Source organism: Streptomyces sp. NPDC033216 (assembly GCF_055577115.1).
Genome location: NZ_JBVIQK010000018.1, coordinates 1 through 114,861 on the forward strand (window position 1 = coordinate 1; position 114,861 = coordinate 114,861).

Genomic DNA, 114,861 nt, shown 5'->3' on the forward strand with positions numbered 1-114,861 from the left:
GACGATCCACGGCCGCGACTGTCTCTTCCCCACGACCACACCAACGATCCAGCGAGCCGACAGTCACATGATCAACGGCTTTTGTTAGAGCCAATAAAGGCCATTGAGTTCGTTTTCGAGGTCGGAGATCTGGGTGTACACCGAACCGGACAGCTCGGCTCCGGCCTGGTCCAGGTAGAACTTCTCGGTGTTCTCGACGTACTTGCTGGTCAGCGCCTCCTTGTCGGCGACACCGCTGTAGATGACGGTCGGGGCGCCCGGCCACATGTGCCCGGGGGTGCGCAGGGTGAATCCGCCGTGCTCACCGTCCATCGCCGCCCGCTCGGCATCGGGGAACGGCGGGTCCTCGTTGTTGTAGTCGTGGTGGTCGAGGATGTCGCCGGCGCCTGAATCCCCCTTGGAATTACAGCAGTTGACACCACTGTGGGCATTGACGACGCGAGACGGGTCGGCTTCCTTCACAGCCTCGGCGATCTTGCCGGTCTCCATGCGGTCCCACTCGCCCCAGCCCTCGTTGAAGACGGTCCAGCCGATCACGGACGGCGCGTTGTGGTGCTCCCGCATCATCTCCCGACCCTGGTCGACGAAGGCGCGCCGCCCGGTTTCCTTGGTGATGTCGCCGGATACGAAGTCCTGCCAGACGAGCAGACCGAGCCGGTCCGCATGGTAGAACCAGCGCGCCGGCTCCACCTTGATGTGCTTGCGCACGGCGTTGAAGCCGAGTTCCTTGTGCGCCTTCAGATCGAAGGCGAGGGCCTCGTCGCTGGGTGCGGTGTACAGGCCGTCGGGCCAGAAGCCCTGGTCCAGGGTGGCGAGGGAGAAGACCGGCTTCCCGTTGAGCACGAGTTTCTGGAAACCGCCGACCTTCGCGATGCCGATGGAACGCATGCCGAAGTAGCTGCCGACCTTGTCGGTCGACCCTCCGTCGGTGAGCTCGACGGCGAGGTCATACAGGTACGGGTCGTCCGGGCTCCACAGATGCTGTTTCGCCACCGGCAGCCGTAGCTCTTCGTTGGCCGCCCCGCTGACCTTGCCGACGACCTTGCCGTGCCTGTCACGGGCGACGGCCTCCACACGGGCACCTGGGGAGGCCTGGGCCGACCGGACGGTCACCGCGAGGCTGCTCGTGTCGATGTCCGGCGTGGAGACAACGTTATCAATCGCGGCACGGGCGACCGGCTCCATCCAGACGGTCTGCCAGATTCCCGACGACTGGGTGTAGAAGATGCCGCCCGGATGGGTGGACTGCTTGCCCATCGGCTGGTCGGCGCCGCCGGTGTCGGTGACCGCGACCACGACCTCCTGCGGACCGCCGCCCCGCAGCGCGTCGGTGATGTCGGCGCTGAAGGCGTCGTAGCCGCCGGTGTGTTCGGCGACCTCGGTGCCGTTGACGAAGACGCGGGCTCGGTAGTCCACGGCGCCGAAGTTCAGCTTCAGCCGGTTGCCCTCGCCGCCCTTGCCGATCTTCCAGCTTTTGGGGACGCTCACCAGCTTGCGGTAGAACATGTGGTCCTCGTGCCGCTCCAGCCCGGAGAGCTGCGACTCCACGGGGTACGGCACGACGATCTTCTCGTCGAGGTCCTTGCCGAATGCCGGCTGCTCGCCCGCCTCGGCGCCGCTGAACTGCCAAACGCCGTTGAGGTTCTTCCACTTGGAGCGCACCTGCTGCGGACGAGGGTACTCCGGCAGCGGGTTGTTCCTGTCGACCTTGTCGCCCCACTTGGTGGTGAGCCGGTGAGTGGAGGCGTTGTCGGCGTAGCGGACGACCTTCGGTACCGCCTTGCCGCCGGAGGTCAGGCCGCCCTTGCCGTCGTAGGTGACCCGCACCTGCTGGTTCTTCTGGATGGGTTCGGCGAGCGTCACGAGTAGGGAGTTGCGGTCACCGGGAGCGACGGTGACCGACTTCAGGGGCATGGACGTGGTGTCGGCCTCGATCTTCAGGTGGTCCTTGACCTCCCGGAGGTCACCGACCCTGCCGTCGAACCCGGCCCGCAGCCGCCGTCCGTCGGCGGCCACCGACAGCTCCAGTGGGTAGACCTCGAATCCCGCGGGTGGAGTGAACGCCGACATCGGCACGAGCTGCTTGGACAGGCCCGGGCCGGCCCAGCGCAGGAACATGTTGGATCCACCGAGGTCCTGGAACATCTCCAGACGGAAGTCGTGCTTCTCATCCGCGGTCAGCTCGATCGCGGCGCTGGTCTGCTCCCTGTCCCAGTCCGGTTCCCAATGGTCGATGACCGGCTTGCCGTCGATGTACAGCCGGAACCCGTTGTCACCGGTGGCGTAGAAGGTGTAGTCGCCGGTCGCCGGCGCCTCGATCTGTCCCGTCCAACGGGCGGTCGTGTGCTCCGTCTTGCCGGTCAGCTCCTGGAAAGTGCTGGTCAGGCCGGAGAAGTTGATTTGCGGGTCGAGCAGCGTGCCGCCGAGTTCGGCGAAGTCCCGCGCTCCGGGGGCCGACATGCTGAAGTACTCGCCCTTCAGGCCGTGTACCTCGACGTCGGCTGTTTTCGCGGAGAGCGAGGAGGCGCTGCCGGTCGGCTCCGACGCCGATGCGGCGGTGGCCAGACCGCTTGGAGGGGCAACGAGAGCGGCCATGGCCAGCAGCGCCCAGAGTTTGGCGCGTGGGCGGATGTGGTGTCCTGTCATCGAACCTTCCTCGCACGGGTGCCGCGGACCAGGACCGGTCGTCGGGAGAACCAGGTCGCAGACGATGGACCGGTACGGACGCGGCGCGGCAGGTCTTGCAACGTTGGAAACCTTGTGACAGCCGAAATGACAGCACGGCCCTCGACGGTTGTCCAGACCTCGCGCACCACTGTGGTATCCACCCTCGGCAAACATCTGCGGGTCGACCTGTGGCATGTGCCTTGCGATGGCTCAGGCGTACCTGTCACTCATCACCTGGGCGCCGACGGGCAGTTCAGTCGCGCGGCAGCGGGACTCCGGGGTGATCGGGGACCTACTCCGCTGACCAGGGTGCCGTCCGCGGTCAGCACCGTGCCGCCGGATACCGGCGCCACACCGGGGCCAGGGTTGGAAGCGGAGCGATGCGGTCAATGACTCGGTCCGCGGCCGACTTCGAGATCCCGAACAGAGGCCCGAGTTGCCGCATCGGGAGATTCTTCCGCCACTACGCGGCCACCAGCAGTGTGCGGGCCTCACTCCCGCCCCCAAAGTGAGCTCGCATCCGGCATGCCGTCTGCACACGAGAGGTCCGCGTGGACACCGAACCGAGTTCCGCAGTCGTCCTGATCACCGGCGTAATGGCGGCGGGGAAGCGCACCGTGGCCGAACTGCTGGCCCGGCGGCCACCCCGAGCCACCCACGTGCGCGGCGACGTCTTCCGACGGATGGCGGTATCCGGCCGGGAGGAACTGCTGCCTGAGGAGACCGCCGAGGCCAGGTCCCAAGCTGAGGCCATCTGCGTTTCCGCCAGCGGCAGGCAGCCCAAGCTCAGGCACCAACGATCACGGCTGGAGTACTCATCAGGCCCATCGCGTACAGCGACGATCGCCAAGAACCGTCCTCCCTGCCCCTGCGCGGCTTACGTGGCGCCTTCCCCCAGGGCCCGACCGGGCGTTCCTGCCGGACCCTTGCCACGAAAGCGGCGCAGGTCGAGACGGGCCGCGGCTGCGGGCGCAGGAGCGACTGTGCGTCCCACGGCTCGACATCGGTCCATCCGAACCCGAGGACGATCTCGTCGAAGACCGGTGCGAAGTCCGCTACCAGGTCCGGCATCTGATAGCGCAGCCCTCGAACCCGGGCAACGAAGGTCTACTTCGGGAAGCGGGTCCCGGTCGGCGTCGCGTACGCGGACGGCGGCGGCCATGCCCTCTCGCCGTCCCGATCGGCTGGAGGACCACAAACCGGATCTGCGCAGGCGACGTTGCGGTGAAGAATGGCAACCATGACGAACGAGGGCTCCTCCATCGACCCGACCAAGCCCAGCATCGCCCGCGTCTACGACTACCTGCTCGGCGGCAAGGACAACTACGCCGTGGACCGTGAGATCGGCGACGTGTTCAAGCGCGACCTGCCCGGTTCGGTGGCCATCGCCTTCGCCAACCGCGCGGCCCTGACGCGGGCGGTCAGGGAGATCGCGAAGACCACTGGCATTCGGCAGTTCATCGACCTGGGCAGTGGCCTGCCGACCGTGGACAACGTCCACCAGGTCGCGCAACGGCACGCTCCCGAGTCCCGGATCGTCTACGTCGACATCGACCCCCAAGTGTTGGTGCACGGCCGCGCACTGCTGGAGAACAACGACCGGACCCGCGTCGTCGCGGTCGATGTGCGCAACCCCGAAGGTATCCGCACGCACCCCGACACCAGCGAAGTCATCGACTTCGCTCGTCCCGTCGCCGTCATCCTCAGCGCCATCCTCCACCACGTCAACGACGACGAGGACCCGGCCGGCATAGTCCGCTACTGGCGAGACCACGTTCCCTCCGGAAGCTACTTCTTCGTCAGCCACTTCCGCTCCGGCAACAACCCGGAGACCGCGGAGGCCGAGAGGGTCCTCCAGCAGACGTTCGGCCGCGGCCGGTGGCGCACCGACGCGGAAATCGCCTCCCTGCTGGACGGCCTGGAGATCCTCGATCCCGGGATCGTCCCCGCCTCCCTGTGGCGTCCAGACGAAACCGACAACGCGTGGGAGAGGGGCGAAAGACGAGAGCCAACAGTCTGGGAACACCTCATCGCCGCCGGACTGGCCCGGAAAGCCTAGACGTCAACCCGGAGGCGATCGCCGGGCGGTCGCACCTCTGGCCGCGAAATCACCGGGATGGCGAGGTGCCTCGGTATCGACGCCGACAACTGAGCGGATCGACGTCCCGCCCGGCCCTACTGTCCAGAGATGCGGGCGGCTCAGCAGCTGCTGCCTTCGGCTGGTGCCGTATCAGGCAACGTTCGCCCTGGTGTGACTGAGCACCGCAGTTGGCCAGTGAGCGCGCGATTTGGTCAGCCTGAGCTTCGCGGTCCTGTGGCGCTCGGTCAGCCCTATGGTGGACCCGACTCCGGCACGCTCAGCTGCGGACAGGTAGCTGAAGGGCGAAGCGGCGGACAGCATCGGTGAAGGCGTCTGGATCGTCGAAGTTCGCGAGATGCCGTGCCCGCGGGATCAATTCGACGCGGGCGTTCGGATGAGCGCGGGCGAAGTCCAACTCGCCGGACCGGAAGACGGTGTCCTTCTCGCCGTTCAGAATGAGCACGGGAGCCGCCACATGACGCATCGCACCCGCGTCGAAGCGGCCCAGTATCTCGCCCCAGGCGGCCGGCAGGGTGTGGAAGGCGTAGCCGGAGAGGATGGTCGCTTCCACCACCTCGGGTGGATAGAGCCGGCGCAGCAACCGGTCGTTCCACCGGGCCAGCCGGTCCGGCGGTAGGCGAGGGATGAGCCCGGCGGCCCAACGGTACGGCGTGGTCCACGGGCCACGAGTTGAGGCACTGGCTCCAGCAAGGACCAGCCCCCGCAGTCGCTCGGGGCAGCGCCTTGCGAACTCCAGTGAGGCGTATCCGCCGAGTGAGTGCCCGACGACCAGAGCCGGTCCGCAGTCGAGCGAGTCCACCGCGGAAGCGATGATCTCCGTCGCCGCGTTCAGGGTCCAGGGGTGAGCAGAGCGGGCGCCGTGGCCTGGCAGGTCAACCGCGGCCACGGGGAAGTCCTCTTGGAGTGCGGCGAGCTGTGGGCTCCATTGTCCCGCGCTGAACCGCGTCCCATGTACGAAGACGATGGGCGGTACACCTGCTGCCGTCATGAGTCCTCCAGGTCAGCACTCTCCTCGTACCGACTCTACCGGCGGGCCGTTCCGGCGCTGAGACGCGCAGATGCTGCCAACGGGGATGTTCCGTCACAGTGTGACGCGCCGCGCGAATGTCGTGCCGGGCGGCGCGCGGCCGTCGTCCTGTCCGATGGGGGGCGGTCGACGACATCAGGCACGAGTGCCTGCGCATCCTGCTCCGCGAGGAAGGCGTCAGGATCGCAACTCTGGCAGGGGCGGGTGCTGGAGATCCGCCTCTTCGGCTGGCGGTCGCCCTCCGGGCCGGCCGAGGATCACAACTACGGCTTCGAGTGCGTCGACCTCGGCGACGGCACTGCACCCGCTCCCGTGGTGGCCCTGGCGGGGCCGGGTGGGTTCCGCCAGGGCAGGCCGGATCGCTACGGCCTTGTGCGCGTGCCGGGTGGATCAGCGGGTGTAGGTGGTCCGGTGTTCCGTCAGGGAGCCGCAGTTGGAGCCGGTGTGCTGTTTGACCGAGTTGATACGCGACCGACAGCGTTTGAGCACCGGTTGCCAGATATGGGCCGTAAGGGGTGGAGGCCTGTGCGGCCTCGTCCGACCGTTACGGCGGAAGGCGCCCAGCCGAACAGCCGGGCCGGATTGGCACGCAGTGAACGCTGGACTTCCGCGGTGCCGAGTTCCGCTGTGAGCCATGTCAGGGTGGTGCCGCAGACCCGGCCTTCCTCATGCCGGATCCAGGGCCGGTCGCTCCCCCACACCGTCCGCTCGCCGCCTCCGGCGCACAGCAGGCCCCGCAACATCATCGCGGCCGCCCGTGGCGCCGAACGATAGGGGGCGGACGCCTTCACCCACACATGCTGTGCGGCCGGCAGGCCGGACGGCCGACCGAGCACGAGCCGCGCGAGATCATGACCCTGGGCAACCGTCTTCGGCTACCTCGTCGACGCCGGCGCAGATCGCCCCAGGATGCCAACGGCACTCATGCCTGTCGGTCGGCAGCAGGCAGGGCCCCGCCGCGGCGGGTGCGACCGGAAGGTCTCGGTGAGACAGGCTCGCGATGTAAAGGTTTAAAACACGTACAACGGGAAATTGGCATATTCGAGTCATATCGTTCCCGTAAGGGGGCTGTGTCCGATGTCAACAGGGACACTTCTTGTGATCGTCATCGCCGCCGTACTGGTCGTGGCGGTGATCGCCGTGGCGGCCTCGATGCTCATGCGCCGCCGCAAACTCCGCGAGCGTTTCGGTCCGGAGTACGACCGGACCATGGTGAACGCCGACAGTCGTGGCGCCGCCGAGCGCGAACTCAGGGAACGCGAGAAGCGCCACGACTCGCTGGACCTCAAGCCGCTGGACGGCGCCACCCGTGACCGCTACACACGGGAGTGGACAGGCGTTCAGGAGGAGTTCGTGGATCGCCCGGAGGACGCCGTGCACGACGCGGACCGCCTGGTGACGTCACTCATGCGGGAGCGCGGCTATCCGACGCAGGACTTCGACCAACAGCTCAAGGACCTGTCGGTCGAGCACAGCCGGACGCTGGAGCACTACCGCGCCGCCCATGACGTGGACGAGCTCAGCACGCGGCACCAGGCGACCACGGAGCAGCTGCGGGGCGCCATGGTGCACTACCGCTCACTGTTCGACGAGCTGCTCTCCGACGACGGCCGGTCCCGGCGGGCAACCGCCTGAGCGCCGGCCTCTGCCCGAGCACTCGTTCCCCACGATTCCCGACGGATTCCCGTCCCACCTGGCCGCCCGGCCCTCGGGAACGGGGAGCGGAGGAGAGATGCAACGCGATCCCGTACCGGACTCCGGCGACAGCTCCGCATCCGGCGCTTTCGCCCACCCCGGCAGCCCGACACCCGGGGAGACGCAGGGCGATGTTCCCACTTTCCCGGGCGACAGCACACCCACCACCGACCCGCCCGGGGAGCGCGAGGACACCTTCGGCGGTACCCCCGGAATTCCACCCACATCCGCGGACGCTGATCCCGTCGAGCAGGATCGTGACGGAGGGCGGATCGACCCCGGCGAGGACGACGCTCAGCAGCTCATCAGTCCAGAGGACGAAGAAGCATTCCGTGAGCGCTGGCAGGAAGTGCAGAACAGGTTCGTCGACGATCCCCGCGACGCCGTGGACACGGCGGACGCCCTCGTGTCGGATCTCATGCGGCAACTGGCCACGACGTTCGCCGATCACAAGCAGCGGCTGGAGGACCAGTGGAACAGGGGCGAACAGGCCGACACCGAAACCCTGCGGATCGCCCTGCACCACTATCGCTCCTTCTTCAACCGCCTGCTCGGCGGCTAGGAGGTCGGGTGGACGGCTGGTAGGTCGGGAGGTTGAGAGGTTGGATGAGCATCGTGACGGCGCGGCGGCAGGGGGAACCTCCAGCGGTCTCCACGACGTACTGGAACCGGTCCTCCACCGAGGGGCTGGTGCGTGTTCGTGCCCGTCTCCCAGCCCGCGGGCGCGCCTTGCGTCCCGCCCCGTCCCTTCTCACTCATTCAGGCCAGGGGACGTGGTCGGTTCATGAGGCGGGTCCTCGGTCGCCGGCCGTGTGGGCCGCGTTTCCCGCGGGTGTGGCGGAACCTCCGTGTGCCCCGTCCGCCGTGGTGAAAGACCGTCATCAGGTGTTTGCCGCCCGCGACTGGAGTTCGTCGACGACGGCCACGGCCAGGTCCTCGGCGCTGATCCACGACCGGCCGTCCGCGTCGGCGAGCAGGGTGTCGGTGCCGCGTCGGTAGCGTCCGGTGCGTTCGCCCGGCTCCAGGAGGGCCGGCGGACTCAGACAGACCCAGTCCGTGTCGGGGTACGTCCGGCAGGTCCGTAGCTGGGCGACTCCGGCGGCGCCTACGCGCCGCAACTCGATCGGCACGTAGGCGGAGTTGTCGGCGACCAGCAGCTCGGGGTCGTCGGGACTGCGCAGGGCTTCGGCACCGCCGACCACGAGCACCCGCGCCCCGAGCCGCGCGGCGAATTCCAGCACGGTGCGGGTGACGCCGACCAGGAACTCCTGGTCGGCCGGACTGGTGCGCACGGCCAGGACTACGGCGTCCGGGGCGCCGGTCGGGCGAAGGCCGAGAGCGCCTCGCGCACGGCGGACGCGTCGGTGGCGTCGATCGCGAGCGAGGTCACATCAGGGTGCGTGGCCCGGGGCCTGCGGGCAGGGCGAGCACCCGCTGTCCGCGGGCCACGGCCTCCGCGATCACCCGGCCGCCGCCCCTTCCGGTAGCGCGGAGCACGGCGATGGTCATGCCCGTCTCCGTCGTCTCGCCTGTCTTCATCGTCGTACCTGTCTTCGTAGTCGTACCTGTCTTCGTAGTCGTACCTGTCTTCGTAGTCGTACCTGTCTTCGTCGTTGTGCCTGGCTTCGTCGTTGTGCCTGGCTTCGTCGGGTTCTTCCTTCGGGGGTGGGGTGGTGTGGAGAATCAAGCTGTGCCGCGAGCAGGGCGGCAAGGGCGAGGACGAAGCCGAGCGACTGCGGCAGGAGCAATGCTCGGGACCTGGGGATCGGTCGCGGATGAACCGCTGCGGGCTCGGTGGAGGCCCTATGGATCGACTTCAGCTGCCGGTTAGGACTGGTATTCGGCGTAGTGGCCGATCTCGTGCACGAGGGTCGTGATGTCCTGGATCTCTGCGTGGCGGCGCTTGTGATCATGGGCGGATCCCGCAGGGCGAACCCACCCGCCTCCGGTCGGGTGAGTCCCCCGGTGTCACTGATCACCAAAACCCGCACCGGAGCCGCGCGTTGGCCCGCATGACCCGCAGGTTTGTACACGCTCATGACAAAGTATGGACGACTGCGGCAGAAGTCCTTACTGTGTGCGACGCGACGTGTACGTCTTCTGGACACCACTCGCACACCTCCGTTTCCCGGGACGACGGCGCGTCCCGGCAGCGGTGGATCTCCCACTTACCGGACCGCGTTCCTCAGTGCCGAGGAACCGTCAGGAGGTCACGTGTATCCACGGCTGTACCGACGTCGGCCGGGCAGACGCCTGGCCGGAGCACTCATCGCTTCGTTACTGGCGATCGGCCTGTCCTCCTCGCCTGCTCCGGCGGACGACTCGGACCCTGCCGACCTGCCCCCGCAGGAACCGGGGGTCACCTTGCGCGTCTTCGATGTGCAGACCCCATTGAGCGGGATCTGCTCTCTGAAGCCGGGGCAGACGCCGAACATCGACAAGCTGATGCCGGTCATCGACTGGACCTCGGCCGGCGACTTCGGCCTGGAGAGCAATTTCGTCACCCATGTCCTCGGCAACCTCGACGCCCCTCAGGCGGGCGACTACACCTTCCGGCTCACCAGTGACGACGGCTCCCGCCTGTGGATCGACGACAAACTGGTGATCGACCACGACGGCCTGCACGGTGCGGACCCGAAGGACGGCGCTGTCCAGCTGACGGCAGGTCATCACACGATGCGTATCGAGCACTTCGAACGGGACGGGGGCCAGCAGATCACCCTGGCCTGGCAGCCGCCGGGCGCGGGCGGCTTCACCGTCGTGCCCAATTCGGCGCTGAGCACGGACGCCGACGTCGTACGCGTGACGTCGCCGGGCCGCAAGGAGTGTGAGGGAGGCACGGACTCGCCGGGCGACGGACTGCCGCTGACCGGTGTGCACCCGAACTACACCCTGACCGACCTCCGCCCTAGCGGCTTCGAGCCACAGGTCTCCGCCATGGACTGGCTGCCGGACGGCCGACTGGCCGTGGCCACCTGGGGCGGCAGCAACAACACCACGGGCGAGGTCTACCTGCTGAGCAATGTCACGGGTAGCACCGGCCCGGACAAGGTGAGGGCGAAGAAGGTGGCCTCGGGCCTCAAGGAGCCGATGGGCATCAAGCACGTCGACGGCAAGCTCTACGTCTCGCAGAAGCACGAGCTGACAGAGCTGAACGACACCGACGGCGACGAGGTCACCGACCAGTACCGGAGGGTCGCGACATGGCCCTTCGGAGGTAACTTCCATGAGTTCGCCTTCGGCCTGCTCTACAAGGACGGGTTCTTCTACCTGAACCTGTCTGTGTCCATCAACTACGGCGGCGCCACGACAGATCCGCAGCCGGCGCCGAACCGTGGCACCACCATCAAGGTGAGCAAGGAGACCGGAGCCGTCTCCTACGTCGCCGGTGGGCTGCGCACCCCCAACGGCATCGGCTGGGGCCCCGAGGGCGACATCTTCGTCACCGACAACCAGGGCGGCTGGCTGCCCTCGTCGAAACTCGTACACATCAAGCAGGACCGGTTCTTCAACCACTACACCAACCCGGACGGGCCCTTCGACACCCGGCCGGTGACCAAGCCGGTGCTGTGGCTGCCGCAGAACGAGATCGCCAACTCCCCGAGCACGCCCTTGCAGTTGGCGAACGGCCCGTTCGCCGGCCAGATGCTCTTCGGTGACGTGACCTACGGCGGAATCCAGCGCGCCTTTCTGGAGAAGGTGGGCGGCGAGTACCAGGGGGCCGTCTTTCGTCTCACCCAGGGTCTGGAGGCCGGCGTCACCCGGATCAGCGTCGGACCGGACGGCGCTCTGTATGCCGGCGGGCTGGGTGCCGGCGGCAACTGGGGTCAGGAGGGCAAGCTCAGCCACGGCCTGCAGAAACTGACGCCCAACGGCGGCAACGCCTTCGACATCCGGGCGATGCGCGCCGTACCGGGGGGCTTCGCGCTTGAGTACACCAAGCCGTTGTCGACGCAGACTGCGGCCGAGTTGGCCAAACGGTACAAGATCAGACAGTGGCGTTACGTACCGACCGCCGACTACGGCGGCCCCAAGGTCGACGAAGAGACCCTGACCGTTCAGTCGGCGACGCTCTCCGACGACCGCAAGACCGTCGCCCTGACCGTGCCGGGCCTCAAGGCCGACCGGGTGGTGCACGTCCGCTCGCCCCGTCCGTTCAGCTCTTCGGACGGCGAGTCGCTGTGGAGTACGGAGGCCTGGTACACGCTGAACAAGCTGCCCGGCGCGGCGTCCGGGACGGGCGAGGTGAAGGGCGTCAACAACAAGTGCCTGGACGTGGCCGACTCCCAGACCGCTGACGGCACCCAGGTGCAGATCTGGACGTGCAACAGCACCGACGCGCAGAAGTGGACCGTATCCGGCGGCACCATCAAGGCCCTCGGCAAGTGCCTGGACATCTCCGGCGGCGGCACGGCCGACGGCACGAAGATCCAGCTGTGGACCTGCAACGGCTCCGGCGCCCAGTCGTGGACCCCGCAGGCCGACGGCACGATCCGCAACCCGCAGTCCGGCCGGTGCCTCGACGCGTCCGGCAGCACCTGGAACGACGGCACCCCCGTCCACCTGTGGGCCTGCCACACCGGTGCCAACCAGAAGTGGCTCCTGCCCTGACCGATGAAGCGGCCCACCCCCGGTGATGCCGCCGAGGCGGGCTCCGGCCTCCCTGAGAAGCGCCGGAGCCCGCCGACATCAGTCCCAGCCGCCGAACCACACGCCCCGGCATCGCCCTCATGATCAGTTTGCCGAAGTCGCCGTTCCCCTGGTGGCCGGGCGCGCGGTCCCCGCCCTGCCCTTCCAAGCCGGCGCCCTCGTCTCTGTCACGCACCTCGGCGCCTGTTGGTGGTGGGGACCGTCCTTTCGCCTTCGTGCTCGTCCCGGTCTTCGACCACCTCACCGGCCGGGACAGCGCCAATCCTCCCGAGAAGGTGATGGCGGAACTGGAGGCCGACCGTTACCACCGCTGCTGGAGAAGTGCCGCCTGAGTCGGCAGCCGCTCGCGGAGGGCGGTGTCGACACCAGGAGCGGACACGCGCGCGAGGCCGCGATCACGCGCTGTGCGGGCCCCGGGGTTACGGTTTCTGCGGCCGGTCCAGGATCAGGTCGCCGGCGCGGGTGAGGACCTCGGTCCGGGTGCGGCCTTGGTGGTCGGCGGCGAGAAAGTGGTGGCCGATGGCAACGCAGAAGGCGAGGAGGGAGCGGGCCTCGACCTCGTCCGGGTCGGCGCAGAAGGTGCCGATCATCTCGCGGAGCAGCTCCATGCGCCGGTTGTCGACGCGGCGCAAGCGGGTAGCGACGGCCTTGTCACGCCGGGCCCAGTCGCGGACGGCGAGGTCGATGGGGCGCAGCCGGTCGCTGGAGAAGGTGAGTATGCCGGCGAGGGTGATGAGGTCTCTGGGGTCGCCGTCCGCGTCCTGCCGGATGCGATGGATCACCTGGTCGGCAGCCTCTCGTTCCCAGGTGTCGAGCATGGCGGCGAGGAGTGCGTCGCGGTCGGTGAAGTGGCCGTAGAAGCCGCCTTTGGTGACCCCGAGGCGCTTGGCGAGCGCTTCGACGCGGACGGCGTCGGGGCCGCCCTCGGCGAGGGCGGTCAGGCCCTCCTCGACCCATCGGTCGCGGGGTGTGCGTGCGGCGCCCACGGTGTGTCCTCCCTCACGGATTGGATCGAATATACGCCTCCGTACGTCAGCTCTGGCATTGTTGGCCGCGTCGTATACGCAAGCGTATAGAACCGGGAAGGCGTCCGCCGCATGAAGCTCCCCGTCACCGAACACACCACCCGGCCGTGGCGGATCCACGAGTTCACTCCCGACTTCACGACCGAGGATGTCTGGTCCTTCCGCACTCCGGGCGCCGGGCCCGACGATTTCCCGCGCGTGCTCGCGGCGATCACGGCCGGCGCCGGTCCCTCCCGCCAGACCGGACCATCAGGGTTCCTGTTCGCGGTGCGCTGGAAGCTGGGTGCCCTGCTCGGCTGGGACGACCCGAAGGCGGGCCTCGGCCCACGCGTCCGGTCGCTGCGCGAGCGCATGCCGGAGGAACTGACGGCTACGGCGGATCCCGTCCCGGGCCTGTTCGTCCCCCTGTACGAGCTGCCCGATGAGTGCGCCCGGGAGCTGGCGAACAAGACCGTCCACGGAGTTGCGCACCTGGGCTGGGTGGAGACGCCCGACGGCGGCCACGAACTCCGCATGGCCGTCCTGGTCAAGCCCAACGGCCGCCTGGGACGCGCCTACATGTCCCTGATCGCACCCTTCCGCTACCTGATCGTCTACCCGGCGATGACCCGCCGGTGGGAAGCCGCCTGGCGGGATCGGGAACGGCTGCTCGGGCAGAACCCCTAGGGCCTGTCCGGCGGATCCTGGGCGATGGTCGTCAGGAGGTTTGCGACCAGGGGGCTTGTATCGTTCTTGCGCCAGGCGACGGCGACTCGTGTGCGTGCGAGGCCGGGTCCAAGCCGGCGGAAGGCGACGCCTTTGAGGCGGATCCGCCGGATGCTGGCCGGGGCCACGGATACCCCCAATCCGGTTTCCACGAGCGCGCAGACGGTTTGCCATTCCACTGCGTACTGGGCGATCTCCGGCGTGAAGCCTCCCGCGATACATAGACCGGTGATCTGGTCATAGAGTCCTGGGCCGGCCGCCCGGGGCAGGAGCACGAACGGCTCGGACGCCAAGTGGGCCAGTTGCACGGCGCGTTGGGCCGCTAGCGGATGTGCTGCCGGTAGGACGGCCACGAAGGCTTCGTTGAGTACGGTCTTGAAGCCGATGTCTGTCTCGTCGGTGGGGGGTTCGCGCAGCAGACCGATGTCGATGCTTTCGTCGTGGAGGGCAGCGAGCTGAGGTGCGGTGGTCATCTCGTGGATGTCCAGATGCACGTCGGGGAACTGATATCGGAAGGTGCGCAGCAGATCAGGCAGGACGGTCAGCGCGAGGGAGGCGGCGAAGCCGATCCGCAGACGGCCGGCCTGTCCGTTGCCGATGGCCCGTGCAGCGGCCAGGCCGTCAGCGAGGCCGGTAAGCGCTCGGCGGGCGGTGGGCAGCAGTTCACGGCCGACCGGGGTGAGCGTGATGCCTCCCGGTTCGCGATGGAACAGGGGATGGCCGACCTTGTCTTCCAGGCGGCGGATCTGCTGGCTCAATGGCGGTTGCGCGATGCCGAGGCGGGCGGCTGCGTGGCCGAAGTGCAGTTCCTCGGCGAGCACGACGAAGGCGTGCAGCTGCGCAAGGGGAAGTTCGGGGCGCTCCATACGTCTAGAGATATCAGGTCATTCCTGAGGGCGTATTAGACGTATCGCTGTTGGTCACTTAGCGTTCGGCGCATGACAGAGCGACGTGCCGTCCTCAGCGGTTCACCCTTTGAGGAGCAGATCGGTTATGCCCGTGCTGTGGTCGACGGCGAGTGGCTGCATGTGTCCGGGACGACCGGATTCGACTACGCCACCATGACGATCTCCGATGATGTGGTGGAACAGGCCGAGCAGTGCCTGCGCAACATCGAGGCCGCTCTGGCCGAGGCGAAGTGCACCTTCGCGGACGTGGTGCGGGTTCGCTATCTGCTGCCCGACCGCGAGGACTTCGAGCCCTGCTGGCCGGTGCTGCGCCGCACTTTCGGCGAGGTCCGGCCGGCCGCCACGATGCTCATGTGCGGCCTGGCCGACCCACGCATGAGGATCGAGATCGAGGTGTACGCACGGCGGCCCATCGCTCAGCAGCCCACGAGGGGATCAAGGGGGAACGGGGTGCGTCGTGCCCGATGGCGGGCGAGGCGATCTGACCCATCATGAGTGGTCCCGGCTGGAACCACTGCTGCCTGTAGGTGGCCGCCCCGGCGGCCGGTGGAGCGATGACCGCACAGTGATCAACGGCACCACGCGACAGGAGCGCGTCGTACCGCGCCTTGTGTCCCGGGGCGGCGCCGGGCCGTTCCCCGTCTCGCAGTCCTGACCGTCTGCCCCGCGGGCAGGCAGTCGATGGCCGCAGCCCAGGAAGCCGGCGGCGGCCGCAACCGCTGGGACGGCGTCCTGCCCACGTCGACTCTCCTGATCGAGTGGCCGGACAGCCAGGATGCCCCGTCGCACCACTGGATATCGAACCTGCCGGCCACGACTCCGGTCGCCGATCTGGTGCGGTGGGCGAAGTGCCGACCCCGAAGCCTGAGAGGCCGCCCTGGGGGGCGACATGCCTCGATGTTCCCGGTGGTGGCCTACGTCGGCGGGACCACGGACTCGTGATGGGGGCCTCGGTCTCCGAGCATCCGATGTCGGTTCGTGCCCGTGCCCTTGGACGGCAGCGGGCCCCGGCGGTGTGCTCGCCGAGGCCCGCCGTCGGTGGATGCGGTTCAGCCACAGCAGTCGCAGCCGGGGCGGCACCCGCAGGCGTCACTCTGCTCAGCACCGGCAGGCGACACCGCTGCGGCCGGGGGCGCAGCAGCCCTTGCCCTGCCAGGCGTCGCGGCCTTCCTTGACGGCGATGGCGGCGATGACGAGGGCGGCGATGGGGTCGGCCCAGGACCAGCCGAGGGTGGCGTTGAGGACCAGGCCGACGAGGAGCACGGCGGACAGGTACGTGCACAGCAGGGTCTGCTTGGAGTCGGCGACCGCGCTGGCCGAGCCGAGTTCGCGTCCGGCCCGGCGCTGGGCGGCGGACAGGAACGGCATGACCGTGAGGGAGAGGGCGGCGATGACGATGCCGGGGATGGAACGTTCGGCCTCGCCGGTGCCGGCCAGAGCGCGGACAGCGTCGACGCTGACGAACGCGGCGAGGGCGAAGAACGACACCGCGATGATCCGCAGCGTCCGCTTCTCCCGCGCCTCTCGGGCGGCGTGGTCGGAGGCGGAGAACTGCCAGGCGACCGCGGTGGCGGAGGAAACCTCGATGACGGAGTCGAGCCCGAAGCCGATCAGCGCGGTGGAGGAGGCGATCGTCCCGGCAGTGATCGCGACGACCGCTTCGATGACGTTGTAGGTGATGGTGGCCGCGACCAGCAGCCGTATCCGGCTGGCGAGGACATCGCGGCGGGCTGGGGTGGGGCTTATGCCGATGGATGTCTCGGCGGTCATCAGCAGCAGCCCTTCTGATCCGCGTCCGTACACGTCTTGTCGAGGTCGACGGCGACCACGGCGGTGCGCAGGTCGTCCAGCGCGTGACCGAGGCGTTCGTCGGCGAGCTCGTAGCGGGTGCGTCGGCCCACCGGCACCGCGACGACGAGGCCGCAGTCGCGCAGGCACGCCAGGTGGTTCGACAGTCGGGTCCGGGAGATCTCGAGGGCGTCGGCCAGGTCGGCGGGGTGGGCCGGCGCCGCGCGCAGGGCGAGGAGTATCCGGCAGCGGATCGGGTCGGCGAGGGCGCGGCCGAACCGCGCCAGCGCCTCGATGTCAGCAGCGACAGTCAGCACACCCACGACTGTACACGGATAGCTGAGTTCACAAAATCCTGAATTATTGGCTGCCGCCTGCACAGCGGCCCAACTCCGATGGCAATCGGGCCAGGTTCCCTGCCACAGGGACAGCGGCGCGAGCTCGGAGACGATCGCCGCTCCCCCCGATGACGCCCGACGCGATGCTCAGCCTTCAGCCACCTCCGGGCTGTGGAGGCCGGCGAGACCGAAGCGGCCACCGGGCTTGCCAGCGCCGATCCGCGCATGCCCGCACTGCTCATGGACGCAGCGGAGCGGGTCAGCGTCCCGGTCACCGCCCGGTGCGGCATCGACCCGGACCCGTGCGAAGACGCCTTCGCCTTGGGTCGTCGGGCGCGTCCTCGCGGCCACCCCGCGCGGCTGGGCGCAGGCCGGGCCGGAGACGTCCGTCGCAGTGCCGTTGCTCTCGTTGACGAAGCCGGGCGGGTTCGCGGGTCATTCGTTCAGGACTGCGGGCCGACTCGCCGGCGTCGCCGGACTCGCACCCCACCGCAGCAGCCGCACCAGCTCGGGCAGGCCGATGGCAACCAGAGCGGCACCGCCTTCGGAGTCGGCATAGAGGATGGGACGTTCCTCACCGCCTTCACCGCAGAAGAGGTACGCGGTCGCGGACGGTCGAAGAACCCGTCAGCTGCCCCGAAGACCGACCGCCAGCGTCAGTTCAAGCACCCGGTGCGGGGACCCGAGATCCGGGAACAGCTCCCTCAGCTGCGACATCCGGTACCGGACGGTCTGGGGATGGACGAACAATGCCGCCGCCACCTCGTTCCGCCTGCCGTGGTGCAGCAGCCACGCCCGCAGCGTCTCCTCCAGCCGCCTCGCGGTCGCGACAGGCAGGGTCCGCAACGGTGCGAGGGCTCGGGCACGCAGGTCCGCGAACGCGTCCACGTCGGCGCTCAGCACCAGCTCGGGCAGGTGGTCCTCGGTGTCGCGGATATCAGAGGAGAGGGAGCGCGCGCGTACGGCTCGTGCGTACGAGGCGGACGCACGAGTCCATGGCCGGGCCGGGCCGACCACGGCGGTGCGGTCGGTCAGCTGCCGCAAGAGATGTGACCGGTCGGCATCGGGGACCAGCAGCAAGCCGGTGGCATCCGGCAGATCGTCGAGGACGAGAGTGCTCGGGTCGAGCGCGCGGTAGGCAGGCCGGGCCTGGGCGGCGGGCAGCAGGACCGCGGTCAGCGAAACCGGGGGCTGCCACCCGGCCCGTTGAGCAGAGGCCAGCAGCACCTCCGGACTCGCGCCGGCGACGAGGTCGCGGGCCAGGTGTTCCAGGTGGCGCTCGTGGGCCCTGCCCTGGGCGGCCAGTTCGTCGGCGTGGCCCGCGGCGCTCGCGGCGGAGAGCTCGTCGATGTAGGCGAAGGTCAGCTCGGCGAACTTGGCGACCTCGGCGGCGGGCAGACCTGCGGGTACGGCACCCGCCGCCAGGCATCGCCAGGCCACGCGGGCGCCGACGCGGTAGGCGCTGAGCAGGGCATCCATCGAACGGCCGTCGCGTACCTCGCCTCGGCCCAGCTCGTAGGCTGCGTCACCGGCGTCGCCGCCCGTGGCGTTCCCGCTCGCGAGATCCAGGTAGTGACCCAGGGCGGTGCGGACGGCTCGGCGGATGGTGCCGCCCATGCTGCCCGAAAGGGCGTTGGCGTAAGGAGGGACTTCGTCGATGATCGCCTGGACGACCTCGTCGGCGGTGGTCTTCAGCGCGGCCCGAAGTGCGGTGGCCGTCGTCTCATCCAGGGCCAGTTCGGTGGCCCGTCGGATTGCATGGCTCATGTTTTGTTTCCTGGGAACAATTCAGCCGACCAGATTTACGTCCTGCGGTCAGGACTTTACGCCTTGAGGCACAGCAAGCTGGAGCCATGACGAGTGCAGCCCTGCGCAGCAGGGCGTGGAAACTGCTGGAGATGGTCACGACGCCGCTGCTGCCGTCGGACTACCTTGACCTGGTCAGCCCGCTACGGGCGGGCGCTGACCTGCGTGGGCGCATCGAGGCCGTGCATCCCGAGACGAGTGACGCCGCGACCATCGTGATCAGGCCGGGACGGGGCTGGCGCGGCCACGCAGCCGGTCAGTACGTGCGGATCGGGGTCGATGTCGACGGGGTGCGCCTGTGGCGTGCCTATTCGGTCACCTCACCGACAGACCGCCGGGACGGCCGCATCACGATCACCGTGAAGGCGATCCCGGACGGCAAGGTCAGCAACCACCTGGTCCGCAGGGTGAAACCGGGCACGCTGATCCAGCTCGACCAGGCGACCGGTGACTTCGTGCTGCCGGAGGCCAAGCCCGCCAAGGTGCTCTACCTGACGGCCGGCAGCGGCATCACGCCGGTGATGGGCATGCTGCGCGACACCGAGTTCGACGACGTCGTCATGGTCCACTCCGCGCCGCAGCCGCGAGACGTGATCTTCCGCGACGATCTGCACGACCTGGTCGCGGACAGGAAGCTGCGTCTCACCGAGCTGCACACCGACACGGACGGCATGCTCGACATCGCCCGTCTCGACGACCTCGTGCCCGACTGGGCCGAGCGCGAGACCTGGGCCTGCGGCCCCGCGGGCCTGCTCGACGCCGCCGAAGAGCACTGGACCGAGCACGGCGTCCAGGAGCGCCTGCACACCGAACGCTTCCGACCCAGCATCGTCGTCGCCGGCGATGGCGGCGAGGTCACGTTCAGCACCACCGGCAAGACCGTCGACGCGGACGGCGCCACGCCGTTGCTGGACGTCGGCGAGGAGGCTGGGGTGCTCATGCCGTCCGGGTGCCGCATGGGCATCTGCTTCGGCTGCGTCACGCCGCTCAAGGCGGGCGCCGTCCGCGATCTGCGCACCGGTGAGATCACCGAGGCCGAGCCGGGCGTCCTCATCCAGACCTGCGTGTCCGCTGCGGCGGGCGCCTGCGCCATCGAACGGTAGGAGCACCTTGACCGCCATCGACCCCACCGCCCACCTGACCGCGGAGCAGATCGAGGAGCTCGGCCGCGAGCTGGACGCGATCCGCGACGAGGTGATCGCCGGCCGCGGCGAGAACGACGCCGCTTACATCCGCAAGGTCATCTCGGCGCAGCGCAAGCTCGAGCTGGTCAGCAGGGGCGTGCTGCTGTTCTCGATCTTCCCGCCCGCGTGGCTGATCGGCACCGCCGGTCTGTCCGTGGCGAAGATCATGGACAACATGGAGATCGGCCACAACATCCTGCACGGCCAGTGGGACTGGATGCGGGACCCGAAGATCCACTCCACCACCTGGGACTGGGATCACGTCTCGCCGGCCGAGCAGTGGAAGCACTCGCACAACGAGCTGCACCACACGTACACCAACGTGATCGGCAAGGACAACGACCTCGGCTACGGCATCATGCGCGTCGACGAGGACCAGAAGTGGCACCCGTTCCACCTCGGCCAGCCGCTGTGGAACTTCCTCAACGCCTGCTTCTTCGAGTACGGCATCGCAGCGTACGACCTGGAGCTCGGCAAGAACCTGAACAAGCGCCGCCGCAAGAGCCCGGAGTTCCGCGCGCGGGCCAAAGCCGTGGGCCGTAAGATCCGCAAGCAGGTGCTCAAGGACTATGTGATCCACCCGCTGCTGTCGGGCCCGTCGTTCCTCAGCACGCTCGCCGCCACGTTCACCGCGAACCTGGTCCGCAACATCTGGACCCACTCGGTGATCATGTGCGGGCACTTCCCCGAGGGCGTGCAGGTCTTCGAGCGCCGCTCGATCAAGGACGAGACGCGCGGCCAGTGGTACCTGCGCCAGATGATGGGCTCGGCGAACATCAGCGGCAGCAAGGCCATGCACTTCATGACCGGCAACCTGTCGCACCAGATCGAGCACCACCTGTTCCCGGACCTGCCGAGCAACCGGTACGCCGAGGTCGCGGTGAAGGTGCGCGCGTTGTTCGAGAAGTACGAGCTGGAGTACGTCACCGGGCCGCTGCCCAAGCAGGTGTTCTCCGCATGGCACAAGGTCTTCCGGCTCTCACTGCCGAACAAGAAGCCCGGGGTCAAGACGCCGGGCCGCGAGCAGGAGCTGGTCGCGGCCTGATTCCCGGCATGGGTTCACATCTTCCGACCGTACCGGCGGCGCCGCCGGTACGGTGAGATCCGTTGCGGCCGGTGGGCGACCGCGACGGCAGACCGTACGGCACGGGATCCTGGGCAGCCCGGTGTCCGGCTGTGCTGCTTTCGCCGTCGATGCAAGTGAGTGGGGATCCGAAGCCGTCGCTCTGGGCGGCAGAACGGCGCCCGCGGGATCGGCGCCGTATTGCTCGTCGCTGACGACGTCGAATTCGATGCGACCACTCTCCGGTACACCCGCATCTTGCGAACAGCTCCCAGACATGAAGGCCCCCTCACCATGCTCGACGCGGGAGCTGCGCGGTTGCAGATCGTCCGCGCGTCGGACGCCGAAGAGGTACTGCCCGGCGAACCGCACCCGGCCTCCTCCTACTTGGCGGCCATGACCATCCTGGTCGACGACGTCGACGACGCCCGCGAGATCGTCGAAAGCAGCGGCACGATGACCCGGCCGACCAGTGACGGATTCTTCATCTCCGCGCGCCACGCGTACGGAGCCGGCCTGTTCTTCACCGCCGGTTGAACATGAGGACGGGTCGTTGTCCCGAAGATCCCGTTCGAGGGACGCTGGGCCGTTTCCGCCGGCCTTCTCCCCCGTCCACGTGCGACACCTGGTATGCGCCGCGCCCGCAGCCGAACCCGGCGATGGACACCACCATCGCCGCTCATCCTGCATGTCCTGTCCCTATCGGAGAACTGTCATGTTCGGAACTCTCATGCTTCTCACCGGCCCGACCGTAGGATTTCGTCTCCTCGGCAGGCTGGGCATCATCTTCTCCGCGTCGGCGGGGAGGGCGTGCCGGTTCCGGCGAGGGTGACGGCGTCGACCGAAGCGCCCCCGACAGGAGGCCGCCGGTCTCCTGTGATCCTGCACGCGCCGCCCGTCTGCCCGACCGGCCGTGGTCGGTAACCGGTGGCCGCCGTGAAGCACCCCGCCTTCGTGGGGACCAGCAGTGACGGTTGGGCGCCCAGGACCGGAGCTGGCAAGCCCTGGGCGCGCCCGGTGGCGTACCGCGTGCTGCTGGTCCCTCCCCAGCGAGGGCTCAGTCGCTCTGAGGCTCAGTCTTCGATTCTTCGCGAGGGGAGGGCCGTTCCGACTGATCCCCTTCGTCGGCCAGGTCGGCTCGGTCCGGAGCGCCACTGCTCCACGCGACGGGCGGTGTCGGCGCTGTGATCGTCTGCGGTTCGTCGGAACCTGGGCGAACGCTCGGCTGGGATCCCGGTGTGTGGGACGTCTGCGCTTCGTCATTGGAGTTCGTCATGGAGTGCGTGTTCCCGTCGTTCTCATGCGAATGCCCTGCTGTTCACATCGTGCGGCATCAAGACGCGGCTGGCCTCCGCACAGACCCGCCGCCGGACGGGTTTCTCGCCGGACCCACCCGACCAGGCTCCCGGCGTGCGCGTATCCGCCGCCCGCCCGGACGAGACGGACGGAGAAGTAGTGGCGTCGTAGCCGCTCCACGGGTTGGTGGTGTCCACATGGGCGACATCGCGTCGGCATTCACCAGAGACAGACAGGCATCGGGGCGAGACACAGCGTGGTCAGGCGCCTGCCGGCGCGGCGTACCGCGGAGATCGGCTGAGGCCCCCATGAGGGTGGTCGGAGGCGCGCAAGCGAGCGCCGGGAAGACCGCGGGCCGGGTGCTCCGGTGGTTCCGGTGGCGCGTCCGCGGTGCCTTCAGCCGAGCCGGTCGACCGGGGGTGGCCGGGGAGGTTCCAGTGGCGGAATCAGCCGTCCGTGCATACTTCTGCCGGAGAGGTCCACCGTCCCGGCGGGACCACGCTGAGCAGGAGAGATTTCCAGTCATGGGCACCGGTATATCGGCCACTGGCGGGTTCGGAGGACGCTTGCGCGCCTTACGGACGGGCGCCGGGCTCAGTCAGGAGGAGCTGGCGCAGACCGCGGGGGTGAGCGTGCGGGCCCTGTCGGACCTGGAACGCGGGCGCGCCCGGGGACCGCAGCGCCGCACCGTGGAGGCCCTGGCCGCCGCCCTGGGCCTGGACGAGGCCTGTGCCGGGGAATTGGAGCGGGCCGCGAGCCTGGGACGCACCCGCCGGACCGCCGGGAACGCCGACGGGCCGGAGAACGGACCGAATCCGTCCCACACCCTCGCGCTCCCCCGCGACCTGCACGACTTCACCGCCCGCGGCCCGGCCCTGGACCGGCTCCTCGCTCTGGCGGACGGCGTCGATCCCGCCCGTCCGGCGGTCGCCGTGATCTGCGGGCAGCCCGGCCTGGGCAAGACCGCTTTCGCCGTGCACGCCGCCCACGCCCTCGCCCCGTCCTTCCCCGACGGACAGTTCGCCGTGGACCTGCGCGGCATGGACGCCCGGCCCACCCTTCCGCGCGACGCCCTGGCCCGGCTGCTGCGCGCCCTGGGCGTGGCCGGCAGCGCCGTACCGGCCGGCGCCGACGACCGCGGCGGCCTGCTCCGCTCCGTTCTGCGCGACCGGCGCGTACTGCTCCTGCTCGACAACGCGGCCGACGAGGAACAGGTTCGTCCCCTGCTGCCCGGCCACGGCCCTTCGCTCACGCTCGTCACCAGCCGCCAGTCGCTGGCCGGTCTCGAAGCGACGCACCGCACGGAACTCGTGCTGCTGCGCCGCGAGGAGGCGGTCGAACTGCTCAGCCGGATCATCGGCCGCGAACGGGTCTCCCGGGAGAGCCAGGCCGCCCGCGACCTCGCCGAGCTGTGCGGGTACCTCCCCCTGGCCGTACGCATCGCCGGACAGCGCCTCGCCTCCCGGCCCGGCGAACGCATCGCCAAACTCGTCACCCAACTCGCCGCCCAGGAGCGCCGCCTGGACACCCTGCGGGCCGGCTCCCTCCAGGTCCGGGCCGCCTTCGCCCTGTCCTACCGGCAGCTGGACCCGCGGGCCCGCACCGTCTTCCGCCGCGCCGCACTCGCCGACGGTCCCGACTTCGGCCCCGAGACCGTCGCCCTCCTGGCGGACGTGCCGCTGCGGCAGGCGGCCCGCTGCGCTCAGGACCTGACCGACGCCGGGCTCCTCCAGCCCGACCCCGCCGCCGACCGGTACCGCTTCCACGACCTGCTCGCCCTGTTCGCGACCGAGCAACTGGCCGAGGAGGACGAGCCCGGGCAGCTCACCGTAGTCCGAGAGCGGGCCGACCTGTGGGTCCTGCGCCGGGCCACGGCCGCCGCGCGGCTCTTCGACACCGACCACCACCCCGACGACCCGGGCCACGCGGGCGGCCCCACGCCCGGTGACACGCACGGCGGCGACCCTGACCCTGCCACTGCGCCCACCGACCGCGAGCAGGCCCACACCTGGCTGGAGGCCGAGCGGGCCCAGTGGCTCGCGGCCCTGCGCCGGGTCCAGGCCGCCGGCCACCACCGGCAGGTCGTCGACACGGCCGAGGCGATGCACTGGTTCTCCGACCGCACCCTGCACTGGGAGTTGTGGACGGAGGTGTTCCAACGGGCCGTCGACTCCGCCCGCGCCCTGGGCAGCAGGCGGGACGAGGCCGCCCACCTCAACTACCTGGCCTGGGCTTACAACATGTGCCTCTACGACCACACCGCCGCCCTGTCCACCGCGGAGGCCGCGCTGGCGGTGGCGCGCGAGGTCGACGACCAGCTCCAGGTCGGCTGGGCCCTGGGCTACGCGGCAGGAGCGCTGCACCGGCTCGGACGGACCGACGAGTCCATCGCGCGGCTTCGGGAGGCCGCCGACCACCTCGGCAGGCAGCCCGGCGCGTCCAGCCGCCTCGCCGAGCTCACCGCCCTGAACATGCTCGGCCAGCACCTGCGCCAGGCCGGCCACGCCGTCGAGGCGCTGACCATCCACCGCCGCAGCGAGGGCGTCTGCCTCGCCGGCGTACCAGGCAAGCCCCGTGAACTGGTCGGACTGTATCTCGCGCTGACCCGGCAGCACATCGGCAACGACCTGGCGGCACTGCGGCGGTGGAGCGAGGCGGAGGCACCCCTGCGCTACGCGGTGAGCCACTTCGAGGCGGCCCGGATGCCCGCCTGGAGCGAACCGGCCCGCCTCGATCTGGGGATCGCCCTGCGCCATCTCGCCCGCCATGGTGAGGCCCGTGAGACCTTGATGGAAGCGCAGAACGCCCTCATCCGGCTGAACAATCCGCGCCGGCACGAGGCCGCCGTGGAACTCGGGCGCCTCGACGAGCCCGCGGGGCGGGAGTAGGACCGTACCCGCGACGCCGTACCTGTCGGGACCTGTACGGGCTGAGAGTGGGACACCTGGGAGTCTGCGGGACGAAGGTGCTGTTGCCAGCTGACCTGGTCCGCCTCCGCGTACCGCGGCCGATCCGCTTCAGGACGGACCCCGGCCCGCGGCCCCTGGCAGGAGCTGTGTGCGCGACCGCAGGTCGTCGAAGACAGTGAGGTGAGTCTTGAGCTCGGCGCGCATGAGGAGTCCTTCGAGACAGGCGGCCGCGGCCTGCGCGGTGTCCGCTGGTGCTCGCTCGCGGGGAAGCGGTCCTCTCGTCGGCGGCGACGTCGAGGGGAGCGAAGACGGGTCTGCTCCTCTCGACGTCGCGACCGTCTTCCGGCCGGACCCCTTCGACGGGCCCCTTCGACGGGCCCCTTCGACGGGCACCTGGGCGGACAGCTCCAGCGCGAGGTCGCCAGGAGGCGGCCGTCGACCGCTTCCGGGGCCTCCTTCATCCGGCACTGGATCTGCGCCATGGTGCCCAGAAGTCCCCACAGGCGGTCGAGGGCGGGGCGGACGCGGCCGGCTCGGTGTTCCAGCAGTTGCGCTCGTCGTTCCGTTGGCGTTGACGGCCTCGACCGTCAGCCTGTTCGATCTGAAGAGGGGAAGGCCGCCCTCGTTCACCTCTGTCTTCGCGCACATCTTGGCGACGCCGAGGCTCTGCTCCACGGGGGGCTTTGCATGATGGGGTTGACAGTGCCGTCGGTGAGGCGGTCACGTGCCGTGCTGGTGCGTCCATGGGAAGGCGATGCGTGCGTCCGGTTGAGATCCGATGAACGTGGTAAATAGTGGACCAGTCGTCTAGTATCGGTTGTGCTGATCCCCTTATTGGGTAACAGAGCAAAGGAACCCCCTCATGTCCGTGCCACTTTCCGTCGTTATTGCTCATCACAGCGGCTACCGCCACACCGGGCGCCAGGCCGGCGCCGCCGCCACCGGCGTCGATTCGGTCTCCGGTGTGTGCGCCGATCTGCCGGACGTCGTCGCTCCGGACGACCGCCTCCGGGCGGCTCTTGAAGAGGCTGACGCGATCATCTTCGGCTCGCCCACCTCCATGGGGTCCACCTCCGCAGGCTTTCGCCAGCCTGCCGAGGCCAGCGGCAAGGTACGGGCCGCGGAAGGCTGGCAGGACAGGCTCGCGGCCGGTTCGACCAACTCCACCGGCGTCCGGGGCGACCTCAACCGTCTCGGCGGCTTCGTCGGCGCCATGGGCCGTTCCTCCTCCGACCTCGACCCCGAGCACGCCCACCCCGACTCGAACCTGCGCACCGCTCACCGCCTCGGCGCCCGCACCGCGCTCCAGCCCGTCTACGGCCGCGAGGCCACCCCGGCGGTGACCGCATGAGCGGCCCGGGCCGACTCGGCGACCTGCTGGGCATCGACCACCCCATCGTCCAGGGCCCGTTCGGCGGCGGCCTCTCCTCCGTCGCCCTCGCCGCCGCAGTCAGTGAGGGCGGCGGCCTCGGCTCCTACGGCGCGCACATCCTCACTCCCGACGCGATCACCGGGCTGGTCAGCGAACTGAAGGCCGCCACGAGCCGGCCGTTCGCCGTGAACCTCTGGGTGCCGCTCGAGGGCGAGCGCTCCGCACTGCCGGACAACGCCGTCTTCACCGCCGGCACCGAGCGGCTCCGTCCCTACTACGACGAACTCGGCGCCACCGCCCCCGCCTACGAGGACGTCACAGCCCTGCCGGACTTCGACGACCAGATGGACGCACTCCTCGCCGCCGCGCCGCCCGTCATCAGCTTCGTCATGGGTATCCCGCCCCGCCGCGTCATCGACGAGGCGCGTCGCCGGGGTATCGCCCTGATCGGTACGGCGACGACAGTGGACGAGGCCGTCGCCCTCGACGACGCGGGCCTCGACGCGATCGTGGCCTCGGGCAGCGACGCGGGCGGGCACCGCGGGGCGTTCCTCGCACCCGTACGGGAGTCGCTGGTCGGCACCTTCTCGCTGGTGCCGCAGGTCGCCGACGCCGTGACCGTGCCCGTCATCGCCGCGGGTGGCATCGCCGACGGCCGTGGCATCCGGGCCGCCCTCACCCTCGGCGCTGACGCCGTGCAGATCGGCACCGCGTTCCTCGCCACCCGGGAATCCGGCGCGAGCGACGCCCACAAGCGTCAACTCGCGACCCCGGCAGCCCGTACGACCGTCCTCACCCGGCTCTTCTCCGGCCGCACTGCCCGCGGCATGTACAACCGGTTCGTCCGCGACATGGCCGCCTACGAGGACGCCGTGCCCCCGTACCCCGTCCAGAACGCACTGATGCAGCCCATCCGCCGGGCCGCCGCAGCCCAGGCGAGGCCGGAGTACATGAATCTATGGGCCGGACAGGCGGCGGCGCTGGCCGGCGAGGACCTGGGAGCACGGGAGTACCTGGCCAGCCTGGTCAAGGAACTCCCACGTCAGACGTTCCCCACGGATCACCTCGCGCCCGGTGATGAAGCCCGCACGGCAGAGGGCGGCCACGTGTCACCCTGAGCCGGGCGGCCGGGTTCCCACATGTGCGTGCCGTGCCCGAGCGGCGACGCATTGTTCCTGCCGCGTGCGAGGCCCAGTGCGCCGCCCGCGTGAGTGCAACGGTCATACCGCACGGCACTCTGAGCCGGGTAGCCTCCGGTCACTCCACCTGCTGTCTTGCGCAGCAGACGCGCCTGGCCGCCCGCGGGGCTCGAACTCGACGAGCCCCCACTTCGGACCCGCAGCAAGACAGCCCTGCACGCAGACGACTCGTGCCCACGCCTCCGCATACCAACAATCGCTGCTCGAAGTTGTCCACCAACGGCCGGGCGCAGGAGCCGTGCAGCGGTGCTCCCCGGCGGACCGCTGAGGCGGCGGCTTCGAGGTGACGCTCGAGGGCCGCCGCGCGGTCGGGGTCGTGCAAGCTCCCGCCCTCGCCGACCTCGTCGTGGAAGGCCGGTCCCTTCTCGGTGATGAGGAGGAAGGCGGGAGCGTACTCTGCGCAGGCCGGCCCCGACCGTTCCTGCCACTGTTCGCGTCCCCGATCCCTCGCAGAGGGATCGGGCCGCATTGCTGCCGGCGGGCCCGAACTGCGCCACGAAATGTTGCAGGGCGGCCTGGGCGGAGGGGCAAGGGCTGGCACGACTGCATGCTCGCTCCTCTGCTCCAGCGGCTCCGTTCCGGCGCCGGCCGGATCGAGATCGGCGAATTCCTGCGGCACGAGCTGGAAGATCTTCGGTCTCGACCCTCTGGGGCTGCGGCCAGACGCACTGGCCGTCCGGGTGATCGACTGGTGGATGTCGACCGGCCCGGCTGATGGCGCGCCCAGCGCATAGCCCCTCCTTCCGATCGGACCGTGGAGACGGTCCACGAACGCCACCGGCCGTGGTCGGCCGACGGCACCGGGGAACGTTCCGCTGCAACAGGTTCAGTCCGTGGCCGACTCGATCGGTGAGATCTCCCTTCGCACACGGACCGTTTCCGATCCTGCTCCGGGCACAGAACGTCCCTGACAGTAAGGCGGAGCGCGGCTGCGGACTCCGCTTCGGCCCTTGCTGCCGTGATCGCCGTGATCACCCTCTTGACCCTCACGTGACGTCAGGCTCCATAGTCGCTGCCGTGGAGGATCACTGGACCGTGGGACGCGTGGCCGAGCTGGCCGACGTGAGCGTCCGCACGCTGCATCACTATGACGAGATCGGGCTCGTACGTCCGTCGGCGCGGACCCCGGCCGGGTACCGGGCCTACTCGGCTGCCGACCTGGAGCGGCTCAGGGAGGTGGTGGCCTACCGGCGGCTGGGCTTCGGTCTGCGGGAGGTCGCGGAACTGGTTGGCGACTCGTCCACCGACGCGGTCGCGCACCTCCGCCGACTGCGCGGCCTGCTGCTGGAGCGGCGTGATCGCGCGGACGCCATGGTGGCGGCCATCGACACGGAACTCGAGACACGGGCGAAGGGACTGATGGTGACGCCGGAGGAGCAACGGGAAATGCTCGGTGCATGGCTGTACGACGCGATAGGCGGCGCCTATCCCGTGACACGGCGTACCGAGCCGCGTATCGCCGCGCAGATCTGGGACGCGCTCGGGGACGCGCGGACGGTTCTGAACGTCGGGGCCGGCACCGGCTCCTACGAGCCCACTGATCGCGACGTGACCGCGGTGGAGCCATCGGCGGTCATGCGGGGGCAGCGGCCCGCCGACTCGGCACCGTGCGTTGCTGCCGCCGCTGAGAGCCTGCCTTTCGAGGACAACTCCTTCGACGTGGCGATGGCCGTCTCCACCGTCCACCACTGGGGGGACCCGATCGCGGGGTTGCGGGAGATGCGGCGGGTGGCCCGCCGCGTGGTGGTACTCACGTTCGACACCGACGAGCCTGGATGGCAGGACCGGTTCTGGCTGACGCGTGACTACCTGCCCGAGTTCGCCGCCGTCCTGGCAGGTTTTCCCTCCCTTGCGGGGATGGCCGACGCGATCGGCGCCCGCGCTGAGCCGGTGCCCATCCCGTGGGATTGCGCTGACGGCCTGTTCGAGGCGTACTGGCGTCGACCGGGGGCGTATCTGGAAGATCACGTGCGCCGTGCGATGTCGGTGTGGACGAGGGTCGGGCCGGAGGCCGAGCAGCGAGCGGTGCGAAGCCTCAGCACCGACCTCCGTTCCGGCCGGTGGGCCGAGCGCAACAGCGCCTTGGCCGACCTCGACGCGGCAGATCTCGGCCTCCGTCTGCTCGTAGCTTGAACGGACGGGGTCGGTGTCCTGGACCCGGCATCCGGCACCCGGCACCCGGCACGTCACGGTAGTTCGACGGTGTTCCGCTGTCTGTAGGCTTCGCGGGAGGGCATGCGGGCGGCCGCCTTGGCAGCCTCGGCCGCGTCACCGGCCTGGCCTGCGCTGACGGCGAGAGCCAGAGCTCGTGCGGCGCCCCTGCGGCCGGCTGAACCTTGATGCTCAAAGCTCCATCCGCTACAGCGGCCGCCAGCACGCGGCCACAGTGCTGCCTGTGTGATCGCCGGACTCCCACCACGCCAAAGCCGGGACGGCGGTTCATGGGCGGGGCTCCAGCACCTCCAGGGCGCCGGTCTCGGTGTCGTAGCTGCGCAGGGTGGTGAGCTGGGCCGACAGTGGTGGTACCGGAAGCAGTTCGGGGACTCGCCGGCCGGCGAAGGCACCGGCCCGCCGGGTCCGGCCGAGGGTGATGTGGGGACTCCAGCGCCCAGGTTCGTGGAAGGGGTTGAGGGTCTCGGGCGGGCTGTCCGAGGCCACCGCCTCCCACACCCGGCGGTGCAGACCCGCCAGCGGGGAGTCGCAGTCCAGCGCCCAAGCCAGCACCGAGGTGGGCCGCTCGAAACGGACCACGCCGGTGAACCGCACCGGCAGCGGCAGGGCGGCGGCCACCTCGGCGAGCTCCCAACGAATCGGGGCGGTCAGCTCCGGGCAGGCGGCCAGGGTGAGGTGCGGGCTGTTCGTGGGTGAGCGGTGACGGGCCTGACTGGGCAGCCCCGCGTCCGCCAGCCGCCTCCAGGCTTCCCGGACCGCCAGCTCTGCCGCCTCGTCCAGCAGGAGCTCGACCGTGCGCACCCCCGCAGCCTACCGGCGATCGCCTGCGGTCCCCCGTTCGTCGGGCGGGCCGCAGGTATAGGCGACCCCTGCGGTTGCTGGCCGGCGACCACGACGCCCTCACCCTGTGGCTGGGCGGGCGGAAGCTGTCGAGGGACGTGCGTGGGGCGACGGGGAGCGCTGCGATGACGCGGAACGGGACTGATAGGAACTGGCGTTCGTCGGTCGCGCCCGGAAACCGGGGGCCGACTGCCGTGAAAACAGCGGTACGCCACCGCAGCAAGGCCCTGGCCAGCTGAAAGAGACCTCTCACGACGCCCCCCAGACGTCCGGGAGCGCTCCACTGGCGAGGGTCGGCAGGCAAAGAGCAGGGCGTGTCGCCCTAAGCGGGTGGCCCGGCCGTGCGGGACGACGACACCAGAAGGCAGGTGTTCAAGCTCGGGTGGAGAAGCAGGCCACCTGACGCGGTGCGCCACTATGAGTGTCATGTCGGCGAAGTGACGCGGTCTTGGCGTCGTGGCATGAGGCCAAGGATCAGGGGCAGGCGCGGGGGATGCAGGGAAACCAGATGTATGCCATGAGTAATGCAGACGGTCGGCCTGCCCGTGGAGGCGCCACACATCGGCGGGCTGCGGGAAGGCATCGGCGCACTGTACGACGAGTGGGCCGGTGGCATCGCAGGCTCCTGGCCTACCGCGGCGTCGAGCTGCTGCCGTCTCCCTCTCCCGAGGATGCGGCTGAGGAGTGTCTGCTGCTGGTACACATCCGCAAGGTGGTCGGGCGGGTGACCTATCGCACGTGCGACAAGTGCGCCCAGGGCGTGGTGACCGATGTCGTCCTCGACGAACCGTTCCGCGGCTGCGGGCTGGACACCAGGGCACTGTCGCATCTGCGCTCCCAGCATCCCGATGTCACCTGGCGCACCACGCTCGACAATCGCCTCACCCGCGATCTGCTGCGCCGGATGCGTATGCCCAAGGCGGTCCTGGGAGGGAACTGCTCCCACCTTCCGTCTGCCGTCGTCGCCGCCGGTAGTTGAGCGGTTCCAGCAGTACCCCGCTCGCAACGGTACTCCCCCGGCACTGGGCAGCCGGGCCGCGGTGGTCGGGTGAAGGGCCGTGTGTGCAAGACGGTGCGGGCCGGCCGTGAGAGCGCCGTCAGTGGTGGGCGCACGACGCGAGCTCGCGTAGCGAGTACGTTGTCGAGGCCGTTAGGGCCGACACTCGCCGCTGACCGCATATCACCGATGCCGGTGCCGCCGCTCCTGTAGCTTCTTCATCTGCTCCTCGAGGAGTCTGCTGCGCCCCTGAGCCTTGTGGCGCCCTCTGCTGCTCTGCCCGCCGTGGCCCATGTGCAGCAGCTTGTCCGCCATGCCCCTGGCCCGCTGCATCATTCCTTCTGCGCCCATGACCTCACCTCCGGCGTTGCTGTCGGTCCCCTGCCCAGATTGGCATCCGCTCAGGGTCCTCGCATCTTGCGGCGGCAGCACATCGCCGCGTTCAAGGTGCCGCTTCCCAGGTTTCCTCCGGCTCCTCACCCGCGGGATCGAGGGCTTGGGCCAAGCCCACCAACCCCGCCTGCCAACAGAGGGCATCGATCGCCGCAGTCAGCTGGTCACGCAGCACTCGGCAGCCGTCGTATCCCGCCGCCGGAGTCCAGACCGGTCTCTCCCCATCGCTCATACCCACCTCTACCGGGTGACCTCGCCGCCCTGAGCACTCTTCCGCCCGCGTCACCGGCCGCGACCATCGCCCCCGCCTGGGACGACCATCCGGTACAACGTGCGATCACCGTCCTGACAACGGCAGCACCCACGACATCACACCGTCGGCCCAACCTGCGTCCCGTGGAATGGCGCCCCAGCCACTGGTGGGAAGTTGGATCAGCATCGCCCCTATCGTCCGGACTACAGGCGCGTCGCCGGATGGCTGTCGGCCGTTCACCACCGCCGCCGCCTGACGTCCTTGCCTGGCTGGGTCGGCTTCGATCTTCTTCTTGCGGACCAGACCATGGATCGATCACTTCCAGGGCGAGCGCTGGGTGGTGCGGGGCACCCGCGCTTGAATGCTCGGTCGTGGAGGGACTGGGCTTCTTCTCGCGGTTACCTCGTGCACGGCTTCGCTGTTCTCCTGCCGGGCCACGGCGCCGGAGCGTGTCGGTGCTCCCCCTACCCGTGGCGTCCGCCGATTGCTCCCCCTAGCCGTGGCGTCCGCCGATCAGACACGAAGGGCCTCAAACATACGAAAAACTCCATTTTCACCATAAATGCCCGTATGAGCCATGCCTGCTTGGATACCCGGGTGAGATGGCACCGACATTGAGACGGCACGGAAGGCACCACGGGCACACGGTGTCCGACCCCGAGGGCGAGACCAGGCAGGGGACGGGTGCGGGGCCGGATGAACAGGTGGAGGAACGGGCGCCGGACAGCCCCAAGGACCTGCCGAAGCGCTCCTGGGGGGCGGTGCTGAAAGGCACCCTCAAGGAGTTCAAGAAGGATGAGCTGACCGACCGGGCGGCTGCGCTGACGTACTACGGGATCCTGGCACTCTTCCCGGCGCTGCTGGCACTCGTCTCGCTACTCGGGATCGTCGGCCAGTCGGCGACGCAGCAGGTACTGGACAACATCCAGAAGCTTGCGCCCGGCGCCGCCCGAGACGTCCTGAGCAACGCGGTGAAGCAGATGCAGGGCAACGGAGGCATCGGCTCGATCGTGGCGATCGTCGGCCTGGCGCTCGCGATCTGGTCGGCGTCCGGCTATGTCGCGGCGTTCATCCGGAGCGCCAACGCGGTCTACGACGTCCCTGAGGGCCGACCGGTGTGGAAGGTGCTGCCGGTCCGGCTCGGTGTGACGGTAGTGCTGATGGTCATCGCCGTGATCAGTGCGTTGATCGTCGTCTTCACCGGCGGCCTGGCCCGCCAGGTGGGCACCGCGCTGGGCGTCGGGGAAACGTTCCTGACCGTGTGGTCGATCGCCAAGTGGCCGGTGCTCGTGCTCCTGGTCACCATCATGATCGCGATCCTGTACTGGGCAACGCCGAACGCAAAGGTCAGCGGCTTCCGCTGGGTCACACCCGGCAGTTTCCTCGCGCTGCTGATCTGGATGATCGCCTCCGCCGGGTTCGCGCTGTACGTGGCGAACTTCAGCTCGTACAACAAGACCTACGGGGCCCTTGCGGGGGTGATCATCTTCCTGGTGTGGCTGTGGATCACGAACCTGGCGATCCTGCTGGGCCTGGAGTTCGACGCGGAGATGAACCGTCAGCGTGCTGTCGCGGGCGGTCACCCGGCCGACGAGGAGCCGTACGTGCAGCCGCGCGACACCCGGAAATGGGACGAGGAGGATCGCCGCCGCTTTGAATCCTGAGCGAAGTGGTGGGGGTCGTCCCGGTCCGGGGCACTTGTGCGCTGCGCCAGCCTGGCTGTTCCCCCAGTAGTGAACGGCCACCTCAGGACATGGGGCCAGAGGTGTCCGGAAATGATCTCCGTGTCCTTCGCGACCGATGGCCCTGTCGCACCCGGACGTCCTATCAGATGCTTGTGGTCGGCAACGCGATGGTCTTCGCCGCATCCGCGCGGGGTGTTTGGATGGCCTGCATGTCATCGATCCTTGGCGTGCCCCGGCCCGATCAGGCTTCCTACATGCTGCGGGCTGCCGCCGGCGACGCCGGTCGTGCGTACAAGCGGCAGTTGCTGGACCTGTTGGATCTCCAGGCCGGCCACACGGTTCTGGACGTGGGATGCGGCCCGGGCACAGACCTGCCGGCGCTGGCGGAACGTGTCGGGGGCAGGGGCACAGTGATCGGCGTCGACCGCGATCCGACCATGCTTGCCCAGGCCCGCGAACGCACGGAGCATCTGCACCGGGTGGAGATCCGCGAAGGGGACGTGCATGCTCTCCCCGTCGAGCCGGGCACCGTGGACCGGGCCAAGATCGACCGAGTCCTCATGCATGTTGCCGAACCCGCGGACGCACTTGCGCAGCTCCATCGTGCAACTCGGCCGGGCGCGCGCATCGGCCTTGTCGAACCCGACTGGGACACCCTGGTCGTCGACTCCGATGATCTTGAAACCAGCCGCGCTTTCACCCGTTACACGACTGGAGAAGTGGTCCGCCACGCGACCATCGGACGCAGTCTTGCACGTTTCGCCGAGCGGGCAGGCTTCTGCGTGGAAGCTGTCCTCGCCACCACACCGGTCTTCCGTGACTTCCAAGAGGCGGACCACATGCTGGGCCTCGGCCGCAACATGCAGAAAGCCATCAACGAGGGTCGCATCGACCGAGACCACGGCCATCGCTGGTTCACCAGCCTCTCCCAGGGGTCGTTCTACGCGTCGTTCACTCTCGTCACTGTGATCTGCTCCCGCTGAGGCAGCCGGCCTGGCCGGTGTTCGGTCCGTGCTCATATGCTGGCGAGCCGGCGGGAGGCGGTGTCGGTTTCGACGATGGCGTTGCCGAAGGTGAGGCCGTCGACCACGGCCGCGCTGCGGCGGACGTGCGTAAAGGATCTGGTCCAGCCGCCTACACGGCAGAGGTCGAGTTCCAGGTCACCGAGTTCGTCGGGTCAGAGGAGGCCGGCACGGCCGTAGCGGGCGATTCGCTTGTTCAGCTGTGTCTCTTCCCCGCCTTCGACCGGTTCGTCTACGAGGGTGGAGCGCACGCGATGGCCCTCATGGCGACCCCGGCGCCCAGGGCGATGGGCATGTGGACCTGCCGGTGCCAGGCCGCGCCGCTGTTTGAGGCGGTTGACGCGGCGCACGACGGTGCTCCAGCTGCTCGCCGGCCTCGCAGGTCGAAGCGTGGCGGGCAGCCGCCCGCCACGGCCTCGTCACTGGCCATGCCCGACGACAAAGGGCTCTAGAGCCTGCCACGCCCTCCCGCGAAGGCCTCAGGGTTGCTCTGAGGCGCCTCGGTGTCGGGTGGCTGATCCGCGAGGCGCATACTCGGTGATCGTCGCGGTGCGCGATCGGTTCGATGATCAGGTTGGGAAGGGCATGGCGGACATGAGCGAGGCGAGTCGGCCGGTAATGCCGGAGACGGTGGACAGTCCGGCTTTGCGGGCGCAGCCGACGGGCAAGGCAGCCCTGTGGCTGCTGCGTCACCGGGTGCAGCCGGTGGGGCCGGCGGCCGGTGAGAGCCATGCCGAGCCGCATACCTGGTGGAAGGTGATGTGCCTGACCGGCGTCGACTACTTCTCCAGCCTGGCATACGTACCGGCGATAGCCGCGCTGGCCGCAGGCGCGGTATCGCCTCTGGCGACGCTGCTGATCGTCGCGTTGACGCTGCTGGGCATGCTGCCGATGTATCGCCGGGTGGCGAGGCAGAGCCCGCACGGTGCTGGATCGGTCGCCATGCTGGAGGATCTCCTGCCGTTTTGGTGGGGCAAGCTGTTCGTCCTGGTCCTCCTCGGATTCGTGGCCACCTCGTGGATCATCACCATCACCCTGTCCACCGCGGACGCCTCGGTACACGTGGTGGAGAATCCCTTCTTCCCCGCCGCACTCCACGGCCACGAGGTCGCCCTGACCGTGACGCTGCTGCTGATTCTCGGTGGCGTGTTCCTGATGGGCTTCAGCGAGGCGGTCAAGGTGGCCATCCCCCTGGTGGTGGTCTTCCTCGCCCTCAACGCCGTCGTCATCGGTGTCGGTGTCGCACATGTGCTCACCAGTCCCGAAGCCTGGTCGGCGTGGACCGGCTCCCTCACCGACCTCGGCGGCTTCGGCGATCTGGCGGGTCCGGCGCTGCTGGCATTCCCCCTGCTGGTGCTGGGACTGTCCGGCTTCGAAACCGGCGTGAGCATGATGCCGCTGGTGGCGGCCGACGGCTCCGACGCGGAGCAGCGGCTCCAGGCCCGCATCCACAACACCCGCAAGCTGCTCACCGTCGCCGCACTCATCATGAGCGTCTACCTGTTGGCCGCAAGCTTCGTCACCACCGTCCTCATCCCCAAGGACGAGTTCGAGCCCGGCGGCGCAGCCAACGGCCGAGCGTTGGCCTGGCTGGCGCACGAACACGTGGGCGAGGCGTTCGGCACCGTCTACGACATCAGCACCATCCTCATCCTGTGGTTCGCCGGAGCTTCCGCCATGGCCGGACTGATCAACATCGTTCCCCGCTACCTGCCCGACTACGGCATGGCCCCCGAGTGGGGACGCGCGGTGCGCCCGGTCGTCCTTGTCTACACCGCCCTGTGCATCCTGATCACCATCGCTTTCGAAGCCGACGTGGACAAGCAGGCCGGGGCCTACGCCACCGGCATCCTGGCCATGATGGTCTCCGGCGCCTTCGCCGTCACCGTCTCCGCCGCACGCAGCCGCCGTCGCGGTGCCGGCGTCGGCTTCGCCCTGCTCACCGCGGTGTTGCTGTACGCGCTGGTGGCCAACATCGTCGACAAGCCCGACGGCATCACCATCTCCGGCTTCTTCATCATCGGCATCATCACCGTGTCTCTGATCTCCCGCATCTCGCGCACCACCGAGCTGCGCGCCGACCGCATCGTCTTCGACCGGACCGCCCGCCGGTTCATCACCGACACCCTCGCCCACGACAACTCGATCAACATCATCGCCAACCGCCGCCAGGCCGGCGACCTGGCCGAATACAGCGCCAAGGAACGCGAACAACGCGGCACCAACCCGGTACCGGGCCTCGCCGACGTCATCTTCCTGGAGATCGACGTAGTCGACCCCTCCGACTTCAGCGACACCCTCACCGTCCACGGCACCGAAGTCGACGGCTACCGCATCCTGCGCGCCCAGGCCCCGGCCGCGCCCAACGCCATCGCCGCCATCCTGCTGGCCCTGCGCGACGCCACCGGCGTGCGGCCCCACTGCTACTTCGCCTGGGCCGAAGGCAGCCCCCTCAAGCACATGCTCCGCTACTTCCTCCTCGGCCGGGGCGACACCGCCCCGGTCACCCGCGAGATCATCCGCAGCAACGAACCCGACCCCGACCGCCGCCCCGGCATCCACGTCGGCGCCTGAGCCCGTGACCGCGTACGCTGCCCGACGACTGACGGAAAGCAGACGCGATGACGGACCCCGGCAACCCGCTCCGCGGCTCCTGCGGATCCAGTACGTCCTGCTCCTGGCAGCCGTGGGAACTGCCGGAGTCCGCGTTGCTTCGACGTGACTGCACGGGTCCGGTTACGCTCCCAGCTCCCTGAGGACGGAGCCGACGGCTTGGAGGCTCGGTCCGCGTGCGAGAGCACCGGGCTACCGGGCGGGGACGACGAAGGCACGCCGCCTCCTACCGCGCCGACAAGGCATGGCTGTACGTCGAGATCGTCACCGTCGGCTACACGAACAGTCGAGGTCTGGCCAAGGCCCGCAGCCGCGACCCCCACGACGAACCCCGCTGACACCCTCGCCGTACAGGGCCCAGAGGTTCGGGCCGACGCGGCAGCCCGCTCCACCACCTGATCGGCTTGGGGAAGACTCCGGCCGGCGAGCGCCGACGGGATGCTGCCGAGGTAAAGACGAGTGCCGATGCCGTCAGGGGCACGTAGACGGCATCAGCACCGTGCGAGGTCCGGCATGCGCCGTCTCCACGCGAGGAGGGCCTGGCTGCCCCTCACCGCGGACGCCAGCCTTCTCCAGGTACGTCGACATCCGACGGTGCGCCAAGCCCTCCAGCGCCGGGTTCATCATGTGCTTCGGGCCCCGAACCCTGACCGTCAGTCCGGCGGCATTGCCGGCGAGCGGTCAGCACTCGAGGCAGCAGCGAAGCCAGGGGGTCAGTCGGTTGACAAGGCCTGGAGCAGGTCACCGACCTCCGGGTTGGGCAGGGAGCGGGCGACGTCGGCCTGGGCGACCATGCCGACCAGGTCGTGCCCGTCGATCACCGGCAGGCGGCGCACCTTGTGCTCGCTCATCGTGCGCAGGATCTCCTCCACGTCATCGTCCGCGCCGATGGTCACGGCTTCGCCCTGGGCAAGATCGCCGACCGGACAGGTGGCGGGGTCCTTGCCCGCGCCGAGGACCTTCACCACGATGTCCCGGTCGGTGAGCATGCCCTTGAGCTTGTTGTCCGTGCCGCAGATCGGCAGTGCCCCGACACCGAGGTCCTTCATCTTGCGGGCGGCGTCCAGCACCGTCTCCTCGGCTCCGACGCACTCGGTTCCGCCGGTCATGATGTCCCGCGCCTTCGTCATCATCTTCCTTCCTGTGGGTGTACTGCCTTGCCTGGGCCGACGCGCCGACGCTCGACCGCGCGGCGGCCCCAACGGATGTGCCATGTGTTCCCGGACAGCAGGAGCCGTAACGAAGTCTTTGAGCCCATCTCTGCGAGAAGCTGGTCCTCCCCCACCACAGCCACCGGGGAGCGCACCGCACCCCCACCCGCCGTCAAGCCCGCCGACCGGCCGCCATGTCGTGACGGAAACCCTGAGCAATAAAGCCTCAGCCTCAGCCTCAGCCTCAGAGAAGTTCACACGGTCGAAGGCGGCCGAGCCCGCCTGCTGCACACAGGCGTCACGTAGGCACCCGCACGGGACTCCTCCGTCGCCGCCCGCGGACCCCCGCACCGAAATCCCTGCGGCAACGCACCTTCGCGCCCACGACCAGCCGTGGTACTTGGAGAGCGTCGCCGCAGCCGCAGCCACGGTCGTCCCAGGCACGGATCACTGCCCCGCGACAGCCATACCGCTGGGACCACCGGGAGTCCTCGATCTGAGCGGGCCTCGAGGCGCGGCCATGACAATCAGGTGACGTGGTGGCGTTGCGACGGATGCCCTGTACCCACCCGTGGCGAAGGTGGAGCTGCGCTGACCGCGGGGACGGTGGTGGCCTGAGGGCCACCGCTCCGACTGACTCGACGGCAGCCGACGTTCTGGCCGAGCTCAGCGACGTCCGTCCACGCCGGTTCACTGCACGCCGGAGCCCCTGCACAGGGCGGCCGTCCCGTCACCTACCCCTGCATCGAAGTCCGCCACCTTGCCGGGTCACGACCTTGACGTTGAGCTGTACTGATCACCGGAAGCCTCGGCCGGCTCGTTCATCGACGTGTCGGGGTAGACCAGCCGCACGCCACCGCCGATCACCGCGAAGCAGCTCAACAGGATGGCGAAGCGTACGAACCTCGCAGCACCCTCCCACGCGGACGAAGGCCCGAAGACCAACCAGAAGGCGAGAGCCATCCCCGCAATCACCACCACCACGCCAGCTAAGCGACGCACGTCACACTCCGTTCCCTTACGGCCTTCCAGGCAGCCGATCACTCTACTCATCGGCAACTTCAGCCGGAGCGACGGCAGATGGTGGCCGGCTGGACCGCCAGCACCCGGCTTCAACGGCATCATCGCGGAGACTTCGCGACCGACAGCGCCCTCGCAGCCGACGGGCCCGGACCCCGCCCGTGGCCTGCGCCGCAGCGATCACTGGCCCCGACGGGCGTCCAAAGTGCTCGAGCCGTAGGCCGGCGGCTTCTTCCATCCACCCGCCAAGTCCTCAACCGACCAGGGAGGAATGGCCTGATCACCCACGCACCACTCGATGAGGTCATTCACCAGGCCACCGGCAGTTCCTGCCGCCCTTGCTTCGTCCCACGGGTGACAGAAAGGATCATTGTCCGGACGGAGTCAGCCGCCGGGGTTCCATGCGTTCCTCCACCGCCCCCGCTCCGTCACTTCTGACTATGTAGGCGCCCTTTCCCGCAGTTTCCGTCACCGCCTCCACCAATTCCGTGCCGCGGTACACCAGACCGACTCCATCATCTGTGCAGTGCGCAGTAGGAACGGTGCCGTCCGCCACGAGTCGGTGAATCAACGGACGCCGGCCCTCATCGGAGTCGTAGTGAACGCCGTTGCCGTAAGGCAGGAAACCGAGTGCGTTTGTGACCGGCCGCAGTTCCGGACCGAACGAATCGGTCGCACCTCCCTGGAACCAGCAGATGGAGCCTGCGCTGACTCCGCTGAGCACGACGCCCGCCTGCCAGGCACGACGCATGATGCGATCCAGGCCGTGCGCCCTCCACACCGCCAGCAGATTGACCACGGAGCCCCCCATGACCCAGACCACATCGTGGTCGAGTACCGCGCCCTCGACATCTTCGACGTTGGGCATCGGGAACAGGTGCAGAGGCGTCAGGTCGAATCCCGCTACCCGCGCCGCCTCGGCCATACGGGTCGTGAAGTGTTCGGCGTCCCCGATGGCGGTACCGACGTACATGATGCGCGGGCGTCGGCCGTGTACCCCGGAGAGGTCAACCGCGTGATGCACCAGAGCATCGAACATCACCCTGGTTCGCCCTCCGACTCGATGTCCGCCGGAGGTCGCGAGGATGGTCGGTTCCGATGCCGTCATGGCCTCGATCGTATCGGTGGCATGTCGACGCCGTAGAAGGTCCGCCACCGCGTCATCTCCCGTAGTGGGACCTCGCGCCGGGCGATCAGCCGGTCGATCGCCGTTCCGGGGCGCGCTGGGTCTCGAGTGCGGTACCGTCGGCCGCTTCGCCCGGCCGGGCCATCGGCCCCTCGTAGCCCCGCTCAGGCATCGCCCGAGCCAGGACAACGCCCCCGCCGTGCGGGATTCCATCGCCGCGTGCCCGCAGCGCGCCCCGCCACCGCACCGGGCCGGGTGGCGGGCTGAGCCCCTGCTGCCCGCGGCGCTGACGTGCCGACGAGGTGCGACGGCGGAGCGCCGCAGGCAGACATCCTGGCGGGGTGGTCGTCGGCAACAGGGCTGAGCTGCACCGACCAGAGAGCTGAGCCGCGTGCGCGGCGCCGCTCTCGTCAGCTGGTTCGTGGGGGTCCCAACCGGTATGCGGCTGTGTTCGCGTCGAGCACGGCTCTCAACAGGCCTCTGGTGCGCCGTAGGAGAACTCGTACCCTGCGAAGTCGGCGACATGGACGTACCCAATGCGCTGGTAGAGAGCGTTGTTGGTGGGGCTGTCCGGGTCCGGGAACAGGACGACGTCCGTAGCCCCTGCGGCCAGCGCGGCCCCGCTCACCTCGACCGTCACAGCTCGCGCGTAGCCGCGGCCGCGGAGGTAAGCCGGGGTGTAGACGGGGTCTATTCGGACCATGCCGCCGACGATCGAGGTCTGCCGCCGGCCGCCGCGGCACGGCCGGTCAGCGGCTGCTGCCCGGGCGGTGGACGCTGAGGTCGCCGTAGGCCGACAGAACGCCGGTCAGATCACCGGGTTTGTGCCGCAGGGCGGCGTCCAGGAAGGCGAGAGTGGCCGCGGCGACGACGCGCGGGCCCTCGGTGCGGCCCAGGGAGCCGACCATCGAGGGCACCGGCGGCAGGTACAGGGGGCCGTCCATGAAGGTGAGGTGTGCGGCGCCGGGGACGGTGAGCCGGTAGCTCGTCGCGGTACTGAGCTCGAGGACCTTGGTGAGGCGAGGTATGTAGCGCGGGTCGGTTTCCGCGGTGATGGCTTGGGTCAGGGCGAGCGCGGGCTGGTGGAAGGAGCGCAGGCCGGGGTCGCGGGGGTAGCCGTCCAGATCGACGACGGCGTCGAACCGGAGGTCCTGGCGGGCTGCCTGGAGGGCGGCACCGCCACCAAGGGAGTGGCCGGTGACCGCGACTCGGCCGGTGTCCAGGCGCCCGGTCAGCGGGCCCTCGATCTCACCTCGGTCCAGACGGCCCAGTTGGGTGAGGACGAAGCTGAGGTCGGCGGCCCGGATCCCTGTTGTCTCGACGGCCAGTCTGTCGTCCTCGTCGTCGTCGCCCGTGGAGGCGATCCTGGTGTTGATCGTTCGGCCGTCGGCGAGGACGACGGCGGCGGAGTCGTACGGGTGGTCGAGGGCGGCGACCACATAGCCGTGGCTGGCCAGTTCCTCCGCCCAGGCGGTGTTCTGGGTGCGCACTCCCCCCAGCCCCGGGGAGAACAGTACGACCGGGAACCGTCCGCCCGTGCCGGCCACCGGGGCGTTGAGGACCGAGCGGGTGTGGGCACGCGGGACGCCGTCGACCAGGAAGCCGGGCAAGCCGGCATAGCGCGCGAGGGCGTCGGAGACGGTGCGTGCCTCGTGCTCCGTGCGTCCCAGGTAACGGGCCCGGGGCGCCCCCGCGGGGTTCTCCTGGGCGGGGTACCAGAGCTGGACCACGACCGTGCGCCGGTCGTGCGGGTCGCCAGTGGCGGTCTCGGGGCGGTGCGGGTCGGTCCACTGCACCACGCGGGTGCCGACCGCGAAGTGGCCTGACGGCTTGGGGAACACGGGTACCGGGAAGGCCCAGGCGGCCACCGGGCCCGCAGCGATCAGGCCGACGCAGGCGGCCGATCCCGGCAACGCCATCCACCATCGGGCCCGCCAGGCCGGCCGGCCGCTACGGCGCCGCAGCAACGGAGAGACGGCGAACGGCAGCGCGACGGCAGCGCCGGCCAGTACCGGCAGCATCTGCCAGCGGATCCCCGTCAGGCTCAGCACGATCGCGGACAGCACCGCAACGGCCCCCGCCGCGATCGTGACGCGTGGGCGGGCGGCGGGCGGAAGCCAGCGCGCCATCACCACCGCGACGGCACCCAGCAAGGCAAGGAATTCCAGGGGGGACATGTACAGCCCCGTCATCATCTCGGTCACCTGGCCATCCTCGGCGCGGGGCACGCGCTGCCGCATCGATCCCCGGTCGCCATCGTGTGCAACCGGAGTCGCAACCGAGCACGCCAGGTCAGCGGTCGCATGTGCGACCAGGGAGGTAGCAGCACTCATCCTGCGGTCGTACTGCGCCACGGTCCCGTCAGACGGTGGACTCATGTGCTCCGCCGGACCGCGGCCTACCGTGACAGGGCGGCGGAACGTGCCGGGCTTACGCTCCCCGTACTCGACCTCGCTCCGGCTGGACGCCGGGCGGCGTCGGCCGCCCTATGACGCTGGACCGACAGGGACGTGTGATGACCGAGGCCGCCGCGGGACCCGGCGATGCCCACCCGATGCGCGACCGGGACCGGGTGCGGCGGGCGAGGTCAGCCGTACGGCTGACGAGGTGCGCCGACCTGGCCCGCGTACGAGTGGCGCGCCTGGTGTGTACCGCCCGACGCTGGGGCTCCCGGCTGCCGCCCACGGTGTGGGACTCGCTGCTGCCGACGCTGCTCCTCGTCAACATCCTGACCACGTCCGCGCCGCAAGGCCTGCCGGTGGCCGTGGCCCTCACCGCAGCCCTCGCACTGCCCCTGGTGTGGCGGCGCCGAGCTCCGATCACCGTTTTCGGCGCTGTGACGGGCGCGGCCTTCGTCCAATGGGTGATGGACGTCCAACTGCCGGCGGACGTCGCCTTGCTGGTGGCGCTCTACACGGTGGCCGCGAACTCGGGCCGGCGCGGCACGCTCGTCGCCGGTGCCATCGTGGAGGCAGGGGTCTCGCTGGCCTGTCTGCGGTGGGTGCCGGACGGCGCATTCCTGACCCCCTTCGTCGCGACGACGGCGATGGTGGTCGCCGCCGCGGTCCTGGGTGTGAACGTGCGGACCAAGGGCGACCACCTCGCGACCCTGGAGGAACGGGCCGCGCGCCTGGAGCGGGAACAGGACCAGCAGGCGCGGCTGGCCGTCGCCGAGGAAAGGACCCGTATCACCCGGGAGATGCACGACATCGTCACCCACAACCTGTCCGTCATGGTCGCGCTCACCGACGCCGCCGTCTACGCGCAGCACCGGTCGCCCGACAGGGCGACCACGGCGATGCTCCAGATCTCCGAGACAGGCCGGCAGGCCCTGACCGACATGCGACGCTCCCTGGGCCTCCTCCGGACCGACGAACCGGAGGCGGAGCGCCATCCGTTGCCCGGCATCGCACAACTGGGGGCCCTCGCGGACCAGATGTGCGCCGCCGGGTTGCCGACCCGCCTCGATGTCCAGGGCGGCCACACCCACATACCCGCCACCGCACAACTGACCGTCTATCGTCCGGTACAGGAAGCCTTGACCAACACCCTCAAGCACACGCCCCCCGGCACACGCGCGAAGGTCCGGGTGCGGTGCTCGGCCGAGACCGTCACCGTGGACGCCACCGACAGCGGCCCCCGCCCGTGGCTCCCTGGCGTCACACCGTCCGGCCACGGCATCTCCGGCATGCGCGAGCGCGCGGCCGCCTACGGAGGGAAGTTGTCCGCTGGACCGCTCCCGGACGGAGGTTGGGGAGTCCATACCCGCCTCTTCCTCGGCAGCAGCGGAGCGGGGTCCGCATGACGATCCGCATCCTGATCGCCGACGACGAAGCGCTGCTCCGTATGGCCTTCAGCACGGTTGTGGAGGTCCAGTCCGACATGGCACCGGTCGGCGAGGCCGCGGACGGCAGGGAAGCCGTACGCCTCGCCCGGGAGTTGCGCCCCGATGTCGTCCTCATGGACGTCCGGATGCCCGGGACCGACGGGATCGAGGCGACCCGACAGGTCATCCGGTTCTCCCCGCGGAGCAGAGTGCTGATCCTCACCACCTTCGACCTGGACGAATACGCCTTCGCCGGACTCAACGCCGGTGCCTCGGGCTTCCTGTTGAAGAACACCAGGCCCGAGGAGTTGCTCACCGCGATACGCAGCGTGGCCGCGGGTGACGCGGTGGTCTCCCCGCGGATCACCCGCCGCCTGCTGGAGCATCTCTGCCCGCACATCCCCGACGGCAGAAGCGCCGACCGCGACGAACGGCTGAGCCGGCTCAGCGCCCGCGAGCGCGAGGTACTCGTCCAGGTGGGCCGTGGCCTGTCCAACACCGAGATCGCGGCCGCCCTGTACCTCGCGGAGGCGACCGTGAAGTCCCATCTGGGGCGGATCCTGCACAAGCTCGAACTCCGCGACCGGGTACAGGCCGTGATCTTCGCTTACGAAAGCCGCCTCATCCCTCCGGCATGACGCCGCCCCCGAGGCCCGACGGCCGACGGCGGTCGGTGTCGCACCGCCCGGCACATGTGCCGGGATCTCCTCCTGCCTCCACCGGCACGTCGCCGACCGCGGCCGGGGCGGGGCGGGCAGCAGTGCTTCGGCAGCAGGTACTCGGCCATCGTGGTTCTCCTCGGCGCTCGTGCGACCCGTTGTCGTCGCACGCACTCCGGGGACGGAGCCGGACACGGGTTCTCGACAGACGATCGCCCGTGGGGGGTCTGCGGGGCCGGGATCGGTCACCGATTCGCAACGGACGGCGCGCAGAGGGATCGGAGGAACCGAAGTGTGGCTGAATATAGTCCCTCAAGCTGACGCGGTTGCGTAGGCAGCCGCTGCCACCACGACGGGGGACACATCATGACGATCACGCGCCACTACAGACCGATCGCGTTCCGGACGCTTGCCCTGGGCGCGTGTGCTGCCGGTGTCCTGGCGCTCACCGGATGCTCCCAGGACTCCCCCGACGCGGGTGGCACGGCGGCGCCGGTCGTCACTCCCTCGCGGAGCAAGGGTGAGCAGGGCACCGAGGGGACCGCATCCGCCAAGGCGCCGCCCGTCGGGAAGACCTCGCCGTCGGCGGACAGCGAGGCGTCCTCTCCCCCGGCCTCTGCGGGCTCCCCGGCGTCGTCGGCCGCGGGCCCAACGGCTTCCGCGGGGACCGGTGGTGAGGACGACGGCTGCGACCACAAGATGCCGATCTCGCCGGACGAGATCGCCGTCTACCGCTACACACCCGAAGGCGGGTCGCTGGGTCTTATCGTCAGGTACGGCAACTGGGGCTGCGGCGCTCCGGATTCCGACGGCGCTCCGTTCGAGACGGTCGGCAAGGAGACGTATCTGCCCATGGACCAGGCCGCGTACGTCACCGTCACCGACCCCATCGTGGCGAGTACCGAGAACCAGCCCATCGGTGTCCAGGAGTTCCTGGACTGGCTGGAAGCGCACCCCGACAGCGGTCTGGTATTCCAGTACCACCTCGGCGCGGACGGAGCCGTCGACCGTCTCGAACAGGTCTTCACTCCCTGATCCGACGTCCAGGGAGAAGTGACCGTGGGCCGGGAGCGGGCAGGACGCCGAATTCCGCGCCCCGGCCGTCGGCGGGACCCGCGCCCGCCACGGCCCCGCTCAGCCGTCCAGGAGAAGGCCGAAGCAGGCCCCGCCCCCCACCCCCTCACAACAACACGCGGTGGTCCCCTGCGTACGGGTGCCGAGCGGGGACGTCATGGCGAGCAGCAGGCCATGCTTCCGAGGGCTGCGGCCGGTGGCACACCGACCCGACCGACCCGCGCAGCCTCGGCGCCTTCGTCCGCTCGGTCTCCGCCTTCGGCGGCCGCGGCGTCGTCCCCGTACGCCGCGCGGCCAGCATGTCCGCATCACGCCCGCCCCGCCCTCTCCCCCGCCGATGCCCCCGCCTGGCGTCGCCGCTCTGACGGCGGTTCATGATCGGCGTGGACGTGGGCAGCGGAGGCCGGCCGGCGCCGAGCGTGCTGACGCGGTAGAGGAGCGCCCCGGAGATGATGCCGGTGTCGTAGCCGAACAGCAGGCCGCCCAGGGCAGAGACGGCCGCCACCGCGTAGACCTGTACGGGGTGGCCGGCCGCTGCCGGTTCCCGGGGCGCCGTGACCGTGGCGGGCTCAGCCATCGCCCATGACCAGACCCTCGATGGTGTGCTTCTGCGTGATGGGCACCAGCTCATCCACCACCGGGCAGTCGAGGTGCCCGCGCACGCGCTCCGGCAGGGAGTCCCAGAAGGCCCGGGTGACCGCGGCGTCGTGCCGTTCGCCGTTGTTCGCCTCCGGGCCGTCGACGCCGAGGACCAGGACGGGCCGGGACTTCGCGGACTCGTTCTTGGTGCCGCGGTGGATCGTCAAGGCGGTGCGACAGGAGATGTCCCCGCGCTGCGGGTACTTGCGTACCGCGCGCTCCTCGTAACGGCCGTAGTGCGACTTCGGCGGGAACATGTCGTGCTCGAACGCCGGGCTGGCGTCCCACTGGGTGCCCGGAGCGATCTCGAAGGGTCCCATGTCCTCGGTGGTGTCGACTCCCGTCAGGTTGAAGGCGAGCGAGGTGAGGCGGCGCTCACGGCGGGTCTCCTCGGGCATGGGAAAGTCGCGGTGCCACGGCTGGTCGACCGCACCCGCCAGCGGGACGTCGAAGCCGAGTTCCACGATGCGGTAGTCGGGTCCGAGGACCGCGGTGCACAGCGACCGCACCCACGGATGGTCGACCAGTTCCACGAAGCCCCTGAGCTGCTCGGGGTGGATCTCGACGTAGTAGCGGTTGGGTCCGCGTCCCACGGCGCCGTCGGGGCGGGCGAGTGCCTCGGCGAAGGCCTCGTCGACGTCCTCACGCAGCCGGTCCGCCCACTGCGGGGTGAACGCACCCCTGCGTGCGGTGATTCCGTCGGTGTACAGAGCCTCCACATCGGCGGACACGTCGATGTCCAACTGGTCCGCGCTGATGCCGGGATAGGTGTGGGTGGTCATGTGCGCCTCCTCGCGCTGGGATGCTCGTCCCACAGCCTGCGACGTTGCATGCAACGTTGCAATACCTCTTGACCCAATCTTTGGTGTTCTTGGCCGTCGTTGGCCGAGCGTGCCAAGATGGCCACCGTGAGCAGTCGCCTGAAGGACGTGGCAGCCCGGGCAGGGGTCTCCATACGCACCGTTTCCAACGTCGTCAGCGGTTCCGCTTCCGTGGCCGAGGAGACACGGGCGCGAGTGCAGGCCGTCCTGGACGAGCTGGACTACCGCCCGAACCTGGCCGCACGTAACCTGCGCGCCGGCCGTACCGGGCTGATCGGCCTCGCCGTTCCCGAGCTGTACTCGCCCTACTTCGGCGAACTCGCCAGCCTGATCGTGGAGGCGGCCCAGCGGCGCTCGTGGACGGTCGTCATCGATCAGACCTTCGGCGATCCCGATGCGGAGCGGCGGCTGCTCCAGGAGACCGGGGGCCCGATGGTCGACGGGCTCATCATCAGCCCATGGTCACTGCGCCCCCAGGAGCTGACCGCCCGCGCCCGCAGCGTTCCGGTGGTCCTCCTGGGGGAACAGCAGGCCATGGGAGTGGCGGATCGGGTCGCCGTCGACAACGTCCTCGCGGCGGACGAGGCCACGACCCACCTGCTGGACACCGGACGCAGGCGCATCGCTGCCATCGGCCTGCAACCGCACCTGCACAACGACACGGCCGGTCAGCGACTGGAGGGCTACCACCGTGCACTGCGGCGCATTGGATTGCCGCCCGAGGGGGCACTACAGCAGCCGGTGCGTGCGCTGCACCGCGCGGACGGGGCCGGAGCCATGGCCGCCCTGCTCGACTCCGGCACACGACCGGACGCGGTCTTCGCGTTCAGTGACGAGCTGGCGCTCGGCGCGCTGCACGTCGTTCACGAACGCGGGCTGCGGGTCCCCGACGACATCGCCGTCGTGGGCTTCGACGGCATCGAGGACGCCCGGTACGCGCATCCGCCACTGACCACCGTGGTGCCCGACAAGAAGCAGATCGCGGAACGCTCCCTACAGTGCCTGGCGGACCGGATCTACAGCCCCGCGACCTCGGCGCCGCGGCTCGACATCGTGGTACCCCACCATCTCGAGGTCCGCGCCAGCACGCGCTCGTAGGCACGTCGTCGATCCGACCCCGCGAGCACACCCCAGCCGTCCGTCTCCCCACTGTCGCGGGGGTTGCCCCTGGACGGTCCGCTCCCGGTCAGCGAGGTTTCCCGCCCCGGCCCCGGCGGTCAGCGAAACCGGGTCACGGGGCTCCTTCCGTATCGCGGTCACCTCAGCCGTGAACCCGTTGCCCTCTGCCGTCGCCGGGCACGTGACACACCTTCGATGTCTGTCGGCACATCCCTTGGACAGCACCTCGTTTCCCTTGCGCGGCGCCCCGTTCACGGCCGTCCGCAGCTGCGCCGACGCGACGCCACCGCCCACTCGTCGGTTTCGCTCGGGCCCACTTCCCTCCTGGTCGTCGACGGCTCTTCATGAGGGGGAATCAACCGAGCGGTCGGACGTCCGCGTCTAGCCCTTGAGACCAGAGCGGGAGACTCCCTCGATGACCCATCGCTGGACAACGACGTACAACAGGAGGACGGGCACGCTGGCGATCACCGCTCCCGCCATCAACAGGTCGTAGTGGATGTTGTTGGCGTTCTGGAAGTTCGCCAGTCCGGCGGGCAGGGTGAGCGACTCGGGGCTGAGCAGCACGTACAACGGCCACAGGAAGTCGTTCCAGTTGGCGAGGAAGGCAAGCATGCCGAGCGTGGTGAGTGCCGGTTTGGACAGGGGCAGGACCACCCTCACGAAGATCTGCCACCGGTTGCAGCCGTCGAGTTCGGCGGCTTCCTCGAGTTCGGCCGGCACGGTGAGGAAGAACTGGCGGAGGAAGAAGACCCCGAACGCGCTTGCCGCGCCCGGCACGATCACGGCGGGCAGGCTGTCCACCCAGGCCAGCTCGTTGACGATCAGGAAGTTCGGGATGAGCAGGACCATGGGCGGCACGAAGAGCGTCGCGACGATCGAGGTGAAGAGGAGTCCTCTGCCCTTGAACTGCATCCTCGCCAGTGCGTAGGCCGCAGGTGTCGCGGTGACCAGGACCAGAGCGGCGTGTGCGGCGGCGGCGAGCACGCTGTTGAACAGCCAGTGCAGCACCGGGCTGTCCGTGGAGCCGAGGACGTGTCGGTAGGCCTGGAGCGTCGCCGGGGAAGGAATCCACTGCGGGTCGGTGGAACCGGCTGCCTCCCCGGTCTTGAACGAGGTGACCAGCATGTAGAGCAACGGGCTGAGGTACAGCGCCGCCACGGTGGCCAGCACCAGATGGAGCAGGGAACGCCGCAGACGTCGGGCGGGGGCGGGCGGTGCCGTCCGAGGCGGCCGCAGGTCCTCAAGGGACGTGCTGTCGGTTCTCGGCCGGTTCGTGATCTCCGTACGGGTCATGGCCTCTCCTGGCGCTCGCGGAAGACACGGAAGACCACGGCGCTGGCCGCCATGAGAGCCAGAGCGAGGATGAAACTCATGGCGGAAGCCGACCCCATCTCGAAGCGCCGCAGACCGGTCTCGGCGATGAGGAAGATGGCCGTCTTGGTCTCGTCCGCCGGCGCTCCACCGGTGATGATGTACGACTGGCCGAACATGTTGGCCGAGGCGAGCAGCGTCGAGTTCACGACGAACAGGGCCACCGGCCTCAGGCCGGGAAGCGTGACGTGCCGGAAACGCTGCCAGGCGTTGGCGCCGTCGACCTTGGCGGATTCGTAGAGTTCGGCCGGGATGTCCTGTAGGCCGGCGAGGTAGATGACGGAGTTGAAGCCGAGCGTCCACCACACGGTGACCAGGACGAGCGCCCACCAGGCGGCCGGGGTGTCGGTGGTCCACTGGATGTCGTCGGGCAGGCCGATCACACCCAGATAGTGGTTGATCAGACCGATGTTGCCGTCGAGCAGGAACCGCCACAGCAGGCCGACGACGGCCACCCCGAGGACGTACGGGGCGAAGTAGACGGCCCGGTACAGGTTACGGCCCCGGAACCTGCCGTTCATGAGCAGCGCCGTGAACAACGGCACGACGAGCAGCAACGGTGTGGAGAGCAGGGTGAAGATTCCGGTGGCACGCATGGCCTGCCAGAACCGAGGTGCCTCCACGCCCTCGGGGTCGAACAGTTCCCGGTAGTTGTCCAGTCCCACGAAGGGCTTGGCCGGCAGGTTGATGTCCCACGCGTGCAGGCTGATCCACAGTCCGTAGCCGATGGGGATCACCACGAAGGTGAGGAAGAGCACCAGGTACGGTGCCATGAACATGTAGGGCGTCCACCACTGGTAGGACCGTGAGACGGCCCGGACCGCGGTGCGGTCCGGGACTCGCGGTTCACTCGTGCTGGACGGCGGTGTCTTCAGCCGTCGCACCGGTCTCGCCTCACTTCGCGTACTTCTGCTTGTTCTGGGCCAGGATCTTGTCGGCGGTCTTCACGCCGTCGGCCAGGGCCTCGGCCGGAGACTGCTGGCCCAGGACGGCCTTCTGCACGGCCAGTTCCAGTGCCTTGCTCTGGACGTCTCCCAGTCCGGGCAGCGCGGGCAGGAAGCGGAAGACGTCGACGTTCCCGGCGAGGGGGGTCTGCGGCAGCCGGGTCACCTCGGGGGCGGCGCGGACGCTGTTGCGGGCGGGGATCATGCCGGCCTGGGCCCACTGCGTGGATCGCTCGCTCATGTAGTCGATGAAGAACTTCGCGGCCTGGACCTTGTTCTTGTCCCGTCCGGCCTGGGAGGTCAGCACGAAGTTGTGGCTGGCCGTCCACACGGCCGGCGACGAGCCGATCGTGGGGATCGCCGACATGTCCCACTTGACCTTGCCGGCGGTCGACTTGAGGTCGTTGATCTGCCAGATGCCGTCCCAGGTGAAGCTGACCTTGTCGTTCTTGAAGGCGTTGTACTGGGAGTCCTGCGCCACCTGGTCCGGGCTGTACCCCTTGCGGATCTGCTCGGTCATCCAGGCCAGGGCCTCCTCGCCGGCGTCCGAGCCCCAGAGGGCGGCGGTGCCCTCCTCGTTGTACAGCTCACCGCCGAACTGCCACAGCAGGCTCATGAACATCAGGTGCGCGGGCCACTTGTTCGGCATCCAGAACGGCTTCGCGACGCCCGCCGACTTCAGTTCCTTCAGCGCGTCCTCGTAGCCGGCCCGGTCGCTCGGGGCCTTCTCCAGGCCCGCACGGGTCAGATGGCGCACGTTCCAGTAGTCGGCGAGGCAGTGCACGTCGAGGGGGACGCTGTAGCGCTTGCCCTCGAAGACGCCGGCCTGCCACACGGCGGGAATGAAGTCCGACTCGCTGAGACTCAGAGCCGATACGACGTCGTCGAGCGGCATGAGAGTGCCCCGCACGGCGAAGGTGGCGATCTGGTCGTTGTGGATGACAGCGACGTCCGGGCCCTTGCCCGCGCTGATGGCGGTGGGCATCGCCGGGTAGAGGTCCTCCCAGCGCCGGGTGGTGTTCCTGACGGTGATCCGTCCTCGGTACTGCTTGTTGAACGCGGCGAGCATGGTCTGCATGTGGGGGCCGTCGCCGCCGGTGAAGCCGTTCCAGTACTCGAGCGTGACCTCGGGGCCCTTGTACTCGCCACCGCTGAACGTGGGCGCGTCGCCGGTGTCGTTCTGCCCGGCTCCCACCTTCGTGCCGCCGCTGCACGCCGTGAGGAGACCCGCGGCCGTCACGCCGGCGGCCGCGCCGAGGAACGTTCTCCGCTGGATCGGAGGGAAGGACGAAGTGGTGCTGTGCATTCTCTGCTCCTTGGTTCGGGCTCGTCGTCGGGCCCGTGGACAGTGATGTCGCGGGTGGCTCAGATGGCGGAAAGGCGAATCATGGTCCAGCTGACCGGCGGCAGACCGGCGCTGAGGAGACCGCTGTCGATCTTGGTGCCCTCCACGTCTGTGGGGCGGACACGGTCGGGGTGGGCTTCGGTGTTCGTCGCCGTCGGATCCGCGTCGTGCAGGATCACGTGTTCGACGACCCGGTGCCGGGGGAAGGGCCGCAGGTCGACGGAGAGGGCCAGCTCCTCCCGTGTGCTGCGGTTCACCGCGAAGAGGACCACGTCGCCGCTCTCCTCGTCATGGGTGGCGGTCGCCCAGAGGGCGGGAACGGGGCCGTACTTGGCCGTCTCCACCACGGGGGACTCGGGCTCCACGCGGAGCACGGTGCCCCGGGCGTGACGTGCGGTCAGGGCGAAGGGGTGGAAGATCGTCTGCCGCCAGGCGGGGCCCTGGGCCCGCGTCATGATCGGCGCGATGACGTTCGCCAGCTGCGCCTGACAGGCGGCACCCACACGGTCGGCATGGCGCAGCAGCGTGATCAGCAGACTGCCCACGACCACCGCGTCGGTCACGTCGTAGACGTCCTCGATGAGTTCGGGTGCCTCGCGCCAGGGCAGGGAGGCCTCGCCGGCGAAGCGGTTCTGGTACCAGACGTTCCACTCGTCGAAGGACAGCTTGATCTTCTTGTCGCTGCGGACACGCGCTCCGACGTGGTCGGCGGTGGCAGCGATCGCCGTGATCATGCGGTCCATCTCCTCGCCGCTGGCCAGGAAGGAGTCGAGGTCACCGTTCTCGGGCTGATAGTAGGCGTGCAGGGAGATGTAGTCGACGAACTCGTAGGTGTGCTCGAGCACCGTCGCCTCCCAGGACGCGAAGGTGTCGATGTACGCGTTGGAGCTGCCGCAGGCGACCAGCTCGAGCCCGGGGTCGAAACGCTTCATCGCGCGGGCCGTCTCCGCCGCCAACCGCCCGTACTCGTGGGCCGTCTTGTGCCCCATCTGCCAGGGACCGTCCAGCTCGTTGCCCAGGCACCAGACGCGGACGTCGTGCGGTTCGGCCACTCCGTGGGAGCGGCGCAGATCGGACAGGGCCGTGCCCGAGGGGTAGTTGCTGTACTCGAGCAGGTCGAGCGCTTCGGCCACACCGCGGGTGCCCAGGTTGAGCGCCATCATCGGTTCCACCCCGGCCTTGCCGGCCCAGGCCATGAACTCGTTGAGGCCGAAAGCGTTGCTCTCCAGGCTGCGCCACGCCAGGTCGAGCCGCCGGGGCCGCTCCGAGACGGGGCCGACCCCGTCCTCCCAACGGTAGTTGGAGACGAAGTTGCCGCCGGGGTAACGCACGGTGGTGACGCCGAGCTCCCGCACCAGATCGAGCACGTCGGTACGGAAGCCGTCGTCATCCGCGGCGGGATGCCCGGGCTCGAAGACGCCGGTGTAGACGCACCTGCCCATGTGCTCCACGAAGGAACCGAACAGCCTGCGGTCGATGGTGCCGACTCCGAAGGCCGGGTCGAGGGTGAGACGGGCTGTGACCATGCGGAGGCACTCCTGGAGATCTGGCGAACGGCGAGGCCCGACCACCTGCGCGGGCGCAGCACCGGGCGCAGGCGGAACACGGGCGACAGGGTCGGCTGGACAGAGGTGCGTCACCTGCTGGAACATACGATTACATCGTTGAAACGACGTCGTAAAGTATTCGGAAGGCACGAATCGAGATCGTGATCCGGGCTGGGGTGGTGAGCGGTTCCCGGCACCGACGCGCGGTATGCCAGGGTGACCCCTGCCGCACTGTTGGAAGCGCCTTCCCGACGGCAGTAGAGAGGTGATCTGGTGGGAGCCAGTCTCAAGGACGTTGCAGCCCTGGCCGGGGTCTCGGTCAAGACCGTGTCGAACGTGGTGAGCGGCTACACCTATGTCGCACCACCGACCCGCGAGAAGGTCGAGCGTGCCTTGGCGGAGCTGGACTACCGCCCGAACCTGTCCGCCCGCAACCTGCGCCAGGGCCGAACCGGCGTGATCGCCCTCGCGTTGCCGGAACTCGACGCGCCGTACTTCGCGGAGCTGACACGTTTCGTCATCGACGCGGCGACGGAACGGGGCTGGACCGTCATCATCGAGCAGACGGACGGCCGGCCGGAACGCGAACGCCAAGTCCTGGACGGGGTGCGTGAGCAGCGCATCGACGGTCTGATCTTCAGTCCCATCGCGGTGGGCCGTGACGAACTGACCGAGCGCAGTGACACCACCGCGCTCGTTCTGCTGGGCGAGCGCGTCGTCGACGGGCCCACCCACCACGTCGCCATCGACAACCAGTGTGCGGCGAGAGAGGTGACCGAGCATCTGGTGTCCCTGGGCCACACCCGTATCGCCGCCATCGGACGTCAGGTGAATCCGAGCGCGAACACGGCTCACCTGAGGCTCGCCGGCTACAAGGAGGCCCTGGCCTCGGCCGGTCTCCCCTACGACGAGGCGCTCGCTCCGCCGACCGACTCGTACCACCGGGCGGACGGCGCCCGATTGATGGCACGGCTCCTCACCCTGGAGGAGCTCCCGCAGGCGGTCTTCTGTTTCAACGACCTGCTGGCCCTCGGGGCTCAACGCACCGCGCTCGCCCAGGGCCTGCGAGTGCCGCAGGATGTGGCCATCGCGGGATTCGACGACATCGAGGACGGTCGTTACAGCACGCCGACGCTCACCACCGTCTCTCCCGACAAGGAGGAGATCGCCCGGGCGGCAGTGGAGATGCTCGAACAGCAGATCCATGGTTCGCGGTACAGGGGCGCGCGTGCCGATCTACGGGAGGTGACTGCCGGTCACAGGCTTCTGGTCCGGGAGAGCACTGCCGGCCGAGGAGCCGAAGAGGCGCCGGCGTGCACCTGAGAGTGGGCGCTTCGGGTCGTCGTCGGTAGCGACGGTTCGTCCGGGTACGGCCGCGGTCACCCGGCGCGCTGGGTCGTCTCCCCCGCCTGGGCGGGCACGGCGGCCAGGGGGACGGTACAGGAGGCACAACGTACGGCCTGGGCGGGAACGGGGCTGAGGCATTCGGGGCAGTCCCGCTTGGGTGCCTGGACGTCATGGTGTGGGGCGAGGCGTTCGTGCAGCTTGTTGATCGGCAGCACGACCAGGAAGTACAGGGCGGAGGCGAGGAGCAGGAAACTGATCGCCGCGTTGACGAAGGCGCCGTAGGGAAACTCGGTGGCGCCCACGGTGAAGGTCTTGCGGCTCATGTCGCCCGTGGCGCCGGTGGCCAGCCCGACCAGCGGAGTCAGGAAGGCACTCACGAAACCGTTGACCACGGCGGTGAACGCCGCGCCGATGACGATACCGACGGCCAGATCGACCACGTTGCCGCGCAAGATGAAGCTGCGGAAACCCTTCACCTACTCACTCCTCGAGACTCCTCGACGTCGGCGGACGGGCCCCCGGGATGCGGCCGGCCCGCTCCCTCCCCGGATGCCCTGCCGCGCCGCACCAATGCCTGCGCGCAGCGGACATCAGCACTCCGGTGGGCCGAAACCGGCGCGGGACGGCGCGGCGTGTCCACAGAGACCCGTATGTCGTGGGATCCCCCGCAGGCGCCATGGCCGTACCGCATCGCGGCGCCACGTCCGGCTGCACCACGGGACCCCCGACGGGTGGTGCGGGACCTCCTCAGGTACGGGGCCCGGAGGTTGCGCGGCGGCGTGGCCACCCTGGTGACCGGGTGGACGCTCATCGGGTGCAAGACGCTCGCGCCGCCTACGTGTTCTGGACGAGGTCGGCGTCACCTGAACGATGTCGTCGGCCCCGCCCGGCCACGGTCTCGGTCGGTCGTCCCGCGTCACCGACCTCTCGCCCGGTCAGCCGTACATCGCCACGCGGTACAGAGTCAGCAGCGCGTCGTCGATGGGATGGGGCTGCGGCTTGCCGGAGGAGTCGAGCCTGTTCCACCTCTGAAGGTTGACCGCGACGGACATCTGCCGCTTGCCGTCGGCACGGGTCATGGCCAGCGATCCACCGCCCCAGACCGTGCCGCCATGGCCCCAGAAAGTGCCCTGGCCGGGACCCTCCATCGGGTGCAGGCCGAGGCCGTAGTCGATGATCTTCCCCTCCTGGGAGACGACCGGGACGGTGCACTGCATCTGCGCCAGCGACGACGGACCGACGATCTTCCCGGCCAGCAGCATGGCGAAGAAGCGGTTGAGGTCCGTGACGGTCGATATCAGCGAGGCAGACGGCCCCACCCATGACATGTCGTAGACGCTGTAGTCGCGCGGCGGGTCGATCATGCCGAACCACGCCTCGTAGAGCCGCGAGTGCGGCCCGGTGACGTACGGCCCGTCGGGAAACCCGGTGTCCCGGAGCCCGGCGCGCTCGATGACGTTCCGGGTGATGTACCGCTCGGCCGTGGTGCCGGTCACCTGTTCCAGGAGTTGGCAGAGGAGCAGGTAGTTGGTGTTGGAGTACACCCCCGGAGTACCCCCCGGGGCGCCGACGGCAGGTGCGGTGACTCCCATCTCGATCAGTTCAGCGGGATCGAACCGCGTGAACCGGTGGTCGTCCAGACTCTGGGGTCCGGTGTCCGCGAGGACGGGGTACGCCCTGAGGGAGGGATAGGCATGAGGGAGGTACTCGGCGAGGCCGCTGGTGTGGTTGATCAACATCCGGACCGTGATCACCTCGCCGCGTTCTCCGGGAACCAGCTTCGGAAGGTATCGGCCGATCGGGGTGTCCAGACCGATCCGACCGCTTTCGGCCTGTTGCAGAACCGCGGCGGCGGTGAAGGTCTTGGTGATGCTGCCGACGCGGTGCCGCATGTCGGTGGTAACGGGCTGGCCGGTGACGACATCGGCGACCCCGGCGGCGCCGCGCCAGACCTGGTCGCCGTCTCGCACCTCGGCTAACACCCCCGGCACCCCTGCGCGGTGGACGTCTTCGACGGCGGCGTTCAGCGCCGCGCGATCCAGTGGGTCCTTCACGTCATACCTTCTTTCGTGTTCTCCGGGACGAGCTCCTCATCGGTCGCCTGCCCCGGACACCCGGGCGCGAGCGGCATGCCGACCCGCTCGACATGCTCATGCTCATGCCCGATCCATGTCCTCATTATGCACGCAGTGCGTGCAACGCCAAGTGCATAGGCTAGGCTGAGGTCCGGCGAGAGGGGCGAGATGGCAGGCCGAAGGCGTTGGTCAACCGAAGAGATCCTGGACGCGGCGGCGGAACTCCTGCGCACGAGCGACGCGGATTCGTTCAGTGTGCGCAAGCTGGCCGCGGCCCTCGGGACCGATTCCTCCAGCCTCTACCGGCACTTCCGCAGCAAGACCGAACTCCTGCGCGCGGTCGCCGACCGGATTCTCCTGGCCGCGGTGGACGGCTACCACCCCGAGGGTGACTGGAAGCAGCGCATCACGTCCCTGGCCCTGCGTGTGAGAGAGGCCTTCGGCGGGCAGCCCCAGCTCGCCGCGGTCTGGGGCCGCTACGCATCAAGCGGCACCGGCTCCCGGCTGGTCATGGAAGAAGTGCTACAGGCCCTGCGCGCATCAGGGCTGCCCGACGAGGAGATCCCGGCGCGCTACCACCGGATCGCGATCCTCACCGCCGCGTTGATCGCGTCCGAGGCCGGGGTCGGCACCGTCACGCGTGAAGAGTACGAACAGGGCATGGAGCTGTTCCGCGTGGCGGTTCTGGGTGCTGACCCAGAACGCTTCCCGGCCCTGGCCCACTTCGCGCGCGACGTCCGCCCTCTCGGGGCGGAACGCCGCGCCGCGTTCGAAGAGATCCTCGCCGCCCATCTCGCCCACATCGAGGCCGCGATCGGCCCCCGCCAGTAAGGCGGCAACGACACTGGTTGCGGGGCATTTCCGGGGCGGTGTCCGCGTCGCTTCCAGACCGTGCCCTCCGTGGTCACACGGGCGCGTCGGCCTGGAGGAGCACAGAGCCTTGGCGAGGCCGAGCTGGGCCAGGTGGATGCGGGGATGGAGTGCGTAGGCGGCCCGAGTGTCCGCGGTGTCCGACCGCGCGTTGCCTGAGCGCCGCCCGAAAGGGCGTCATGACCTCGGTTCTGTCGGACCTGGAGCCCAGCAGCGACGCCCGCACGAGAGCGGCGTCCACCCCCTGCGTCTGCCCGGCCGCCCTTTCCGGTCCGCCACCGCCGCACCGGTGAAACGCGGGCACTGCTGGATCGGGTGAACGGAGCCTGACGGGAGCGCTGAGCCGGTGGGCGCGCAGGCGAGATTCGCAGGGGGTGAGAGCCGGGCACAGCCGGCTCTGCACGCGTGACAGGGCAGGCGTGCAGGCAGGGGGCAGGGACACGGAAGCGCTTCGACTTTGTCCCCGCCTTGGAGAAAGTACTGAGATCATGCGCGAAAGGGGTTACGGGCTTCGACAAAGCTCGCTAACTTCCTTGTCATCAACCGGTCATGAGACTCCGACCGGTGATGACGGCGCGACGGCGCGCGCCTGTGCACCGCTTGGCAGTCCGGGGAGGACTGCCGTCATCCCACCCCACTTCGGGAGACCTCTGTGCGCAAGAAACCGCTCGGACACAGACGCATCCGTTGTCTGCTCACCGTCGTCACCTTCGGACTCGGCTGCCTGCTGCCCATGTCCCCGGCCGCCGCCCGCCCCACGGGTCCGGAAGCCCGGCCCGCGGCGGCCGCCGTCGAGTACCAGCAGGTCACGCTGGCCAAGGGCGTCGAGGAGACCGGCGAGCCGATGACGTTGACGGTGCTGCCCGACCGTTCGGTGCTGCACACTGCTCGGGACGGCACACTGCGGCTGACGAACGCCGCGGGAACCACCACCGTCGCGGGCAAGCTCGACGTGTACAGCCATGACGAGGAAGGTCTGCAAGGCGTCGCTGCCGACCCCGGCTTCGCCTCCAACCGGTACATCTACCTCTACTACGCCCCCAAGCTCAACACCCCGGCCGGTGATGCCCCTTCCGACGGCACCGCCTCCGACTTCGCCCCGTTCGACGGGGTCAACCGGCTGTCCCGGTTCGTGCTGAGGGCCGACGGCACCCTGGATACCGCCAGCGAGAAGAAGATCCTGGACGTGCCCGCCTCCCGCGGCCTGTGCTGCCATGTGGGTGGCGACATCGACTTCGACGCGGCGGGGAACCTGTACCTGTCCACCGGCGACGACACCAACCCGTTCGCCTCGGACAGCTACACCCCGATCGACGAGCGCTCCACCCGCAACCCCGCCTTCGACGCCCAGCGTTCGTCGGCCAACACCAACGACCTGCGCGGCAAGGTCCTGCGGATCAAGGTCAACGCCGACGGGTCGTACACGATCCCGAGCGGCAACCTCTTCGCACCCGGCACCGCCAGGACCCGTCCCGAGATCTACGCGATGGGCTTCCGCAACCCCTTCCGCATGAGCGTCGACAAGGCGACGGGCATCGTCCACCTCGGTGACTACGGCCCCGACGCCGGTGCCGCGAGCCCCACGCGAGGACCGGGCGGACAGGTGGAGTTCAACCGGATCACCAAGGCCGGTAACTTCGGCTGGCCCTACTGCACCGGCGACAACGACGCCTACATCGACTACAACTTCGCCACCGGCACCTCGGGCTCGACGTTCAACTGCGCCGCACCCACGAACACGTCGCCGAACAACACCGGCCTCACCAGCCTGCCTCCCGCGCAGCCCGCCTGGATCCCCTACGACGGCGGATCCGTTCCGGAGTTCGGCAACGGCTCGGAGTCCCCGATGGGCGGCCCCGTCTACCGCTACAACGCCGCCTCCACCTCCGAGGTGAAGTTCCCGCAGGAGTTCGACGGCGACTTCTTCGCCGGGGAGTTCGGACGCCGCTGGATCAAGCGCATCGAGTCCGGCACCGACGGCACCGTGCAGTCCATCAACTCCTTCCCCTGGAGCGGTACCCAGGTGATGGACATGGCCTTCGGCCCCGACGGCGCCCTGTACGTCCTGGACTACGGCACCGGCTACTTCAGCGGCGACGCCAACTCCGCGCTGTACCGCATCGAGCACGTCACCGACGGGCTCGCCCCGACGGCGCAGGCGAAGGCCGACGTCACCTCGGGCAAGGCGCCCCTGGCCGTCCTGTTCTCCTCGGCCGGCAGCACCGACCCGGACGGCGGCGCCCTCAGCTACTCCTGGACCTTCGGCGACGGCGCCACCTCCACCGCTGCCAACCCCTCCCACACCTACGCCACCGACGGCCAGTACACGGCCACACTGAAGGTCACGGACGCCACCGGGAAGTCCGCGACGGCCTCCGTGCAGATCACGGTGGGAAACACCGCCCCCACGGTGAGACTCGACCTGCCCACGGACGGGAGCATCCACGACTTCGGTGACGCCATCCCGTTCAAGGTGACGGTGACCGATCCGGAGGACGGCACGATCGACTGCACCAAGGTGAAGGTCACCTTCATCGTCGGCCACGACAGCCATGGCCACCCGCAGACCTCGACCACCGGATGCAGCGGCACGCTCCAGACCCTGGCGGACGGTGAACACGACCCCAACGCCAACATATTCGGCGTGATCGACGCCGAGTACACCGACAAGGGCGCCGCCGGTCAGCCCGCGCTGACCGCCCACGACCAGCACGTCGTCCAGCCCAGCCACCGGCAGGGTGAGCACTACGGCGACTCAGCCGGCGTCGACGTCATCAGCCACACCCCCGCGCACGGCGGAAAGACGGTCGGCAACATCGACAACAACGACTGGATCTCCTTCAAGCCGTACGCCCTCGGCAACGCCACCCGGTTCACCGCGCGGGTCTCCTCCGCGGGCGCGGGCGGCACCATCGAGGTCCGGGCCGGATCGACCACCGGCACCCTGCTCGGTACGGCGACCGTGCCGGTGACGGGCGGGTGGGAGACCTTCCAGGACGTGACGGCAGCCCTGAGCAACCAGCCCGGCGCCTCCACCTCCCTGTACCTCGTCTTCAAGGGCGGCAGCGGGGCGCTCTTCGACTTGGACGAGTTCTCCTTCACCACCTCAGGCGCCGGCAACCGCTCGGGGGAGGTGAGGGGCGTGAACGGCAAGTGCCTTGACGTGGACAACGCCCAGAGCGCCGACGGCACCAAGGTGCAGCTCTGGACGTGCAACGGCACCGCGGCACAGAAGTGGACGGTTGCCGGTGACGGCACGCTGCGAGCGCTGAACAAGTGCCTGGACGTGTCGGACGGGGGCAGTGCGGACGGTACGAAGGTGCAGCTCTGGACATGCAACGGAACCGGGGCGCAGAAGTGGGCGGCCACATCGGACGGCACCGTGCGCAATCCGCAGTCCGGCAAGTGCCTGGACGCCTCCGGCAGCACCTGGAACGACGGCACCGCCGTGCACCTGTGGACCTGCCACGCGAACGCCAACCAGAAATGGACCCTGCCGTAGGAGGGAGGAACCGACATGCGTATCCGTCTCAAGGCGGCCCTCGGCCTGTTCGCAGGCGCCGCGCTCTGCCTGACCCCGCAGGCCGCGGCAGTGCCCGGAACCGCGAGCCATCCCGTCACCCAGCCCGTCGGCGCGGAGGCACGCGCTGCCGCGGACCCGGCGTACAAGGTCCTCGTCTTCTCCAAGACGGCGGGCTTCCGTCACTCCTCGATCGACGACGGTATCGCCGCACTGCGCGGCCTGGGCGCCGACAACAACTTCACCGTGGACGCGACCGAGGACGCCCAGGCCTTCACCACCGGCAACCTCGGCCAGTACAAGAGCGTCGTATTCCTGTCGACGACGGGTGACGTGCTCAACGCCGCTCAGCAGACAGCCTTCGAGCAGTACATCCAGGGCGGCGGTGGATACGTCGGCATCCACGCCGCCGCCGACACCGAGTACGACTGGCCCTTCTACGAGGGACTGGCGGGCGCACTCTTCCATTCGCACCCGGCCATCCAGCCCGCCACCGTCAAGGTCGAGGACCGAGCACACGACGCCACCGCGCACCTGGGCAGCACCTGGCAGCGCACCGACGAGTGGTACAACTACCGCACCAATCCACGCACCACCGCCCACGTCCTGGCCTCGCTCGACGAGTCCAGCTACACGGGCGGGAACATGTCCGGTGACCACCCGATCGCCTGGTGCAAGGACTACCAGGGGGGCCGGGCCTTCTACACGGGGGGCGGCCACACCGACGAGTCGTACAGCGAACCCGCCTTCCGGCGCCATCTCCTGGGCGGCATCCGCTGGGCCGCCGGGATGACCGACGCCGACTGCCGTCCGGAGACCGGCTACACCCCCCTGTTCAGCGGCTCGTCCACCAGCGGCTGGAAACAGGCCGGTCCGGGGCAGTTCACCCTCGCGGACGGCACCCTGACCTCCGTCGGCGGCATGGGCCTGTTCTGGTACGACGCCCAGGAGTTCAGCGGGGACTACTCCCTCAAGCTGGACTGGAGGATGGCCGGTGACGACAACTCCGGTGTCTTCATCGGCTTCCCCGCCTCCGACGACCCGTGGACGGCGGTGGACAACGGCTACGAGATCCAGATCGACGCCACCGACGCCACCGACCGCACGACGGGATCCGTCTACGGTTTCAAGTCGGCCGACATCGCCGCACGGGACGCCGCGCTGAACCCTCCGGGAGAGTGGAACACGTACGAACTCCGCGTCACCGGGGAACGGTTGGAGATCTTCCTCAACGGCCGGAAGATCAACGACTTCACCAACACGGACCCCGTGCGCAGTCTGCGGCAGGGACACATCGGCATCCAGAACCACGGCGACGGTGACGACGTGTCCTTCCGCAACATCCGCATCAAGCGCGGCGGCGGACAGGATCCCGGCCCCCGCTCGGGTGAGGTGAGGGGGGTGAACGGCAAGTGCCTGGACGTGGACAACGCCCAGAGCGCCGACGGCACCAAGGTGCAGCTCTGGACGTGCAACGGCACCGCGGCACAGAAGTGGACGGTTGCCGGTGACGGCACGCTGCGAGCGCTGAACAAGTGCCTGGACGTGTCCGGCGGGGGCAGTGCGGACGGCACGAAGGTGCAGCTCTGGACATGCAACGGGACCGGGGCGCAGAAGTGGGCGGCCACATCGGACGGCACCGTGCGCAATCCGCAGTCCGGCAAGTGCCTGGACGCCTCCGGCAGCACCTGGAACGACGGCACCGCCGTGCACCTGTGGACCTGCCACGCGAACGCCAACCAGAAATGGACCCTGCCCTGACCGGTGGACCCGCGGGCGGACCGAAGTGAACAAGCGCGAACCGATGTGACGGCGCCCCGCTCACCGGCGTGAGCGGGGCGCCGTACAGGTGCGGACGGGTACACCGTCCGGTTCCCGGACCGTCCGATGACCGTGTTGCTGCTGTCGGGATCGACGCGCGTCGGCGGCATCAGTGCCGGGGGCACCGCAGCCGGCCTGCTCGCCGGTGCATGGGGCTCGCCACGTCACCGGCCCACACGGCGATCGTGTGCTTCCACCACCCACAGGTCGGCATCTTCCGCCTCGACCGTGGGGAACTCGCCGTCGAGGGCATCGACGGCGCGAGGTTCGTCGTCCGACACGCCGCGCCGCACACGGACAGCGGCTGAGGCTCGCTCTCCGCCTCCATCGCGGGCCTGAGTCGTGCGGGGTGTGCGCCGGCGGGCGGCACGGACTCATGGGTACGGCCGTTCCCGCGCGGTGGAGCGGCAAAGCCCCGCCGGGCCGACGGTGTCGCCGACCCGACGGGGCGCCCCCGTGCGGCGGATGGATCAGGAGGCCGGGACCTCGTCCACGAAGGCCGTCCCCGCGGTCCGGTACGCGGTGACCTTGGCGGTGACCTGGGCCGGGGTGAGGACCTGGTCCTTCACGTGCAGGACGTAGTCGACCTGCTGGTCATAGGCGCGGGGGGTGGTGGACGTCTGGCCCGCGAGGTCGATCAGCCACTGGTTGAAGTTGATCGACATCGGGCGCTCGGGCAGGTACTGGGCGTCGTGCGTGCCGAAGAGCTGCCCGTCGACGTAGTAGGTGATGGAGCTGTTGTCGATCGTCACCACCAGGTCGTGCCAGCCCGCGTAGCTCCGCCGGGCCTCGGAGTGCTGGTTGACGGCCTGCCAGGGGTCGGGGTTGTAGGTCTCCCAGGACGTCGTGTAGAGGATGTTCGACGGCTCGCCCCAGCCGCCGTTGGGCAGGTACTCGAAGTCGTACTCGGCGTAGTCGTCGGCCATCGGCGCCTTGAGGTCGTTGATGGTGAAGAACGTCTGCACCAGGCGGTCCCCGTCGGGGCCCGACTTCGGGGCGTCGGAGAACTTGACCCGGGCCGCGTAGGTCCCGTTCCTGAACTTCGTGGCCTGCGTGAGGATCTCGGTCTGCCGGGTGGACCCGGCGGTGCCCGCGGTGGAGGTCTCCAGGTTCATCACCGAATTGCCGCCGGAGCTGGAGAAGGTCACCTTCGAGGGGTCCCAGGTGGCGCCGGGCACGCCCGGGCCACCCGAATTCGAGCGGATGCTCCAGCCGTGCGCGGCGACCGCCGGGTCCGTGTGCGAGCTGTACGAGAAGTCGTCGAACAGCGTTTGTCCGCCACCGGGCGGGTCCGTGGGGTCGGTCGGGTCCGTGGGGTCGTTGCCCGCGGGGGCCGTGCCCCAGACCGTGGCACCGGACAGCTGCGCGGTGACCTTGTTCCAGTCGGCGTACGAGGTCTGGCTGCCGCTGAAGGAGTAGTCGTCGCTCTGCCGCAGCGTCTGCCAGCTGGACTGGTGGAAGCGCAGCTGCATGTCCCCGGTGTCGGTGCCCGGCGCGAGGGTGCCCGCCGCCGACGTGAAGCCGACCTCCAGGTAGCGGTCGGCCGTGGCGGTGGGGTGGGCGAGCGTGCCGAAGGTGCCGGTGATCCCGGCACAGCCGCGCACCGCCCAGGAGCAGGCGAACCGGTAGGCGGCCGACGCCGAGTCGGCCTTGAAGTAGTAGCGGACCTTGACCTGGCTGAGCTGGACGGTCGAGGAACCGGTGTTGCGCACCTTGAGCCACGGCTCGGACTGGTCTGCGGTCGCGCCGGTGGCGCTGGTGCGGTACTGGACGACGACGGAGCCGTCGGCGGCGGAGGCCTGAGTGGGCAGGGCAGTCAGGACGGCGCTGCCCAGCAGGGCCGACAGCGCCAGGGCGAGCCGGCCGCGGCCGAGGGTGGGGCGGGTTCTCATCGGGATTCCTTTCGGCAGGCTCCCGCGAGGGCGGGAGGGTGAGGGGCGTGCGATGGGGAGGGGAGGAGGCTGGCGGGGCGTGGACCGTGGGGGCTTGTGCGGTTCACGGCGGTCAGAGGACCCGAGGGGGTCGGTCAGGCTGGTGAGACCAGTGGGGCGTGTCGGCCGACAGGATCGGTGCGGCCGGTCGGGCCGGGGGTGTAGGGGCGGACGGGCGCCGTGGGGGTTCGGGCGGTACGGGTCCTGGGCCGGTACGGCTCAGGCGCTGCGCGGCCGATCCGTCCGGGAGGCGGAGCGGGCGCCGAGGCGGGTGGTGTGCGGGGCGTGGGGCACGCCGAGGACGTCCAGGCGTTCCTGGTGTCCGGTCAGGCGGCCGGTGAAGTCCTCCCAGCCGGACGCCCCGTCCCAGACCCGTTCGGCGAGCGCGCACAGCCGAGGGTAGGTGAGGTACTCGACGTGCTCCGACGAGCTGACGAACTCGGTCCACAACTGGCCCTGGGCGCCCAGGATGCGCGCGGCGGACGGGTCCTCGTCGGGCGGCTCGAGGTCGAGGCCGTACACCGTCCGCAGATCGACGACGAGTCCGGGCTGGCCGGGGGGTTCGAGCGGGCCGTGGCGCTGCGGGTAGTCGAAATAGGTGGCCTTGTGGTCGGCGTGCACCACTTCGTGGCCCCGCCGGGCGGCGGCCCAGGCGTGGGCCTGATCCCGCCAGCTCATCACCGCGCACTCGCGGGGCAGTGCCACCCCGTCCTCGGCCCAGGCCACCGGACGGCGGCCCGCCCGCACCAGGTGCTCGGTCATGCGCGTCAGGAACCAGCCGTGCAACGCGCGGGGCCCTGGCAGGCCCGCGCGGGCCGCGCGGGCGCGCGCCGTCGGGGAATGTTCCCACTCGGTGACGGGGCACTCGTCGCCGCCGAGGTGGACGTACGGCGAGGGGAAGATGTCCATCACCTCGTCCAGGACGGTGCGGAAGAAGTCCAGGACGTGGTCCTCGACGCCGAGCACGTTCTCGCAGACGCCCCACCGCGTCCACACGTCCAGGCGGCGGGCCGGGTCGGTGCCGAGTTCGGGGTGGGCGGCGAGGGCGGCCCGGACATGGCCTGGCATCCCGATCTCCGGCACTACGGTGATGCCGCGTTCGGCCGCGTACCGGATCAGGCGGGTCAGTTCGGCCCGCGTGTACCAGCCGCCGTGCGGGCGCCCGTCGAAGCGGTCGTCGCCCGCCGGTCCGATCTGGGACTCGGCCCGGCGTCCGCCGACCTCGGTCAGCCGGGGATAGGCCGCCACCGGCATCCGCCAGCCCTGGTCGTCCGTCAGGTGCAGATGGAGCACGTTCAGCTTGTGCAGCGCCATCAGGTCGATGTACCGCAGGAGGTAGGAGAGGGGCTGGAAGTGCCGGGCGACGTCGAGCATGCTGCCCCGCCACCGGTACCGGGGCACGTCCGTGATCTCCACGGCGGGCAGCTCCCACGCTGTGCCGCGCACCGGCCGTTCCGACAGCACCTCGTAAGGCAGGAGCTGACGTACCGTCTGCACGCCGTTGAGCAGCCCGGCCGGGCGGGCTGCTCGCAACAGGACGCCCTGCGCGCTGACGGTCAGGCCGTAGCCCTCCTCGCCCAGACCGGTCAGCGCACTGTCGAGGACGAGAAGGAACCTGCCGTCGGGGGTGGCCGGGAGGGGCAGACCGGTGGCGGGGGCGAGGAGGCCGCGCAGCAGGCGCGCCGCCGGTTCGGCCCCAGGGGCGACGCGCAGCGCGGTCCGCGCGTCGAGCCGGAAGCGGCCGGAGCGTACGACGAGTCTGCGGGGGCGGGGAACGAGGGCGAGTTCGGGGGGCGGCAGGTCCACGGGACGACTCCGTCGGTCGCAGGGGCTCGGTGGCGGGCAGGGACGTGCGGAGGTCAGCCCTTGACGCCTCCCGAGGCGAGCCCGGCGGTCACATGTCGTTGGAGCGCGAGGAAAATGATCAGCGCGGGCAGGGCGAACAGGGTGGAGGCGGCCATGGTGGCTCCCCAGTCGGTGCCGAACGTCGACTGGAACGAGGAGAGCCAGACCGGCAGTGTTCGGCTGTCCTGCTGCTTGATGATGAGGAAGTTGGCGTAGGTGAACTCGTTCCAGGCGGTGATGAAGCCGAACAGCGAGGTCGCCATCAGACCGGGCGCCAGCAGCGGCAGGGCCACCTTGCGGAAGGCGCCGGCCCGGGTGCAGCCGTCGACCTGCGCCGCCTCCTCCAGTTCGGGCGGGATGCCCGCGATGAAGCCGCGCAGCACGACCACCGTGAAGGGCAGGGTGATCATGAAGTAGATGAGGGTCAGTGTCGACAGCCTGTCCAGCATGTCGGTGTCGCGGGAGATGATGTAGACGGGGATGATCAGCGACTCCCAGGGCGCCATCTGCGCGATGAACACCGCGAGCACGAACTGTCGTCGCCCGCGCCATCGCATCCGGGCCACGGCGTAGGCCGCGCCGAGCGCCACCAGGAGGGCGAGCAGTACCGCGCTGAGGGTGACGAGGATGCTGTTGCGCCAGAACAGAGCGAAGCCGTCCGCGTCGACGGCGGTACGGAAGTGCTCCAGCGTCCAGCGCTCCGGGACCAGCCGGGGGTCGTAGGTCTGGATGTCCGGCGACGGCTTGAACGCGGTCGACACCATCCAGTACACGGGGAACAGGCAGATCGCCACGGTGAGGGCGGCGGCCAGGTGCAGAGGCAGCCGGCGCACCGTGTGGCGGGCCGGGCGCCGCCGGGGCGGACGCACGGTGGTGGGAGTGGGCGCGTGCGCGGCGGTCACAGGTGCTCGCCCTCCTGACGGAACAACTGGCGGAAGTAGAGGACGAGGACGCCGCTCATCAGCAGGAGCGTGATCATCGATGCGGCGGAGCCCAGGTCGTATCGCTGGCCGGAGAGCGCGGTCTGCACGGCGTAGACGGGAAGGATGGTGGTGGCGCCACCGGGGCCACCGCGGGTCATCACCCAGATCTGCACGAACGCCTTGAAGGTCCAGATGACTTCGAGGGAGAGGACCAGCATGAAGATCGGCCGAATCAGCGGGAACGTCACCGAGCGGAAGACCCGCGCGGGCCCGGCGCCGTCCATGCGCGCCGACTCGTACAGTTCGGCCGGGACGGTGACCAGGGCCGAGTAGAGGGTGATGGCGGCGAACGGGACCGACTGCCAGACGATCAGGACGACCACGATGGTGAACGCGGTACCGCCGTGGGCGAGCCACGGGTAGCTCTCGAAGGAGGAGAAGCCGAGGCCGGTCAGCGTCTCGTTGACGATCCCGAACTCGGAGTGGAACAGCCATTGGAAGACGGTGGTCGCGGCCACCACCGGCACCGCCCAGACGAGTACCAGCGAGCTGAGCACGATGGTCCGGACGATCCGGCCGAGTCGTTCCACCATGAGGGCGACCAGGGTGGACAGCACCGTGATGACGACGACGTTGACCACCATGAACAGGAAGGTGCGGCGCACCACCTCCCAGAACTCCGGGTCGGACAGCAGGGTGCGGTAGTTGCGCAGACCCACGAACTCAGCCTCGCCGACGATCAGTTGTCGCAGCCGGAAGTCCTGGAAGGAGATCACCACGGCCCGCACCAGCGGGTAGACCAGTAGGTACAGCATGCCCAGGACGGCCGGGGCGATCAGCAGGTACGGCCAGGGGCCGGCCCGGCCGGGTCGGCCGGAGTGCCGCCGGGGTGTCCGGCGGGAGGGATCCCTGACCACGCGCCGGGCCTGGCGGCCGGCGGAGCCCGGCAGGCTCCGCTCACGGACGGTCGACACGGCGCCTCCTGTTCTTCGGGGGTGTCGTCGGACAACAAGGGTGGAGCGGGGGCACGGCAACCCGGCCGGGACGCCGCGGTCAGCCGCTGTTGAGCGTGGAGGTGATCGTCGCGGAGGCCTCGGCCGCCGCCGACGCGGCGCTCTCGCCGGTGAGAACGGCCGTCATGTACTCCTTGATCGGATTCTTCGCCTCGACCGCCGCCCACTGGGGTGTGTTGGGCGTGGCGTGGCCCTGCGCCGCGCCGGCAGCCATCGCGGCGGTGCCGGGATCAGCGGCGACCGCGTCCGCGAGCGTCGTCTTGTTCGGTACGTAACTCATCGCCGGGGCCAGCTTCTTCTGCCAGGTGTCGCCGCTGAGTTCCCTGACGAAGGTGTACGCCTCGTCCTGGTGCTTGGCGGCGGCCGGGACGACCAGGTCGGAGCCGCCGGTGAAGACGCTGCCCGGGGTACCCGCGGTCCTGCCGGGGATCGGGAAGAAGCCGAGCTTCCCCCTCAGTTCGGGGTTCTTCTCCTCGACGACCCTGGCGCCGCCGGGGACGGCGATGACCTGTGCGATGTCCCCTTTGGCCATCACCTCGGCCTGCGGCGGCTGGGACTCGTCGGAGTCCTTGGGACCCTTCCCCAGGGCCTGGAGGCTCTGGTAGAAGTCCATCGCGCGCAGCGCCTCCGGGCTGTCGAGGCCGCCCTTCCACTTCCCGCCGGACTCCGTGGCGAGGTCGCCGCCCTCGTCCCAGACGAAGCCGGAGAAGACGTACCAGTTCTGGCCGGGCAGGTAGATACCCTGCGTGCCGCCCTTGTTGAGCTTCTCGGTGGCGGCGGTCCAGTCGTCCCGTGTCTTGATCTTCGACGCGTCCACGCCCGCCTTCTCGAACAGGTCGGTACGGTAGATGACCACCCGGTTGGCGGCGTAGTAGGGGATGCCGTACTGCTTGCCCTCGTAGGCGCCCGGCTGGGCGAGGCCCTTGAGCCAGTGGTCGCCGCCGAGTTCCTGGACCTTGTCCGAGAAGTCGGTCAGGCCGCCGCTCTGCGCGTACTGTGCGACCTGGGTGTTGCCCACCTCGATGACGTCCGGGGCGTCGTTGCTCGCCAGCGCCGCGGTGACCTTCTCCCCGATGCCGTCCCACTCCTGGATCTGGATCTTCAGGTCGATGCCGGGGTGGTCCTTCTCGAAGCCGGTCTCGAACTCCTGCTGGAACTCGGCCGAGACACTGTCACGCATGAGCCACACGTCCAGGGCGGTCCGGCGGCCGCCGGCGCTGTCCGACGCGTCGTCGTCGGAGGAGGAACAGCCGGTGGCCACGGCGCTCAGCACCAGAGCGCCGAGCAGGGTGAGCGAGCGGTACTTCACGGTTCACCTCTGGGAGACCTGGGAAGGGACATGCGTGCGGACCTGACCAGTAAGCAGACCAGCGGGCTTACCAGTTGGCGCCCGATGAAGGTGGCATAGACCAATGGGGCCGTCAACCCCTCGCGGAAAAAGCCGCGTTGGCGCCTCAGTGTGCTCGATCGGGGCCATCCGGCCGGATCCCACGAGGTCGACAGGTTTGACCAGCAGACCAGTTATGGTCGAAGGGCATACCAGTGTCGCGTTCCCGATGACGAGAAAGAGAATGAGTGCCGCATGGAGATCGATCCCGCCGCCTCGGGTGCGGTGCTTAAGCGTGAGCGTGTCCGCGACGCGATTCTCGAACTCGTCGAGGAGCGGCGGCCCGGCGACGCGATTCCCTCCGAACGCGTCCTGTGCGCCCGGCTCGGTGTCTCCCGGCCCACGGTGCGCGCGGCCGTCGACGAACTCGTGGTCGACGGGCTGCTGGTGCGCGAGCACGGACGGGGCACGTTCGTCGCGGCCGAGAAGATCACCCAGGAACTGGTCTCCGACCGGCAGTCGTTCAGCCTTCCGCAGGCGGCCGGCACCTGGAGCAGCCGGCTGCTGGAGATGAGCACTCATCCGGCCGGGGCGCGCGTCGGCCGCAAGCTGCGCATCTCCCCGGCGGCGAAGATTCACTACGTGGTCCGGCTCCGCCTGGTCGACGGCTCGCCCACGGCGATCGAGTACCTGCACGTCCCCGCGGATCTGGTGCCCGGCCTGACCAGTGAGGAACTGGAACAGGGCGACCTGTACGAGCACTTGCGCGCCCGGCACGCGGTCGACGTCAGTGAGGCCGTCCAGTCGATCGAGCCGACCGTGGTGACCCGTGTCGAGGCCGATCTGCTCGACGTGCCGGAACTGTCCCCCGCACTGCTCTTCGAACGGCTGACCACCGATGTGCGCGGCCGGGCCGTGGAGTACGTCCACTCCCTCTACCGGGGCGACCGCTACCGCATCGTCTCCCGCCTCAGCCTCGGCCCGCGCGACCAGGCACCGCCGTCCCCCGAGGGACATCATCCAGGTATCCCGCCGGGTGACTTCACCACCGGGGAACCGGTCACCTTCACCACGCGAGGAGTGGTGCAGGAGGGACACTGACCTCGGCGCGTCAGGGGTCCGCTACGAAGCCCAGGGAACCGCCGGGCCCAGCCCCGGACCATTCCCCCGGGGGAATCGTCCCCGGCCCGCCCCGGCCTTGCCGCGTCCGGTCCACCCCGGCTCGACCAGAACCATCGGCGCCCCTTCGACAATGAGCCGGCAGCCGAATCCACGAGAGAGCAGGGGCCGATGGCGGACATCAACATGGCTCACACCGGCGTGCCCGCGCACGTGGTCGTCTCGGGGGCGTCGTCGGTCCAGGCATGGCGGTCACGGCCACCGGCCTGCCGGCACGCAGGCTCCGTTGACACCCTCCGCCCCACATGCTTGCATCCCGCCATGCCGTTGCCGGAGACCGAGCCTCTGACTCGCCGCCGCGCCGTGGACCTCGTCCGCGTGGCCGCCGCCCTGTGTCACCCCACCGGCTGACCGCACGCTCCCCGACGCTTCCGTCGACCACCGTGGCACGCAACCCGGTCGTGCAGACGCAGGCCGCCCCGGCTGAAGCCCACCCCGTCCCACAGCGACCCTGTCGTGCTCCTTCGCCCACCATGACGAGGAACCGCCATGCCTTCTCCCACCCCCGCCGGCCACCACGACGAAACCGACTACGACCGCCGAAGGCTGCGCCAGTGGCTCGACGGCGAGGCCAGGGCCGACGGGGTCACCCGCCGCCGACTGCTCACCCTGCTCGCCGCCGGGACCACGCTCGGCATCCCGCATCCGGCCCGCGCCGCCGACGCCGAGGCCCACGCCGACGCCGCCGCCACCACGCCGATCATCAAGCCGCTGCCGTCCGAATGGTTCATCCAGCGCGGCACCAACGCCGAGACCCGCTGGGAAGCACTGCACAGAACCGGCCACCACACACCCAACGACCTGTTCTTCGTCCGCAACCACACCGCCACCCCCCTCCTGTCAGCCGACGATTGGCGGCTGCGGCTGTGGGGCAGCGGACTGCGCGGCACCCCCGGCGAGGCCAAGCCGGTGGAATTCGGCTACGACGACCTGCGAGCCCTGCCGGCCGTCACCCGTACCGCCTTCGTCGAGTGCGCCGGAAACGGCCGCTCCTACTACACCACCCAGCAGGGCGAGACAGTCGCCGGCACCGCATGGACCCTGGGAGCGATCGGCGTCGCACGCTGGCGGGGCGTACGCCTGGCCGACGTACTGCGCAGGGCCGGACTGTCCTCGTACGCCGTGGACGTGCAACCGCGCGGTCTGGACGCCGAGTACACCAGCGGCGGCGAGAACCTCGGCCGGGTCCGCCGTCCGCTTCCCCTGGCCAAAGCCCTGGACGACGTTCTCCTCGCCTACGAGATGAACGGCGAACAGCTTCCGCACGACCACGGATACCCGGTGCGGGTACTCGTCCCCTCCTGGGTGGGCATCGCATCGATCAAATGGGTCGGCGACATCGAGGTGTCCGCACAACCGCTCTTCTCCCCCTGGAACACCACCTTCTACCGCATGTTCGGCCCCTCCCACCCCGAAGGCGGCAGCACACCGCTCACCCGTCAGACCACGAAGAGCGCCTTCGAACTGGCAAGCGGAGCCACGTTCACCGCCGGACGCGCACACGTGGTGCACGGTCGGTCGTGGTCGGGCGCGGGCGCCGTCACCCGAGTCGACGTCAGTACCGACGGCGGAGCGAATTGGCGCCCCGCCCGCCTGCACGACCGGCCCCGCGCCGGCAGCTGGACCCGCTGGTCCCTCACCTGGCGCCCCCACACACCCGGCACCACCCACCTCCTGGCCCGCGCCACGGACGCGGCCGGCCGGACACAGCCGGAGACGGCGGTACCCAACACCCACGGCTACCTGTTCGACGCCGTGGTACGGCATCCGGTGAACGTGGTGTGACGGACAGCTCTCCGGCCGGGCCGCGACGGCCGCCGCCGGGCCGTGTCCCCGTGCCTCACCGACGGTGCCGCGGAGCCGGACACGATCTGCGGTGAGGGTGACGGTGACGGTGCCGTCGAAGGCTCTGTCTTCGGTCCTCACCGGGCCCTACGACTGTTCGGCCTCGGCGGAGCGGTCCGGTCCGAGCACGGCGAGCAGCCGCAGCTTCTCGTGGCTCTCGGTCCGCGGCGGAGCGGTCAGCACGAGGAGGGTCCGGGACTGGTCATCGGTGAACAGCGCCTGGCAGTGGCCGGCCCCGTCCTGCGGCCGGTCACCGCAGTCAGGCACATACGAACCGGTGCCTCGCGAGCGGCAGAAGGCCGGCGACTGATCGCTCGGTGCCCCACCACCGGCCCGCGGCCCAGCCGAACGCCTGGGGCTCGGTCGCTGGATCCGGGGCGGGGATGCCGGGGCTGCGGACGAGGTGAGCCGGAGACCTTCGGGCACGTCCTCACGCTTGACGATCATAGGGAGCATCAGCAGCGGGCCTTGCCACCTGGCCGAGCGCGGCGGTGGTCTCAGCGCCAGTCGTCGATCACATAGGCGTCGGGGTGGCTGTATCCGGGTTCGTTGGGCCTGTGCATGGTCACGCCCTGCAACCAGGTGCGGAAACCACGGTCGATCATGCGCCCGTAGGCATTCGAGCGGCCCAGGTTCATTCCGGCGTCGAGTTGCCCCAGGCCGCGATCGGCGGCCAGCCGCTCGCACGCGTCGAGCAGCCGCTCGAACCGGTCGGCGGCGTCCGGACCAGGACGTACGGCGCCGAATTTGACGAAGCACACGTCCGCCCCAGCCTCCGACCCGGCTCCGCAGTGGCAGACGGCCAGGCCATCGAGCTCGGAGCCCGCGCCATGGAGCAGGATGGTGTCACCGAGTCCCTGCGCGTGCGCGGCCACGATCTCGCGTTCCAGGCTCAGTCCCTCGTACACGGCTCCTGTCAGTGCGCGACAGAGACTCAGCGCGTCAGGCCGCTCGGCAGCGGACAGTTCGCCATAGAGCACTCTGCCGGCAACTGCGGCACCGTCTGTGACCTGCTTCTTCATGATGGCTGTGAGGAATCGGGGCCAGAAACCGTACCGGCGGTAGAGCTCGAGATGCTTGGGACTGTGCGCGAAGGTGAACAGGCCGAGGTGGCGGTTCCCCCAGACGTCGAAGCAGTCGATGACCGGCTCCATCAGACGCCTGCCGATGCCCTGGTCCCACAGGTCCGGACGTACGGTCAGCGGTCCGAAGAACCCGACGCTGCCCCAGCTGGTGGCGAAGTTCGATCCCACTACTTCGCCCTCGACCGTCGCCGCGAATGCCGCCCGCGGATCGGCCGCCCAGCGCGTACGGACGTAGTCGACGGTTCCGAAAGGATCAGGGGCCCCCAGGAAGGTCCCGAAGGCGAGGCTGCATATCTCATCGGCCCGGTCCAGGTCCGCCTCACCCAGCGGGCGGACTGACACCGGGACCGCGCCACTCCTGCGCTCCGCTGCCGGTGGGATCATCACTCTGTACCTCCGTCGCCCCCTTCCATCGCACCACGGAGGCGCGCCACAGGCGAGGCGAGCGGTTCGACGACGCCCCGAGGGCGTGGGACCTGAGGACCGAGGACCAAGCCGGTCTACCTTGTCTTGCCGCGGGAGCGAAGGAAGTAGCGGGCGCCGGCATCACCATGCCCGCCTGGATCGTCTTCTCTCGTTCCAAATGGTTTAGCCATTGACCATCACAGCGGATGCACGGGGTTGTGCTGGTGGGACTCGCCGCGGCCTCCCGGCTGGGTTGACCGCGCTGTGTGGTCGACCCGTTCCAGGTCTGGGCGCTGGAAAAGGGCCACCAGAGGGTGCCGGCTCGCCCTCGCTCGACCGGCGACGGGAGCTCTCGGTCCTGCTGACCGGCGGCAGCCGCAACGAAGAGCCCCAACTCCTGCCACTGCTGGACGCTGCCGTAAGGGGTGAGCCGACCCTCGGCGGCCACGCTCAACTCGTGGGGCTGCACCGCCTGATCGACCTCGCTCGCGCGGGGCACAACCATTGCTCGGCGACATGAGTCTTCGTCAGCGATCACTTGCTGATCGCACTGACGAGGAGACCATCATCACCGCCATACGTAAGACCCTGACCGCCACCGCAGTTGTCGGCGCCGTCCTGGCGGGTTCGGCCGCCTGCGGCACGGTGGAGCAGCTCTCCGCCGGGAAGAAGCTCGACCAGGCCTTCCAGAAGCTCGCCGAGGAGAAGACGATCTCCTTCGAGCTCGACCTCGACACCGACGCCCGGAGCCTGAAGGCGCTGGACGCCTCGTCGGATCCGGAACCGGGCGAGGAGATGCCCGACGAGGCCGCCCACCTGGTCAGTGACGCGAAGGTCCGCGTCACCGTGCAGTCGAAGAAGCCGATCGAGGAGTCCGGGGAGAAGGACTACGTCGGCATGGCGCTGAAGATCAGCAACAAGGACGGTGACCTCACCGAGTACCGCGTCGTCGGCGACTACACCTACATCCGCTCCGACGTGAACGTCCTCGGCAAGGCGATGGGCTTCCCCGTACCGTCGGTGAAGGATTTGCCCCCGGAGGCGAGCGGACTCAAGAAGGTACTTGAGGGCGAGTGGGTGAAGATCAACACCAAGGAGATGGAGAAGACCACCGCCGAGCTGGGAGCGGAGTCCGGTGCGAAGCCCGCGCCGGATCCCACCCTCGACGCGAAGACGCAGAAGCACCTGCTGGAGGCGCTGCGCAAGACCATCGCCCGCGAAGTCGAATTCAAGACGGCCAGCGACAAGGACGGTTCCGAGCACATCACCGCCACTGCTCCGTTCCGTACGCTGATCACTCAGTTTCTCGGCGAGATCCGTCCGCTCGCGAAGAACTTGCCGCCGGGCGTGGAACTGCCCACGGACAAGGACCTCAAGGACGCTCCCGACACCGAGGTCACGGCTGACTTCACCCTCGAGAACGGCGAGTTGACCGAGGTCTCCGTCGATCTCGCCAAGCTGGCCGAGAACGCCAAGGTGAAGAAGCTGGACCTGGTGGTGCGGATGACCGAGGGCCAGACGCCCACGGCCCCGGCCGGCGCCACGGAGCTGAGCCTCGAGGACATCCTGGGCGGGTTCGGCGCCGCGATGATGAACCAGGAGGGCTTCCTCGAGGGCGCGGCATAGGCACGCCACACTTCGCGCGAGCACGTCGGTACGGCCACCGCAACGCCCTGCAAGATCATCGGGCCGAAGTGATCGCCTTCTACTGACTCGAAGGCGAACCGGGCAAGCCCCGCGGCATGCCGGACGACCTACAGACCGGATCTGAGAGCCGACCTGCCTGAGTGACTCCCGAAGACACCGACACACGACTCCCGAAGAACGGGCACAGCCAATGTCGTGTCGACATGAGTTCGGGAGCCACCCGGGCCGCACCCGCGTGATCGAAGTCAGTGAGAAGTGAGACGTCACTCAGTGACCTCTTTCCAGCTTTCTGACCGTGTGGAGGGCATCCCCCGACCCGGTACCTGACGTAGCGGCACCAGCCGAGCCGACGGATCACACGCCTGATGGTCACCAGGGCCGCTCCGCGGCGCTCACCACCGATCCCGCGGCCGACACGGGAGCCGGCGAAAAGGGATCGGGTGTCCCGCCCGGCACCGACGCGGTCTTTCGACCATGACGTCGGTGTCGATAAGGTCAGGCGGCGGACCGTGCGGGCAGGCCGGATGTGTCTGCACACCTCTGAAGACTGGTGTCCATGCGTTGGCGTCCAGGCGAGCCCGAGGCCGCCGGCCGGCGGGTGGTGACCGTGCTCGACGCCGTCCGGCAGCCGCGCGACGCGTCACCCGACGTCACCGGGCGTCCGCGGGTGATCGGGATCGACGGCCGGGGCGGCGCCGGCAAGACGACCCTCGCCCAGCGGCTACGCAGGGTGGTGCCCAACTCCGCCATCGTGCACACCGACGACATCGCCTGGCATCACGCCTGCTTCGACTGGGGCGCCGTGCTCGTCGAGGACATCCTGCAACCCCTGTACCGGGGCGAGGCCGTGGACTTCCGCCCTGACGCCAGGATCACCCACGACCGGCCCGGATCGGTCACCATCCCCGCCGGTACCGAGTTCATCTGGGTCGAGGGAACCGGCATCATCCGCGAGGCGTTCTCCCCGTGGTCGGACGCTTCGGCGTGGCTTCAGGGTGACCTCGATGAGCAGGAGCGCATGCTGGTCGTCCGCGATGGTGACTCCCCCGAGCAACGGGAGCATGTGGCGAGCTGGCTGCTGGAGGAACTGCCGTTCATGTTGCGAGAACAGCCGTGGGCCCGAGCCCCCATGATCGTCGCCAGCCATCCGCAGATCGACCACGACCCGGAAACCGAGCTGGTCGTCGCCCCGCCGGTCTGACGGTGTGTCAGGCGCCTATGGTCCCGTCGACTCCTTCACGCAGGAAGTCCGCGTGCCCGTTGTGACGGCCGTACTCCAGGAGCACGTGCACCATCACCATCCGCAGCGACACGTCCTCGCCCCATCTTGGCTGATGCCCAGCCAGGTCCAGCGACCCGGCCTCCCGCTCGATGCGGCGCGAGTTCTCGACCTCCGCCTCCCAGGCCGCGAAGGCCTCCGCCCTGGTCGATGCGCTCGCGACGTACGCCGCCTGGAAGTCGATCTCATCGGACCAGACCATCGGCGCATCGTTGTCCTCGAACACCCGGCGGAACCAGGCACGCTCTACTTCCGCCATGTGCCGCACCAGCCCGAGCAGCGACAGCGTCGACGGCGGCATCGACTGCTGTCGCAGCTCCTCGTCAGTGAGCCCGTCGCACTTCATGGCGAGGGTCGCCCGGTGGTAGTCGAGGAAGGCCCGCAGCATGTCGCGCTCGCTGCCGAACGTGGGCGGACCTATGCGATTGTCTGTGCTCACCACTCGTGCTCCTCATCCATGCCCTGTGTCCAGGACCAGAATCCATCCCCCGATCATCCCAGATGAGGGTCGCACCGAACATGGCTGTCGGCTCACAGCCGCAGTCGTGGGGCCCGGCGCGGTGGCGGATGTTCCGCAGCACGGGCGGCCTGAAGATCGCACGACCGGTCGCCATCGGGACGCCGCGTGGACACAGGGGGAACCGAAGACGGGCCGGATCCTCGAGGACGCGACGGGAGGCCTCCTCCGGAAGACGGTCGGGTCAGCACGCATGCATCACTGATGCCATATCGCCCGTCGACCCCTGCCGCGAACCCATCACGATCACTCCCAGCCCATTATATCGAACAGTAAATCGAACACGCGGGAGCGCGGGCATGGATCACGGCATAGAATCAAAAATATGTTCGATGACCTGCCGCACGACGTGGACCGTCTTCAGACCCTGCGGGTGTGGCATGCCATGTGGCTGGTGCGTATCGACGCGAAGATCGCCGCAGTGCAGCAGCGGCAGACGGAGGCCGAGCACGGCCGACGCAACCGTCCGCATCCCCCGGAGTGGGTGGTCGAACTCGGCATCGGCACCGGCCGCCCGCCCCTCCAGGTCCACTCCGGCGACTGCTACATGGCAGGCAAACGGCGCCGACCGGTCGACCGCGACGAAGCCCGTCGCCTCCTTGCCGACGGCCTGATGGCCTGTAGCCATTGCCGACCCGACACACAGCTGGACATCATCGACTTATCCGACGGCAGCACCCCATACCGATCCTTACGCCGCCCGAAGGACACCGTCGATGCCCAGCACTCCCCCACCCCCGGTCTCAGAGCCCGACCCGTCCGCGCTTGTGTGTCTGGGCAGTCAGGTCGGCCCGTGCACCACCTGTCAGCGCAAGACCCACAAGTACGGCCGCGGCGGCAGCCCGCTCTGCCAGTGGTGCATGGCTCCCGTCATGCAGGCATGGGGCACCACAGTCCGGCACACGAACACCCGCCCGTAGGTCACACGAGGGGCGGGCGTCGGCGGGGAGGCGGCGTGGTCAGTCCAGGGGCGGGCGCGACGATCTTCTTCTGCTGCCCCGCGCACCCCCGCAGCAGCCCCAGCCGCTCACAGCCCGACCACGCTCGGCTCGCCGGCGACCGCCGGCCCTGCCGCGGATTGCACCCGTCCGGGTCAGCCGTGATGGCGGCGGGGCCGGAGTCCGGCGAGGGTGGGCAGTGCTCGACGTTCCTGTCGGGCTGCCTCCGGTCCGCTTTGTGAAGGAGCACCGTCATGTCCGAACGCAACACCCTCATCCGCAGCCTGCACGATGTGGGTCTGGCCGCCTGGTTCGGCGGCTCGTTGATGGGCGCGATCGGTCTCAACGGCGCGGCCAGCGACGAAGGCGGAACTGAGGCGACCAGGGATCGCATCTCTTCATCGGGATGGGCGAAGTGGGCGCCGGTCAACGCCGCCGCCATCGGCGCGCATCTCTTCGGCGGCGGCGGGCTGCTCGCCGTGAACGCCCACCGCGTCGCCAACCAGCAGGGAGTGGCCGCGTCCACCACGGCAAAGGCCGTCGTCACCGCCGCGGCCCTGGCCGCCACCGCCTACACCCGTGTCCTGGGCAAGAAGGTCGACCTGGCCTCCTCCCCCGATCCGCAGGACGCCGAGAAGGCGCGGAAGCATCCCATCGACCGTGATACGGCACGGCGACAGCTGGCCTACGCGCAGTGGGCGGTGCCGGCACTGACCGGGTGCCTGGTGATGCTCAACGCCCTGCACGGCGAGCAGCAGCGTCCCACCGAACAGATTCCTGGCATGTGGGAGCGGGCCCGCTCGGCGACCCATTTCATGCCGTAGCGCCCGCTCTCGGGCACCGGGCGCGCGGACCGTCCGTCGAGCCGGCCGAGCGGCCGGCCGAGGCGCGTGACAGGACGAGTCGGCCGTGACCGTCCGTGGAAGACCGTGCACACGGAGCTGGGGCACGTTCCGCGGCTCGCGCACGAGGTGCTGTGCGACATGTTCCCGGCGGCTGTGGGCCGTCGTGACGGCAACGATTAGACCGGGCAGCCGGATCGGCTTCCGGACCTGAACAAGGAGAGCGTCCGTGTCCATCCATACCCCGCGTACCGCCCGAACACCGGTGCAGCTGGCGGCCCTGGTGGTGGGAGTGGTGTTTCTGCTGGTCGGTGTCCTCGGCTTCATTCCGGGGGTCACCACGAACTACGACAGCATGGAGTTCGCCGCTCACCACTCCGGAGCCAAGCTTCTGGGCATCTTCCAGGTGTCGATTCTGCACAACCTGGTGCATCTGGCCTACGGTGTCGCCGGGCTGGCGCTGTCCCGCACCGCATCGCAAGCCAGGCTCTACCTCCTCGTCGGCGGCGCCGTCTACCTGGTCCTGTGGCTGTACGGGCTCGTCATCGACCGGGACAGCGCCGCGAACTTCGTCCCCCTGAACAACGCCGACAACTGGCTCCACCTCGTGCTCGGCCTGGGCATGATCGCTCTGGGCGTCCTCCTCACCCGCGGGCGCAACGCGACACGGACTCCCGCGTGATCATCGAAGGGTGATCACCACCGCCGAACTCCGGCCCGACCTCTGCGTTTGCCCTGGCAACGGCTTTGGCGGCGGGCGGTGCGGCCAGGGCTGGGCTTGCGCGGGACGGTCTCGGGCCGACCGACCCACCGGCCTGTGCCCGCGCCGCACGTCATGGGAGTGTCCAGCCACGTGCGGACCAGGAGGCCGCTGAACGTCGCGTCCGGCCGCCCACGACCGGCCGCGGAGCATGTCCTCGTCGCCTGACATGACGGGTCCGGCACGGCCGGTTTCAGGACCATGCGATCTCGCCGTGACGGGAGACGAAGCGTCCGGTGCCGGCGCCGGGCCCCTCCGTGGCGAGGGCGACGATCGCGTCTGTGCCCTCCGTGACCGTTTGAGGGCCGCTGTGACCGTTGAGGTCGGTTGCGGTGTAGCCGGGGTCCGCGGCGTTGACGCGGATGCCCCTGAGCGCCTTGGCGTACTGCGTGGTCAACATCGTCAGCGCCGCCTTCGAGGAGGTGTAGAGCGGCGCGACCACGTGCGACTCGGGTCGGCCGGGGTCGTGGGTGAGGGCGAGGGAGCCCATACCGCTGCTGACGTTGACGATCGCGGGGTCGTCCGAGCGGCGCAGCAGCGGCAGGAACGCGGTGGTGGTGCGCACGACACCGATGACGTTGACGTCGAGGACGGCTAGGGCGTCAGCGGCGGTGAGGTCGCTGGGATCGCCGAGAGGGCCGTGCACACCGGCGTTGTTGACCAGGACGTCGATTCTGCCCTCGTGTTCGGCGACGTTCTCCGCCGCGGCGGCCACGGACGCGTCGTCGGTCACGTCAATGGGTACGTAGCGCGCGCCGAGCGCGGCGGCGGCCTCCTCGCCCTGCTCGCGGTCGCGGGCTCCGAGGAGCACGGTGTGCCCGCACTCGACCAGGCGGCGGGCGGTCTCGCGGCCGAGACCCTTGTTGGCTCCGGTGATGAAGGTGATCGTCATGCGTTCGATACTGGCCCCGGCCAGCGACGCCTACCAGGGACGCCTCGACGGTGGGAAGACCAGTACCACCCTCGCGCCCACCCGCACGACGAGGGAGGCCGGAGAATGGAGAGCATGCCGACGATCCCCGGAACCGGACTGGGCGCGATGATCCGCACGTGGCGGGACCGGTTGCCCCCGTCGGCCGCCGGGCTACCGGTGGCCCGCGGGCGCCGGGCGGCCGGGCTGCGGCGCGAGGAACTGGCCGACCTGGCGGGGGTGTCGGTCGACTACATCGTGCGCCTGGAGCAGGGGCGGGCCACGACACCGTCGGCGTCGGTGGTGGCGTCAATGGCGCGCGCCCTGCAACTGTCCACCGCCGAGCGGGACCACCTCTACCGGCTGGCCCGGCTCGTGCCGCCGGCGGACGGCGTGATCTCCGACCATCTTCCGCCCGGCGTGCAGCGGGTGCTCGCCCGGCTCGGGGACGTGGCGGTCGCCGTGTTCGCGGCGGACTGGCAACTGGTGTGGTGGAACCGTGGGTGGGCCGCCCTTCTGGGAGACCCCTCCGGCTCGCCGCCGAGGCTGCGCAACTTCGCCCGCGACAGATTCCCGGTGGATGACGGGCCCGTGCGCCTCGCCCTGTGGCCGGTGAACGAGGCGGACCGGCACGCCACCGACGCCGCCGTCGTCTCCGATCTGCGCCGCGCCAGCGGCCGCTTCCCCCGGGACACCCGCTTGGCCGCGCTGATCCGCGATCTGAACGAGGGCAACAGGAGGTTCGCCGGTCTGTGGGCGACCGGAGAGGTGGCTGAGCACCGTGAGGATCACAAGACGATCGACCACCCGTCGGTGGGCCCCGTCACCGTGGACTGCGACGTCCTGACCGACGGCGACTCCGAGCTCAAGATCGTCATCATGACCGCGGCACCCGGCAGCGACGACGAGACCAAGCTCCGGCTCACCGCCATCGCCGGCCCACCGGCCACCACGCACACCTGACGCGGCGCGGCGACCTCTCCGCACGAGTCCGCGGTGGCCGCCGCGCAGCGGCCCGACGGCTGACCGGCGTGTCGCGCCGGCGACACCGCCACGGGTGCGAACCCAGACCGGCCTCCGGCTCTCGCCGCGGTTCCATCGAGCCGAACCCCGTTCCCGGCGACCTCCGGCTCCCATGGTGACCGCAGGCCTTCGGGCATGTCCGACGCCCTTCCCGCCGCCCACGGCGGTACGGGGCGTGCGGCTGAGGTCGGCTGGACCGTTCACATGCCCGCGGGCAGTGGGGGAAGCAGAAGACGGGGTGACGACCTCACGGCTGGGCTTGCTTCGGCAGGGTGAGGATTTCGGCTCCGTCGTCGGTGATTGCGATCGTGTGCTCACTGTGTGCCGTCCGGCAGCCCGTCGCACTTCGGAGCGTCCACCCGTCGGCATCAGTGACGAGTTGGGCGGTGTCCGCCATGACCCACGGTTCCAGTGCCAGCATCAGCCCGGGGCGCAGTTCGTATCCACGGCCCGGTCGTCCGGTGTTCGACACGTGGGGGTCCTGGTGCATCGTCGATCCGATGCCGTGACCGCCGAACTCGGTGTTGATCCGGTACCCCGCCTCACCGAGGACCGTGCCGATGGCATGGGAGATGTCGCCGATGCGAGCCCCCGGCCCGGCAGCGGCGATCCCTGCGGCCAGCGCGCGTTCGGTCGCGCTGATCATCGCGACGCTCTCCGGGGGCCTTGCGTCGCCCACGATGAAGCTGATGGCGGCGTCGGCAGCGACTCCGCCTTTGGAGACGGCGAGGTCGAGGGTCAGCAGATCGCCGTCGGCGAGCGTGTAGTCGTACGGCCGTCCGTGAAGCACGGCGTCGTTGACGGCCGTGCAGATGTAATGGCCGAACGGGCCGCGTCCGAAAGCCGGCTCGTAGTCGACGTAACAGGACAGCGCTCCGGCCTCGATGATCATCTTCTTGGCCCACCGATCGATGTCCAGAAGGTTCACGCCGATCGTGCTGCGGCTCCTCAGCGTCCGCAGGATGTCAGCGACCAGCGCGCCCGTGTCCTTCGCTCGGGCCAACCGGGTGGGGTTCAGGATCTCGATCATGCGGCGCCCTTCTCATGAAACCAATAACTATACCGGTAATACTATACCGGTGCAGCGTCGGCGCCATGGTCACGCGGCCGCTCGCTCCCGCAGAGGACGAACGCGGACAGCGCCTCGGCGCCCTTCCGCGTCGGGCCACGGGAGGGGGCTCAGCTCGACACCGCACTCGCCGCATGCGCGTCACCGAGACCATCCGGAGGACGGAGCCGGGCCGCGTGGCCACCCCCGCCCCCCGACCATGGCGACGATCGGCGACATCCTCGGCCCCCCTCCCGACGCGGTGCAGGCCGAGATCAGCCGGCCCGGACGTGGCGGCGCATCGGCCGACTTCGGTCACCACGCACACAAGAGGTGGCACCGCAGGAGGGCATCGCGAGCGGGCCCGTGGTCCTGTTCACGCGGCACGGCAGCGGATGTTCACGACGTCGAGCGGCGTTCTGACGGTGCCGTCTTCGATGTGCAGGAGAAGTGACCGCGGCGGCTGAGGGGCGCCGCTGCGCCGCCGACCTCTCCGGCTGTCGAGAGGCGGCCGCTCAGGGCGCGTGGGGCGCTGAGGGTTCAGGGTGCGATGCCGCTCGTCGGCGTCAGGAGGCGTGAGGCTGCTGGAGGCCTCGGAGAAGGCCAGCGATCAGGCGCCGGGGGTCGTAGCGGGGGTCGTCGTTCCGTCCGATGCCGAGGTTGCCGATGCCGCGCATCAGCTCGTGAGGCCGCGTACCGGGCCTGATGTCGCCCGCCTCGACCGCGGCGTCGAGCAACTGAGCGCAGACGGGCAGCAGGCGGTCGAGGAAGTCTCACGTGAGTTCCGGATCGGACGTGCACGGCGCGTGCGCGCCACCGGGCATGAGTGCTCCCGTACCGGGCAGCACACTGGAGACCCGCGCCGGGCACGACAGGGGCGCGGGACCGCACGATCGGAGGGATATCCGTGGACTGGCTGTTCATCGTGAAACCCGCGGACACCACCCCGGAAGGTGCCTCCTGCGACAAGGACCGCATGCTGGAACTGGCCGGAACCGCGCCTCGCCGCGAGTGGTGCCTGTCCAGGTGGCGGCGCATGGCTCCCGGCGACCGCTTGTGGATCTACTTCGCCTCACCGGTGCGGGAGATCGCCGCGGTGGCCGAGATCGATGACGAGCCGTACGAGGTGGCCGGAAGCCCTCGCCAACCGTGGCGTTTCACGGCGACGTTGCATCCGGCAGCGACCCGCCGGCTGCACCGCGACCCCGTCCCGCTGCACGCCTTGTCCAACCGACACCCCCAGGGGGTCACCCGGGTGAAGGACAGCGACCTCGAACTGCTGCTGGAGCACGCGGGCCTGTGACCGCGTTCCCTCCATGTCCGTGACGTGAGCGCCGCCCCCGTGCCCGCTTTGCCACCCGTCTCCCTGCGGACGGGCGTGATGTCGACACCAGTCCTCTCGGTCCCCTGTCGGCGGGCACCCTTCGCCGCCGCCGTCGCCGACCCGCTGACCGACGCCATCCGAGCCGTCGACACCGCCGCGCTGAACTGCGGGCAGGATCAACGCCGCCCTCCTGACCGACGTCGTGCACGGGCTTCCCCGCCGCGGTAGGCCGCAGCCCGCGGCGCCGGCGAACCCACCACCGTGCGGAGCGCCGGCGCCTCCCTCCGCTTCGCCGCCGTGGAACCTCGGCCCACGGATCTGGTCCAGGCCCATGAGTCATGGCGCTGTGCCGGAGTCACCTGCATGCCATGCGCCTCCCCGCGCCGAGAGCCCATGCTCGTACGACACCACGAGGAGTCCCTGCTGCCCGAACGCGCCGATGGCCGCCCACACGGGCAGCGCCTGATCCCCACCAATTTCGAAAGACGGGGTTTGTTCCGGCGAGATCGGTACAGACGATGAGCTAACACAGCCTTTATATGACGAAGCGGAGACACACCATGGGCATCATCGCGTGGATCATCATCGGCCTGCTCGCCGGCGCCATCGCCAAGGCCCTGATGCCGGGCAAGGACCCGGGCGGCATCGTCATCACCATGCTCATCGGCATCGTCGGCGGTCTGCTCGGCGGCTGGCTCGGCAAGGTGATCTTCGGAGTCGACTCCATCGACGGCTTCTTCGACCTCTCGACCTGGATCGCCGCGATCATCGGTTCCGTCATCCTGCTCGCCCTCTACCGCCTCGTCACCGGTAACCGGCACTCGCACCGTCACGCGTGACCAGCTGAAGACACACCCCTCATAGGCCTGTACGGCTCCCTCCTGTTTCGCAGGACGGGAGCCGTCGGCATGTCATGGCAGCGACATGCACGGCGATCGAGCGGCAGAGGGGGCGAGGAGCCGAGGCGCAGTGCACCCACTCACACGGCACGTTCCATGCAGACCAACTGGTCCCGCCCGTCCCACGACTCGGTGACGGTGAAGCCGAGCCGCTCGTACAGGGCGATCGCGCCTGCGCGCCACCTCCACACCGACAGCCGCACCACACCGACGCCCACTTCCGCGGCATGCGCGAGCGCGCTGTCGACCAGGCTGGACGCGACACCCCGCCCCCGGAACGCCGGATCCGTCCACAGCCTCTTGACCTCGCACCTTCCCTCGACAGGGGCGGTCACCACCAGGCAACCCACCGCGCTGTCCCCGCTCAACGCCAGCAGCACCACATCGTCGACGAACACCGCCCGTGGATCCACGATCTCTGCCCGGTAGCGGTCCGGCAGCCCCTCCACACCGGCGACAGCCTCACCCTTCTCGGCCTGCGTCCGCAGATGGTAGGCCGCCAGCAGCCCAGCCGGACCCTCCTGGGCGGAAGGGACCTGACCTGGCCAGCGGACGACGGCAACCTCGCGTTGATCAGTCATGGACGCGAGCATCGCATGACGCGTGCAGGACCTGAACGAGCCTCTTGATCGCCCTTCGCCACACCCGTCCAGCACCGCCACCGCCACCAGCGCCGAGAGTCCGTGGAGCGGGCCCACGACGATCAGCGCCCCTCGACGCGGGGCTGCTCGTCGAGAGCGACGACACCCTGTACACGGCCAACCGAAATACCGCCGGCACCGGCACCCAGGTAGCGGAACGCCACAGCCTCCGGCGCACGCATGCGTCGGCTCACCCTCGCCCTGCCCCCGGAGTGCACCGCAGACCCAGGAAGCGGTCCCGCCGATGACCAGCTCCGCCAGGTCGCGGCCGACCCCCTGGGCGTGGGCCATGTCCGCGGCGGCGGCCGCCGCGCCCACGTCTCGAAGTGGAACGCACCCGCCTCGCACGCGAGTTGCCTGGCTGGAGCCGGACAAGGGTGGGGAGGGCCGCGCTGTGCGCGCGGTGAACCGGGTGTGCGCCGTTGCCGTTGAGACAAGAGGCATGCCCGCGTGTCGGGCCTCGAACCATCTACCCCAAGGGAATTGCATGCCTGATCACCGTCGATGCTCCATGCGCCGCAGAAGGAGGACGACAAGCGCTGCCCTCACCGCCGCCGCCACGGCCTCGCTGTTGCTCTCCGGGACCGGTTCGGCCGAGGCGGCCAGTGCCTCCGGGCAGGAAGCCGTCAAGCACTATGTCGCCCTCGGTGACTCCTACGCGGCCGGCACGGGCCTGCCCCAGCAGACGGACGCGGAGTGCAAGCGTTCCTCGGCCGGCTACCCGTCATGGATCGCCGAGACGTACAGGCCGACCGTGTTCAAGGACGTCAGCTGCGGCGGCGCCACCACGCGTTCACTGTGGAACAAGCAGGGAACAGCCGCCCCGCAGGTCGACGCCCTCACCAGGGACACCGATCTGGTGACCGTCACGCTCGGCGGCAACGACCTCGGCTTCTCCGAGGTGCTCACCACGTGCGTGCTGGCCGGGTTGTCCACCAGGGAGGGCACTCCCTGTCGTGACACGCTGCTCCGCAGCGGCAAGGACCTGGACGCGGACTTCGCCAAACTGAGCACACGCATACCCGACATGCTCAGCGACATCGAGCGGCGCAGTCCCGAGGCGCGTGTGGTCGTGGTCGGGTACCCGAATCCGTTCCCCACCGACGGAAGCACCTGCGGTTCCTCCGTGCCGCTGGCCAAGGGCGACGTCACCTGGCTCAACCAGACTACGAACCGGCTGAACCTCCTGCTGGAGACCGCGGCCTACGTCCAGCAGGCCGAGTTCGTGGACACGTCTTCCCTGTTCCGCGGCAAGGACATGTGCCAGCCCCCGTCCAGGCAGTGGATCAATCCGTTGCTGCCGCAGACGCCCGGCTCCGCCCATCCCAACGCCATCGGACACCTGATGGTGGCGCACAAGGTGTACGAGCAGCTCGGCACGTAGTCGCCTTGTCCCGCTCCGCCGGGTCGCACGACCACGCCCGACCCGGCGGAGCCGGACCCGGCCGACAGGGCGACGCCCCGGGCAGCTCATGCCGTCCGGTGCCCACCGCTGCATGGGCGCGGGTGTTCTGCGTGACGCCCTCCCCGCCTGCCCCGAAGTCATGATCCACCCAGCGGGACAGTCCCCACCGGACGGCGAGAACCGCGGCGTGCGCGCGGTCCGAGGCGGCGACACCATGAACAGTCGGCGGGCGTGGACGCATGACGGCACCCACGTGATGTCCCGTCGCGACGGCTCCCCGCATACGAACGCCTCCACCGTGTGGCCGGGCTCGCCGCGTGACGCACGGGGCGTCCCCGTGCCGTTCCCTGCTGCGGAGGGGGACAGCGCTGTCTCCCCTCCCGTGACAGGGCCACCTGCACCGCGCTTTCCACGATGACGCGCCTGCCGTCTCAGCCCCCGTTCCGCTCCGGGGCGTTCGCTGCTCCGCGAACGGGCGGCACTGCGGCGTGGTTCACAGCATCGGGCACGAGGCACCCCGCTCGAGCGCCTGAACCAGGGCTCCGCCCGGGCCGGCGTACCGTGCGCGCCTACAGGTGCTGCCGAAGTCGACCGAGCGAGGGGCCGTTGCGGGGAGAGGGAGGAAGCGCTGGTGGCGCGCCGGGGCAGGCCGGCGAGATCCTCCCGGTCCTGTCCAGGGCCCCTCGGGGCGCATGACGGTCTCTCCCCGGGGAGGCCGAGGTCTGCACGGCTCCTCACGGTCCGGGGCTTCTCGAGACGGACGTGGCCTTCGGCGAGCGGGTGTCAGTTCGCGCCGTCGAGAGCCTCGTAGACGTGCCTGAGGTAGCTGTGCGTGCGCTCCGAGCCGAGGATCCCGTCGCCCATGCGGTTCATCGTGTACGCGAACGTGATGCGCCGGTCCAGGTCCATCAGGACGATCGAGCCGCCCCAGCCCACCCAGAAGCAGATCGTTCCGGTCGGCATGTGCGGCATCGTGCGGGGGTCTGCGAGCGCGTAGCCGATGCCCCAGCGCACGGGAACGCCCAGGAACAGGTCGACTCCGTCGGCCTGCACGGCGAAGATCTTGTCTACCGTCTCCGCCGAGAGCAGCCGCAGGCCGTTCGCCTCGCCGCGTCGTGAGATCACGGAGAGGGCACGGGCCAGGCCTCGTGCGTTGCCGTGTCCGTTGACGGCTCCGAGTTCGGCGCGGCGCCAGCGCGGGGTGTCGACGTGCTCGTCCCGGGCAGGGCTTCCGAGCAGCGTCTTGGTGAAGACCGCCTCGGGATCGAGACCGGCCGGTACCGCGGAGATCCGCGACGACGACACCAACGGGGCGATACGCGGCCAGTCGGCCTCGCGCGCGCCGATCTGGACGTCGGCCTCCAACGGCTCGGCGATCTCGGTGTCGACGAACTCGGTCAGGGTACGGCCACTGACCCGCCGGACGAGTTCTCCCACGAGCTGTCCCTGGGTCTGCATGTGGTACCCCGAGGCAGTCCCCGGCTGCCACCAGGGCACCTGCGCGGCCAGTCGGGCGCTCGCCGTCGGCCAGTCGTACAGGTCGTCCATGGTGAAGGGCTGCTGCCAGCCGGAGAGCCCCGAGGTGTGCGCCAGGACGTGCCGCACCTCGATGTCCTGCTTGCCCCGGGCGGCGAATTCGGGCCAGTACTGCGCGACCGGGCGGTGGAGATCCAGCGCCCCCCGGTCGACGAGGACGAGGGCCGCCAGACTGCTGAGCGTCTTGGTGGTCGACCACAGGCCGACCAACGTGTCCCGGCCCCATGGCACGGTTCGTGCCGCGTCGGCATGTCCGCCCCATATGTCGACTTCCATGACACCGTCGACGTCGATGGCGATCGACGCGCCCAGCTCCTCGCCGGCTTCGAGGTGCGCCGCCAGTGCCGCTCGTACCGGTGCGAAGCGGGCGGTGCTCGTTCCTTCGACGGTGACCATGTCTTTTCCCCTCTGTGGATGGCATTCGTTCGATCACTCAACGGGCTGAACGGCGCCCTGGTTCACGTCCCGTGGCGGCTCAGAGGCTGCTTCAGGGAGGAACCTCCAGGGGATCGCCTCCCCGGTCGGCCGCAAGCGCCCACCTCCGTGGTGGCGGATCATGCCGCTCGCGGGGCTCTTACACTGTGTGACGCCCTGCTAATGTCCCTCCTGGTGTGCGGGAAGCGGACGACGGGGTCCTCTCCGCTCCGAGCCACCTGCGCCGATCCCCGTCCTGGACGAACAGGTCGTCGCGACAGGAGTCGCGCGGACGTCCCCGTCGGGGCGGCGCCCGGCGTCCGTCCTCTCGACCATGACGCCACCGTCAGGGTTCGGCGGGGCCTGCGGCCGGAGCGGGTCGCTCACGTGTTGACGGACCGTACGTGTGTGGGTGGAAACGCCGTCGAGCGGGGTGCTGGGTGGGAACGGTGACGAGTGTGGGGCACGAGTTCGACTTCGGGTTGCTGGGTCCACTGGTGGTGCGGCGGGCGGGCACGGTGCTGAATGCCGGGCGCCGCAAGCAGCGGTTGCTGCTGATCCGGCTGCTGCTCGCCGATGGTCGGGCGGTCGCTCCCGAGACGCTGTGCGAGGAGCTGTGGTCGGAGCAGCCGGGGCGGACGCCGGGCGGGGCGATGGCCTCCCTGCACGCCCACGTCAGCAAGGTCCGCGCGGTCCTGGAGCCCCAACGCCTGCGCGTCCGGGGAACGTTCGAGGTACTGGTCACCGAACCCGCCGGTTACGTCCTGCGTGTCCCGTCCGAGAGCCGGGACACCGTGCGCTTCGAGCGGGCCGTCGCCCAGGCGCACCGACTGCTGGACGGGGAGCGGCCCGAACACGTTCTGCGGGAGGCCGAACGCGCCCTGGAGATGTGGCGCGGTGCCGCGCTCGCCGACGCCGCGCACCACCTGTTCGCCGCGCACGAAGCCGCACGCCTGGAGGAACTGCGCCAGACCACCCGGGAGATCCGCACCACCGCCCTGCTCCAGAGCGGACGGATTCCGCAGGCCGTGGCGGCGGCGCAGGAGCTGACGACGCAGCATCCGTTGCGGGAGACCGGGTGGGCTCTGCTGCTGCGCGCCCTGTACCTGGCCGGCCGGCACCCGGAGGCACTGCTGCGCTACGCGGACCTGCGCCGGCACCTCGCCGACGAACTCGGTCTCGAACCCGGTCCCGGACTGCGTGCCCTGCACGAGGGCATCCTCCGCCACGACCTGCCACCGCTCTTCCCGCGGGGCAGCGCCAAGGCGGCGGGCTCGGCGTCCGGCACCGCGGGCAGCCGTGGTCCGAGCCGGCCGGCGGAGTCCGGGGCGCTGGGAGATCGATCCCCGGCACGGGAGGATCACGCGGACACCGCACCCGCCGGCGCGCGTCGCGCCCCCTCGGTCCACGGTGCCGCGTCCTGCGGGCCGGCCGTCGAAGCGACGTCCGTCGGCACGACCGTCGAGACGACGTCCGTCGGGGCACCGGGCTCGGCGGACCCCTCCCGCGCCGGCGACGACCCTGCCGAGGCGGGTGCCGGAAGCGGGGCGCCACGACCGGCGCCCCCGGCACAGCTGCCGAATGATCTGCCGGTGTTCGCGGGGCGGGCGGCCGAGGGTGCGTGGCTGTCCGCCGCGAGCGGTGCGCCCGGCCGGCCGGGACCGGCCGGTGCGCCCGTCGTCGTCATCGGCGGCGCTCCCGGTGTCGGCAAGACCACCTTCGCCGTCCACCACGCCCACCGCATCGCGTCCTCCTTCCCCGACGGACAACTCTTCGTCAATCTGTGCGGGTACCACCCGCACGCGCCCGCCGTGGAACCGAGCGACGCCCTGCACGGCTTCCTCACCGCTCTCGGCGTCCCCGCCCCGGACATTCCCGAGGACACCACCGCCCGCAGTACGTTGTTCCGCAGTCTCCTGGCCGACCGGCACGTCCTGCTCGTCCTGGACAACGCCCACGACGAGGAACAGGTCCGCCCGCTGCTGCCCGCGGGCGCCGGCTGCCTCACCCTGGTCACCAGCCGCAACCAGCTTCCGGGCCTGATCGCGACGGACGGGGCCAAGCCGCTCTCCCTCGCCCTGCCCTCACCGGCCGAGGCCCACGAGACGTTGGTACGGCGGCTGGGACCGGAACGGGTGAGCGCGGAGCCCGCCGCCGCGGCCGACATCATCCAGCTGTGCGGACGGCTGCCCCTGGCACTCGCCGTGGTCGCCGCCCGCGCCGAACTCGAACCCGCCTTCCCCCTGCACGCCATCGCCGACGACCTGCGGGACGCCCGCGGCGGCCTGGACGCGTTCACCGGCTTCGACATGAGCACCGACGTCCGGAGCGTGTTCTCCTGGTCCTACCGGTCCCTGGACGAGCCCGCCGCCCGCCTCTTCCGCCTGCTCGCCCTCCACCCCGGGCCCGACATCAGCGTCCCGGCCGCCGCCGGCCTCGCCGGACTCCCCCTCCCCCGGACCCGCCGCCTGCTGGCCGGACTGACCCGCTCCTGCCTCGTGGAACAGCCCCTGCCCGGCCGGTTCGCCCTCCACGACCTGCTGCGTGTCTACGCCACCGAACTCACCCACACCCACGACGACGCCGACGAACGCCACCGTGCCACCCTCCGGGTCCTGGACCAGCACATGTTCACGGCCTACGAGGCCAACCGGCTGTTCAAGCAGGACTCACTGCCCGAACTCGACCTCGGTTCCCCGAGCCCGGGCGTCACCCCGGAGGAGCTCACCACCGCGGAACAGGCGAACCGGTGGTTCACCGCCGAACACCGGGTGCTGGCCGGCCTGCTCCACACCGCCGTCAGCCGGAAGCTGGACCACCAGATCACCGGACTGGCCTGGTCGCTGAAGGAGTACCTGAACCGCCAGGAATACTGGCCGGAGGCCATCACCGCGCTGACCCCCGTCCTGGAAGTGGCCCGACGCCGGGGCGACCGTCTCGAGGAAGGCCGCTGCCTGCGGCACATCGGCAGCGTCTACGGCTACCTCGGCCACCAGGAACAGGCTCTGCACCACCTCCAGCGAGCCACCACGATCTTCGAAGAACTGGGCGTCGTCGCCGAACAGGCCCGCGCCCACTACGGCACGGCGTGTGCGCTGTACCTGTTCGGCCGGATCCCCGAGGCCGTGACGTCCTCCGAGCGGGGGCTCGCGCTGTCCCGGGCGGCGGGGGACGAGCTGTGGACGGCCGAATGCCTCGTCGAACTCGCCTGGTTCCATTCCAACCTGGGGCAGTTGGAGCGGAGCCTCCTGTACGGCGAGGAGGCCCTCGCCCTGTTCGAGGCCCTGGACGCCCCGTGGCAGCAGGCCCAGGGCTGGGACGTCTTGGGCTTCACCCTCCGTATGCTCGGCCGGTACGAGGAGTCGGTGGCCACCTACCGGCGGGCGGTGAAGGCGTTCGGGGAACTGGGGGACCACAGGAACGCCGTCGGCGCGCTGATGCGACTGGGGGACACCCGCCTGGCGATGGGCGACCGGGAGGCCGCCCGAGCGCAGTGGGTCCGCGCCCTCGCCGACGCCGAACAGCAGGCGCTGTCCCGCACCGCCCAGGAGGTCCGGGACCGTCTCGCCGCCCTGGACAGCGAAGCCGACGCCGTGCCCGTCGCGCCGGAAAGGGCCGTCGGCAGCCATCGGATGCCCAGTCCTGCGAGTGGTGATCCAGTACGCAAGTCCTCTTCCGCGGAGGGGGGTTGACAGGTCCGTGGGCTGCGCCGAGGTCACTGGCCGAGTTTCCTTCGCCGGCGACCGTCTCCGCCTTCTCCTCGTCCCCGTGCGCATGCCGGGCCGCGTCGGCGGGCCCGTTCGGCGGCCGGCCGCACCATCCGCCGGAGAGGTGCGGGCGACCGCCCCTGCGGAATCCGCCGCATCCGTCACCGGCGGAAAGCGACCGGCCGCCCGCCGGTCACTTGGCCAGGAAGGCGAGCAGGGCGTCGGTGACCTCCTGGGCGTGGGTCCACAGCAGGCCGTGCGGGGCGCCCTCGACGACGACGTACTCGGCCTGCGGGAGCGCCCGACGGAACGGCTCGGCGGTGGCCTCGATCGGCAGGATGCGGTCGGCGGTGCCGTGCAGGATCAGCGTGGGTACGTCGATCTTGGGGAGGTCCGCGCGGAAGTCGGTGGTCCAGGTCGACACGCAGGCCAGGGACGCGTACCAGGAGGCACCGGCGGCCACGTTCCAGCTGTTGCGGACGGCCTCCTCGCTGATGCGGGTGCCGAGGTTCTCGTCCAGGTTGTAGAAGTCCTGGTAGAAGGCGGTGAAGTAGGCGTATCGGTCGGCGCTGACGGCCTGCTTGATGCCCTCGAAGAGGCCGCCGTCCACGCCTTCGGGGTTGTCGTCGGTCCTGAGCAGGAAGGGCTCCAGGGAGGCGAGGAAGGCGGCCTTGGCGATACGGACGGAGCCGTAGGTGCCCAGGTAGCGGCCGACTTCGCCGGTGCCCATCGAGAAGCCCACGAGGACGGCTTCGTCCAGGTCCAGGGTCTCCAGGACGGTGTTCAGGTCCGCGGCGAAGGTGTCGTAGTCGTAGCCGGTGGTGGGCTGGCTGGACCGGCCGAAGCCGCGCCGGTCGTAGGTGATGACGCGGTAGCCGGCCTGGAGCAGGGCGGCGGACTGCTTCTCCCAGGAGTGTCCGTCGAGCGGGTAGCCGTGGATGAGCACGACCGGCTGCCCGGTGCCGTGGTCCTCGTAGTAGAGGTCGATGGAGGCGGAGTTCTCCTGGCCGACGGTGATGAACGGCATGGTGGTTGCTGCCTTTCGTGGGTAGGCGTCTGGTGGTGACAGTGGTGGGTGACGGTCACGTCACGGGTCATGTGAGAGGGCGGGGCGGGAACGGAAGTGAGGCGGGCTGCCGGTCGCACTGGTCAGCGAACCGTCCGGGCCGCCCTCTCCACGACGCGGGCAACGGCGTCGGGGCGTGAGACGGACACCGCGTGTGACGCGTCGATCTCGGTCGTGTGCGCGTGCGCCCGGAGCGACATGAAGCGCTGGGCGGCCACGGGGATGTTCCGGTCCTCGGTGGTGACCAGCGACCAGGAGGGGATCGTCTTCCAGGCGGCCCGCGTGGACTTCTCCTCCAGCGCGGCGCCGGCGATCGGACGCTGCCCGATGGCCATGAGGAGCGCCTTGTCCGCCGGCACGTCCGCGGCGAACTGCTGGTGGAGCCAGTCCGGCTCGACGGCGCCGCAGAGAAGACCTGCACGCGACACGGTCGCGACGACTGAACGGCTTCGACCCTCATGTCGCTGCGCGAGGGGGGAGGTTGGGCCGCCTACGGCGCCTGCCCGCAGGTCGGGACTACTCGAACCGGAAGCTGGTCAACTCGTCGTTGTGGAACGGCAGAGCGGAGGTCGAACCGCCGGGCCCGTAGCACCCCATGGGGTAGCCGTAGTTCTCGTGCCGGTACATGCAGACGGTGCGGTTGGTCCGGTTCCAGACCGAGGTCGTGCGGTCGTTCATGTGACTACCCACATTGGGCGTGCTGGTGGCACTCGAGAGGAAGCGGCCGTCGTAGGCGTTGTGCTGCCAGATGCAGAAGTGCCCGGAAGGGCACTGGCTGTAGTGGGCCTGTGCCGTCGGGGCGTCGACCACCACCAGGGCGCCGGCCAGCACTGCCCCGGAGAGCAGGGCGCGGCGAAGTCGTGAACCGGTCACAGATGTTCCTCTTCATGGTCAGACACCGGCGGGAGCGCCGGACATTTGGCGGAGAACAGCACTTCTCCGGAACGCCGAGGCGGGACGTCCGTCGCGAAGGACGCGTGCCGTGACTTCCGGATGGACGCCCGCTTCCCAGGGACGCCCGGGACGACACGCAGTGGTTCGCCCCGCGGCCCAGCTCCTCGTGCGGCGGGCTGCCCACGGGGTTGTCGGGGCCGGGTACCCCGATGCACGCGCCGTTCCGGACGGGTGGGATCAGCGGATCTGGAGGATGTACAGCGTCGCGTTGAGCCCTTCGACATCCACGATGCTCGACCACTTGGACATGGTCTTCACCTGGTTGCCCAGCATGATTTCGATGTTGTTGTTGCCGGAGGTGATCCTCGAGACGCCGGGCAGCTGGGGGGCGATGACACCCGCGTTGGCGAAGCACGCCGTCTGGCCGCCGTTGTACCAGACCTTGACGAAATCCGTCCGGTCGCCGCAGCCGGTCTGATTGGTCGCGGCAGCCGGGAGGGCGGGCACAAGAGCCGTCATGGCTCCCGCCGCCGCGACGAGGGCGATCCGCGAGATGGAGCGCTTCATTGGTGGAGCTTTCCTTCCGTGGTGGTGCGGTGCCGCGGAGCAGCACCGCTGACCGCCCCCTGGCTGTTCGCACAGAGGACAGCCGGACGGTTGATGAGGTGAACGGGTGGGCGATTCGGTCGTGGCCGACCGTCGCGTGTCGGGGCACGCATGCGCCGGGACGAAGAGATGTCGTCTGGCACCGTCGGCCGGACGCCTGCGCGTCCGGTCGGTTCAACGTGGCACGACGGTCTCCGGTTCACCGTGCCATCGACTTTTCTCCCCTACTTCGGACGCTGCCCGGCCTTCGACACGGGAACACTTGGTACGCGGAAGGTGGACGATGGCGTCCTCACCGCTCGGCAGCGCGTTGGTGGCGCCGCCGAGCGGGAAGCCGGGCGTCGGCGATCTGGCGCTCGTGCTCCTCCCGCGCCTCCAGCCGGAACCCCGCGGTGCCCCGCGCAGCAGCTGGTCGCGTCGCTCACGAGCTTCGGCGAGGTCCCGGTCGGCCGCGCGGCTCCGTCGGCCTGCCGCGGGTCGGCCGCGGCGACGGCTGCTACGTACTCCGCCGCGGCCTTCTCCGGATGTCCGCCCTGGGCGCGATGGATGTTCCCCCTGTGGGGTGGCGCCGTACGCGGCCTTGGTATCGGCCCGTGCCGGTGGTCCTCCTGCTCGGCCTGCTCGTGGTCGTCCTCGGTATCGGCCGTGGCCTGCTCGCGCCGAGACGCCGCGACAAGGGCGACCGCAAGACGTGGCGGCCCGGCGCGACAAGAAGACGACAAGGTTTGGCCAAGGCGCTCCGAAGAGTGTGGGTCCACTCCCCCGCCCGTGCGGGAGACACGCCACCGAACACCTGAACAGGATCGAGCGCCAGCCATGAACGGGACCTTGGAGGCGGGGATCGCGACCCTCGCTCCAGTCCGGGCGCATGCCCGGCACATCGCATCGGACGCCGACTGCGACGCCTTCATCGAAGACATCTACGAGCAGTACGGACCCCTGCTCGTCCGGTACGCCGCGCGGCTGCTGGACGGTGACTGGCACAAGGCGGAGGACATCCTCCAGGAGACGGCGGCCCGTGCCTGGAAGCACGCCCGGCTCCTGGAAACCCGCGGCGAACGCATCCGGCCGTGGCTGTACACCGTGGTCAGGAACCTGGTCATCGACCACCACCGGGCCCGGCAGATCCGGCCGTCGGAGCTGATGCCGGGCGAGGAGCTGGAGGCGACCCGGGACGACACGGACTCCACGCTCACCTCCCATGTGGTGCTGGAAACGCTGCGGGAGCTGAACGAGCAGCAGCAGACCGTCATCCAGCTCATGTACTACCTGGAGTGCAGCGTGGCCCAGGCGGCCGAGTACCTCGGCATCCCGCCCGGCACCGTCAAGAGCCGCGCCTTCTACGCCATGCGGGCCCTGCGCAAGGCGCTGGAGGAGCGGGGCGTACTCGGCGGATAGCCGGGCCACGCCGGTCCGCTTCCGGGAAACCGTCCACGGTGTGGAACTGTCGCGGGTGACCAGGCTCCCTCCGTCGGCTGACGGCGACGCTCAGGGAAACCTGTCGGCATGGATACGTTCACAGCCCGACAGGACGGCGCGCGGGCGTGGTGGTCCGCCGCCATCGGCGAATCGCAGGAGGGGCGCACGGAGGCACGGATCACGGTCGCGTGTCGGCAAGGTGGTGTGTGCTTTCCGGTGCTCCCGGCTCGGTAACCGACCGGTAATCGCCCGCGAATCCGCACCCGCGCGAAGACCGTCGCGCGATTACCGGACGACACCCGGCGCGTGGCTAGAGTCGGGCCGACCGTGCTGTCCTCCGACCCTGCGAGGTTCACGAGCGATGCCCTATCCGAAAGCCGGAGCCGACGGCGTGCCCGCCAAGCCTCATTTCCCCGCAATGGAGACCGAGGTTCTCCGTTACTGGGAACGCAACGGCATCTTCCACGAAAGCGTCGCCGCCAGAGAAGGCTCGGGCGAGCGCGAGTTCGTCTTCTTCGACGGCCCGCCCTTCGCCAACGGCCTCCCGCACTACGGACATCTTCTGGCGGGCTACGCCAAGGACGTGGTGCCGCGCTACCGCACCATGCGCGGGCAGCGCGTCGAGCGGCGTTTCGGCTGGACCTCGCACGGGCTGCCCGCCGAACTCGACGCCGAGAAGCAGTTGGGCGTCACCTCGAAGTCCGATATCGAGCGCATGGGGGTCGAGCAGTTCAACGACGTGTGCCGTACGACGGTGATGCGGTACACCGGTGAATGGCGCGACTACGTCAGCCGGCAGGCGCGTTGGGTCGATTTCGACGACTCCGTGAAGACCCACGACCTGGAGTACATGGAAAGCGTCATGTGGGCGTTCAAGGCTCTCTGGGACAAGGGGCTGCTTTATCAGGGACATTCGGTTTCCTGGTACTGCACGCACTGCGAGACCCCCTTGGCCAACGCCGAGAGCAGTGGCCGCATCGACGGCAGCGACACCCACCGCGACGTGGCGGGCACCACCGCGGTCGTGGGTGTGCTGCTGGAGAGCGGTGAACAGCTGCTGGTCGAGTCGGACACGCCCTGGTCGCTGCCGTCCGCCACCGCGGTCGCCGTGCATCCCGACGCCGAGTACGTGGTGGTCGAGGCCGACGGCGAGGCGGTGGGCGCGGCCGACCGCCGCCGGCTGATGCTGGCGGCGGAGCGGCTGGACGCCCACCCGGCTCTCGCCGGACACCGGGTTCTCGCCCGGTACCGCGGAGCGGAGCTGGCGGGCCGCAGGTACGCCCCGCTCTTCGACATCGACGCGCGGCACCTGAGCCCCACCTCCGCACAAGCGCACATCGTGCTGGCGGAGCGCCACGTGGACCGCGGTTCGGGCACGGGGGCCGTCGCCGTGACGCCGTGCTTCGACGAGCGGGACCACGCCGTCGCCGAGGCCGCGGACGTCGCCCGGCTGTACCTGGCCGACAGTGCCGGCACATACACCGACGCCGTGCCGCCGTGCGCGGGCACCCCGGCGCTCGAGGCCACCGACACCGTACTGGCCGTGCTGGAGGCGAACGGCGCCCTGCTGGTCCGGCGGCCCCACGTCCTTCCCCGGCCGCACTGCTGGCGCTGCGGGAACCCGTTGCTCCAGCACGCCATCGCCTCCTGGTTCGTCGCCGTGACACGTCTGCGGGAGCGGATGCTGGAGCTCAACGACCGCATCTCCTGGGCGCCGGAGCACATAGGCGAGGGCCAGTTCGGCAACTGGCTGCGGGACGCCCGCGACTGGAACATCTCCCGCAACCGCTACTGGGGCGCCCCCATACCCGTCTGGGTCTCGGACGATCCGGCCTTCCCCCGCGTCGACGTGTACGGGTCTTTGGACGAACTGGAGCGCGACTTCGGCGTACGGCCCAGTGACCTGCACCGTCCGTACATCGACGAGCTGACCCGCCCGAACCCGGACGATCCGACCGGCAGGGCGCAGATGCGCCGCGTGCCCGAGGTACTGGACTGCTGGTTCGAAACCGGCTCCCTGCCCTTCGCGCAGCTGCACTACCCGTTCGAGAACGCCGAGCGGTTCGAGCGGCACTCCCCCGGCGACTTCGTGGTGGAGTACTACGCCCAGACCCGCGGCTGGTTCTACAACATGCACGTGTTGTCCACGGCGCTGTTCGACCGGCCCGCCTTCACCCACTGCACCGTCCTCGGCGTGGTGCTCGGCCACGACGGACAGGCCATGTCGAAGGCGCGTGGCAACTACCTCGACGTCAACGTCGTCTTCGAACGCGACGGCTCCGACGCCATGCGCTGGTTCCTCATGAGTTCCCCGCTGCTGCGCGCCCGCGACCTGGAGGTGACCGAGGCCGGCAGCAGGGAGGCGCTGCGCAACGTACTGCTGCCGCTGTGGAACACCTGGCACTTCCTCACGCTGTACGCGGACGGCGCCGAGGGCCGCACCCGCACGGACGTGCGGCACCCCCTGGACCGCTACCTGCTGGCCCGTACCCGCGAGCTGGTCACCGAAGTGACCGTGGCCATGGACGCCTACGACCTGTCGGGCGCCTGTTCCTCGCTGCGCGAGCACCTCGACATGCTCAGCAACTGGTACGTCCGCTGCTCACGCGACCGCTTCGCCGCGGGCGACCGCATGGCGGTGGACAGCCTGCACACCGCGCTCGAGGTGCTGTGCCGCCTGCTCGCACCGCTGCTGCCACTGATCACGGAGCAGGTGTGGCGGGGTCTGACGGGCGGGCGGTCGGTACACCTGGCCGACTGGCCGGTACCGGAGGAACTGCCTGAGGACCGGGAGCTGGTCGGGGTGATCGAGCGCGTGCGCCAGGTGACATCGGCGGCGCTCGGCCGGCGCCGCTCCGGCGGGCTGCGGCTGCGACAGCCGCTGGCCCGGCTGGTGGTGGCCGCCGAGGACGCCGCGCGACTGGAACCGTACGCCGGTCTCCTGCGTGATCAGGTCAACGTCAAGGAGGTCGTGTTCACCACCGACGTCGCCGCGCACGGCCGGCGGCGGCTGACCGTCGTCCCCCGGCGCTGCGGGCCCCGGCTGGGAGGCGCCGTCCAGCGGGTGATCCGTGCGGCGGCGCGCGGCGAGTGGAGCAGGAACGACGCCGGGAACGTCGTGGTGGCCGGGATCGAGCTGTTCGAGGGCGAGTTCGAGGAGCGGCTCGTCGCCGACGGATCGGGTTCCGTCGCCGCCCTGCCCGGCGGCTCGGGGCTGATCGTGCTCGACACCGACGTCAGCGACGCCCTGGCGGCGGAGGGCGCGGCGCGCGACCTGGTGCGTGTCGTGCAGCAGGCCCGACGCGCGGCCGGACTGCTGGTCACCGACCGCGTCGAGCTGACCGTCGACGTGCCCGAGGCGACCGCCGTCCGGCTGGGGCCCTACGAGGGTCTGCTGACCGCGGAGACCCTCGCCGAGCGAGTGGCCTACGCCTCCGTGCCCGACGGCGGATTCGACGGCCTCGTCGGCGAGGGAACGCCGGTCCGGGTCCGCGTCACCAGGGTCTGAGACCGGCTCGCCGCGCGTGCGGTCACCGCACCGCACCCGCGGCGCCGCCCGCGCGCAGCACGCAGTATCCGCCACGCGAACCACAGGAAAGGACCATGCCATGACGCGCCTCGACGCGCTAGTGAGCGCCCAGGCCGCCCGTAGCCCGGGGGCGGACGCCATCGTGTTCGGCGACGAACGGCTGACGTACGAGAGGCTGGAGCAGCGCTCCAACCAGGTGGCACATGCCCTGCGGGCGGACGGTCTGCGGCCGGACGACCGGGTGTGCCTGCTCGTGCCGAAGGGGCCCGACGCGATCGTGTACCTGCTCGGTGTGCTCAAGGCGGGCGGCGTCTGCGTTCCGCTGGACACGGCGTCCCCGCCCGAGCGTCTGCTGTCGATCCTGCGCCGGACGGCACCGTGCCGGCTCCTGGCGGACGACCGACGTGCGTCCCTGGCACGTTCGTTCGCCGCGGCGGCGCCCGACGCGGTGGCCGGGGTGTTCCTGCCCGAGGACGAGTCCGCCGGACTCGCCGCGGCCCCGGTGACCGCGCCGGAGCCGTCGCCCGGTGCGTCCGGAGTCGCCTATCTGCTGTTCACCTCGGGCTCATCGGGCGAGCCCAAGGGCGTCCCCCTCACCCACGAGGCCATCGCCCACTTCGTGAACTGGGCGAACGACCGCTTCGGCCTCGGTCCCGACGACCGCGTCTCGTGCCACCTCCAGTTGCACTTCGACGGTTCCCTGTGGGATGTGTACGGGCCCCTGACCTGCGGGGCCGAGCTCCACCTCGTACCACCCGAGGCGAGCCTGCTGCCCACCACCCTGGCCGAGTTCATCCGTACGTCGCGGCTGACGCAGTGGCTGTCGGTGCCGTCCGTGCTCATCGCGCTGGCACGGCACGACGTGCTGGCACAGGACGACTTCCCGGAACTGCGGCGGGTGTTGTGGGGCGGTGAGGTCTTCCCGCCCCAGGACGTGGCGTACTGGATGACCCGTCTGCCCCACGTGGAGTTCACGGGCTTCTACGGCACCACGGAAACCACCATCGCGAGTTCCTTCCACACGCTGGCGGGCCTGCCGGGGGACGGTCCGCTGCCGGTGGGGCGGCCCATTCCGGGAGAGTGGGTGGAGGTCGTCGACGAGGAGTTGCGGCCGGTCCCCGACGGTGAGCCCGGAGAATTCGTGATCGGCGGCGCCGGGGTCGGTCCCGGTTACTGGCGCGATCCCGGACGCACCGCGCGTTCCTTCGTGGAGTTGCCTCCCGGGTCGGGGCGGCGGGCCTACCGCACGGGTGATCTGGGCAGCCGGGACCCGGACGGGCTCCTGCACTTCCGGGGCCGTGCCGACCGGCAGGTCAAGGTGAACGGGTACCGGGTGGAGCTGGACGAGGTGATGACCCAGCTGCTCGCCCTGCCGGAGATCTCCGCCGGTGCGGTGGTCGCCGTGCAGGCGGCGGCGGGCGAGGCGTTGATCTGCGCGGCCTATCAGGCTGCCGATGGCGCGGAGCCGACCTCGGCGCAGCTCCGTACCGAACTCGCCCGGAGAGTGCCCGCGTACATGCTGCCGGCGCGCTGGCTCTGCCTGCCGACCATGCCTGTCAACGCCAACGGCAAGGTCGACATGGAGGCACTGCGGCGGCACTTCGCGGAGGCTGAGGCGGCACATGCCCGGTGAAACGGTCGAGCGCAGCAGATTCTCGTTCTCCGGGTACACCGCTCGGGACCGGGCGGACATCGCCCGGTTCCAGGAGTCGTTGTGGGGCGGCGGCACGAGCGGCAACCTCGCCTATCTGGACTGGAAGTACCGCACCAATCCCCACCTCGACGGCCGCTACGTCGTCCTGGCCCGCGAGGACGGTGAACTCGTCGGGATGGTCGGCGTGTTCGGATCCTGCTGGGAGGTGGCGGGTGAGCGGTTCACGCTGCCGTGCCTGACCGACACCGTGGTCGCCCCCCGGTACCAGGGGACTCCGCTGTTCATGAGGCTGCTGGACGAGGTGCGGGACCGGCTGGCCGCCGACGGCGTGCCCTGGCTCCTGGACTTCGGTGACCAGGGCGCCGGCCCGGCGATGCTGATGAACGGCTGGCAGTCCGTCGGACCGTGGGCGCAGGCGGTGGTTCGGCGGCCGCGGCCGGTCGTCACCGACCGCCCCTGGCACACCCTTCCCCCCGTGCGCGGCAGCCGGTCCGGTCTCACCGTGCGTCCGCGGGCCGCGGTGGACGCGGCGGCGATGTCGGGCCTGGCGACGCGGCTGCCCGCGACGGACGGTGCGCGGATCCGCCTGGTCCGCGAACCCGCCTACTTCCGGTGGCGCGCGGCCAATCCGCTCGCGCGGTACTTCCATCTGGTGGCGGGGGACGGATCGACCGACGGTTACCTCATCGGACACCGCGCCGGTGTCGACACCGAAGACGGCCGTACCCCCACCACGATCGTGGACTGTGAGGCGGTCTCTGACGAGGTGTTCGCGGACCTGGTGGCGACCGCGCTGGACCGGCTCCCCGGAGCGGAGGTGCTCATGTGGGTGCGGGACCTGCCCCCGACGAGGGTCGCGGTGCTGCGCGACCTGGGGGCCCGGCTGGACGCGCCGGCCGGCCGGTTCACGCAGGACATGTATCTGCCCAACCTGATGATCCGGGCGACCGGCGCCGCGTCACCGGACGCGCTCACGGAGCTGCACCGACCGGAGTTTTGGGACCTGCGCGGCGTGTCCGGCCGCGCCTGGCGGTGAGGCCCGGCTCCAGCCGGCGCCGGCGCGCCCGTCAGGGACGACGATGGACCTTGCGGCGCCGGGGGACCGAGGTCTCCCGGCGCTCAGGGCTGTCCGGGCTGGTGGCCTCCCGGCCGGCCTGACCGCGCGGTCCCTGTACGGCGAACCAAGGGCTGCTCGCCCCCGGCGGAGTCCCGTCGACTCTCCAGGGGCGAGCACGCGTGGGGTCATCCGGGGGTGGGTCAGCCGGCGTGGTCCGGCCGCAGCTCGAACAGCAGGCCGCCCGGCGGACGGTCGAACTCCTGGACGGCCTCGCACACCCAGCCGGACGCGGCGAAGGCACGGTGCCAGTCGGAGCGGGTGGGGAGGGTGACCCCCATGAGGGCGTGGGCGAGTTCGAAGCCCAGGGTGAAGATCGGGGTGTCGGCCCCCGGTGCTTCCTCACTGCGCACCACGTCACACAGCAGGAACCGTTCGACGTCGGGGAAGACCTCGCGGATCCTGCGCAGCACCCTGACGCACTTGTCGTAGGGCCAGAAGTCATGCCCCATGAAGACGCAGGTCACGACGTCGATGCCGGTGAACTCGGCCAGTTCGGGGAGGTCATGGACGTCGCCCGGGTGGACGGAGATGCGGTCGGCGAGGCCGGCGTCCGCGACGGACGCCGCCGACAGGGTGACCGCCGCGGGGGCGATGTCCACGCCCACGCCGCGGGTGCCGGGGTGGTTGCGGGCGATGCGGATGAGCCGCTGGCCGGAGCCGCAGCCCAGGTCGCAGACGGCGCGCGCCGGACGGTCGGCGAAGATCTTGTCGAACTGCAACTCGACCTGGACGTCGCCGATGAGCTTGGAGCTCACCGCCACCGCCCGCATGTCCCGGTGGTAGAAGTCGCCGTGCCGGTTGCGTTCCAGCGCGATGTGCGGGGCCCGGCTCATCAGCTCGCCGTTGCCGGCGGAGATCCAGTTGAAGTACCCGCGGTCGAGGTAGGCCGCCTCGAAACCCGGTCCCGGGCGGGCGGCGTCGTCGGCGAGTTCGACGACGCCCGCCCATGCCAGCGGCAGCATGAGGGCGCGGACCAGGCCGGGTGCGATGCGGTCGTCGCCCTCGCTCCGGTGGTCGAAGCGGCACTCGCCGTGCTCCTTGAGCTGGTCCAGCAGTCCCAGTTCCACGGCGGCCGACAGGGCGGACACCGCCACCGAGGAGCAGTACAGGGCGTCGGTACTGGGGATGTGCGCGGGTCGCTGGGCAGTGGTCATCGTTTGTCCCTTCGTCGGACTACTCGGTGGTGATCCGGGGCGTGAGGCGGGTCGGCGCTCACGTGGTCCGGGGCTTGACGGCTCGGTGGAGGGTGCGGCAGGGCGTACTCGTAAGGGAGCACGAGCCGGACTCGCAGTTGCGGTAGGAGTCCTCGAAGTCGTGGGGGGCCGGGACCAGGCCGGCGGCGGTCAGCGCTGCCTCCACCTGGGCGGTGTCGTATTCCCAGCTCCGCAGGGTCTGGTCGACCCGCAGGCTTTCGGGCCCCGTTCCGGCGACGCCGGAGACGCGCAGCATTCCGGTCCTGGCGTCGTCGTCCCACACCCCTCGCTTGACGACGACCGCTCCTGGCTCGTCCGTCAGAGTGAGGTTGTTCCAGTGGCGGAAGTGGGAGGCGGTGAACAGGTCGAAGACGAACTCGCCCCCGTCGAGGAGCGCGTCGTGCACCGCGGTGAAGCACGCGGTCAGCTCGTCGACGGACTCGAGGTGGTTGAGGGCGCCGTCCAGGCTGACGCAGGCCGCCGACCGCTGTGGGAGCCGGAAGCTCCGGGCGTCCGCCTCCAGGAGGGTCACCGCACCGCTGTCGATGGCGGGGGCGAGCCTCTTGCGGGCCAGGTCCAGCATGGCGGCGGAGCCGTCCACCCCGGTGACCCGCCAGCCGTCCTCGTGGAGGACGGAAGCGGTGACACCGGTACCGCAGCACAGGTCGATGACCGAGCGGTCCGCGAACCGCCGCCGGTCGAGGTGGTCGGCGAGCCGGGGCGAGAAGGTGTGGGTCCACCCCGTGTACCGGTGGTCGAAGAAGGAGGCGAACCCGTCGGAGTAGTAGTAGCTCCCCATGACGGCCCTTTCCTGATGTGACGTTGATGTGACGTGCTTACGTGCCCGTGGCACGGGTGACGCGGCGTACGTGGTGGCCGGTGGCCGCGCCGGTTCCCAGGGGCGCGGCGCGCGCCTTCAGCCGCCCGGGCGGGCGCGCAGGACGGGCGCCACGTGGCGGGCGAAGAGTTCGCAGGTCTGCCAGTCGACCGGCGGGCGGGCGCCGAGCAGGAAGTCGCGGACGCCCAGGTCGAGGTAGGGACGCAGCCGCTCGACGCACTGCTGCGGCGTGCCGACGACCACGTACTCCGACCACACCGGTGAGTCGGCTCCGATACGGCGCCGCAGGTCCTCGGCGCGTGCGTGTGCGGCCGCCTCGTCCTCGGCGAGCACGGCCCGGAACGTCACCGACTTCCGGATGTCGGCGGGGTCGCGGCCGACGGCGTGGCAATGGCCGGCCAGGACCCCCAGGAGGCGCCGGTAGGTGTCAGGGGTGCCGGCCAGCGTGTTCCACACGTCGGCGTGCTCGGCGACGACGCGCAGGGTCCGCTTCTCCCCTTCGCCTCCGATCACCAGTGGCAGGCGTGGCTGGAGGGGGCGGGGCTCCAGACGGGCCTCTCGGAGGCGGAAGTGATCGCCCTCGAAGGTCACCGGTCCGCCGCTCCACAGGCCCCGCAGCACGCGGCACGCCTCGTCCAGCATGTCCAGGCGCGTCCCGGCCGGCGGGAACGGGACGCCGTACTGCTCGTAGGCGAGATCGGGGCCGGCCGCGCCGACCCCGAACTCCAGGCGGCCGCCCGAGACGTGGTCGATGGTCGCGGCAGCGGCGGCGGCCAGCGCGGGGTGCCGCCAGGTCACCGCCGAGACCAGCACGGCGCAGCGGACCCGGCTGGTGCGCGCCGCCAGCGCCGAGAGCAGGGACAGCCCTTCGAGGCACGGCCCGGCGGGGCCGCCGAGGGGTGGCCGGAAGTGGTCGAAGACCGACACCCAGTCGTAGCCGAGCTCCTCGGCCCGCTGCCACAGGGCGAGTGCCTCACCGAAGGTGCGGTACTGCTGGCCGGAATGGATGCCGACGCGGACGGCGTCTCCATGGATCTGCATCGATGTGCGCTCCGTACGAGGTCGGTGAGGAGGGTCTGATCAGCGCGCCGGCTGTTCCCGGAGCCCGCGGACCGCCTCGGTGACGGTGCGGATGCTCCGCATCACCTCCGGTGTCACGGCGTCCGCGGGAAACCGGACGGCGAAGGTGTCCTCCAGGTCGACGACGAGGGCCGCCACGGCGAGGGAGGTGAGGCCCAGTGACGTCAGTTCCGCGTCCGGGTCGAGTGCGCCGGCCGGGCCGTCCGCGCTCGCCCGGCGGTGCACGGCCTGGGCGACGGAGTGCATGAGGGAGTCCATGGGGATGTGCCCTTCGTCGGTGAAGACTTCTTGGGTGGCACGGTCAGCGGACCGAGAAGTGGTGGACCGTCCGGTGGCGGTACGTCTCACCCGGATCGAGCCGGACGGGAGGGTAGTCGTCGCGGTTGGGTGCGTCGGGCAGGGCACCGGCCTCCAGGCAGATCCCGGACCGCCGCCGGCCCGTGAACCCGTCGGCCGTGTACACCCCCAGCGCCGGCTGGTCGGTGACGACGCGCATCGCGCGTCCCGATGCCGGGTCGTGGAGTTCGGCCGCCCACCGCGGGTCGTCCAGGACGAAGCAGTTGTCCACCGCCCGGCCGGCGAGTTTCCTGGGCAGCCGGTGGTCGAGTTCGCCGCCGGTGATGTCGGCGGGCGGCCCGGGCAGCGGGACGAGTTCGTCGTCGAAGGCGGTGACGCGGGTGGAGTTCACCGTGAGCAGGTGGTCGTCGATGGTCCCCGTCCCGGACAGGTTCCAGAAGGCGTGGTTGGTGAGGCTCACGACCGTGCTCGCCGTCGTCGTCGCCCGGTAGGCGAAGGTCAGCAGACCTTCGGGCGCCACCTCGTAGACGACCTCGGCGGACAGGGCTCCGGGGTAGCCCTGGTCGCCGTCCGGGCTCTCCAGCCGCAGGCGGAGGGCGAGCGCGTCGCCGCGGTACTCGGGCCGCGCGTCCCACACGTAGCGGTCGAATCCGGTGGTCCCGCCGTGGATGTGGTGGCGCCCGTCGTTGCGGTCGAGTCGGTGTTCGACGCCGTCGAGCCGCAGCCGGCCGTCCGCGACACACCGGCAGTACCGGCCGACGGTCGAGCCGACGTAGGGGTTGCGCGCCCGGTCCTGGTAGCTGTCCAGGTCCGGCAGGCGCACCACCACGTTGTCCGTGCGGCCCTCCCGGTCGGGCACCAGGACCTCGACGAGGCCTGCGCCGTAGGTCCACACCGTGACCGCAAGACCCTCGCCGCTGTCGAGGGTGTAGGCGTCGACGCGGGTGGGGCCCTGGCCCGCGTGTCCGGTGGTGGTGCCGACCGTTTCGCACCGTAGCGTCGTCGCCATGTCAGCCGCCCCTCTTCGGGCCGACGGCCGACGGCCGCAGTGTTCTTTGCAGGTGGGTGCGGCGCCTGCCCTCGCCGTCGTCGAGCGTGGGCCCGTGCTGACCGAAACCCAGCAGGGCGAGCAGGGACCGCGTGCCCGGAAGGTCGGGGTTCACCTGTGCGCGCAGCACGTCACCGCCGGCCTCGGCCGCCGTCTCGACGGCGCGCCGCACGCACCGTTGCCCGACCAGGGCCCCGGAGGCCAGCCACTCGGGTGCCACCGCCAGCCTCGACAGGTACAGCGGTTGTTCGGCGGGCGGATACACGGTGTCGTCGACGCCGGAGGGAGGCCGGCGTGTCAGCGTGAACATCCCGACGGCGTCGGTGCCGTGCCGCAGCAGGTGTACGGAGCCGGACTCCACCAGGTGCCGGGTCGACGCGGAGCTGCGGTGCGGTGCGGCGGTCGCGGAGGCTGTCGCCTGGTGGGCGTCGCAGGCACACAGCAGCGCGTGCACCTCGTCGGCGTCGGTGGCGACCTCCCAGCGCCAGGCGGTGTACGGCGTGCGCCGAGAGGACCAAGGGGGTGGGTCGACCGGTGTCATCGCTCCCCCTCAGCGTCCGCCGAGCCGCACGGTGACGGTCTTGGGTCGCTGGTAGTCGGCGAGGGCGAGGACGCTCATGTCCGTGCCCCGTCCGGAGCCGCCGCGCCCGCCGTGCGGCAGCTCGGCGCTCTGGTCGAGGTGGCAGTTGATCCAGACCTCCCCGGCGTTCAGCTCACCGGCCAGGTCCACGACGGTCGCCGTGTCGGAACCCCACACGCTCGCGGCGAGAGCTTGCGGTACGGAGTTGGCGAGCGCCACGGCCTCGGCGGGTCCGTCCGCGGCCTGGACCGTCAGGACGGGTGCGAACACCTCTTCGACCACCGCGGGATCGTCGGGCGCGAGGTCGGCCAGGATCCGGCCGGGCCGCCAGTAGCCGCCCTCCTCCCCCGCTGCCGGTGCCAGGCCGGCGACGTGGTCGACTCCCGCCGAACTGCTCGCGAGGATCCGGTCGTAACGGGCGGCCTGGTCGGGGTTGTTGAGCGGACCGAAGTCGACGCCCGCACGCCGGCCGCTCATCGCCTTGGCCAGGTCTTCGACGATCCGGTCGTGGTTCTCCCGCAGGGTGATCACTCGGGCGGGAGCCGCGCAGCTCTGTCCGGCGTTGTAGACGGCGGCGGCCACGAGGGCCTCGCAGGTGTCCGGCGGGGCGTCCGGCAGGACCACGGCGGGGCAGTTGCCCCCGAGTTCCAGGCTCAGTCCGCGCAGCCCGGCACGGGCGGCGACGTCGCGGCCGCCGGCCTCGCTCCCCGTGAACGCCACCACGTCGACGTCCGCGGCCACCAGCAGACGCCCGGTGTCACGGTCTCCCGGCACGGTGCGCAGCACGTCGTGGCCGAGGGTCTCCGCCGCGTCCCGCGCGAGCAGCAGGGCGGTGTCGGGGGTGGTCAGGGCCGGCTTGAGGACGACGGTGTTCCCCGCGGCGAGCGCCGGTGCGATGCGCCAGGCAGCCATCATCAGGGGGTAGTTCCAGGGCACGACGGCCGCGACGACACCGGCCGGCTCCCAGCGCACCCAGCTCTCCCGGTCCGCCATGCGGCGGCCGGCGGCGGGAGCCGTGTCGGCACGCAGCGCGCCCGCGTAGAAGCGCAGCAGGTCGGCACACTGCTCGACCTCGCCGGCCGCGTCGGCCTCGGGTTTCCCGGTGCCGGCCCGTTCCGCCCGCGCGTACTCCCCGGTCCGCTCCTCGATCAGGTCGGCGAGGCGCAGCAGGCGCCGCGCCCGGTGCCGGGGGGTGAGGGCGGCCCACGCGGGCTGGGCGGCCCGGGCGGCGCTCACCGCGTCCGTGACCGCCGCCTCGCGGCCGGGAACGGTGCGGAGGCGTTCCCGGCCGGTGCGGGGGTCGGTCAGGACCACTTCCGTCGCGTCCGTCTGTGAAATCGTCGGCATCGTCGGCTTCTCGTCTTCCTCGTCGGTGCGTTGCGCGTCTCTAACGGCCGGTCTCGGCACTAGCGGGCTGTTCTGCGCCCGGGGATCGCTCGGCGGCCTCGGCCCGCCCGGCCGTAGCGGAGTGCTCGGCGACCTCGGACCGCTCCGTGGCTTCGGACCCCTCCATGGCCTCTGACCGCTCCGCGGCCTCCGACCGTTTGGCGGCCACGAACGCGGCGATGCGGTCCGCCGAGCGGAAGTGGTCGCGGGAGAGGTCCCGCGCGACGACGGCGATGCCGAACTCCCTCTCCAGGGCCGCGAACAGCCGCAGGTATCCGATGGAGTCGAGCAGCCCGGCGTCGACCAGATCGGTGTCGGCGGCGGGTACGTCGATGTACAGGTCTTCGCGCAGAAGGTCCATGACGCGAGGCGTGAACTGGGCAGGGGTCCGGGTCACGAGAGGCTCCTTGTGGACGACGCCGGGGCGGAAGGTGGGGCGGCGGGGTCCAGCAGTGCGGCGAGTTCACGGCGGAGGACCTTGCCGGTGCGCGTACGCGGGATCGCGTCGAGCACGACGATGCGGCGGGGCCGGGCGGTCGCCCCGAACACGTCCGCGAGCGCGGACCGTACGACGGGCACCGCATCCGTTCCGGCCACCGGTACGACGGCCGCCACGACCTCCTCGCCGAGGAAGCGGTGCGGCAACGCCGCGCAGGCCGCGTCACGGACCTGCGGCACGCCGTGCAGCACGCGGTCCATCTCGTCCAGGGAGACCGTCTCGCCGCCGACCTTGGCAATGTTCTTGCGCCGCCCGGTGACGACGACGAAGGTCCTCCCCGAGTCGGGGTCGGTCACCTCCCTGCCCAGATCCTGGGTGTGGAACCAGCCTTGCCCGAACGCCTCGTCCGTGGCCGGTCCGTTGCCCTCGTAGCGGGACATCACGTTGTGGCCGCGCACGCAGATCTCCCCCACCTCACCGGGGGCGGCCCGCTCCCCGTGCGGCGTCAGCACCGCCACCTCGTTGCCGTACAGGGCCGTACCGATGGACGGGATGTCCGTGTCGAGCATGAGGCGCCGGTAGGCGTCTTCGGAGAGGTCCGCGGGAAGCGTGGTGGAGAAGTTCACCGTCTCCGTGAGCCCGTAGCCCTGGAGCACGCGAGCGCCCGTCCGGTCCGCGACGGCCCTGGCCGTCCGGGGGGTGAGGGGGGCGGCGGCGGAGACGAAGTAGTCGAATGCGCTGGGGAGTTCGGGTCGGCGCCAGGTCTCCAGCAGAGCTTCCAGGATGCTGGGTACGACGCTGGCGATCCGCGGCCGGAAGCGCTCGACCAGCCGTGGATAGAGCAGGGGGTCGAAGCCGGGGGCGAGCAGGACGTGGGCGCCGGCCGCGAGAACGCCGAGGACCGTGAAGTGCAGTCCGTTCACGTGGTGGACGGGCAGGCATCCGAGCACCCGGTGGCCGGGGCGCAGCCCGTGGTGGCGCCGCAGGGCCTCGGCGTTGACGGCGGCGTTGTAGTGGGACTGGGCGACCAGCTTGGCGGCCGCCGTGGACCCGGAGGTGGCGAAGAAGAGGGCGTCGCCGTCCGGGTCGAGCGGCGGGTCGGTCCACGCGTCCGCCCGGTCCTCCAAGGTGCCCGGGTCGGGCAGGACGAACGCCTCCGGCAGGGCGTCGGCGGGTACGGCGGCCGGCCTCAGCACCACGTGCGCTCCGGCCGCCTCCGTCTGCCGGCGTCTGCGGCCGGCCGGGTCCTGGGGGCCGAGCAGCAGCAGCCCGCACCCGGCGCGCAGCACCGCCAGGGCCGCGAGGACCGACGCCGCGTCGTTGACCGGGGCGAGGGCGACGGTGTCTCCCGGCCGGACCGAGAGGTCCGCACGCAACCGGGCGGCCAGGCGGCGGCTCAGCACGTCGGCGTCGCCGTAACTGAGCGTGTCGGTGTCTCCGCCGTCCGTAAGGGTGCTCAGGAACGGGGCGTTCGGCCGGACCCGGGCGTGGTGGGCGAGCGAGGACAGGATGGTGGGGTGGGGGGTCAACCTGCTGTGCAGGGGCGTTCCGAGGTAGGTGTGGGCGCGGTCGGAGTCGGAGCGGGCGAGGGGGGTCATGGCTCACCCGAACCGGTGCGGGGAGTGCGGGCAGCCCTTGGCCGCGAGCTCTTCGCCGCTCGCGCCGCGGATGTCGCAGAGCCGGCAGGTGATCTCGCCGAGGTCGCTCAGGAGCGCCGTGTAGGCCGTCAGCTCCTGCCGTTCCGGACTGTCCAGGTGCCGGTGGGGTGCGCCCACAGAAAGGATCATGTGGTCGGAGATGGCGCCCACCGCGTGCGGGACGGCGCCCTGGACCATGTAGACCTGGCCGGGGCGGGTCTCCACGATCTCCCCGGCCACCGAGATCGTCCCGCTGCCCGCCAGGACGAACAGCAGGTGGTCACCGGGGTGGGTGTGCGGGGCGAAGCCGCTGCCCGCGGGCACGTGCAGGATGTCCGCACCCACGTGCCCGCTCGACAGCAGCGAGTGTCCTGTCGCGTCGGCGGTCTTCGACACCCGCGTGGGGCCGGGTGCGACCTCGATGCCGAGCTGCTGGGTGTTCCCGTCCAGTCCGAGGTCGGCGGCCCAGTCGCAGATCAGCAGGGGCGCGGTCGGTGTGCCGTCCGCGGCGGGACGCCGGTCGGGCGGGACCTCGCCGGCCTTCGCGCGCCCGAAGACCGCGAGCAGCTGCCGTGCTTTGGCCTCCCGCTCGGCGGGCGCGGTGTTGTGCAGTTCCTCGGTCAGCATGTCGATGACCTGCTGGGTGGGCAGGCCCTGCATCGTCTCGGTCACGGCGTTCCTTCGGTGTCATGGGTGTGATTGCGGACGTGGTCCCCGACGGCCGTCGGTGCGGCGGGCCGGCCTCGGGGGTGCCGGCCCGCGGCGAACGGCTCGCGTCGCAGCCGTCGGGCGAGGTGGTGTGCGAGGGGTGCGGCGAACAGGTGGTAGAGAAGGGGCGAGAACTCCTCCCGGACCCGTCCGCTGACGGGCAGGACCGCCCCGTCGTCCCGCGCGGCGTCCGGGTGGTCCTCCGGTGCGACGAGGACGACCCGCCGCCCCAGGGCGGCGGCCCGCTCGGCGACCCGCGTGGCGTGTCCCTGGGAGCGGCCGGGCGGGGCCATCACGAAGGTGGGCATGTCCAGTGGGTGGGCGAACCGTTCGACGTGGCACCACTCCTCCAGGTCCTGCCCGAAGGAGAAGACCCCGGAGGTCTCGATCACCTTCGCCGCGCAGTAGAGGGCGGTTCCGTGGGAGGGGCCGCTGCCGAGCACGGCCAGCACGGCGGTGTCGGCGATCCGGTCGGCGAGCGTCGCGCACCGGCCTGTCAGGCCGAGGACGGTGGCCTCGACGGGGTCGGCGAGCGCCTTCAGTTCGCGTCGCAGGGCGCTCGCGCGCTGTCGGTCGAGCCGTCCGCGCGCCTCACCGAGCCGGATGGCGGTCAACAGGGCGCCCAGGAGGCTGGCCTGGTAGGTGCGCACCCCCGGCGAAGGCTCCTGACCCGGCAGTTCCACCAGGACGGCCGCGTCGGCCGCACGGGTGAGCGGGCTCCCCGGTGTCCCGGTCAGGGCGACGACCGTCGCGCCGGCCGCACGGGCGCGCTCGGCCGACCGCACGACGAGCGGGGTCCGGCCCGACGCGGAGACGGCGATCATCAGCTCGGTGGCGGGTACCGGCAGGCCGTAGTCCGCGAAGGACAGCGCGCTCACCGGCCGGCAGGGCACCCCGGCCAGCGACTCGAAGGCCATCCGGACGGCGTGCGCGGCATGGTA

General features: G+C 70.0%; 94 protein-coding genes and 8 pseudogenes (1 of these 102 only partly in view). 47 read left to right on the top strand and 55 right to left on the bottom strand.

The window, feature by feature from the left end; genetic code table 11:
* Positions 1–93: 93 nt before the first annotated feature.
* Positions 94–2,646 (bottom strand): annotated as a pseudogene (locus ACZ5Y0_RS27080) (PA14 domain-containing protein); the annotation flags it as partial.
* Positions 2,647–2,969: 323 nt separating this feature from the next.
* Positions 2,970–3,160, bottom strand: a pseudogene (locus ACZ5Y0_RS27085) (transposase family protein); the annotation flags it as partial.
* A 103-nt stretch (positions 3,161–3,263) separates the two neighbouring features.
* Here ACZ5Y0_RS27085 and ACZ5Y0_RS27090 point away from each other — a divergent pair.
* Together ACZ5Y0_RS27090 and ACZ5Y0_RS27095 are read left to right on the top strand one after the other, a co-directional pair.
* Positions 3,264–3,416 (top strand): annotated as a pseudogene (locus ACZ5Y0_RS27090) (phosphotransferase); the annotation flags it as partial.
* A gap of 482 nt (positions 3,417–3,898) precedes the next feature.
* Positions 3,899–4,726: an SAM-dependent methyltransferase gene (locus ACZ5Y0_RS27095; protein ID WP_469131297.1), complete on the top strand. Its 828-nt coding sequence runs from the start codon at positions 3,899–3,901 to the stop codon at positions 4,724–4,726.
* A 298-nt stretch (positions 4,727–5,024) separates the two neighbouring features.
* On the opposite strand, the gene ACZ5Y0_RS27100 is transcribed toward ACZ5Y0_RS27095, so the two are convergent.
* Together ACZ5Y0_RS27100 and ACZ5Y0_RS27105 are read right to left on the bottom strand one after the other, a co-directional pair.
* Positions 5,025–5,756 carry an alpha/beta fold hydrolase gene (locus tag ACZ5Y0_RS27100; protein WP_469131298.1) on the bottom strand — a complete coding sequence of 244 codons (732 nt, stop codon included), beginning with the start codon at positions 5,754–5,756 and terminating at the stop codon, positions 5,025–5,027.
* 458 nt (positions 5,757–6,214) lie between these two features.
* Positions 6,215–6,631, bottom strand: coding sequence for an amidohydrolase family protein (locus ACZ5Y0_RS27105; RefSeq protein ID WP_469131299.1), 417 nt, complete (start codon positions 6,629–6,631; stop codon positions 6,215–6,217).
* A gap of 241 nt (positions 6,632–6,872) precedes the next feature.
* On the opposite strand from ACZ5Y0_RS27105, the gene ACZ5Y0_RS27110 reads away from it, so the two are divergent.
* A complete protein-coding gene (locus ACZ5Y0_RS27110; protein ID WP_469131300.1) occupies positions 6,873–7,430 on the top strand; it encodes a hypothetical protein in 558 nt (185 codons plus the stop codon).
* 97 nt (positions 7,431–7,527) lie between these two features.
* Complete coding sequence (locus ACZ5Y0_RS27115; RefSeq protein WP_469131301.1) at positions 7,528–8,052, top strand: hypothetical protein; 525 nt, start codon at positions 7,528–7,530, stop codon at positions 8,050–8,052.
* Between the two features lie 319 nt (positions 8,053–8,371).
* On the opposite strand, the gene ACZ5Y0_RS27120 is transcribed toward ACZ5Y0_RS27115, so the two are convergent.
* On the bottom strand, positions 8,372–8,782 hold the full coding sequence (locus tag ACZ5Y0_RS27120) for an NAD(P)-dependent oxidoreductase (RefSeq protein WP_469131302.1): 411 nt from the start codon (positions 8,780–8,782) through the stop codon (positions 8,372–8,374).
* A 94-nt stretch (positions 8,783–8,876) separates the two neighbouring features.
* A complete protein-coding gene (locus ACZ5Y0_RS27125; protein ID WP_469131303.1) occupies positions 8,877–9,029 on the bottom strand; it encodes a hypothetical protein in 153 nt (50 codons plus the stop codon).
* 741 nt (positions 9,030–9,770) lie between these two features.
* Between ACZ5Y0_RS27125 and ACZ5Y0_RS27130 the strand changes: the two genes are divergently transcribed.
* Positions 9,771–12,101, top strand: a complete 2,331-nt coding sequence (locus ACZ5Y0_RS27130) for a ricin-type beta-trefoil lectin domain protein (RefSeq protein ID WP_469131406.1) — start codon at positions 9,771–9,773, stop codon at positions 12,099–12,101.
* Between the two features lie 458 nt (positions 12,102–12,559).
* Here the strand turns inward: ACZ5Y0_RS27130 and ACZ5Y0_RS27135 are convergent, their stop codons facing one another.
* Positions 12,560–13,126, bottom strand: coding sequence for a TetR/AcrR family transcriptional regulator (locus tag ACZ5Y0_RS27135; RefSeq protein ID WP_469131304.1), 567 nt, complete (start codon positions 13,124–13,126; stop codon positions 12,560–12,562).
* A gap of 111 nt (positions 13,127–13,237) precedes the next feature.
* Here ACZ5Y0_RS27135 and ACZ5Y0_RS27140 point away from each other — a divergent pair, with 111 nt between their 5' ends.
* A complete protein-coding gene (locus tag ACZ5Y0_RS27140; RefSeq protein WP_469131305.1) occupies positions 13,238–13,831 on the top strand; it encodes a DUF2867 domain-containing protein in 594 nt (197 codons plus the stop codon).
* Here ACZ5Y0_RS27140 and ACZ5Y0_RS27145 read toward each other — a convergent pair.
* Entirely contained in the window at positions 13,828–14,736 is a 909-nt protein-coding gene (locus ACZ5Y0_RS27145) for a LysR family transcriptional regulator (RefSeq protein WP_469131306.1), read from the bottom strand. The two genes, ACZ5Y0_RS27140 and ACZ5Y0_RS27145, sit on opposite strands and share 4 nt — an antisense overlap.
* Before the next feature lie 72 nt (positions 14,737–14,808).
* Here ACZ5Y0_RS27145 and ACZ5Y0_RS27150 point away from each other — a divergent pair, with 72 nt between their 5' ends.
* Together ACZ5Y0_RS27150 and ACZ5Y0_RS27155 are read left to right on the top strand one after the other, a co-directional pair.
* Entirely contained in the window at positions 14,809–15,273 is a 465-nt protein-coding gene (locus tag ACZ5Y0_RS27150; RefSeq protein WP_469131307.1) for a RidA family protein, read from the top strand.
* 144 nt (positions 15,274–15,417) lie between these two features.
* Positions 15,418–15,639, top strand: a pseudogene (locus tag ACZ5Y0_RS27155) (IS701 family transposase); the annotation flags it as partial.
* Positions 15,640–15,827: 188 nt separating this feature from the next.
* On the opposite strand, the pseudogene ACZ5Y0_RS27160 reads toward ACZ5Y0_RS27155, so the two are convergent.
* The 3 genes and pseudogenes from ACZ5Y0_RS27160 to ACZ5Y0_RS27170 all read right to left on the bottom strand — a co-directional run bounded on the left by ACZ5Y0_RS27160 (position 15,828) and on the right by ACZ5Y0_RS27170 (position 18,671).
* Positions 15,828–16,548: pseudogene (locus tag ACZ5Y0_RS27160) on the bottom strand (cation efflux transmembrane domain-containing protein).
* Entirely contained in the window at positions 16,548–16,883 is a 336-nt protein-coding gene (locus ACZ5Y0_RS27165; RefSeq protein WP_469131308.1) for an ArsR/SmtB family transcription factor, read from the bottom strand. The pseudogene ACZ5Y0_RS27160 and the gene ACZ5Y0_RS27165 overlap by 1 nt, the downstream one beginning before the upstream one ends.
* Before the next feature lie 648 nt (positions 16,884–17,531).
* Positions 17,532–18,671: a PucR family transcriptional regulator gene (locus ACZ5Y0_RS27170; RefSeq protein WP_469131309.1), complete on the bottom strand. Its 1,140-nt coding sequence runs from the start codon at positions 18,669–18,671 to the stop codon at positions 17,532–17,534.
* A gap of 86 nt (positions 18,672–18,757) precedes the next feature.
* Between ACZ5Y0_RS27170 and ACZ5Y0_RS27175 the strand changes: the two genes are divergently transcribed.
* The 7 genes from ACZ5Y0_RS27175 (at position 18,758) to ACZ5Y0_RS27205 (ending at position 27,652) form a co-directional block, all read left to right on the top strand.
* Positions 18,758–19,813, top strand: a complete 1,056-nt coding sequence (locus ACZ5Y0_RS27175; RefSeq protein WP_469131310.1) for a ferredoxin reductase — start codon at positions 18,758–18,760, stop codon at positions 19,811–19,813.
* Between the two features lie 7 nt (positions 19,814–19,820).
* A complete protein-coding gene (locus tag ACZ5Y0_RS27180; RefSeq protein ID WP_469131311.1) occupies positions 19,821–20,939 on the top strand; it encodes a fatty acid desaturase family protein in 1,119 nt (372 codons plus the stop codon).
* Between the two features lie 57 nt (positions 20,940–20,996).
* Positions 20,997–21,098 carry a DUF6207 family protein gene (locus ACZ5Y0_RS27185; RefSeq protein WP_469131407.1) on the top strand — a complete coding sequence of 34 codons (102 nt, stop codon included), beginning with the start codon at positions 20,997–20,999 and terminating at the stop codon, positions 21,096–21,098.
* A 153-nt stretch (positions 21,099–21,251) separates the two neighbouring features.
* Positions 21,252–21,494 (top strand): hypothetical protein, encoded by a 243-nt coding sequence (locus ACZ5Y0_RS27190; RefSeq protein ID WP_469131312.1) that lies wholly within the window; start codon positions 21,252–21,254, stop codon positions 21,492–21,494.
* Positions 21,495–22,777: 1,283 nt separating this feature from the next.
* Positions 22,778–25,141 (top strand): helix-turn-helix domain-containing protein, encoded by a 2,364-nt coding sequence (locus ACZ5Y0_RS27195; protein WP_469131313.1) that lies wholly within the window; start codon positions 22,778–22,780, stop codon positions 25,139–25,141.
* A gap of 883 nt (positions 25,142–26,024) precedes the next feature.
* Positions 26,025–26,513, top strand: a complete 489-nt coding sequence (locus ACZ5Y0_RS27200; RefSeq protein WP_469131314.1) for a flavodoxin family protein — start codon at positions 26,025–26,027, stop codon at positions 26,511–26,513.
* Positions 26,510–27,652 carry an NAD(P)H-dependent flavin oxidoreductase gene (locus tag ACZ5Y0_RS27205; protein ID WP_469131315.1) on the top strand — a complete coding sequence of 381 codons (1,143 nt, stop codon included), beginning with the start codon at positions 26,510–26,512 and terminating at the stop codon, positions 27,650–27,652. Before ACZ5Y0_RS27200 ends, ACZ5Y0_RS27205 begins: the two co-directional genes overlap by 4 nt.
* A gap of 139 nt (positions 27,653–27,791) precedes the next feature.
* Here ACZ5Y0_RS27205 and ACZ5Y0_RS27210 read toward each other — a convergent pair whose 3' ends face one another.
* Positions 27,792–28,202 carry a family 1 glycosylhydrolase gene (locus ACZ5Y0_RS27210; RefSeq protein WP_469131408.1) on the bottom strand — a complete coding sequence of 137 codons (411 nt, stop codon included), beginning with the start codon at positions 28,200–28,202 and terminating at the stop codon, positions 27,792–27,794.
* A 566-nt stretch (positions 28,203–28,768) separates the two neighbouring features.
* On the opposite strand from ACZ5Y0_RS27210, the gene ACZ5Y0_RS27215 reads away from it, so the two are divergent.
* Positions 28,769–29,866, top strand: a complete 1,098-nt coding sequence (locus tag ACZ5Y0_RS27215) for a MerR family transcriptional regulator (protein WP_469131409.1) — start codon at positions 28,769–28,771, stop codon at positions 29,864–29,866.
* Between the two features lie 306 nt (positions 29,867–30,172).
* Here the strand turns inward: ACZ5Y0_RS27215 and ACZ5Y0_RS27220 are convergent, their stop codons facing one another.
* Positions 30,173–30,706 (bottom strand): 2'-5' RNA ligase family protein, encoded by a 534-nt coding sequence (locus ACZ5Y0_RS27220; RefSeq protein WP_469131316.1) that lies wholly within the window; start codon positions 30,704–30,706, stop codon positions 30,173–30,175.
* Positions 30,707–31,346: 640 nt separating this feature from the next.
* Between ACZ5Y0_RS27220 and ACZ5Y0_RS27225 the strand changes: the two genes are divergently transcribed.
* Positions 31,347–31,724 carry an N-acetyltransferase gene (locus ACZ5Y0_RS27225; protein WP_469131317.1) on the top strand — a complete coding sequence of 126 codons (378 nt, stop codon included), beginning with the start codon at positions 31,347–31,349 and terminating at the stop codon, positions 31,722–31,724.
* Positions 31,725–31,925: 201 nt separating this feature from the next.
* On the opposite strand, the gene ACZ5Y0_RS27230 is transcribed toward ACZ5Y0_RS27225, so the two are convergent.
* On the bottom strand, positions 31,926–32,093 hold the full coding sequence (locus ACZ5Y0_RS27230) for a hypothetical protein (RefSeq protein ID WP_469131318.1): 168 nt from the start codon (positions 32,091–32,093) through the stop codon (positions 31,926–31,928).
* An 897-nt stretch (positions 32,094–32,990) separates the two neighbouring features.
* On the opposite strand from ACZ5Y0_RS27230, the gene ACZ5Y0_RS27235 reads away from it, so the two are divergent.
* The 4 genes from ACZ5Y0_RS27235 (at position 32,991) to ACZ5Y0_RS27250 (ending at position 38,046) form a co-directional block, all read left to right on the top strand.
* The gene (locus ACZ5Y0_RS27235; protein ID WP_469131319.1) at positions 32,991–34,052 is read left to right on the top strand and encodes a YihY/virulence factor BrkB family protein; all 1,062 of its coding nucleotides are present in this window, start codon (positions 32,991–32,993) and stop codon (positions 34,050–34,052) included.
* Positions 34,053–34,273: 221 nt separating this feature from the next.
* The gene (locus ACZ5Y0_RS27240) at positions 34,274–35,056 is read left to right on the top strand and encodes a methyltransferase domain-containing protein (RefSeq protein ID WP_469131410.1); all 783 of its coding nucleotides are present in this window, start codon (positions 34,274–34,276) and stop codon (positions 35,054–35,056) included.
* A gap of 657 nt (positions 35,057–35,713) precedes the next feature.
* A complete protein-coding gene (locus ACZ5Y0_RS27245) occupies positions 35,714–37,669 on the top strand; it encodes an APC family permease (RefSeq protein ID WP_469131411.1) in 1,956 nt (651 codons plus the stop codon).
* A gap of 215 nt (positions 37,670–37,884) precedes the next feature.
* Complete coding sequence (locus ACZ5Y0_RS27250) at positions 37,885–38,046, top strand: hypothetical protein (protein ID WP_469131320.1); 162 nt, start codon at positions 37,885–37,887, stop codon at positions 38,044–38,046.
* Positions 38,047–38,421: 375 nt separating this feature from the next.
* Here ACZ5Y0_RS27250 and ACZ5Y0_RS27255 read toward each other — a convergent pair whose 3' ends face one another.
* From ACZ5Y0_RS27255 to ACZ5Y0_RS27275, 5 genes and pseudogenes are all read right to left on the bottom strand, one after another.
* On the bottom strand, positions 38,422–38,838 hold the full coding sequence (locus tag ACZ5Y0_RS27255) for a CBS domain-containing protein (RefSeq protein ID WP_469131412.1): 417 nt from the start codon (positions 38,836–38,838) through the stop codon (positions 38,422–38,424).
* Between the two features lie 789 nt (positions 38,839–39,627).
* Positions 39,628–39,912 (bottom strand): hypothetical protein, encoded by a 285-nt coding sequence (locus ACZ5Y0_RS27260; RefSeq protein ID WP_469131321.1) that lies wholly within the window; start codon positions 39,910–39,912, stop codon positions 39,628–39,630.
* Positions 39,913–40,246: 334 nt separating this feature from the next.
* Positions 40,247–40,987: a Type 1 glutamine amidotransferase-like domain-containing protein gene (locus ACZ5Y0_RS27265; RefSeq protein ID WP_469131322.1), complete on the bottom strand. Its 741-nt coding sequence runs from the start codon at positions 40,985–40,987 to the stop codon at positions 40,247–40,249.
* Positions 40,988–41,474: 487 nt separating this feature from the next.
* A pseudogene (locus ACZ5Y0_RS27270) lies at positions 41,475–41,726 on the bottom strand (GNAT family N-acetyltransferase); the annotation flags it as partial.
* A 28-nt stretch (positions 41,727–41,754) separates the two neighbouring features.
* Entirely contained in the window at positions 41,755–43,245 is a 1,491-nt protein-coding gene (locus ACZ5Y0_RS27275; RefSeq protein WP_469131323.1) for an alpha/beta hydrolase family protein, read from the bottom strand.
* 275 nt (positions 43,246–43,520) lie between these two features.
* On the opposite strand from ACZ5Y0_RS27275, the gene ACZ5Y0_RS27280 reads away from it, so the two are divergent.
* From ACZ5Y0_RS27280 to ACZ5Y0_RS27290, 3 genes are all read left to right on the top strand, one after another.
* On the top strand, positions 43,521–44,810 hold the full coding sequence (locus tag ACZ5Y0_RS27280) for a sensor histidine kinase (protein WP_469131324.1): 1,290 nt from the start codon (positions 43,521–43,523) through the stop codon (positions 44,808–44,810).
* Positions 44,807–45,469, top strand: coding sequence for a response regulator (locus tag ACZ5Y0_RS27285; protein ID WP_469131325.1), 663 nt, complete (start codon positions 44,807–44,809; stop codon positions 45,467–45,469). Before ACZ5Y0_RS27280 ends, ACZ5Y0_RS27285 begins: the two co-directional genes overlap by 4 nt.
* Before the next feature lie 387 nt (positions 45,470–45,856).
* Positions 45,857–46,525 carry a hypothetical protein gene (locus ACZ5Y0_RS27290; protein WP_469131326.1) on the top strand — a complete coding sequence of 223 codons (669 nt, stop codon included), beginning with the start codon at positions 45,857–45,859 and terminating at the stop codon, positions 46,523–46,525.
* Between the two features lie 145 nt (positions 46,526–46,670).
* Here the strand turns inward: ACZ5Y0_RS27290 and ACZ5Y0_RS27295 are convergent, their stop codons facing one another.
* Together ACZ5Y0_RS27295 and ACZ5Y0_RS27300 are read right to left on the bottom strand one after the other, a co-directional pair.
* Complete coding sequence (locus ACZ5Y0_RS27295; protein WP_469131327.1) at positions 46,671–47,141, bottom strand: hypothetical protein; 471 nt, start codon at positions 47,139–47,141, stop codon at positions 46,671–46,673.
* On the bottom strand, positions 47,134–47,985 hold the full coding sequence (locus ACZ5Y0_RS27300) for a phytanoyl-CoA dioxygenase family protein (RefSeq protein ID WP_469131328.1): 852 nt from the start codon (positions 47,983–47,985) through the stop codon (positions 47,134–47,136). The genes ACZ5Y0_RS27295 and ACZ5Y0_RS27300 overlap by 8 nt, the downstream gene beginning before the upstream one ends.
* A 126-nt stretch (positions 47,986–48,111) precedes the next feature.
* Here ACZ5Y0_RS27300 and ACZ5Y0_RS27305 point away from each other — a divergent pair, with 126 nt between their 5' ends.
* Positions 48,112–49,122 carry a LacI family DNA-binding transcriptional regulator gene (locus tag ACZ5Y0_RS27305; protein ID WP_469131329.1) on the top strand — a complete coding sequence of 337 codons (1,011 nt, stop codon included), beginning with the start codon at positions 48,112–48,114 and terminating at the stop codon, positions 49,120–49,122.
* 402 nt (positions 49,123–49,524) lie between these two features.
* Here the strand turns inward: ACZ5Y0_RS27305 and ACZ5Y0_RS27310 are convergent, their stop codons facing one another.
* The 4 genes from ACZ5Y0_RS27310 to arfA all read right to left on the bottom strand — a co-directional run bounded on the left by ACZ5Y0_RS27310 (position 49,525) and on the right by arfA (position 54,332).
* Positions 49,525–50,439 (bottom strand): carbohydrate ABC transporter permease, encoded by a 915-nt coding sequence (locus tag ACZ5Y0_RS27310; RefSeq protein ID WP_469131330.1) that lies wholly within the window; start codon positions 50,437–50,439, stop codon positions 49,525–49,527.
* Positions 50,436–51,296 (bottom strand): carbohydrate ABC transporter permease, encoded by an 861-nt coding sequence (locus ACZ5Y0_RS27315; protein ID WP_469131331.1) that lies wholly within the window; start codon positions 51,294–51,296, stop codon positions 50,436–50,438. The genes ACZ5Y0_RS27310 and ACZ5Y0_RS27315 overlap by 4 nt, the downstream gene beginning before the upstream one ends.
* 115 nt (positions 51,297–51,411) lie before the next feature.
* The gene (locus tag ACZ5Y0_RS27320) at positions 51,412–52,767 is read right to left on the bottom strand and encodes an ABC transporter substrate-binding protein (RefSeq protein WP_469131332.1); all 1,356 of its coding nucleotides are present in this window, start codon (positions 52,765–52,767) and stop codon (positions 51,412–51,414) included.
* A 59-nt stretch (positions 52,768–52,826) separates the two neighbouring features.
* Positions 52,827–54,332, bottom strand: coding sequence for an arabinosylfuranosidase ArfA (arfA, locus tag ACZ5Y0_RS27325; RefSeq protein WP_469131333.1), 1,506 nt, complete (start codon positions 54,330–54,332; stop codon positions 52,827–52,829).
* A 294-nt stretch (positions 54,333–54,626) separates the two neighbouring features.
* Here arfA and ACZ5Y0_RS27330 point away from each other — a divergent pair, with 294 nt between their 5' ends.
* On the top strand, positions 54,627–55,676 hold the full coding sequence (locus ACZ5Y0_RS27330) for a LacI family DNA-binding transcriptional regulator (protein WP_469131334.1): 1,050 nt from the start codon (positions 54,627–54,629) through the stop codon (positions 55,674–55,676).
* Positions 55,677–55,732: 56 nt separating this feature from the next.
* Here ACZ5Y0_RS27330 and mscL read toward each other — a convergent pair whose 3' ends face one another.
* Both mscL and ACZ5Y0_RS27340 read right to left on the bottom strand, forming a co-directional pair.
* Entirely contained in the window at positions 55,733–56,176 is a 444-nt protein-coding gene (mscL, locus tag ACZ5Y0_RS27335; protein ID WP_469131335.1) for a large conductance mechanosensitive channel protein MscL, read from the bottom strand.
* A gap of 459 nt (positions 56,177–56,635) precedes the next feature.
* Positions 56,636–57,754 carry a serine hydrolase domain-containing protein gene (locus tag ACZ5Y0_RS27340; RefSeq protein ID WP_469131336.1) on the bottom strand — a complete coding sequence of 373 codons (1,119 nt, stop codon included), beginning with the start codon at positions 57,752–57,754 and terminating at the stop codon, positions 56,636–56,638.
* Positions 57,755–57,943: 189 nt separating this feature from the next.
* On the opposite strand from ACZ5Y0_RS27340, the gene ACZ5Y0_RS27345 reads away from it, so the two are divergent.
* The 4 genes from ACZ5Y0_RS27345 (at position 57,944) to ACZ5Y0_RS27360 (ending at position 64,294) form a co-directional block, all read left to right on the top strand.
* Positions 57,944–58,606, top strand: coding sequence for a TetR/AcrR family transcriptional regulator (locus tag ACZ5Y0_RS27345; RefSeq protein WP_469131337.1), 663 nt, complete (start codon positions 57,944–57,946; stop codon positions 58,604–58,606).
* A 772-nt stretch (positions 58,607–59,378) separates the two neighbouring features.
* Complete coding sequence (locus ACZ5Y0_RS27350) at positions 59,379–62,147, top strand: PQQ-dependent sugar dehydrogenase (RefSeq protein WP_469131413.1); 2,769 nt, start codon at positions 59,379–59,381, stop codon at positions 62,145–62,147.
* Between the two features lie 15 nt (positions 62,148–62,162).
* A complete protein-coding gene (locus tag ACZ5Y0_RS27355; RefSeq protein ID WP_469131338.1) occupies positions 62,163–63,926 on the top strand; it encodes a ThuA domain-containing protein in 1,764 nt (587 codons plus the stop codon).
* 209 nt (positions 63,927–64,135) lie between these two features.
* Positions 64,136–64,294 (top strand): hypothetical protein, encoded by a 159-nt coding sequence (locus ACZ5Y0_RS27360; protein ID WP_469131339.1) that lies wholly within the window; start codon positions 64,136–64,138, stop codon positions 64,292–64,294.
* 162 nt (positions 64,295–64,456) lie between these two features.
* Here ACZ5Y0_RS27360 and ACZ5Y0_RS27365 read toward each other — a convergent pair whose 3' ends face one another.
* From ACZ5Y0_RS27365 to ACZ5Y0_RS27385, 5 genes are all read right to left on the bottom strand, one after another.
* Entirely contained in the window at positions 64,457–65,878 is a 1,422-nt protein-coding gene (locus ACZ5Y0_RS27365) for a cellulose binding domain-containing protein (RefSeq protein WP_469131340.1), read from the bottom strand.
* 258 nt (positions 65,879–66,136) lie between these two features.
* Positions 66,137–67,723, bottom strand: a complete 1,587-nt coding sequence (locus tag ACZ5Y0_RS27370) for a beta-N-acetylhexosaminidase (RefSeq protein ID WP_469131341.1) — start codon at positions 67,721–67,723, stop codon at positions 66,137–66,139.
* A 53-nt stretch (positions 67,724–67,776) separates the two neighbouring features.
* Entirely contained in the window at positions 67,777–68,664 is an 888-nt protein-coding gene (locus ACZ5Y0_RS27375) for a carbohydrate ABC transporter permease (RefSeq protein ID WP_469131342.1), read from the bottom strand.
* Positions 68,661–69,659, bottom strand: a complete 999-nt coding sequence (locus ACZ5Y0_RS27380; protein ID WP_469131343.1) for a carbohydrate ABC transporter permease — start codon at positions 69,657–69,659, stop codon at positions 68,661–68,663. Before ACZ5Y0_RS27380 ends, ACZ5Y0_RS27375 begins: the two co-directional genes overlap by 4 nt.
* A 79-nt stretch (positions 69,660–69,738) precedes the next feature.
* Complete coding sequence (locus ACZ5Y0_RS27385; RefSeq protein ID WP_469131344.1) at positions 69,739–71,007, bottom strand: extracellular solute-binding protein; 1,269 nt, start codon at positions 71,005–71,007, stop codon at positions 69,739–69,741.
* A 273-nt stretch (positions 71,008–71,280) separates the two neighbouring features.
* Here ACZ5Y0_RS27385 and ACZ5Y0_RS27390 point away from each other — a divergent pair, with 273 nt between their 5' ends.
* Positions 71,281–72,126, top strand: coding sequence for a GntR family transcriptional regulator (locus ACZ5Y0_RS27390; protein WP_469131345.1), 846 nt, complete (start codon positions 71,281–71,283; stop codon positions 72,124–72,126).
* A gap of 567 nt (positions 72,127–72,693) precedes the next feature.
* Positions 72,694–73,989 carry a sulfite oxidase gene (locus tag ACZ5Y0_RS27395; protein WP_469131346.1) on the top strand — a complete coding sequence of 432 codons (1,296 nt, stop codon included), beginning with the start codon at positions 72,694–72,696 and terminating at the stop codon, positions 73,987–73,989.
* A gap of 147 nt (positions 73,990–74,136) precedes the next feature.
* Here ACZ5Y0_RS27395 and ACZ5Y0_RS27400 read toward each other — a convergent pair whose 3' ends face one another.
* Together ACZ5Y0_RS27400 and ACZ5Y0_RS27405 are read right to left on the bottom strand one after the other, a co-directional pair.
* Complete coding sequence (locus ACZ5Y0_RS27400) at positions 74,137–74,316, bottom strand: hypothetical protein (RefSeq protein ID WP_469131347.1); 180 nt, start codon at positions 74,314–74,316, stop codon at positions 74,137–74,139.
* A gap of 230 nt (positions 74,317–74,546) precedes the next feature.
* Complete coding sequence (locus ACZ5Y0_RS27405; protein ID WP_469131348.1) at positions 74,547–75,518, bottom strand: GNAT family N-acetyltransferase; 972 nt, start codon at positions 75,516–75,518, stop codon at positions 74,547–74,549.
* Between the two features lie 537 nt (positions 75,519–76,055).
* Here ACZ5Y0_RS27405 and ACZ5Y0_RS27410 point away from each other — a divergent pair.
* Both ACZ5Y0_RS27410 and ACZ5Y0_RS27415 read left to right on the top strand, forming a co-directional pair.
* Positions 76,056–77,165 carry a hypothetical protein gene (locus ACZ5Y0_RS27410; RefSeq protein WP_469131349.1) on the top strand — a complete coding sequence of 370 codons (1,110 nt, stop codon included), beginning with the start codon at positions 76,056–76,058 and terminating at the stop codon, positions 77,163–77,165.
* Positions 77,166–77,742: 577 nt separating this feature from the next.
* Positions 77,743–78,387 (top strand): hypothetical protein, encoded by a 645-nt coding sequence (locus ACZ5Y0_RS27415; RefSeq protein WP_469131350.1) that lies wholly within the window; start codon positions 77,743–77,745, stop codon positions 78,385–78,387.
* A gap of 7 nt (positions 78,388–78,394) precedes the next feature.
* Here the strand turns inward: ACZ5Y0_RS27415 and ACZ5Y0_RS27420 are convergent, their stop codons facing one another.
* Positions 78,395–78,853, bottom strand: a complete 459-nt coding sequence (locus tag ACZ5Y0_RS27420; protein ID WP_469131414.1) for a DinB family protein — start codon at positions 78,851–78,853, stop codon at positions 78,395–78,397.
* Between the two features lie 514 nt (positions 78,854–79,367).
* Here ACZ5Y0_RS27420 and ACZ5Y0_RS27425 point away from each other — a divergent pair.
* From ACZ5Y0_RS27425 to ACZ5Y0_RS27435, 3 genes are all read left to right on the top strand, one after another.
* Positions 79,368–80,162 carry a DUF6233 domain-containing protein gene (locus tag ACZ5Y0_RS27425; protein WP_469131415.1) on the top strand — a complete coding sequence of 265 codons (795 nt, stop codon included), beginning with the start codon at positions 79,368–79,370 and terminating at the stop codon, positions 80,160–80,162.
* A 12-nt stretch (positions 80,163–80,174) separates the two neighbouring features.
* Complete coding sequence (locus ACZ5Y0_RS27430) at positions 80,175–80,744, top strand: hypothetical protein (RefSeq protein WP_469131351.1); 570 nt, start codon at positions 80,175–80,177, stop codon at positions 80,742–80,744.
* Between the two features lie 247 nt (positions 80,745–80,991).
* Positions 80,992–81,444, top strand: coding sequence for a DUF4383 domain-containing protein (locus ACZ5Y0_RS27435; RefSeq protein WP_469131352.1), 453 nt, complete (start codon positions 80,992–80,994; stop codon positions 81,442–81,444).
* A 271-nt stretch (positions 81,445–81,715) separates the two neighbouring features.
* Here ACZ5Y0_RS27435 and ACZ5Y0_RS27440 read toward each other — a convergent pair whose 3' ends face one another.
* On the bottom strand, positions 81,716–82,414 hold the full coding sequence (locus ACZ5Y0_RS27440; protein ID WP_469131353.1) for an SDR family NAD(P)-dependent oxidoreductase: 699 nt from the start codon (positions 82,412–82,414) through the stop codon (positions 81,716–81,718).
* A 105-nt stretch (positions 82,415–82,519) separates the two neighbouring features.
* On the opposite strand from ACZ5Y0_RS27440, the gene ACZ5Y0_RS27445 reads away from it, so the two are divergent.
* Entirely contained in the window at positions 82,520–83,395 is an 876-nt protein-coding gene (locus ACZ5Y0_RS27445) for a helix-turn-helix transcriptional regulator (protein ID WP_469131354.1), read from the top strand.
* 307 nt (positions 83,396–83,702) lie between these two features.
* Here ACZ5Y0_RS27445 and map read toward each other — a convergent pair whose 3' ends face one another.
* Both map and ACZ5Y0_RS27455 read right to left on the bottom strand, forming a co-directional pair.
* Positions 83,703–84,485, bottom strand: a complete 783-nt coding sequence (map, locus tag ACZ5Y0_RS27450) for a type I methionyl aminopeptidase (RefSeq protein ID WP_469131355.1) — start codon at positions 84,483–84,485, stop codon at positions 83,703–83,705.
* Positions 84,486–85,069: 584 nt separating this feature from the next.
* Positions 85,070–85,273, bottom strand: a pseudogene (locus ACZ5Y0_RS27455) (TetR family transcriptional regulator); the annotation flags it as partial.
* A 137-nt stretch (positions 85,274–85,410) separates the two neighbouring features.
* On the opposite strand from ACZ5Y0_RS27455, the gene ACZ5Y0_RS27460 reads away from it, so the two are divergent.
* Positions 85,411–85,806 (top strand): hypothetical protein, encoded by a 396-nt coding sequence (locus tag ACZ5Y0_RS27460; protein ID WP_469131356.1) that lies wholly within the window; start codon positions 85,411–85,413, stop codon positions 85,804–85,806.
* A 581-nt stretch (positions 85,807–86,387) separates the two neighbouring features.
* Positions 86,388–86,666 carry a GlsB/YeaQ/YmgE family stress response membrane protein gene (locus tag ACZ5Y0_RS27465; RefSeq protein WP_469131416.1) on the top strand — a complete coding sequence of 93 codons (279 nt, stop codon included), beginning with the start codon at positions 86,388–86,390 and terminating at the stop codon, positions 86,664–86,666.
* A 140-nt stretch (positions 86,667–86,806) separates the two neighbouring features.
* On the opposite strand, the gene ACZ5Y0_RS27470 is transcribed toward ACZ5Y0_RS27465, so the two are convergent.
* The gene (locus ACZ5Y0_RS27470; protein WP_469131357.1) at positions 86,807–87,307 is read right to left on the bottom strand and encodes a GNAT family N-acetyltransferase; all 501 of its coding nucleotides are present in this window, start codon (positions 87,305–87,307) and stop codon (positions 86,807–86,809) included.
* Positions 87,308–87,878: 571 nt separating this feature from the next.
* Here ACZ5Y0_RS27470 and ACZ5Y0_RS27475 point away from each other — a divergent pair.
* Positions 87,879–88,751, top strand: coding sequence for an SGNH/GDSL hydrolase family protein (locus ACZ5Y0_RS27475; protein ID WP_469131358.1), 873 nt, complete (start codon positions 87,879–87,881; stop codon positions 88,749–88,751).
* Positions 88,752–89,555: 804 nt separating this feature from the next.
* On the opposite strand, the gene ACZ5Y0_RS27480 is transcribed toward ACZ5Y0_RS27475, so the two are convergent.
* Entirely contained in the window at positions 89,556–90,704 is a 1,149-nt protein-coding gene (locus tag ACZ5Y0_RS27480; protein WP_469131359.1) for a serine hydrolase domain-containing protein, read from the bottom strand.
* Between the two features lie 476 nt (positions 90,705–91,180).
* On the opposite strand from ACZ5Y0_RS27480, the gene ACZ5Y0_RS27485 reads away from it, so the two are divergent.
* Positions 91,181–94,414: an AfsR/SARP family transcriptional regulator gene (locus ACZ5Y0_RS27485; protein WP_469131360.1), complete on the top strand. Its 3,234-nt coding sequence runs from the start codon at positions 91,181–91,183 to the stop codon at positions 94,412–94,414.
* Positions 94,415–94,622: 208 nt separating this feature from the next.
* On the opposite strand, the gene ACZ5Y0_RS27490 is transcribed toward ACZ5Y0_RS27485, so the two are convergent.
* The 4 genes and pseudogenes from ACZ5Y0_RS27490 to ACZ5Y0_RS27505 all read right to left on the bottom strand — a co-directional run bounded on the left by ACZ5Y0_RS27490 (position 94,623) and on the right by ACZ5Y0_RS27505 (position 96,956).
* Complete coding sequence (locus ACZ5Y0_RS27490; protein ID WP_469131361.1) at positions 94,623–95,456, bottom strand: alpha/beta fold hydrolase; 834 nt, start codon at positions 95,454–95,456, stop codon at positions 94,623–94,625.
* Between the two features lie 122 nt (positions 95,457–95,578).
* Positions 95,579–95,893 (bottom strand): annotated as a pseudogene (locus ACZ5Y0_RS27495) (alpha/beta hydrolase); the annotation flags it as partial.
* A gap of 118 nt (positions 95,894–96,011) precedes the next feature.
* Entirely contained in the window at positions 96,012–96,368 is a 357-nt protein-coding gene (locus tag ACZ5Y0_RS27500) for a peptidase inhibitor family I36 protein (RefSeq protein ID WP_469131362.1), read from the bottom strand.
* A 258-nt stretch (positions 96,369–96,626) separates the two neighbouring features.
* Positions 96,627–96,956 (bottom strand): beta/gamma crystallin domain-containing protein, encoded by a 330-nt coding sequence (locus ACZ5Y0_RS27505; protein ID WP_469131363.1) that lies wholly within the window; start codon positions 96,954–96,956, stop codon positions 96,627–96,629.
* Positions 96,957–97,588: 632 nt separating this feature from the next.
* Here ACZ5Y0_RS27505 and ACZ5Y0_RS27510 point away from each other — a divergent pair.
* The 5 genes from ACZ5Y0_RS27510 (at position 97,589) to ACZ5Y0_RS27530 (ending at position 104,633) form a co-directional block, all read left to right on the top strand.
* On the top strand, positions 97,589–97,792 hold the full coding sequence (locus ACZ5Y0_RS27510) for a hypothetical protein (RefSeq protein ID WP_469131364.1): 204 nt from the start codon (positions 97,589–97,591) through the stop codon (positions 97,790–97,792).
* 19 nt (positions 97,793–97,811) lie between these two features.
* The gene (locus ACZ5Y0_RS27515; protein ID WP_469131365.1) at positions 97,812–98,393 is read left to right on the top strand and encodes a sigma-70 family RNA polymerase sigma factor; all 582 of its coding nucleotides are present in this window, start codon (positions 97,812–97,814) and stop codon (positions 98,391–98,393) included.
* Between the two features lie 382 nt (positions 98,394–98,775).
* Positions 98,776–101,922, top strand: a complete 3,147-nt coding sequence (gene ileS / locus ACZ5Y0_RS27520; protein WP_469131366.1) for an isoleucine--tRNA ligase — start codon at positions 98,776–98,778, stop codon at positions 101,920–101,922.
* A 100-nt stretch (positions 101,923–102,022) separates the two neighbouring features.
* A complete protein-coding gene (locus tag ACZ5Y0_RS27525; protein WP_469131367.1) occupies positions 102,023–103,576 on the top strand; it encodes an amino acid adenylation domain-containing protein in 1,554 nt (517 codons plus the stop codon).
* The gene (locus ACZ5Y0_RS27530; protein ID WP_469131368.1) at positions 103,566–104,633 is read left to right on the top strand and encodes a GNAT family N-acetyltransferase; all 1,068 of its coding nucleotides are present in this window, start codon (positions 103,566–103,568) and stop codon (positions 104,631–104,633) included. The genes ACZ5Y0_RS27525 and ACZ5Y0_RS27530 overlap by 11 nt, the downstream gene beginning before the upstream one ends.
* Before the next feature lie 221 nt (positions 104,634–104,854).
* On the opposite strand, the gene ACZ5Y0_RS27535 is transcribed toward ACZ5Y0_RS27530, so the two are convergent.
* From ACZ5Y0_RS27535 to ACZ5Y0_RS27585, 11 genes are all read right to left on the bottom strand, one after another.
* On the bottom strand, positions 104,855–105,868 hold the full coding sequence (locus ACZ5Y0_RS27535) for a class I SAM-dependent methyltransferase (protein WP_469131369.1): 1,014 nt from the start codon (positions 105,866–105,868) through the stop codon (positions 104,855–104,857).
* A gap of 58 nt (positions 105,869–105,926) precedes the next feature.
* Positions 105,927–106,706: a class I SAM-dependent DNA methyltransferase gene (locus ACZ5Y0_RS27540; RefSeq protein WP_469131370.1), complete on the bottom strand. Its 780-nt coding sequence runs from the start codon at positions 106,704–106,706 to the stop codon at positions 105,927–105,929.
* Positions 106,707–106,823: 117 nt separating this feature from the next.
* Positions 106,824–107,786, bottom strand: coding sequence for an LLM class flavin-dependent oxidoreductase (locus tag ACZ5Y0_RS27545; protein ID WP_469131371.1), 963 nt, complete (start codon positions 107,784–107,786; stop codon positions 106,824–106,826).
* A 39-nt stretch (positions 107,787–107,825) separates the two neighbouring features.
* A complete protein-coding gene (locus ACZ5Y0_RS27550) occupies positions 107,826–108,083 on the bottom strand; it encodes a phosphopantetheine-binding protein (protein WP_469131372.1) in 258 nt (85 codons plus the stop codon).
* Between the two features lie 43 nt (positions 108,084–108,126).
* Complete coding sequence (locus ACZ5Y0_RS27555) at positions 108,127–109,131, bottom strand: aldose epimerase family protein (RefSeq protein WP_469131373.1); 1,005 nt, start codon at positions 109,129–109,131, stop codon at positions 108,127–108,129.
* A 1-nt stretch (position 109,132) separates the two neighbouring features.
* The gene (locus ACZ5Y0_RS27560; protein WP_469131374.1) at positions 109,133–109,711 is read right to left on the bottom strand and encodes a hypothetical protein; all 579 of its coding nucleotides are present in this window, start codon (positions 109,709–109,711) and stop codon (positions 109,133–109,135) included.
* 9 nt (positions 109,712–109,720) lie between these two features.
* Positions 109,721–111,097, bottom strand: coding sequence for an aldehyde dehydrogenase family protein (locus tag ACZ5Y0_RS27565; protein WP_469131375.1), 1,377 nt, complete (start codon positions 111,095–111,097; stop codon positions 109,721–109,723).
* Positions 111,098–111,137: 40 nt separating this feature from the next.
* On the bottom strand, positions 111,138–111,533 hold the full coding sequence (locus ACZ5Y0_RS27570) for a phosphopantetheine-binding protein (protein ID WP_469131376.1): 396 nt from the start codon (positions 111,531–111,533) through the stop codon (positions 111,138–111,140).
* A complete protein-coding gene (locus ACZ5Y0_RS27575; RefSeq protein ID WP_469131377.1) occupies positions 111,530–113,173 on the bottom strand; it encodes a class I adenylate-forming enzyme family protein in 1,644 nt (547 codons plus the stop codon). Before ACZ5Y0_RS27575 ends, ACZ5Y0_RS27570 begins: the two co-directional genes overlap by 4 nt.
* A gap of 3 nt (positions 113,174–113,176) precedes the next feature.
* Positions 113,177–113,884, bottom strand: a complete 708-nt coding sequence (locus ACZ5Y0_RS27580; RefSeq protein ID WP_469131378.1) for a cupin domain-containing protein — start codon at positions 113,882–113,884, stop codon at positions 113,177–113,179.
* Positions 113,881–114,861, bottom strand: partial view of an SIS domain-containing protein gene (locus ACZ5Y0_RS27585; protein ID WP_469131379.1) — the 3' portion only. 138 nt of this gene lie beyond the right edge of the window; the window shows 981 of its 1,119 coding nt (coding positions 139–1,119); its start codon lies off the right edge, out of view — the gene reads right to left on this strand; the stop codon is at positions 113,881–113,883. Before ACZ5Y0_RS27585 ends, ACZ5Y0_RS27580 begins: the two co-directional genes overlap by 4 nt.

Bases quoted from the DNA above. Each gene is read 5' to 3' on its own strand.
- ACZ5Y0_RS27095 (WP_469131297.1), top strand. From the start codon at position 3,899: ATGGCAACCATGACGAACGAGGGCTCCTCCATCGACCCGACCAAGCCC.
- ACZ5Y0_RS27100 (WP_469131298.1), bottom strand. From the start codon at position 5,756: ATGACGGCAGCAGGTGTACCGCCCATCGTCTTCGTACATGGGACGCGG.
- ACZ5Y0_RS27110 (WP_469131300.1), top strand. From the start codon at position 6,873: ATGTCAACAGGGACACTTCTTGTGATCGTCATCGCCGCCGTACTGGTC.
- ACZ5Y0_RS27115 (WP_469131301.1), top strand. From the start codon at position 7,528: ATGCAACGCGATCCCGTACCGGACTCCGGCGACAGCTCCGCATCCGGC.
- ACZ5Y0_RS27125 (WP_469131303.1), bottom strand. From the start codon at position 9,029: ATGAAGACAGGCGAGACGACGGAGACGGGCATGACCATCGCCGTGCTC.
- ACZ5Y0_RS27140 (WP_469131305.1), top strand. From the start codon at position 13,238: ATGAAGCTCCCCGTCACCGAACACACCACCCGGCCGTGGCGGATCCAC.
- ACZ5Y0_RS27145 (WP_469131306.1), bottom strand. From the start codon at position 14,736: ATGGAGCGCCCCGAACTTCCCCTTGCGCAGCTGCACGCCTTCGTCGTG.
- ACZ5Y0_RS27150 (WP_469131307.1), top strand. From the start codon at position 14,809: ATGACAGAGCGACGTGCCGTCCTCAGCGGTTCACCCTTTGAGGAGCAG.
- ACZ5Y0_RS27170 (WP_469131309.1), bottom strand. From the start codon at position 18,671: ATGAGCCATGCAATCCGACGGGCCACCGAACTGGCCCTGGATGAGACG.
- ACZ5Y0_RS27175 (WP_469131310.1), top strand. From the start codon at position 18,758: ATGACGAGTGCAGCCCTGCGCAGCAGGGCGTGGAAACTGCTGGAGATG.
- ACZ5Y0_RS27190 (WP_469131312.1), top strand. From the start codon at position 21,252: ATGCTCGACGCGGGAGCTGCGCGGTTGCAGATCGTCCGCGCGTCGGAC.
- ACZ5Y0_RS27195 (WP_469131313.1), top strand. From the start codon at position 22,778: ATGGGCACCGGTATATCGGCCACTGGCGGGTTCGGAGGACGCTTGCGC.
- ACZ5Y0_RS27200 (WP_469131314.1), top strand. From the start codon at position 26,025: ATGTCCGTGCCACTTTCCGTCGTTATTGCTCATCACAGCGGCTACCGC.
- ACZ5Y0_RS27205 (WP_469131315.1), top strand. From the start codon at position 26,510: ATGAGCGGCCCGGGCCGACTCGGCGACCTGCTGGGCATCGACCACCCC.
- ACZ5Y0_RS27210 (WP_469131408.1), bottom strand. From the start codon at position 28,202: ATGCGGCCCGATCCCTCTGCGAGGGATCGGGGACGCGAACAGTGGCAG.
- ACZ5Y0_RS27230 (WP_469131318.1), bottom strand. From the start codon at position 32,093: ATGGGCGCAGAAGGAATGATGCAGCGGGCCAGGGGCATGGCGGACAAG.
- ACZ5Y0_RS27235 (WP_469131319.1), top strand. From the start codon at position 32,991: ATGGCACCGACATTGAGACGGCACGGAAGGCACCACGGGCACACGGTG.
- ACZ5Y0_RS27240 (WP_469131410.1), top strand. From the start codon at position 34,274: ATGGCCTGCATGTCATCGATCCTTGGCGTGCCCCGGCCCGATCAGGCT.
- ACZ5Y0_RS27245 (WP_469131411.1), top strand. From the start codon at position 35,714: ATGCCGGAGACGGTGGACAGTCCGGCTTTGCGGGCGCAGCCGACGGGC.
- ACZ5Y0_RS27255 (WP_469131412.1), bottom strand. From the start codon at position 38,838: ATGACGAAGGCGCGGGACATCATGACCGGCGGAACCGAGTGCGTCGGA.
- ACZ5Y0_RS27260 (WP_469131321.1), bottom strand. From the start codon at position 39,912: ATGAGTAGAGTGATCGGCTGCCTGGAAGGCCGTAAGGGAACGGAGTGT.
- ACZ5Y0_RS27265 (WP_469131322.1), bottom strand. From the start codon at position 40,987: ATGACGGCATCGGAACCGACCATCCTCGCGACCTCCGGCGGACATCGA.
- ACZ5Y0_RS27275 (WP_469131323.1), bottom strand. From the start codon at position 43,245: ATGCGGCAGCGCGTGCCCCGCGCCGAGGATGGCCAGGTGACCGAGATG.
- ACZ5Y0_RS27280 (WP_469131324.1), top strand. From the start codon at position 43,521: ATGACCGAGGCCGCCGCGGGACCCGGCGATGCCCACCCGATGCGCGAC.
- ACZ5Y0_RS27285 (WP_469131325.1), top strand. From the start codon at position 44,807: ATGACGATCCGCATCCTGATCGCCGACGACGAAGCGCTGCTCCGTATG.
- ACZ5Y0_RS27290 (WP_469131326.1), top strand. From the start codon at position 45,857: ATGACGATCACGCGCCACTACAGACCGATCGCGTTCCGGACGCTTGCC.
- ACZ5Y0_RS27295 (WP_469131327.1), bottom strand. From the start codon at position 47,141: ATGGCTGAGCCCGCCACGGTCACGGCGCCCCGGGAACCGGCAGCGGCC.
- ACZ5Y0_RS27300 (WP_469131328.1), bottom strand. From the start codon at position 47,985: ATGACCACCCACACCTATCCCGGCATCAGCGCGGACCAGTTGGACATC.
- ACZ5Y0_RS27310 (WP_469131330.1), bottom strand. From the start codon at position 50,439: ATGACCCGTACGGAGATCACGAACCGGCCGAGAACCGACAGCACGTCC.
- ACZ5Y0_RS27315 (WP_469131331.1), bottom strand. From the start codon at position 51,296: ATGTTCATGGCACCGTACCTGGTGCTCTTCCTCACCTTCGTGGTGATC.
- ACZ5Y0_RS27320 (WP_469131332.1), bottom strand. From the start codon at position 52,767: ATGCACAGCACCACTTCGTCCTTCCCTCCGATCCAGCGGAGAACGTTC.
- arfA (WP_469131333.1), bottom strand. From the start codon at position 54,332: ATGGTCACAGCCCGTCTCACCCTCGACCCGGCCTTCGGAGTCGGCACC.
- ACZ5Y0_RS27345 (WP_469131337.1), top strand. From the start codon at position 57,944: ATGGCAGGCCGAAGGCGTTGGTCAACCGAAGAGATCCTGGACGCGGCG.
- ACZ5Y0_RS27350 (WP_469131413.1), top strand. From the start codon at position 59,379: ATGTCCCCGGCCGCCGCCCGCCCCACGGGTCCGGAAGCCCGGCCCGCG.
- ACZ5Y0_RS27355 (WP_469131338.1), top strand. From the start codon at position 62,163: ATGCGTATCCGTCTCAAGGCGGCCCTCGGCCTGTTCGCAGGCGCCGCG.
- ACZ5Y0_RS27360 (WP_469131339.1), top strand. From the start codon at position 64,136: ATGGGGCTCGCCACGTCACCGGCCCACACGGCGATCGTGTGCTTCCAC.
- ACZ5Y0_RS27365 (WP_469131340.1), bottom strand. From the start codon at position 65,878: ATGAGAACCCGCCCCACCCTCGGCCGCGGCCGGCTCGCCCTGGCGCTG.
- ACZ5Y0_RS27390 (WP_469131345.1), top strand. From the start codon at position 71,281: ATGGAGATCGATCCCGCCGCCTCGGGTGCGGTGCTTAAGCGTGAGCGT.
- ACZ5Y0_RS27395 (WP_469131346.1), top strand. From the start codon at position 72,694: ATGCCTTCTCCCACCCCCGCCGGCCACCACGACGAAACCGACTACGAC.
- ACZ5Y0_RS27405 (WP_469131348.1), bottom strand. From the start codon at position 75,518: ATGATCCCACCGGCAGCGGAGCGCAGGAGTGGCGCGGTCCCGGTGTCA.
- ACZ5Y0_RS27410 (WP_469131349.1), top strand. From the start codon at position 76,056: ATGAGTCTTCGTCAGCGATCACTTGCTGATCGCACTGACGAGGAGACC.
- ACZ5Y0_RS27415 (WP_469131350.1), top strand. From the start codon at position 77,743: ATGCGTTGGCGTCCAGGCGAGCCCGAGGCCGCCGGCCGGCGGGTGGTG.
- ACZ5Y0_RS27420 (WP_469131414.1), bottom strand. From the start codon at position 78,853: ATGCTGCGGGCCTTCCTCGACTACCACCGGGCGACCCTCGCCATGAAG.
- ACZ5Y0_RS27425 (WP_469131415.1), top strand. From the start codon at position 79,368: ATGTGGCTGGTGCGTATCGACGCGAAGATCGCCGCAGTGCAGCAGCGG.
- ACZ5Y0_RS27430 (WP_469131351.1), top strand. From the start codon at position 80,175: ATGTCCGAACGCAACACCCTCATCCGCAGCCTGCACGATGTGGGTCTG.
- ACZ5Y0_RS27440 (WP_469131353.1), bottom strand. From the start codon at position 82,414: ATGACGATCACCTTCATCACCGGAGCCAACAAGGGTCTCGGCCGCGAG.
- ACZ5Y0_RS27445 (WP_469131354.1), top strand. From the start codon at position 82,520: ATGGAGAGCATGCCGACGATCCCCGGAACCGGACTGGGCGCGATGATC.
- map (WP_469131355.1), bottom strand. From the start codon at position 84,485: ATGATCGAGATCCTGAACCCCACCCGGTTGGCCCGAGCGAAGGACACG.
- ACZ5Y0_RS27465 (WP_469131416.1), top strand. From the start codon at position 86,388: ATGGGCATCATCGCGTGGATCATCATCGGCCTGCTCGCCGGCGCCATC.
- ACZ5Y0_RS27470 (WP_469131357.1), bottom strand. From the start codon at position 87,307: ATGACTGATCAACGCGAGGTTGCCGTCGTCCGCTGGCCAGGTCAGGTC.
- ACZ5Y0_RS27475 (WP_469131358.1), top strand. From the start codon at position 87,879: ATGCGCCGCAGAAGGAGGACGACAAGCGCTGCCCTCACCGCCGCCGCC.
- ACZ5Y0_RS27480 (WP_469131359.1), bottom strand. From the start codon at position 90,704: ATGGTCACCGTCGAAGGAACGAGCACCGCCCGCTTCGCACCGGTACGA.
- ACZ5Y0_RS27490 (WP_469131361.1), bottom strand. From the start codon at position 95,456: ATGCCGTTCATCACCGTCGGCCAGGAGAACTCCGCCTCCATCGACCTC.
- ACZ5Y0_RS27505 (WP_469131363.1), bottom strand. From the start codon at position 96,956: ATGAAGCGCTCCATCTCGCGGATCGCCCTCGTCGCGGCGGCGGGAGCC.
- ACZ5Y0_RS27515 (WP_469131365.1), top strand. From the start codon at position 97,812: ATGAACGGGACCTTGGAGGCGGGGATCGCGACCCTCGCTCCAGTCCGG.
- ileS (WP_469131366.1), top strand. From the start codon at position 98,776: ATGCCCTATCCGAAAGCCGGAGCCGACGGCGTGCCCGCCAAGCCTCAT.
- ACZ5Y0_RS27525 (WP_469131367.1), top strand. From the start codon at position 102,023: ATGACGCGCCTCGACGCGCTAGTGAGCGCCCAGGCCGCCCGTAGCCCG.
- ACZ5Y0_RS27530 (WP_469131368.1), top strand. From the start codon at position 103,566: ATGCCCGGTGAAACGGTCGAGCGCAGCAGATTCTCGTTCTCCGGGTAC.
- ACZ5Y0_RS27535 (WP_469131369.1), bottom strand. From the start codon at position 105,868: ATGACCACTGCCCAGCGACCCGCGCACATCCCCAGTACCGACGCCCTG.
- ACZ5Y0_RS27540 (WP_469131370.1), bottom strand. From the start codon at position 106,706: ATGGGGAGCTACTACTACTCCGACGGGTTCGCCTCCTTCTTCGACCAC.
- ACZ5Y0_RS27545 (WP_469131371.1), bottom strand. From the start codon at position 107,786: ATGCAGATCCATGGAGACGCCGTCCGCGTCGGCATCCATTCCGGCCAG.
- ACZ5Y0_RS27550 (WP_469131372.1), bottom strand. From the start codon at position 108,083: ATGGACTCCCTCATGCACTCCGTCGCCCAGGCCGTGCACCGCCGGGCG.
- ACZ5Y0_RS27555 (WP_469131373.1), bottom strand. From the start codon at position 109,131: ATGGCGACGACGCTACGGTGCGAAACGGTCGGCACCACCACCGGACAC.
- ACZ5Y0_RS27560 (WP_469131374.1), bottom strand. From the start codon at position 109,711: ATGACACCGGTCGACCCACCCCCTTGGTCCTCTCGGCGCACGCCGTAC.
- ACZ5Y0_RS27565 (WP_469131375.1), bottom strand. From the start codon at position 111,097: ATGCCGACGATTTCACAGACGGACGCGACGGAAGTGGTCCTGACCGAC.
- ACZ5Y0_RS27575 (WP_469131377.1), bottom strand. From the start codon at position 113,173: ATGACCCCCCTCGCCCGCTCCGACTCCGACCGCGCCCACACCTACCTC.